This window comes from Streptomyces sp. NBC_00400, from assembly GCF_036048035.1.
Taxonomy (GTDB): domain Bacteria; phylum Actinomycetota; class Actinomycetes; order Streptomycetales; family Streptomycetaceae; genus Streptomyces.
On the sequence record NZ_CP107940.1, the window covers coordinates 5,750,104 to 5,863,014 of the forward strand.

General features: G+C 71.2%; 105 protein-coding genes, 3 tRNA genes and 3 pseudogenes (2 of these 111 cut by a window edge). 57 read left to right on the plus strand and 54 right to left on the minus strand.

The genetic code is table 11. The annotated features are described in order from the left end of the window. A protein-coding gene (locus OHS81_RS25090; RefSeq protein ID WP_328386910.1) for an ATP-binding protein crosses the window boundary here: on the minus strand, positions 1 to 880 show its 5' portion. It extends 551 nt beyond the left edge of the window; 880 of the gene's 1,431 nt are visible here — the first part of the coding sequence; the start codon lies at positions 878 to 880; its stop codon lies beyond the left edge, outside the window. Positions 881 to 1,214: 334 nt separating this feature from the next. After that, the gene (locus OHS81_RS25095; RefSeq protein WP_328386911.1) at positions 1,215 to 1,499 is read right to left on the minus strand and encodes a Scr1 family TA system antitoxin-like transcriptional regulator; all 285 of its coding nucleotides are present in this window, start codon (positions 1,497 to 1,499) and stop codon (positions 1,215 to 1,217) included. Positions 1,500 to 1,770: 271 nt separating this feature from the next. Between OHS81_RS25095 and recO the strand changes: the two genes are divergently transcribed. Together recO and OHS81_RS25105 are read left to right on the plus strand one after the other, a co-directional pair. After that, the gene (gene recO / locus OHS81_RS25100) at positions 1,771 to 2,517 is read left to right on the plus strand and encodes a DNA repair protein RecO (RefSeq protein WP_328391405.1); all 747 of its coding nucleotides are present in this window, start codon (positions 1,771 to 1,773) and stop codon (positions 2,515 to 2,517) included. Positions 2,518 to 2,591: 74 nt separating this feature from the next. Next, entirely contained in the window at positions 2,592 to 3,410 is an 819-nt protein-coding gene (locus tag OHS81_RS25105; protein WP_328386912.1) for an isoprenyl transferase, read from the plus strand. A gap of 94 nt (positions 3,411 to 3,504) precedes the next feature. Here OHS81_RS25105 and OHS81_RS25110 read toward each other — a convergent pair whose 3' ends face one another. The 5 genes from OHS81_RS25110 to OHS81_RS25130 all read right to left on the minus strand — a co-directional run bounded on the left by OHS81_RS25110 (position 3,505) and on the right by OHS81_RS25130 (position 7,969). Continuing rightward, the gene (locus OHS81_RS25110) at positions 3,505 to 4,077 is read right to left on the minus strand and encodes a hypothetical protein (RefSeq protein WP_328386913.1); all 573 of its coding nucleotides are present in this window, start codon (positions 4,075 to 4,077) and stop codon (positions 3,505 to 3,507) included. A gap of 612 nt (positions 4,078 to 4,689) precedes the next feature. Then, entirely contained in the window at positions 4,690 to 5,121 is a 432-nt protein-coding gene (locus OHS81_RS25115) for a Fur family transcriptional regulator (RefSeq protein ID WP_328386914.1), read from the minus strand. Between the two features lie 139 nt (positions 5,122 to 5,260). Next, positions 5,261 to 6,160 carry a metal ABC transporter permease gene (locus OHS81_RS25120; RefSeq protein ID WP_311625124.1) on the minus strand — a complete coding sequence of 300 codons (900 nt, stop codon included), beginning with the start codon at positions 6,158 to 6,160 and terminating at the stop codon, positions 5,261 to 5,263. Beyond that, on the minus strand, positions 6,160 to 6,939 hold the full coding sequence (locus OHS81_RS25125; RefSeq protein ID WP_328386915.1) for a metal ABC transporter ATP-binding protein: 780 nt from the start codon (positions 6,937 to 6,939) through the stop codon (positions 6,160 to 6,162). The genes OHS81_RS25120 and OHS81_RS25125 overlap by 1 nt, the downstream gene beginning before the upstream one ends. A 67-nt stretch (positions 6,940 to 7,006) precedes the next feature. After that, on the minus strand, positions 7,007 to 7,969 hold the full coding sequence (locus OHS81_RS25130; RefSeq protein WP_328386916.1) for a metal ABC transporter substrate-binding protein: 963 nt from the start codon (positions 7,967 to 7,969) through the stop codon (positions 7,007 to 7,009). 210 nt (positions 7,970 to 8,179) lie between these two features. Between OHS81_RS25130 and OHS81_RS25135 the strand changes: the two genes are divergently transcribed. Further along, positions 8,180 to 9,562, plus strand: a complete 1,383-nt coding sequence (locus OHS81_RS25135; RefSeq protein WP_328386917.1) for a glycine--tRNA ligase — start codon at positions 8,180 to 8,182, stop codon at positions 9,560 to 9,562. 372 nt (positions 9,563 to 9,934) lie between these two features. On the opposite strand, the gene OHS81_RS25140 is transcribed toward OHS81_RS25135, so the two are convergent. Continuing rightward, positions 9,935 to 10,366: a hypothetical protein gene (locus tag OHS81_RS25140; RefSeq protein WP_328386918.1), complete on the minus strand. Its 432-nt coding sequence runs from the start codon at positions 10,364 to 10,366 to the stop codon at positions 9,935 to 9,937. A gap of 178 nt (positions 10,367 to 10,544) precedes the next feature. On the opposite strand from OHS81_RS25140, the gene OHS81_RS25145 reads away from it, so the two are divergent. Together OHS81_RS25145 and OHS81_RS25150 are read left to right on the plus strand one after the other, a co-directional pair. Then, the gene (locus OHS81_RS25145; protein WP_328386919.1) at positions 10,545 to 11,771 is read left to right on the plus strand and encodes a sensor histidine kinase; all 1,227 of its coding nucleotides are present in this window, start codon (positions 10,545 to 10,547) and stop codon (positions 11,769 to 11,771) included. 8 nt (positions 11,772 to 11,779) lie between these two features. After that, a complete protein-coding gene (locus tag OHS81_RS25150; RefSeq protein WP_328391407.1) occupies positions 11,780 to 12,418 on the plus strand; it encodes a response regulator transcription factor in 639 nt (212 codons plus the stop codon). Between the two features lie 28 nt (positions 12,419 to 12,446). Here OHS81_RS25150 and OHS81_RS25155 read toward each other — a convergent pair whose 3' ends face one another. Further along, positions 12,447 to 13,127 carry a DUF899 family protein gene (locus OHS81_RS25155; RefSeq protein WP_328386920.1) on the minus strand — a complete coding sequence of 227 codons (681 nt, stop codon included), beginning with the start codon at positions 13,125 to 13,127 and terminating at the stop codon, positions 12,447 to 12,449. Positions 13,128 to 13,568: 441 nt separating this feature from the next. Between OHS81_RS25155 and OHS81_RS25160 the strand changes: the two genes are divergently transcribed. From OHS81_RS25160 to OHS81_RS25180, 5 genes are all read left to right on the plus strand, one after another. After that, positions 13,569 to 14,042: a VOC family protein gene (locus OHS81_RS25160; protein WP_328386921.1), complete on the plus strand. Its 474-nt coding sequence runs from the start codon at positions 13,569 to 13,571 to the stop codon at positions 14,040 to 14,042. 101 nt (positions 14,043 to 14,143) lie between these two features. Continuing rightward, positions 14,144 to 14,419 (plus strand): DUF2087 domain-containing protein, encoded by a 276-nt coding sequence (locus OHS81_RS25165; RefSeq protein ID WP_328386922.1) that lies wholly within the window; start codon positions 14,144 to 14,146, stop codon positions 14,417 to 14,419. A gap of 141 nt (positions 14,420 to 14,560) precedes the next feature. Continuing rightward, positions 14,561 to 15,175, plus strand: a complete 615-nt coding sequence (locus tag OHS81_RS25170) for an anthrone oxygenase family protein (RefSeq protein WP_328386923.1) — start codon at positions 14,561 to 14,563, stop codon at positions 15,173 to 15,175. A gap of 189 nt (positions 15,176 to 15,364) precedes the next feature. Then, positions 15,365 to 15,862, plus strand: a complete 498-nt coding sequence (locus OHS81_RS25175; RefSeq protein WP_328386924.1) for an N-acetyltransferase — start codon at positions 15,365 to 15,367, stop codon at positions 15,860 to 15,862. A gap of 336 nt (positions 15,863 to 16,198) precedes the next feature. Beyond that, positions 16,199 to 17,218, plus strand: a complete 1,020-nt coding sequence (locus OHS81_RS25180) for a hypothetical protein (protein ID WP_328386925.1) — start codon at positions 16,199 to 16,201, stop codon at positions 17,216 to 17,218. 38 nt (positions 17,219 to 17,256) lie between these two features. Here OHS81_RS25180 and OHS81_RS25185 read toward each other — a convergent pair whose 3' ends face one another. From OHS81_RS25185 to OHS81_RS25195, 3 genes are all read right to left on the minus strand, one after another. Beyond that, positions 17,257 to 17,838, minus strand: coding sequence for a TetR family transcriptional regulator (locus tag OHS81_RS25185; protein ID WP_328386926.1), 582 nt, complete (start codon positions 17,836 to 17,838; stop codon positions 17,257 to 17,259). A 216-nt stretch (positions 17,839 to 18,054) separates the two neighbouring features. Continuing rightward, complete coding sequence (locus OHS81_RS25190) at positions 18,055 to 19,059, minus strand: aldo/keto reductase (RefSeq protein ID WP_328386927.1); 1,005 nt, start codon at positions 19,057 to 19,059, stop codon at positions 18,055 to 18,057. A 207-nt stretch (positions 19,060 to 19,266) separates the two neighbouring features. After that, positions 19,267 to 20,853, minus strand: a complete 1,587-nt coding sequence (locus tag OHS81_RS25195) for an MFS transporter (RefSeq protein WP_328386928.1) — start codon at positions 20,851 to 20,853, stop codon at positions 19,267 to 19,269. A gap of 101 nt (positions 20,854 to 20,954) precedes the next feature. Between OHS81_RS25195 and OHS81_RS25200 the strand changes: the two genes are divergently transcribed. Then, positions 20,955 to 21,941, plus strand: coding sequence for a helix-turn-helix transcriptional regulator (locus tag OHS81_RS25200; RefSeq protein ID WP_328386929.1), 987 nt, complete (start codon positions 20,955 to 20,957; stop codon positions 21,939 to 21,941). A 79-nt stretch (positions 21,942 to 22,020) separates the two neighbouring features. Here OHS81_RS25200 and OHS81_RS25205 read toward each other — a convergent pair whose 3' ends face one another. After that, positions 22,021 to 23,475, minus strand: a complete 1,455-nt coding sequence (locus OHS81_RS25205) for an MFS transporter (RefSeq protein WP_328386930.1) — start codon at positions 23,473 to 23,475, stop codon at positions 22,021 to 22,023. A gap of 164 nt (positions 23,476 to 23,639) precedes the next feature. Here OHS81_RS25205 and dusB point away from each other — a divergent pair, with 164 nt between their 5' ends. From dusB to OHS81_RS25230, 5 genes are all read left to right on the plus strand, one after another. Further along, positions 23,640 to 24,788, plus strand: coding sequence for a tRNA dihydrouridine synthase DusB (dusB, locus tag OHS81_RS25210; RefSeq protein WP_328386931.1), 1,149 nt, complete (start codon positions 23,640 to 23,642; stop codon positions 24,786 to 24,788). A 444-nt stretch (positions 24,789 to 25,232) separates the two neighbouring features. Continuing rightward, a complete protein-coding gene (locus OHS81_RS25215; protein ID WP_443058759.1) occupies positions 25,233 to 25,814 on the plus strand; it encodes a MarR family winged helix-turn-helix transcriptional regulator in 582 nt (193 codons plus the stop codon). Between the two features lie 562 nt (positions 25,815 to 26,376). Further along, positions 26,377 to 29,070, plus strand: coding sequence for a pyruvate, phosphate dikinase (gene ppdK, locus OHS81_RS25220; protein ID WP_328386932.1), 2,694 nt, complete (start codon positions 26,377 to 26,379; stop codon positions 29,068 to 29,070). A 540-nt stretch (positions 29,071 to 29,610) separates the two neighbouring features. After that, entirely contained in the window at positions 29,611 to 30,900 is a 1,290-nt protein-coding gene (locus OHS81_RS25225) for a hypothetical protein (RefSeq protein WP_328386933.1), read from the plus strand. Between the two features lie 628 nt (positions 30,901 to 31,528). After that, complete coding sequence (locus tag OHS81_RS25230) at positions 31,529 to 32,374, plus strand: ArsR/SmtB family transcription factor (RefSeq protein WP_328386934.1); 846 nt, start codon at positions 31,529 to 31,531, stop codon at positions 32,372 to 32,374. Positions 32,375 to 32,548: 174 nt separating this feature from the next. On the opposite strand, the gene OHS81_RS25235 is transcribed toward OHS81_RS25230, so the two are convergent. From OHS81_RS25235 to OHS81_RS25305, 15 genes are all read right to left on the minus strand, one after another. Next, positions 32,549 to 33,508 (minus strand): TauD/TfdA dioxygenase family protein, encoded by a 960-nt coding sequence (locus OHS81_RS25235; RefSeq protein ID WP_443058760.1) that lies wholly within the window; start codon positions 33,506 to 33,508, stop codon positions 32,549 to 32,551. A 442-nt stretch (positions 33,509 to 33,950) separates the two neighbouring features. Continuing rightward, positions 33,951 to 34,787, minus strand: coding sequence for a carbohydrate ABC transporter permease (locus OHS81_RS25240; protein ID WP_328386935.1), 837 nt, complete (start codon positions 34,785 to 34,787; stop codon positions 33,951 to 33,953). 6 nt (positions 34,788 to 34,793) lie between these two features. Next, positions 34,794 to 35,804: a carbohydrate ABC transporter permease gene (locus tag OHS81_RS25245; RefSeq protein WP_328386936.1), complete on the minus strand. Its 1,011-nt coding sequence runs from the start codon at positions 35,802 to 35,804 to the stop codon at positions 34,794 to 34,796. Next, the gene (locus OHS81_RS25250) at positions 35,801 to 37,060 is read right to left on the minus strand and encodes an ABC transporter substrate-binding protein (RefSeq protein ID WP_328386937.1); all 1,260 of its coding nucleotides are present in this window, start codon (positions 37,058 to 37,060) and stop codon (positions 35,801 to 35,803) included. The genes OHS81_RS25245 and OHS81_RS25250 overlap by 4 nt, the downstream gene beginning before the upstream one ends. 167 nt (positions 37,061 to 37,227) lie before the next feature. After that, on the minus strand, positions 37,228 to 37,545 hold the full coding sequence (locus tag OHS81_RS25255) for a hypothetical protein (protein WP_328386938.1): 318 nt from the start codon (positions 37,543 to 37,545) through the stop codon (positions 37,228 to 37,230). Between the two features lie 162 nt (positions 37,546 to 37,707). After that, entirely contained in the window at positions 37,708 to 38,079 is a 372-nt protein-coding gene (locus OHS81_RS25260) for a hypothetical protein (protein ID WP_328386939.1), read from the minus strand. A 154-nt stretch (positions 38,080 to 38,233) separates the two neighbouring features. Beyond that, positions 38,234 to 39,049, minus strand: coding sequence for a maleylpyruvate isomerase family mycothiol-dependent enzyme (locus OHS81_RS25265; protein WP_328386940.1), 816 nt, complete (start codon positions 39,047 to 39,049; stop codon positions 38,234 to 38,236). A gap of 147 nt (positions 39,050 to 39,196) precedes the next feature. Continuing rightward, the gene (locus OHS81_RS25270) at positions 39,197 to 41,143 is read right to left on the minus strand and encodes an APC family permease (protein ID WP_328386941.1); all 1,947 of its coding nucleotides are present in this window, start codon (positions 41,141 to 41,143) and stop codon (positions 39,197 to 39,199) included. A 252-nt stretch (positions 41,144 to 41,395) separates the two neighbouring features. After that, complete coding sequence (locus OHS81_RS25275) at positions 41,396 to 42,340, minus strand: oxidoreductase (protein ID WP_328386942.1); 945 nt, start codon at positions 42,338 to 42,340, stop codon at positions 41,396 to 41,398. Between the two features lie 173 nt (positions 42,341 to 42,513). Next, a complete protein-coding gene (locus tag OHS81_RS25280; RefSeq protein ID WP_328391413.1) occupies positions 42,514 to 42,819 on the minus strand; it encodes an ArsR/SmtB family transcription factor in 306 nt (101 codons plus the stop codon). A gap of 101 nt (positions 42,820 to 42,920) precedes the next feature. Beyond that, positions 42,921 to 43,436 (minus strand): SRPBCC family protein, encoded by a 516-nt coding sequence (locus OHS81_RS25285; protein WP_328386943.1) that lies wholly within the window; start codon positions 43,434 to 43,436, stop codon positions 42,921 to 42,923. 133 nt (positions 43,437 to 43,569) lie between these two features. Then, entirely contained in the window at positions 43,570 to 44,016 is a 447-nt protein-coding gene (gene nirD, locus OHS81_RS25290) for a nitrite reductase small subunit NirD (RefSeq protein ID WP_328386944.1), read from the minus strand. Then, positions 44,016 to 46,670, minus strand: coding sequence for a nitrite reductase large subunit NirB (gene nirB / locus OHS81_RS25295; RefSeq protein ID WP_328386945.1), 2,655 nt, complete (start codon positions 46,668 to 46,670; stop codon positions 44,016 to 44,018). Before nirB ends, nirD begins: the two co-directional genes overlap by 1 nt. A 216-nt stretch (positions 46,671 to 46,886) precedes the next feature. Further along, positions 46,887 to 48,914 carry a glycoside hydrolase gene (locus tag OHS81_RS25300; RefSeq protein WP_328386946.1) on the minus strand — a complete coding sequence of 676 codons (2,028 nt, stop codon included), beginning with the start codon at positions 48,912 to 48,914 and terminating at the stop codon, positions 46,887 to 46,889. A gap of 90 nt (positions 48,915 to 49,004) precedes the next feature. After that, a complete protein-coding gene (locus OHS81_RS25305) occupies positions 49,005 to 49,265 on the minus strand; it encodes a hypothetical protein (protein WP_328386947.1) in 261 nt (86 codons plus the stop codon). 665 nt (positions 49,266 to 49,930) lie between these two features. Here OHS81_RS25305 and OHS81_RS25310 point away from each other — a divergent pair. Beyond that, complete coding sequence (locus OHS81_RS25310) at positions 49,931 to 50,356, plus strand: hypothetical protein (RefSeq protein WP_328386948.1); 426 nt, start codon at positions 49,931 to 49,933, stop codon at positions 50,354 to 50,356. Positions 50,357 to 50,464: 108 nt separating this feature from the next. Here the strand turns inward: OHS81_RS25310 and OHS81_RS25315 are convergent, their stop codons facing one another. Then, entirely contained in the window at positions 50,465 to 50,752 is a 288-nt protein-coding gene (locus OHS81_RS25315; protein ID WP_328386949.1) for a hypothetical protein, read from the minus strand. 286 nt (positions 50,753 to 51,038) lie between these two features. On the opposite strand from OHS81_RS25315, the gene OHS81_RS25320 reads away from it, so the two are divergent. Both OHS81_RS25320 and OHS81_RS25325 read left to right on the plus strand, forming a co-directional pair. After that, on the plus strand, positions 51,039 to 51,860 hold the full coding sequence (locus OHS81_RS25320) for an ArsR/SmtB family transcription factor (protein WP_328386950.1): 822 nt from the start codon (positions 51,039 to 51,041) through the stop codon (positions 51,858 to 51,860). Positions 51,861 to 52,002: 142 nt separating this feature from the next. Then, positions 52,003 to 53,073 carry a zinc-binding dehydrogenase gene (locus OHS81_RS25325; RefSeq protein WP_328386951.1) on the plus strand — a complete coding sequence of 357 codons (1,071 nt, stop codon included), beginning with the start codon at positions 52,003 to 52,005 and terminating at the stop codon, positions 53,071 to 53,073. Positions 53,074 to 53,118: 45 nt separating this feature from the next. On the opposite strand, the gene OHS81_RS25330 is transcribed toward OHS81_RS25325, so the two are convergent. The 5 genes from OHS81_RS25330 to OHS81_RS25350 form a co-directional block, all read right to left on the minus strand. Next, a complete protein-coding gene (locus OHS81_RS25330) occupies positions 53,119 to 53,406 on the minus strand; it encodes a hypothetical protein (RefSeq protein WP_328386952.1) in 288 nt (95 codons plus the stop codon). Between the two features lie 36 nt (positions 53,407 to 53,442). Further along, a complete protein-coding gene (locus tag OHS81_RS25335; RefSeq protein ID WP_328386953.1) occupies positions 53,443 to 53,604 on the minus strand; it encodes a DUF7196 family protein in 162 nt (53 codons plus the stop codon). 233 nt (positions 53,605 to 53,837) lie between these two features. Further along, a complete protein-coding gene (locus tag OHS81_RS25340) occupies positions 53,838 to 54,668 on the minus strand; it encodes a hypothetical protein (protein ID WP_328386954.1) in 831 nt (276 codons plus the stop codon). 347 nt (positions 54,669 to 55,015) lie between these two features. Continuing rightward, positions 55,016 to 55,303 carry a DUF397 domain-containing protein gene (locus OHS81_RS25345; protein ID WP_328386955.1) on the minus strand — a complete coding sequence of 96 codons (288 nt, stop codon included), beginning with the start codon at positions 55,301 to 55,303 and terminating at the stop codon, positions 55,016 to 55,018. Then, a complete protein-coding gene (locus tag OHS81_RS25350; RefSeq protein WP_328386956.1) occupies positions 55,300 to 56,130 on the minus strand; it encodes a helix-turn-helix domain-containing protein in 831 nt (276 codons plus the stop codon). The genes OHS81_RS25345 and OHS81_RS25350 overlap by 4 nt, the downstream gene beginning before the upstream one ends. 188 nt (positions 56,131 to 56,318) lie before the next feature. Between OHS81_RS25350 and OHS81_RS25355 the strand changes: the two genes are divergently transcribed. Continuing rightward, positions 56,319 to 56,645, plus strand: a complete 327-nt coding sequence (locus OHS81_RS25355) for a hypothetical protein (RefSeq protein WP_328386957.1) — start codon at positions 56,319 to 56,321, stop codon at positions 56,643 to 56,645. Positions 56,646 to 56,710: 65 nt separating this feature from the next. Here OHS81_RS25355 and OHS81_RS25360 read toward each other — a convergent pair whose 3' ends face one another. After that, complete coding sequence (locus OHS81_RS25360; RefSeq protein WP_328386958.1) at positions 56,711 to 57,598, minus strand: aldo/keto reductase; 888 nt, start codon at positions 57,596 to 57,598, stop codon at positions 56,711 to 56,713. A gap of 43 nt (positions 57,599 to 57,641) precedes the next feature. Here OHS81_RS25360 and OHS81_RS25365 point away from each other — a divergent pair, with 43 nt between their 5' ends. Continuing rightward, entirely contained in the window at positions 57,642 to 58,430 is a 789-nt protein-coding gene (locus OHS81_RS25365) for a sulfite exporter TauE/SafE family protein (RefSeq protein ID WP_328386959.1), read from the plus strand. Positions 58,431 to 58,515: 85 nt separating this feature from the next. On the opposite strand, the pseudogene OHS81_RS25370 reads toward OHS81_RS25365, so the two are convergent. Continuing rightward, positions 58,516 to 59,022 (minus strand): annotated as a pseudogene (locus OHS81_RS25370) (class I SAM-dependent methyltransferase); the annotation flags it as partial. A gap of 204 nt (positions 59,023 to 59,226) precedes the next feature. Then, positions 59,227 to 59,592 carry a cupin gene (locus tag OHS81_RS25375; protein ID WP_328386960.1) on the minus strand — a complete coding sequence of 122 codons (366 nt, stop codon included), beginning with the start codon at positions 59,590 to 59,592 and terminating at the stop codon, positions 59,227 to 59,229. A gap of 311 nt (positions 59,593 to 59,903) precedes the next feature. On the opposite strand from OHS81_RS25375, the gene cutA reads away from it, so the two are divergent. Together cutA and OHS81_RS25385 are read left to right on the plus strand one after the other, a co-directional pair. Further along, entirely contained in the window at positions 59,904 to 60,272 is a 369-nt protein-coding gene (cutA, locus tag OHS81_RS25380) for a divalent-cation tolerance protein CutA (RefSeq protein ID WP_443058761.1), read from the plus strand. A gap of 1 nt (position 60,273) precedes the next feature. Further along, on the plus strand, positions 60,274 to 61,308 hold the full coding sequence (locus tag OHS81_RS25385; protein ID WP_328386961.1) for a trypsin-like serine peptidase: 1,035 nt from the start codon (positions 60,274 to 60,276) through the stop codon (positions 61,306 to 61,308). 7 nt (positions 61,309 to 61,315) lie between these two features. On the opposite strand, the gene OHS81_RS25390 is transcribed toward OHS81_RS25385, so the two are convergent. Beyond that, on the minus strand, positions 61,316 to 62,065 hold the full coding sequence (locus OHS81_RS25390) for a SanA/YdcF family protein (RefSeq protein WP_443058762.1): 750 nt from the start codon (positions 62,063 to 62,065) through the stop codon (positions 61,316 to 61,318). A gap of 142 nt (positions 62,066 to 62,207) precedes the next feature. On the opposite strand from OHS81_RS25390, the gene OHS81_RS25395 reads away from it, so the two are divergent. The 8 genes from OHS81_RS25395 (at position 62,208) to OHS81_RS25430 (ending at position 72,506) form a co-directional block, all read left to right on the plus strand. Continuing rightward, complete coding sequence (locus OHS81_RS25395; RefSeq protein ID WP_328386963.1) at positions 62,208 to 62,648, plus strand: gamma-glutamylcyclotransferase family protein; 441 nt, start codon at positions 62,208 to 62,210, stop codon at positions 62,646 to 62,648. A gap of 191 nt (positions 62,649 to 62,839) precedes the next feature. Further along, positions 62,840 to 63,865, plus strand: coding sequence for an adenosine deaminase (locus OHS81_RS25400; RefSeq protein WP_328386964.1), 1,026 nt, complete (start codon positions 62,840 to 62,842; stop codon positions 63,863 to 63,865). A 139-nt stretch (positions 63,866 to 64,004) separates the two neighbouring features. Beyond that, positions 64,005 to 64,940, plus strand: coding sequence for a sirohydrochlorin chelatase (locus OHS81_RS25405; RefSeq protein ID WP_328386965.1), 936 nt, complete (start codon positions 64,005 to 64,007; stop codon positions 64,938 to 64,940). Beyond that, entirely contained in the window at positions 64,937 to 66,262 is a 1,326-nt protein-coding gene (locus tag OHS81_RS25410; RefSeq protein WP_328386966.1) for a deoxyguanosinetriphosphate triphosphohydrolase, read from the plus strand. The genes OHS81_RS25405 and OHS81_RS25410 overlap by 4 nt, the downstream gene beginning before the upstream one ends. A 324-nt stretch (positions 66,263 to 66,586) precedes the next feature. Beyond that, complete coding sequence (locus tag OHS81_RS25415; protein ID WP_328386967.1) at positions 66,587 to 67,852, plus strand: NAD(P)/FAD-dependent oxidoreductase; 1,266 nt, start codon at positions 66,587 to 66,589, stop codon at positions 67,850 to 67,852. A 9-nt stretch (positions 67,853 to 67,861) separates the two neighbouring features. Further along, the gene (locus OHS81_RS25420) at positions 67,862 to 68,980 is read left to right on the plus strand and encodes a pyridoxal-phosphate dependent enzyme (RefSeq protein WP_328386968.1); all 1,119 of its coding nucleotides are present in this window, start codon (positions 67,862 to 67,864) and stop codon (positions 68,978 to 68,980) included. Between the two features lie 124 nt (positions 68,981 to 69,104). Continuing rightward, a complete protein-coding gene (dnaG, locus tag OHS81_RS25425; RefSeq protein WP_328386969.1) occupies positions 69,105 to 71,021 on the plus strand; it encodes a DNA primase in 1,917 nt (638 codons plus the stop codon). 201 nt (positions 71,022 to 71,222) lie between these two features. Then, positions 71,223 to 72,506: an RNA polymerase sigma factor gene (locus tag OHS81_RS25430; RefSeq protein WP_328386970.1), complete on the plus strand. Its 1,284-nt coding sequence runs from the start codon at positions 71,223 to 71,225 to the stop codon at positions 72,504 to 72,506. 39 nt (positions 72,507 to 72,545) lie between these two features. Here the strand turns inward: OHS81_RS25430 and OHS81_RS25435 are convergent, their stop codons facing one another. Next, on the minus strand, positions 72,546 to 74,027 hold the full coding sequence (locus OHS81_RS25435; RefSeq protein ID WP_328386971.1) for an FGGY family carbohydrate kinase: 1,482 nt from the start codon (positions 74,025 to 74,027) through the stop codon (positions 72,546 to 72,548). 66 nt (positions 74,028 to 74,093) lie between these two features. Continuing rightward, complete coding sequence (locus OHS81_RS25440; protein ID WP_328386972.1) at positions 74,094 to 74,393, minus strand: YtxH domain-containing protein; 300 nt, start codon at positions 74,391 to 74,393, stop codon at positions 74,094 to 74,096. 219 nt (positions 74,394 to 74,612) lie between these two features. Between OHS81_RS25440 and OHS81_RS25445 the strand changes: the two genes are divergently transcribed. The 3 genes from OHS81_RS25445 to OHS81_RS25455 all read left to right on the plus strand — a co-directional run bounded on the left by OHS81_RS25445 (position 74,613) and on the right by OHS81_RS25455 (position 75,015). Continuing rightward, positions 74,613 to 74,685, plus strand: a tRNA-Asn gene (locus OHS81_RS25445). A 5-nt stretch (positions 74,686 to 74,690) separates the two neighbouring features. Then, positions 74,691 to 74,763: transfer RNA gene (locus OHS81_RS25450), tRNA-Asn, on the plus strand. Positions 74,764 to 74,941: 178 nt separating this feature from the next. Then, a tRNA-Ile gene (locus tag OHS81_RS25455) sits at positions 74,942 to 75,015 on the plus strand. Positions 75,016 to 75,714: 699 nt separating this feature from the next. Here the strand turns inward: OHS81_RS25455 and OHS81_RS25460 are convergent. From OHS81_RS25460 to OHS81_RS25480, 5 genes are all read right to left on the minus strand, one after another. Next, entirely contained in the window at positions 75,715 to 76,530 is an 816-nt protein-coding gene (locus OHS81_RS25460; RefSeq protein ID WP_328386973.1) for a hypothetical protein, read from the minus strand. A gap of 570 nt (positions 76,531 to 77,100) precedes the next feature. Next, entirely contained in the window at positions 77,101 to 77,937 is an 837-nt protein-coding gene (locus OHS81_RS25465) for a class I SAM-dependent methyltransferase (protein ID WP_443058867.1), read from the minus strand. 322 nt (positions 77,938 to 78,259) lie between these two features. Continuing rightward, entirely contained in the window at positions 78,260 to 79,363 is a 1,104-nt protein-coding gene (locus OHS81_RS25470) for a hypothetical protein (protein WP_328391417.1), read from the minus strand. A gap of 210 nt (positions 79,364 to 79,573) precedes the next feature. Next, positions 79,574 to 80,329, minus strand: coding sequence for a hypothetical protein (locus OHS81_RS25475; RefSeq protein WP_328386975.1), 756 nt, complete (start codon positions 80,327 to 80,329; stop codon positions 79,574 to 79,576). 166 nt (positions 80,330 to 80,495) lie between these two features. Next, on the minus strand, positions 80,496 to 81,116 hold the full coding sequence (locus OHS81_RS25480) for a TetR/AcrR family transcriptional regulator (protein ID WP_328386976.1): 621 nt from the start codon (positions 81,114 to 81,116) through the stop codon (positions 80,496 to 80,498). Between the two features lie 36 nt (positions 81,117 to 81,152). On the opposite strand from OHS81_RS25480, the gene OHS81_RS25485 reads away from it, so the two are divergent. The 7 genes from OHS81_RS25485 to OHS81_RS25515 all read left to right on the plus strand — a co-directional run bounded on the left by OHS81_RS25485 (position 81,153) and on the right by OHS81_RS25515 (position 87,818). Further along, entirely contained in the window at positions 81,153 to 81,953 is an 801-nt protein-coding gene (locus OHS81_RS25485; RefSeq protein ID WP_328391419.1) for an alpha/beta fold hydrolase, read from the plus strand. Positions 81,954 to 82,245: 292 nt separating this feature from the next. After that, complete coding sequence (locus OHS81_RS25490; RefSeq protein ID WP_328386977.1) at positions 82,246 to 82,998, plus strand: DUF4232 domain-containing protein; 753 nt, start codon at positions 82,246 to 82,248, stop codon at positions 82,996 to 82,998. 348 nt (positions 82,999 to 83,346) lie between these two features. Continuing rightward, on the plus strand, positions 83,347 to 84,444 hold the full coding sequence (locus OHS81_RS25495; RefSeq protein ID WP_328386978.1) for a PP2C family protein-serine/threonine phosphatase: 1,098 nt from the start codon (positions 83,347 to 83,349) through the stop codon (positions 84,442 to 84,444). 270 nt (positions 84,445 to 84,714) lie between these two features. Next, complete coding sequence (locus OHS81_RS25500) at positions 84,715 to 85,011, plus strand: type VII secretion target (RefSeq protein WP_328386979.1); 297 nt, start codon at positions 84,715 to 84,717, stop codon at positions 85,009 to 85,011. A gap of 72 nt (positions 85,012 to 85,083) precedes the next feature. Beyond that, the gene (locus tag OHS81_RS25505) at positions 85,084 to 86,529 is read left to right on the plus strand and encodes a putative T7SS-secreted protein (RefSeq protein WP_328386980.1); all 1,446 of its coding nucleotides are present in this window, start codon (positions 85,084 to 85,086) and stop codon (positions 86,527 to 86,529) included. After that, a complete protein-coding gene (locus tag OHS81_RS25510) occupies positions 86,529 to 87,176 on the plus strand; it encodes a hypothetical protein (protein ID WP_328386981.1) in 648 nt (215 codons plus the stop codon). Before OHS81_RS25505 ends, OHS81_RS25510 begins: the two co-directional genes overlap by 1 nt. A 9-nt stretch (positions 87,177 to 87,185) precedes the next feature. Continuing rightward, on the plus strand, positions 87,186 to 87,818 hold the full coding sequence (locus tag OHS81_RS25515; protein ID WP_328386982.1) for a hypothetical protein: 633 nt from the start codon (positions 87,186 to 87,188) through the stop codon (positions 87,816 to 87,818). 161 nt (positions 87,819 to 87,979) lie between these two features. On the opposite strand, the gene OHS81_RS25520 is transcribed toward OHS81_RS25515, so the two are convergent. After that, positions 87,980 to 88,840, minus strand: coding sequence for a helix-turn-helix transcriptional regulator (locus tag OHS81_RS25520; RefSeq protein ID WP_328386983.1), 861 nt, complete (start codon positions 88,838 to 88,840; stop codon positions 87,980 to 87,982). Positions 88,841 to 88,926: 86 nt separating this feature from the next. Between OHS81_RS25520 and OHS81_RS25525 the strand changes: the two genes are divergently transcribed. Further along, positions 88,927 to 89,772, plus strand: a complete 846-nt coding sequence (locus OHS81_RS25525) for an SDR family NAD(P)-dependent oxidoreductase (protein WP_328386984.1) — start codon at positions 88,927 to 88,929, stop codon at positions 89,770 to 89,772. 249 nt (positions 89,773 to 90,021) lie between these two features. Next, a complete protein-coding gene (locus OHS81_RS25530) occupies positions 90,022 to 90,981 on the plus strand; it encodes a DUF5996 family protein (protein ID WP_328391421.1) in 960 nt (319 codons plus the stop codon). A 152-nt stretch (positions 90,982 to 91,133) separates the two neighbouring features. Here OHS81_RS25530 and OHS81_RS25535 read toward each other — a convergent pair whose 3' ends face one another. Continuing rightward, positions 91,134 to 92,009 carry a glycosyltransferase family 2 protein gene (locus OHS81_RS25535; RefSeq protein WP_328386985.1) on the minus strand — a complete coding sequence of 292 codons (876 nt, stop codon included), beginning with the start codon at positions 92,007 to 92,009 and terminating at the stop codon, positions 91,134 to 91,136. Between the two features lie 244 nt (positions 92,010 to 92,253). Between OHS81_RS25535 and OHS81_RS25540 the strand changes: the two genes are divergently transcribed. The 3 genes from OHS81_RS25540 to OHS81_RS25550 all read left to right on the plus strand — a co-directional run bounded on the left by OHS81_RS25540 (position 92,254) and on the right by OHS81_RS25550 (position 93,956). Next, positions 92,254 to 92,616: a cupin domain-containing protein gene (locus OHS81_RS25540; protein ID WP_328386986.1), complete on the plus strand. Its 363-nt coding sequence runs from the start codon at positions 92,254 to 92,256 to the stop codon at positions 92,614 to 92,616. A 336-nt stretch (positions 92,617 to 92,952) separates the two neighbouring features. Next, complete coding sequence (gene trxA / locus OHS81_RS25545) at positions 92,953 to 93,363, plus strand: thioredoxin (RefSeq protein WP_328386987.1); 411 nt, start codon at positions 92,953 to 92,955, stop codon at positions 93,361 to 93,363. After that, a complete protein-coding gene (locus tag OHS81_RS25550; RefSeq protein WP_328386988.1) occupies positions 93,360 to 93,956 on the plus strand; it encodes a histidine phosphatase family protein in 597 nt (198 codons plus the stop codon). Before trxA ends, OHS81_RS25550 begins: the two co-directional genes overlap by 4 nt. Before the next feature lie 207 nt (positions 93,957 to 94,163). Here OHS81_RS25550 and OHS81_RS25555 read toward each other — a convergent pair whose 3' ends face one another. The 3 genes from OHS81_RS25555 to OHS81_RS25565 all read right to left on the minus strand — a co-directional run bounded on the left by OHS81_RS25555 (position 94,164) and on the right by OHS81_RS25565 (position 96,980). Then, positions 94,164 to 95,195: a rod shape-determining protein gene (locus OHS81_RS25555; protein WP_328386989.1), complete on the minus strand. Its 1,032-nt coding sequence runs from the start codon at positions 95,193 to 95,195 to the stop codon at positions 94,164 to 94,166. Between the two features lie 152 nt (positions 95,196 to 95,347). Further along, positions 95,348 to 96,007 (minus strand): hypothetical protein, encoded by a 660-nt coding sequence (locus tag OHS81_RS25560; protein ID WP_328386990.1) that lies wholly within the window; start codon positions 96,005 to 96,007, stop codon positions 95,348 to 95,350. Further along, entirely contained in the window at positions 95,991 to 96,980 is a 990-nt protein-coding gene (locus tag OHS81_RS25565; RefSeq protein ID WP_328386991.1) for a TetR/AcrR family transcriptional regulator C-terminal domain-containing protein, read from the minus strand. Before OHS81_RS25565 ends, OHS81_RS25560 begins: the two co-directional genes overlap by 17 nt. Before the next feature lie 181 nt (positions 96,981 to 97,161). Here OHS81_RS25565 and OHS81_RS25570 point away from each other — a divergent pair, with 181 nt between their 5' ends. Further along, positions 97,162 to 98,796 (plus strand): MFS transporter, encoded by a 1,635-nt coding sequence (locus OHS81_RS25570; RefSeq protein WP_328386992.1) that lies wholly within the window; start codon positions 97,162 to 97,164, stop codon positions 98,794 to 98,796. Positions 98,797 to 98,949: 153 nt separating this feature from the next. On the opposite strand, the gene OHS81_RS25575 is transcribed toward OHS81_RS25570, so the two are convergent. Next, on the minus strand, positions 98,950 to 99,381 hold the full coding sequence (locus OHS81_RS25575; RefSeq protein WP_328386993.1) for a MarR family winged helix-turn-helix transcriptional regulator: 432 nt from the start codon (positions 99,379 to 99,381) through the stop codon (positions 98,950 to 98,952). An 88-nt stretch (positions 99,382 to 99,469) separates the two neighbouring features. Here OHS81_RS25575 and OHS81_RS25580 point away from each other — a divergent pair, with 88 nt between their 5' ends. From OHS81_RS25580 to OHS81_RS25615, 8 genes and pseudogenes are all read left to right on the plus strand, one after another. Further along, a complete protein-coding gene (locus OHS81_RS25580) occupies positions 99,470 to 100,489 on the plus strand; it encodes an NADP-dependent oxidoreductase (RefSeq protein WP_328386994.1) in 1,020 nt (339 codons plus the stop codon). 203 nt (positions 100,490 to 100,692) lie between these two features. Then, positions 100,693 to 101,121 (plus strand): organic hydroperoxide resistance protein, encoded by a 429-nt coding sequence (locus OHS81_RS25585; RefSeq protein ID WP_328386995.1) that lies wholly within the window; start codon positions 100,693 to 100,695, stop codon positions 101,119 to 101,121. Between the two features lie 277 nt (positions 101,122 to 101,398). Continuing rightward, a complete protein-coding gene (locus tag OHS81_RS25590; RefSeq protein WP_328386996.1) occupies positions 101,399 to 101,524 on the plus strand; it encodes a hypothetical protein in 126 nt (41 codons plus the stop codon). Between the two features lie 302 nt (positions 101,525 to 101,826). Beyond that, a complete protein-coding gene (locus tag OHS81_RS25595; RefSeq protein ID WP_328391423.1) occupies positions 101,827 to 102,828 on the plus strand; it encodes a LacI family DNA-binding transcriptional regulator in 1,002 nt (333 codons plus the stop codon). Positions 102,829 to 102,938: 110 nt separating this feature from the next. Continuing rightward, positions 102,939 to 104,540: a sugar ABC transporter ATP-binding protein gene (locus OHS81_RS25600; protein WP_328386997.1), complete on the plus strand. Its 1,602-nt coding sequence runs from the start codon at positions 102,939 to 102,941 to the stop codon at positions 104,538 to 104,540. Continuing rightward, a pseudogene (locus OHS81_RS25605) lies at positions 104,530 to 106,553 on the plus strand (ABC transporter permease/substrate-binding protein). Before OHS81_RS25600 ends, OHS81_RS25605 begins: the two are co-directional and overlap by 11 nt. 58 nt (positions 106,554 to 106,611) lie before the next feature. Beyond that, positions 106,612 to 107,538: a ribokinase gene (locus tag OHS81_RS25610; protein WP_328391425.1), complete on the plus strand. Its 927-nt coding sequence runs from the start codon at positions 106,612 to 106,614 to the stop codon at positions 107,536 to 107,538. 303 nt (positions 107,539 to 107,841) lie between these two features. Beyond that, a complete protein-coding gene (locus OHS81_RS25615) occupies positions 107,842 to 109,119 on the plus strand; it encodes a sensor histidine kinase (protein ID WP_443058763.1) in 1,278 nt (425 codons plus the stop codon). Positions 109,120 to 109,228: 109 nt separating this feature from the next. On the opposite strand, the gene OHS81_RS25620 is transcribed toward OHS81_RS25615, so the two are convergent. Continuing rightward, positions 109,229 to 110,302 carry a pyridoxal-phosphate dependent enzyme gene (locus OHS81_RS25620; protein WP_328386999.1) on the minus strand — a complete coding sequence of 358 codons (1,074 nt, stop codon included), beginning with the start codon at positions 110,300 to 110,302 and terminating at the stop codon, positions 109,229 to 109,231. A 99-nt stretch (positions 110,303 to 110,401) separates the two neighbouring features. On the opposite strand from OHS81_RS25620, the pseudogene OHS81_RS25625 reads away from it, so the two are divergent. Continuing rightward, a pseudogene (locus tag OHS81_RS25625) lies at positions 110,402 to 110,554 on the plus strand (helix-turn-helix domain-containing protein); the annotation flags it as partial. A gap of 326 nt (positions 110,555 to 110,880) precedes the next feature. Here OHS81_RS25625 and OHS81_RS25630 read toward each other — a convergent pair. Both OHS81_RS25630 and OHS81_RS25635 read right to left on the minus strand, forming a co-directional pair. Beyond that, on the minus strand, positions 110,881 to 112,173 hold the full coding sequence (locus tag OHS81_RS25630) for a pyroglutamyl peptidase (RefSeq protein ID WP_328387000.1): 1,293 nt from the start codon (positions 112,171 to 112,173) through the stop codon (positions 110,881 to 110,883). A gap of 359 nt (positions 112,174 to 112,532) precedes the next feature. After that, positions 112,533 to 112,724 carry a hypothetical protein gene (locus tag OHS81_RS25635; RefSeq protein ID WP_328387001.1) on the minus strand — a complete coding sequence of 64 codons (192 nt, stop codon included), beginning with the start codon at positions 112,722 to 112,724 and terminating at the stop codon, positions 112,533 to 112,535. 18 nt (positions 112,725 to 112,742) lie between these two features. Between OHS81_RS25635 and OHS81_RS25640 the strand changes: the two genes are divergently transcribed. Next, a protein-coding gene (locus OHS81_RS25640; protein WP_328387002.1) for an LppU/SCO3897 family protein crosses the window boundary here: on the plus strand, positions 112,743 to 112,911 show its 5' portion. The gene runs 380 nt beyond the window's last position; 169 of the gene's 549 nt are visible here — the first part of the coding sequence; the start codon lies at positions 112,743 to 112,745; its stop codon lies beyond the right edge, outside the window.

Below are 112,911 nucleotides of genomic sequence, written 5' to 3' on the forward strand. Positions count from 1 at the left end.
ACAGCAGCTCCATCGCGGCCTTGAGCTCGTCGTCGTGCATCCCGACGCCGTAGTCGTCGACGATGACCGAGGCGCCGCGGTTGCCCTGCTGGAGGGTGATGGTGACGGGAAGTTCACGGTGCGAGTGGTGCAGCGCGTTGGCCAGCAGCTCGGTCACCACGATCGCGACCGGCTCGACGGCCCGCGCCACCACGGCGACCGGGTCGCGCAACTGGTTGCTGACCTGCACCCGTTCGTAGCCGCGCAGCCGGGAGGTGGCGCCGACGACCAGCTCGGCGAGGTAGGAGTCCTCGCGGGTCAGACCCGGCCAGGCGCCGCAGACGACACCGGTGGCCTGGATGCGCCGCAGCGCCTGCTCGTTGAGGAAGTCGGCGTTCAGCAGGTCCTGGGCGACGTTCGGGTCGTCGTAGCGGTGCTGCATCTCCTGCAGCGCCGACTGGAGCTGGTAGAGCAGCGCCTGGATGGTGGTGGTCGCGCCGCGCAGGGTCGACTGGGCGGCGGCGTCGACGCGCGCCCGCTCCTTGGTGATCGCGTCGCTGACCTGTTCCAGTACGGCGCTCAGTGCCTGGTCGGTCTCCGTCCCGGCGAACCGCGCGTCCATCAGTCCCGGTACGGGCACATGCGGGTGGGCCAGCGCCAGCGTCAGGTCGGGGAGCCGGGTACCGGCCAGGTGCCGGATCTCGGCCTCGGTGGCGCGCAGCCGGGCCGACAGCTCCGTATTGCTGTGGAGCGTGGCGCTGTTCTGTTCCTCAGCGGCGGACAGGCGCGATCTCAGACCGGCGCGCTGCCCGCGCGCGCGGATCGAGAGCGCCGCCAGGACCACGGCGGCGGCCGTACCTGCGCTGAGGCACCACAACAGCGCCTCCGGTATGGATGTCATCGAGATCCTCAATTGGGGTACTGACGGGGTCGGCCGGCCATCACGGCGTTGTGCTGCCGATCATCACGGGATGCTACCGGGCAGTTGACGTGCCGTGAGGGCCACTTCCCCAGGGGGACGGAGAAGTGCGGAAGGTCGCCTTCCGCCCGCGATGCCCCGGACCATAACGTGATGTGGCCCCGTCATCCAGTGGGATGGCGGGGCCTTTGTGAGACTGGTGTGAACGCCTGGTGAAAGGCGGTCAGGACGCGGCGAGATGACCGGCTTTGACGGAGTCGATGAAGGTGGTCCAGCCGGGGGCGGGGAGGGTGGGCACCGGGCCGGACGAACTCGCTCATCGTCGGAAGCCTTCCACCGCCGAGCCGGTCAGAGACAGGGACGCCTCCGGCGACAGCGCGGCGGCCCTGATCAGATCGTAGGCCGCCCGTGCCCGCGTCACCACGGCAGGATCGTCCGGCATCATCCCCTCAATACGCGCCCTTTGCAGAGCGGTTGGCGGGGAGTCATCGAATGGTATGAGCCTCAGGGAGCCCGACCTCTGGGATTCCCGCCCCGGTTGGTGCGGCGCATCGGCGGCGACTCCCTTTCCTCCGCCTTTTCTCTGCGAGCTTCCCTGCAACTTCTCTACAAGGCGGCTGTAGAGCTCATCTCATTGCGCGGCCCGGATCCGCAGCGTCACGCTCTGTATGCGAACAGTGAAAGCCGTGGAAGGTGGGGACGCGATGAAGCGGATCGAGCAAAGGGGAAGTGCGACGACCGCCGCCCGGCGGCTGGCCGATGCCCGGCGGGGCGACGCCGCGTACGAGGCCGCGGTCGGGGTCGGCGCCCGGTCCGAACGCCGCAGCGGGCCGGAGGGCGGCGGCCCCGCCGCCATGCGCGAGAATGGCGCCATGAGTCTGTTCCGCGACGACGGCATCGTGCTGCGCACCCAGAAGCTGGGTGAGGCGGACCGGATCATCACGCTGCTCACCCGGAGTCACGGCCGGGTTCGTGCGGTGGCGCGTGGGGTGCGGCGGACGAAGTCGAAGTTCGGGGCGCGGCTGGAGCCGTTCTCGCACGTCGATGTGCAGTTCTATGCGCGCGGCAGCGAGCTGATCGGGCGCGGGCTGCCGCTGTGTACGCAGAGCGAGACGATCGCGGCGTACGGCGGCGGGATCGTCACGGACTACGCCCGCTACACGGCCGGGACGGCCATGCTGGAGACCGCCGAGCGGTTCACCGACCACGAGGGCGAGCCCGCCGTACAGCAGTACCTGCTGCTGGTCGGCGGGCTGCGGACGCTGGCCAACGGCGAGCACGAGCCGCATCTGGTGCTGGACGCCTTTCTGCTGCGCTCGCTCGCCGTCAACGGCTATGCGCCGAGTTTCGACAGCTGCGCACGGTGCGGGCTGCCCGGCCCCAACCGGTTCTTCTCGGTGGGGGCGGGTGGGGTGACCTGCGGTGACTGCCGGGTGCCGGGGAGCGTCGTACCCTCCTCTGAGGCCATCGGGCTCCTGAGCGCGTTGCTGACCGGCGACTGGGAGACCGCGGACGCCTGCGAGGCCCGTCATGCCCGGGAGGGCAGCGGGCTCGTCACGGCATATCTGCACTGGCATCTGGAGCGGGGCCTGCGTTCCCTCCGGTACGTAGAGAAATAGCGAACACCACCCTCAAGACACATACGCCCCTCAAGGCAAAAACGCCCTCAAGACACATAGGAGACGTGGGCCGCATGGCACGACGCGGGATTCTGGGCCGTAATCGACGTGAGTACGTGACGCCCGAGCCGCACCCTTCCGGTGCGCGGCCGCCGAAGATCCCCGGTGAGCTCGTCCCGAACCATGTGGCGGTCGTCATGGACGGCAACGGCCGGTGGGCCAAGGAGCGCGGGCTGCCGCGCACCGAGGGGCACAAGGTCGGCGAGGGCGTCGTCCTGGACGTCCTCAAGGGCTGCATCGAAATGGGCGTGAAGAACCTTTCGCTGTACGCCTTCTCGACGGAGAACTGGAAGCGGTCGCCCGACGAGGTCCGCTTCCTGATGAACTTCAACCGCGATGTGATCCGGCGGCGCCGGGACGAAATGGACGCGCTGGGTATCCGCATCCGGTGGGTCGGCCGGATGCCGAAGCTGTGGAAGTCCGTGGTGCAGGAACTCCAGATCGCCCAGGAGCAGACCAAGGACAATGACGCCATGACGCTGTATTTCTGCGTGAATTACGGCGGGCGGGCCGAAATCGCCGATGCGGCGGCGGCCATCGCGGCGGATGTGCGGGCCGGAAAGCTGGACCCGTCGAAGGTGAACGAGAAGACCATCGCGAAGTACATGTACTACCCGGACATGCCGGACGTGGATCTCTTTGTGCGGCCGTCCGGTGAGCAGCGGACCTCGAATTACCTGATCTGGCAGAGCGCCTATGCCGAGATGGTTTTCCAGGACATTCTGTGGCCGGATTTCGACCGCCGGAATCTGTGGCAGGCGTGCCTGGAGTACGCGAAGCGGGACCGCAGGTTCGGGGCGGCGCCGGAGGCGGAGGACCAGTCCGCGAACTGAGGCGTCCGGGCGTAAGACGTCCAGGGGCATGGCCAGGGGCCGGCGGCGTTCGCCCGAACGCCGCCGGCCCCTGGCCCGTCTGTGCCGTGTGCCGTCAGGAGTGCCAGATCTCGCGGAGGTGCGTCACGGCGCCGGAGCCGTTCACGGTGATCTCGTAGATGTCTCCCGAGCAGGCGAGCGGCGGCTTGACCTGGTCGTGCTTCAGGCAGGCGCTGAGGTGCTGCGTGAGCGTGGCGAGGGGCACCGTGCGGTGGCCGGTCGCGCCGGTGCTCAGCTCGGCGGTGGCCCCCGGCGCCAGCGGCTGGCGGGCGGCCTTCCCCGTCCCCGCATAGCCTCCGCCATTGGGATCACAGGAGAACTCCGCCTCCCGGACGGACAGCGCGCCCTGCGGCCTCACGCCCATGACCTGCACCATCCGGTGCCCCTCGGCCAATGTGGCGGGGGTGCAGTCGGAGGACGGCTCCGGGTCGACCGGCAGGTCCTTCACGGGCGAGGCCGGGGCCGAGGGGGCCGGTGAGCCGGACGGCGCGGCCGCGGGGGACGAGGCGTCGGGGGCGGCCGAGGCGGTTGCTTCCGGGGAGGCGCCCACGTCCTCGCCCTTGCAGGAGGTGAGTGTGGCCAGTGCCGCAGCGACAGCGGCTGCGGCGAGCAGGCGGCGGGTGACCATGCAGGAGTTCTCTCTCGTGTGCGGGCCGGGACGTGCCGGAGGGACCGGCCCGGGGGGCTGCGGCGCCGCAACCCGCCGAACGGGGAGTCCGGCGGGCCGCGGACTCTGCGGGCGTGGCGCCCCGAGAAGGGCTGACGTGTCGCCGGTGGGACTGAGGTGTGCCGGTGGGACTGAGGTGTGCCGGTGGGGCTGACGTGTCACCGGCGGGACGGAAGTGTCACCGGCAGGACCGACACGTCGCCGAGCAGTGCTGACGTTCCGTCAGCAGGTCTGCGGCAGGGGGGTGGCCGATGTCCGGGGCAGCGCCCCGTGCGCGATCGCGGGCGGCGCCGTCATGGCGTCCTGCCGATCTCGGCCACGCCGCCGGCCGGCTTCGTGCCGTCGTCCCGGAGTTCCCCGAGAACGCCCATGTCCTACCCCCGTGTATGCGCGCAGCTCCACGCTGATGCCGTGCAAGGCTAGCACCGGCGTGTACCTGACAGTTCTCTCCTGGTGCGGCCCGGCGCGGGGGAGCCGATGGCCAGAGGGCCGGACAGACGGAAGGGCCGCCTCCGTGTGAAGACGGCCCTTTCGCGTGCTCGCTGCTGCTTCTGCTCTGCGGCTCCGGCGTCGCTACTTCTGCTCCGCGGCGGACCGTGCCGCGCACTCCCCGCAGGTCCCGAAGATCTCGATGGTGTGCGCGACGTCCCGGAAGCCGTGCTCCGCGGCGATCTGGTCGGCCCACTTCTCCACCGCGGGGCCCTCCACCTCGACGGCCTTGCCGCAGGCCCGGCACACCAGATGGTGATGGTGATCGTCGGTGCTGCACCGGCGGTAGACGGCCTCGCCCTCGCTGGTGCGCAGTACGTCGACCTCACCGGCATCGGCGAGGGACTGCAGCGTCCGGTAGACGGTGGTCAGCCCGACCGAGTCGCCCTTGTGCTTGAGCATGTCGTGCAGCTCCTGCGCACTGCGGAACTCGTCGACCTCGTCGAGTGCGGCCGACACCGCGGTCCGCTGCCGCGTCGACCGGCCGCGTACCGGAGATCCCGCGCTCGTCGCCACCGTTGCCTCCCTAGGACGTCAGGACTTCCCCCTGCACGTGCGTCCCGCCATTGTGCCAGGTGATGACCGGACCACCGGGGGAGCGCTTACGCGTACGTCGCTGTGCTCACGCTACCTGCCGGCACCTGCCTGCCCGCGCTCATCCGGCCACGCTCACATCGTCCGGGGCGGCGCGGCCGCCGGGTACCTCCAGGGTGCACCCCTCGGAGCCCTCCGCGGCAGCCCTGGCGCGCTTTTTCGCGAGCGGCGCGGCGAGCGCCGTGAAGAGCACGAACAGTCCGATGGCGAACAGCACGATCGTGGCGCCGGACGGCACGTCCACGTAGTACGAGGTGGCGGTGCCCGTAAGAGTGACCGCGACACCGATCGCGACGGCCACCGCGAAGGTGAGTGCGAAGCTGCGGCTGATCTGCTGGGCGGCCGCGACCGGGATCACCATCAGGGCGCTGACCAGCAGCAGCCCGACGACCCGCATGGCGACGGTGACGGTGACCGCGGCGGTGACGGCGACCAGCAGATTGAGCAGCCGCACCGGCAGGCCCGTCACCCGGGCGAATTCCTCGTCCTGGCAGACGGCGAACAGCTGGCGGCGCAGGCCGATCGTGATCGCCAGCACCAGGGCGGCCAGGACGTAGATCGTCGTCATGTCCTGGGGGGAGACGGTGGTGATCGAGCCGAAGAGGTAGGTGCCGAGGTTGGCGTTGGAGCCGGCGTCGGAGAGGTTCATCAGCATCACGCCGCCCGCCATACCGCCGTAGAACAGCATGGCCAGCGCCAGGTCACCGCGGGTCTTGCCGTACCAGCGGATCAGCTCCATGACGACGGAGCCGGCGATGGCCACGGCGGTGGCCACCCACACCGGGCTGGTGTTGAGCAGGAAGCCGAGGCCGACGCCGGTGAGTGCGACATGGCCGATGCCGTCGCCCATCAGGGCCTGGCGGCGCTGGACGAGGTAGATGCCGATGGCGGGGGCGGTGACGCCGACGATCAGGGCGGCGATCAGGGCCCGCTGCATAAAGGCGTAGTCGAGGATTTCCATCAGCTCAGGAGTCCCGTCCGGATCGGTTCCGCGGCCGCACCGGCGTGCGGGTGGACATGGTCATGGCCGGGCAGCGCGTGCTGGCCCACGGCCTCGGGCGGCGGGCCGTCGTGGACCACGCAGCCGTCCCGCAGCACCACCGCGCGGTCGATCAGCGGCTCCAGCGGGCCCAGCTCGTGCAGCACGAGCAGGACGGTGGTGCCGCGGCCGACCTGTTCGCGCAGTGCGGAGGCGAGCACTTCCTGGCTGGCCAGGTCGACGCCGGCCATCGGCTCGTCCATGATCAGCAGGTCCGGTTCGCCGGCCAGCGCGCGGGCGATCAGCACCCGCTGGTGCTGTCCGCCGGAGAGCGCGTTGACGGAGTCCTTGGCGCGGTCCGCCATGCCGACCAGCTCCAGGGCGTGGTGCACCGCGGCCCGGTCGGCCTTGCGCAGGATGCCCAGCTTCGTACGGGCGAGCCGGCCGGCCGTGACGACCTCGCGGACGGTGGCGGGGACGCCGCCGGCGGCGGTGGTGCGCTGCGGTACGTACCCGATCCGGGCCCAGTCCCGGAACCGCCGGAACGGCGTGCCGAAGAGGGCCAGCTCGCCGCCGGTGAGCGGGACCTGCCCGATCACCGAGCGGACGGCGGTGGACTTGCCGGAGCCGTTGGCGCCGAGCAGTGCGACGACCTCGCCGGTGTGCACCGCCAGGTCGACGCCGCGCAGCACGGGCCGGGCGCCCAGGGACGCGGTGGCCCCGCGCAGGTCGATGACCGGCTGGCCGGGCGACTGGTTCATGGTGACCTCCGTCACGTGTGGTGCGGTTTCCGTCACTTGCCGGCGTCCGCCGCTTGTCCGGTGTCCGTCACTTGCTGCCGAGCGCCTTCTGGAGCGCGGCGAGGTTGGCGCGCTGCACCCCGAAGTAGTCCCTGCCGCGGGACTTGCCGTTGATCCCTTCGAGCGGGTCGAGGACATCGGTCTTCAGGTGCAGGTCACCGGCGAGGGCCTTGGCGGTGGCCGGGTTGGCGATTGTCTCGAAGAAGACGGTCGAGACGTGGTGCTCGGCGGCGAGGGTGTGCAGGTCCCTGATGCGGTGGGCGCTGGGCTCGGACTCGGGGTCCAGGCCGCTGATGGCCTCCTCGGTCAGGCCGTAGCGCTCGGCGAGGTAGCCGAAGGCCGCATGGGTGGTGAGGAAGGTGTCCGAGGACCGCTTCTTCAGGCCCTCCCGGAAGTCCTTGTCCAGCCCGTCCAGCTTGTTCACCAGCGCATCGGTGTTCTTCTGGTAGTCGGCCCTGTGGTCCGGGTCGGCCTTGGCGAGGGTCTTGTTCACACCCTTGGCGACCTCGGCGTACTTCACGGGGTCGAGCCAGATGTGCGGGTCGTTGCCGCCCTCGGCCTCGGAGTGCGAGTGGTTGTCGCCGGTGGTGTGGTGGTGCCCGTCGACCTCGGTGCCGTGCTTTTCCAGGGAGGTCAGCGCGGCGGCGTCGGCGACGTGCTTGTTGCCGGACTGTGCGACCGCGTCGTCCACGGCGGGCTGCAGGCCCTTGAGGTAGACGATCGCGCCGGACTCGCCGAGCTGGCCGGTCTGCCGCGGGGTGAGCTCCAGGTCGTGCGGCTCGACGCCGGGCTTGGTGAGGTCGGTCACCTCGACGTGCTTTCCGCCGATCTGCCGGGCGAGGAATTCCATGGGGTAGAAGGACGCTGTCACCCGCAGCCTGCCGTCCTCGGTGCGGGCTCCGCCGGCGGGGGAGCAGGCGGTAAGGGCCAGCAAGCCGATCACCGAGACTCCGGCGAGGGTCGCGGTGGATATGGGACGGCGTATGTTCATGACACTCATTTTCAACAAAGTTGGAAACGATTGTCAACAACAGGTGGGTGGGTGTGAGCGGGGCGACAACGGGGCCGGAACCGATTTGATCCAGAGGGTACGGCCGCCGGTACCCTGAACTATTCGCCCACCCGTCTCCCCACCACCACCCCCATCGAGACGCCCGGGCGCCGCCCATCCATCGTTCGTCGTCGTAATGAAGAGAGCACCGTGGCCGCCGACAAGATCGATACCATCGTCAGCCTGAGCAAGCGCCGTGGCTTCGTCTACCCCTGCAGTGAGATCTACGGCGGCTCCCGCGCTGCCTGGGACTACGGTCCGCTGGGCGTCGAGCTCAAGGAGAACATCAAGCGTCAGTGGTGGCGCGCCATGGTCACCTCCCGCGAAGACGTGGTCGGTATCGACTCGTCGGTGATCCTGGCCCCCGAGGTGTGGCAGGCGTCCGGCCACGTCGCCACCTTCACCGACCCGCTCACCGAGTGCACCTCCTGCCACAAGCGCTTCCGCGCCGACCACCTGGAAGAGGCGTACGAGGCCAAGCACGGCAAGGCCCCGGCGAACGGCCTCGCCGACCTGAACTGCCCGCACTGCGGCAACAAGGGCAGCTTCACCGAGCCCAAGCAGTTCTCCGGCCTGCTCTCCACCCACCTCGGCCCGTCGCAGGACACCGCCTCGGTCGCCTACCTGCGCCCCGAGACCGCCCAGGGCATCTTCACCAACTTCGCCCAGGTGCAGCAGACGTCGCGCAAGAAGCCGCCGTTCGGCATCGCGCAGATGGGCAAGTCCTTCCGCAACGAGATCACGCCCGGCAACTTCATCTTCCGGACCCGTGAGTTCGAGCAGATGGAGATGGAGTTCTTCGTCAAGCCGGGCGAGGACGAGGAGTGGCAGGAGTACTGGATGGCCGAGCGGTGGAACTGGTACCGCGACCTCGGCATCCGCGAGGAGAACATCCGCTGGTTCGAGCACCCGGCCGAGAAGCTCTCGCACTACTCCAAGCGCACCGCCGACATCGAGTACCGCTTCAACTTCGGCGGCACCGAGTTCTCCGAGCTGGAGGGTGTGGCCAACCGCACCGACTTCGACCTGTCCGCGCACGCCAAGGCGTCCGGCCAGGACCTCTCCTACTTCGACCAGGAGGCCGGCGAGCGCTGGACTCCGTACGTCATCGAGCCGGCCGCCGGTGTGAACCGCGCGATGCTCGCCTTCATGCTCGACGCGTACATCGAGGACGAGGCGCCCAACGCCAAGGGCAAGATGGAGAAGCGCACCGTCATGCAGCTCGACCCGCGCCTGGCGCCGGTCAAGGTCGCGGTGCTGCCGCTGTCCCGTAACCCGCAGCTGTCGCCGAAGGCGAAGGGGCTGGCCACGGACCTGCGCAAGAACTGGAACATCGAGTTCGACGACGCGGGCGCGATCGGCCGCCGCTACCGCCGCCAGGACGAGATCGGCACGCCGTTCTGCGTCACGGTCGACTTCGACACCCTCGACGACAACGCGGTGACCGTGCGCGAGCGCGACACCATGAAGCAGGAGCGGGTCAGCCTGGACCAGATCCAGGCCTACCTGGGCGCGCGGCTGCTCGGCTGCTAGTCCTTCGCGGGGCGGCGCCGGTGCCTTCGAGGGGCGGGCGCCCACCTGTGGCCTCAGGCGTGACCTGAGACGTCACTTCAGGCGTGACCTCGGGCGTGCCTCAAGCGTCGGCCGGGCCCGGATTCTTCCGGGGCCGGCCGGCGCTTTTGTGTGTGGGGCGTTGGGGGCGTTGGGGGCGCAGGGGCCGGCGGGTGTCGCGGGGGCGGTACGACGGGCCGGTCAGCGGGAATGACTCCCCGCGCCGCCACGTTGTGGCCCGCAGGGGGCCCTCGCACCCCTTACGGGATGTGTTCGCCCGCCCCCTAGGTCCGCCCCCTGGGCCCATCCCTCGGGCCGATCCCCTGGGTCGATTCCCCAGCCACCCCCGGCCTCTCACGTCCGCCGCGAGGCGAGCCAGGCGCATAGGCCCGCCAGGGGGAGTTCCGCCCCGACGGCCATGGCGAGGGCGGTGGCCAGTTCCGTGCCGGGGGCGGCGGAGGTCAGGTCGAGGCAGGCGTCGGCGAGGAGCAGGACCGCCGCGGCAGCCGCGGGCGCGCGGTGGCGGGAGTCGCCGCGCAGCAGCCGGGTGCCGGCGGCGAGGAGGGCGGCGGCCTCCAGAGCGTCCAGGACGACCCAGGCGGCGGCCTCGGCGGGCGGCAGGGTGCCGGCGAGGTAGCCGAGCCAGGGGAGGAGGGCGAGCCCGGCGCCGGTCAGGATCCTGCCCTGCAGCCGGCCCGCCGCGGTGAGCCGTACGGGCCCGCCGACGCTGCCGATGACGGGGCAACTGCCACTCTTGAACCGGGTGTTGAAGGCGGTCAGAGTCATGAAAAGGGGTCGCTTTCGAAAGTCGCGAACCCGGCCGTCGGGCTCGTGATCAACACTCCGGTTTTGGCAGGCCACCGTCAGTAACGTCGCTGTCCGACTTGGGGTGGCACCAGCTACACCCTCGCTGCGGACACTGCTGTCATGGCTGCGTCGTGAACCGGCCCCATACGGTGGGATCATGACCGTCCCGCCCCGGCTGCGCCGGGCTCTCGTCCGTATGCGGCGTGACATCGCCTTCATAGCCGCCGGGATGACGCTGCATCTCATCCCGCTGCTGCTGCACTTCTGGGTGGTGGTGCTGGTGCTCGGCACCGCGTTCGACCCGGACCCCGAGACGCCGGTGGTGCTGGCGTTCACGCTTCCCCTGCTGATCGTCGCGGGCTGGGGGCTGACCGAGGCGCAGCGCTGGCGGTTCCGGGCGCTGTGCGGCGTGGAGCTGCCGCGGCTGCGGTTCAGGGAGCTCAAGCGGCAGTTCGGGTACAACTTGCTGATCGGTCCGCTGCTCGGGGTACTGGAATTCCTGCTGCTGGCACTGCTCTTGGCGGCGGTGGCGGCCTCGCTGGTCCTGGTGTGGGTCTGGCTGGCGCCGGGGGAGTGGCGGTTGGAGCACGGGGGCTACACCACCAACGCCGCATATCTCACGGTGGCAGGATTGCTGGCCCTTGCCGCGGTGCCCCCTCTGGCCACCGGACTCGTCCGGCTGGAGATCCTGGCCGGGCAGGCGCTGCTGGGCGTGAGCCGGTCCGACCAGCTGGCCCGCCGGGTCGAGGACCTCACCGAGAGCCGGGCCGGTGCCGTGGACGCCGCGGATGCCGAACGGCGGCGTATCGAGCGGGATCTGCACGACGGCGCGCAACAGCGGCTGGTGTCACTGGCGTTGAACCTGGGGCTGGCCAAGGCCACGCTCACGGATCTGCCACCGGAGGCGCGGGAGGTCATCGACGCCGCGCACCGCGAAGCGAAGGACGCGATCGAGGAGCTCAACAACTTGGTGCGCGGGCTGCATCCGGCCGTTCTGGACGAGCTGGGGCTGGATGCCGCGCTGTCCGGACTCGCGGCCCGCGCCCCGCTGCCCGTCCGGCTGCGGGTGGATCTGCCGCCCGGCCTGCCGCAGCGTGCGGCGCCGGCCGTCGAGACGGTCGCCTACTTCGTCGTCTCCGAGGCGCTGACGAATATCGCCAAGCACGCACGGGAGGCGACCCGGGCGGACGTGACGGTCACCCGGCTCGGCGGGATACTGCGGGTGGTGATCGCCGACGACGGTGTGGGCGGCGCCGATCCGTCCAAGGGGAGCGGTCTGAAGGGGCTCGCCCAGCGTGTGCGGTCCGTGGACGGAACCTTCCGGATGAGCAGCCCCGTGGGGGGCCCGACCATGATGAGCGTGGAGCTGCCGTGCCCGATGTGAGGCGTGCCGTGATCGCCGAGGACTCCGTGCTGCTGCGGATCGGGCTGGTCAAGGTGGTGGAGATGGCCGGGTTCGAGGTGGCGGCCGAGGCGGGGGACGCACAGGAGCTGCTGGCGGCGGTCGAGGAACACCGGCCCGGCCTCGCGGTGGTGGACGTCCGGATGCCACCCGGCTTCACCGACGAGGGCGTGCATGCCGCACTGTCGATACGTCAGAAATGGCCGCACACCGCCGTATTGATCCTCTCCCAGTACGTCGAGGAGCGCTACGCGGCCGATCTGCTCGCAACGAACACCAGCGGCGTCGGCTATCTGCTCAAACAACGGGTCGCGGACGTCGAGGAGTTCATCGAGGCACTGCGGAGGGTGGCGGCCGGCGGGACCGCGCTGGACCCGCAGGTCGTCGCCCAGTTGCTGGTGCGGCGGTCCAGCGATCCGCTGGAGCGGCTGACGGCCCGCGAACGGGACGTGCTCGCCCTGATGGCCGAGGGCCGCTCCAACGCGGGCATTGCCGCACAGCTCGTGGTGAGCGAGAGTGCGGTCGCCAAACACATCAACAACATCCTCGCCAAACTGGACCTGCCCAGGGCGGACGCCGATCACCGCCGGGTGCTGGCGGTGCTGCACTTCCTCGGGGTGGGCGGCTAAGGAGACGTCCCCCGGGGCGGCGGAACGTCTAGTAGTTGAGTGCGGCGAACCAGTTGCCCCGGCCCTGGCCGGTGAGGTCGAGCAGGTGCCATACCGGGCTGAGCAGGTCGATGCCTCGCTGGTCGATGTCGTCGGACATCCGCGGGTGCACCGAGTAGACGTGGCGTACCGACCCGTTGTCGTCGCGGGTGAACACGGACACCGTCGAGTCCTGGTTGCCCTCGGCGTCCTCGCTGCCCAGGTCGTGTTTGAAGGTACTGGATCCGGCGCTGAGCAGACGCAGATTCGTCCACTTCCGGTCCCGGGCGTGCGCGCGGAGCGCGGGCAGGCCGGCCGCGGCGACGATCGCGAGGTCGACGTTCTGCGCGACGTGGCGGGCCACGCCGTTGAATCCGTCGAGCCACATCGTGCACATGGGGCACGGCTCGGTCTGCTTCTTGCCGTACATGAGGTGGTAGACGATCAGGTCGCGCCCGGGCCGGGTGAAGAGTTCACTCAGCCGCACGGTCCGCGCCGGCGCGTCACCACCCTCCAGGTCAGCAGGGCCCTCCTCGAAGACGTAGTCATCGACGGCAGGGCCCAGCGGCAGCCGTCGACGCAGGTCGGCGACGCGTTCGCGATGACGCATCAGCTCGATCTCGGCTTGTCGCAGCTCCTCACGGGCGCTGACGTAGTCGGCCGGTTCCCCGGTGAGATTGGTCTGACGCATCGTTACCCCTGGCTCAGTGGCTGTCTGGTGGGCACCCTCTGCTATGGCTGGCCCACCAACGTATGCCTGTGCACCGGTTCACCAGGCTGCGAAACGACAAGGACCTGGTCGGTGCACTCCTACGGATCAACCAAGATCCACGGGACGCGGCCTCGCTGCGGAGGCGCCTTCGCTGTGGGCGGGCGCGGCGCCTCGCGGGCGGGCGCGGTCCGGCCCTGAGTGGTGTCCGTCCGGAACGGCCATTGCCTCGGCCCATCGTGATCACTAAGGTCGTCCGGGTGACTGCCGGGTCGGCCATGGGCCATGCACGAGTGGGGTCCCCGGCCTCGGCGTGAGCGCGAGGCGGGCCAGAGCCCCGCCCCCTTCTTCGAGTCTTTCGCGTGGCGCCCCTGTGCGGCGCCCTTCCCAGCGGATCCCAAGACCCGGAGACACCCACCACTTATGCCGAACCAGCTGAACGAGCCGAACGAGCCCAACGAGGCGAACGAAGCAAACGAGCAGCTGTACCTGCAGGAATCCGAGCTGCCGGCGACCTCCGTGCAGCTGAACCACACCGCCGTCTACGCCAGGGACCGGCAGCTGTCGGCCGAATTCCTGGCCGTGATACTGGGGTTGAAGGTCAGCGCTCCCTTCGGGCCGTTCCTTCCCGTGGACCTCGGCAACGGCGTGACACTCGACTACTACGAGAAGCGTGACGAGCCGATCCAGTCCCAGCACTACGCATTTCTCGTGCCTGACGAGCAGTTCGACCACATGATCGCCCGTCTGGAAACGGTCGGGGTCACCTACTTCGCCGATCCCGGCCACACCGAACCCGGCCAGATCAACCGTCTGTTCGGCGGCCGCGGTGCGTACTTCGCCGACCCGGACGGCCACAACATGGAGATCATGACCCGGCCGTATCTCCGGCCCTAGCCCGAAGAGGTACGGGAGCCCCCTTGGTTGGCCCAGGCGTGGCCCGGTCACCACGGGAAAATCCGTTGCCCGGGTGCGCGGCGGCGGGGGAGGCTTCCGGCATGTCTGAGCATGAGTCGAGCGGTTCGCAGGGGGTGGCCTCCCTCTTTTCCCGGGGGCGGCTCACGGCGATCCCGCGGAAGGCGGCCCGCCGCGAGCAGTTGCTCGTACACCTCGCGGAGACGCTGTTCGAGCGGGACCGGGAATACAGCGAGCGTGAGGTCAACGAGGCGCTGCTGACGGTGCACGAAGACTGCTCGGCGTTGCGCCGCTACCTCGTCGTGGCGGGCTTGCTGGCCCGGCCCAAGGACGGCAGCAGCTACCGGAGGGCCGGGTAGCGCCTCTTCCGCCGGCCCGGGTGTCCCGGTGGCGCCTGCCTTTGCCATTGCGCCCCGGGATTCTACTGACAGGCCCTCGCGGGCCCCGAAGCGGCGGCCGGCGTCGATAGCGTCGTTCCACGCACCGGACACGGAGGAGCCATGCGAGCCCTGCAGACCGTCACGCTCCTGGTCGCGACCCTCGGCGCGGGCCTGATGGCCGGCCTGTTCGCCGCCTTCGCCTATGCCGTGATGCCCGGCCTCGGCCGGTCCGCCGACCGCACCTTCGTGCAGGCCATGCAGAACATCAACCGGACGATCGTCAACGGCTGGTTCCTGCTCCCCTTTCTGCTGCCGATCCCCCTGCTCGTCCTCGCCACGGTCCTGGCCTGGAGCGGGCCCGGGCAGGTGGCCCTGCCCTGGATCCTCGCGGCGCTGGTGTTGTACTCGGCGGGCTTTTTCGTGACCGGCGGTGTCAACGTCCCGCTCAACAACGCGCTCGACCACGCGGCGTTGGACGACGGTCGCGCCGGGCCCCGCAGTGCCCGCAGCACCGGCAGCACCAGTAGCGCCGGCAGCACCAGTAGCACCGGCAGTTCCGGCAGCACCGGGAGCCCTGGTGCCCCGGCCGACCGCCCCGATGCGCTCAAGGCCGCGCGGGAGAGATTCGAGGGGCGGTGGGTCACCTGGAACATCGTGCGCGCGCTCGCCCACACCGCCGCCTTCGGCACGCTCGCCTGGGCCCTCTTCCTGCACGGCACGGCCGGCACGGGGTGAGGGAGCCGCCCGAGGGCGGTGCCTGTCGGTGCTCGACGGGCACCAGCAGGCGGGCATCCCCTCTTGCGGCACGCCTGGCGGCACAGCCTCGTGCCCTTGCCGCGGTGCGTGATCAACTGTCCACGCGTCCACCGGGGCGCCCGCGCCACCTGGATCATCCCGCGCCGACCGGCGGTAAGTTCGGGCCTTATGACTTGGCTGCCTGACGACTTCGTCCACCCCGTCCACGTGCCCGTGCCCGACACCGCGGTTCACCTGCGGCCGATCCGGGAGGCGGATACCGCGCTCGACTACCCCGCGGTGATGGGCTCCCGCGCACGCTTGTGGGAGATCTTCGGCCCGGCCTGGGCCTGGCCCAAGGAGACGATGACTTATGAAGAGGACCGCATCGACTTGCTGCGGCACGAGAAGGAGATAGCCGCGCACCAGTCGTTCAACTACGCGCTGCTGGACGAGGAGGAGACGGCGATCCTCGGCTGCGTCTACATCGACCCGCCCGAGCGCACCGGTTCCGACGGGGAGGTCGCCTGGTGGGTGGTGGACGATCTCGTCGGCAGCGAGGTGGAGCACGCGCTCGATGCGCTGGTGCCGCAGTGGATCGCCGCCGACTGGCCCTTCCAACAGCCCCGTTACCTGGGCCGCGACATCACCTGGCAGGACTGGCTCGCGCTGCCGCCCGCCTCCTGACCGTCCGCGGTGGCGCCTTCCGCCGGAGTGCGGGCCCTGGAAGGGCGTTCACCCCTGGCTGTGCAACGCCCTCTACAGCGCGGCAGTTTTCCTCTGATCCAAGCGAACCAACTGAACCAACTGAACCAACTTAACCAAGTGAACCAAGTGATCCCACAGGCAGTCGCCAAGCGCGTTTGCGGAAGCTCTGTCGGTAACTGGGCGGGAACCAGGGGCTGGTCAGCCGGCTCCTCAGCTCGACAGGCCGACCGCGGTGCGGCCTTGACACTGACGCAGCGGCAGCTTGGACGATGACGCCGTACGGCAGACACAGTCACCCCACCGGAGGCATTCGTCATGTTGCGCGGCAAGGGCATCCATTACGACACCGGCACCTTTCCCAACGGCGACACGTCGCGCCCCGTCTTCGACGTGCGGGACGTCGAACGGGACATGCGTGTCGTCGCGGAGGATCTGCACTGCACCGCTGTCCGTATCACCGGGGGCGATCCGGACCGTATCGAGACCACGGCGCGGTCCGCGGCGGAGGCGGGCCTGGAGGTCTGGTTCTCGCCGTTTCCCTGTGAGCTGTCGAACGCCGAGATGCTGCCGCTGTTCACCGACTGCGCCGAGCGGGCGGAGCGACTGCGGCGCGACGGCGCCCAGGTCGTCCTCGTCACTGGCTGCGAACTCAGCGTGTTCGCCCGCGGCTACCTGCCCGGGGACACACTGAACGAGCGCATTCCGGTCCTGGCGGGCCCCGGCCGCGAAGCCGCGCTCCAGGGCATCCCCGACAAGGTCAACGCCTTCCTGGGGGAGGCCGTCGACGCCGTGCGGCCCCTCTTCGGCGGCCGCGTGAGCTACGCCTCCTGCCCTCTGGACGGCGTGGACTGGGCCCCGTTCGACATCGTCGGCCTGGACGCCTTCCGTAGCCTGCGCAATGCGGCCACCTACCGCACCGACCTGCGCAAGGAATGCGGCCACGGCAAGCCCGTCGCCATCATGGAGGCCGGCTGCTGCACCTACCGGGGAGCGGGAGAGCACGGCGGCGCCGGCTGGTACATGGCGAGGGAGGCCGACGGCGTCACCCTCAAACCCGGCCTGGTGCGCGACGAGGGCGAGCAGGTCCGCTACCTCGACGATCTCATGACCGTCTTCGAGGGGGAGGGCGTCGATTCCGTCTTCTGGTTCAGCTTCGCCGGTTTCAGCACACCCCACCGGACATCCGGACCGGACGAGGACCTCGCCTCCTACGGCATCGTCAAAGTCCTGGACGAGCACAGCGGCTATCCCGCCGACCAGCGCGCCTACCCCGACATGCCCTGGGAACCGAAGCAAGCGTTCCACGCACTCGCCACCCGCTACAGGGCCCACTGAGCTTCTTCGGAGTGGTCTGACGGCGGGCCCGAGCGCGCTTAGCCGCGCAGGCCTCGGAGGACCAGGTCGCGGACGGCCTCGAAGTCGGCGGTGATCCCGGGGCGGGACCACTCGGGGGCGTAGCACGGGTCGTGGAAGCGGCCGGTGGCGTCGAAGACGGCGCGGGCGGTGGTGGCGGGGGAGGGGGTGTGGAACGTGCCCTGGCTGACGCCGGCTTCGATGATGGTGGTGAGCTGGGCTTCCAGATCGGTGACGTGCCGGTCGACCACGCCGCCGCTCTCGCCGATCAACGTCATGTAGGTGGCGAAGAGTTCGGGATCGTCACCGGCCTTGTGCCGCTTGGCTTCGAAGAGGGCGGTCAGCCAGTGGTCCAGACGCTCCGGAGCCGGCCCTTCCGTCGCGACGATGACCGAGAGCTCCTTGCTCGTACGGTCCAGCCAGCGCTCCGTGACCGCCTCGCGCAGCGCCGCCTTCGTACGGAAGTGGCGGTAGACGCTGCCATGGCTGACGCCCAGGGCGCGCGCCACGTCCACGACCGTGGCCTTGGCCGGGCCGTAGCGGCGCAGTACCTCCTCGGTGGCTTCGAGGATGCGCTCAGGGGTCAACGTCTCGGGCGGCATGGGGCGGTCGGCCTTTCGGGAGGGGCGGGGTGGGGCGGGGCTGGGCCTGCGAGCGGTCCCGGTGGCACACCAGGTGGGCGCGCCGGTGTCGTGACCGGCGCCCGTTCGTAGGTGCGTGGGTACACCGGGTCCGTGCGCCGGGTCCGTGCGCCGGGTCCGTATGGACGGTACCTGTCCCTGCCCCGTACCTGCTCCGTCGGTCACGCTGCCCCGGGGTCAGCGCTCGCTGTCCAGGTGGGCCATCTGGTCGGTGGGGTAGCGGTCACCGGCGGCGGCTCCGGCGGGGACGGCGCGCTCGATGGCGGCCAGATCGTCGGCGTCGAGGGCGACCTCCAGGGCGCCGAGTGCCTCGGTCAGCCGGTCGCGGCGGCGGGCGCCGACCAGCGGAATGATGTCCTCGCCGCGGGAGAGCACCCAGGCAATGGCGGTCTGCGCGACCGAGATGCCCTTCTGCTCGGCGATCTTGCGCAGTGCGTCCACCAGGTCGAGGTTGCGGTCGAGGTTCTTGCCCTGGAAGCGCGGGCTCCTGCCGCGGAAGTCGTTCGCGGCGAGTTCGCGGTCCCGGCTGAAGTGACCGCTGATCAGGCCGCGGGACAGGACGCCGTAGGCGGTGATGCCGATGCCCAGTTCGCGGGCGGTCGGCAGGATCGCCTCCTCGATGCCGCGGGAGATGAGGGAGTACTCGATCTGGAGATCGGAGATGGGGGCGACGGCGGCGGCCCGGCGCAGGGTCTCCGCGCCGACCTCGGAGAGGCCGATGTGCCGGACGTGTCCGGCCGCGACCAGCTCGGCGATGGCGCCGACGGTCTCCTCGACCGGGACGTCCGGATCGATCCGGGCGATCCGGTAGATGTCGATGTGGTCGGTGCCCAGGCGCTGGAGGGAGTACGCGGCGAAGTTCTTCACCGCGTTCGGTCGGCCGTCATAGCCGGTGAAGCCGCCTTCGACCGTACGCAGGGCACCGAACTTGACGCTGATCTGTGCCTTTTCGCGGGCTGCCGCGGGGGCGGTGCGCAGGGCTTCGTTGATCAGCAGTTCGTTGTGGCCCATGCCGTAGAAGTCGCCGGTGTCGAGCAGGGTGATGCCCGCGTCGAGGGCGGCGTGAAGGGTGGCGATGGACTCGCTGCGGTCGCTGTCGCCGTAGAGGGCGGACATGCCCATGCAGCCGAGGCCGAGGGCGGAGGTCTGTGGGCCGGTGGTGCCCAGGGTGCGGGTCTGCACTGCGTGCTCCTGGAGGGCGGGAGGGATGAGGGAGCGGGGGAGGAGGGAGGGGAGGGAGGGGAGGGGATGTGCGGGCGAGGGCGGGGTGGCTGCTCCGCCATCACTATGACATGACGGCTGACAGATTTCAATAATTGTCAGCCGTCATGTGTAAGCCGCGTCCGGTCTCCCGTCGTTCCCGCCCAGGTCCGCCCAGGTCCGCCCAGGTCAGCGCACCAGGCGCGGCAGGCGCAGGGCGAGCATCGTCGTGCCCGCGACGATCGCCAGTTGCGTCAGCAGGGCGGCGAGCATCGCGTCGCGGATGCCGAGGGACGGCATCAGGGCGAGGAAGAGTGTGCCGAGGGTGGCCACGCCCAGCGCGAGGCCGGACTGCTGGGTGGTGACCATGACGCCCCCGCCCACACCCGCCTGTGCCACCGGCAGTTCGCTCAGCACGATGCGCATCAGTACCGGCAGCACCAGTCCCTGCCCGAGGCCCAGCACGGCCATGCTCGATGCGAGTCCGGCCACCGATATCCCGGGCCAGCCCGTGTGCACGGTCAGCGCCAGGGCGATCAGGCCGGTGCCCTGGATCAGCGAACCGGCGATCACCACCCGCCGCCCGAACCGCATCACCAGCCGCGGACCGGCCAGTGAGGCGAAGAAGAAGGTGACGCACAGCGGCGCCAGGGACAGCCCGGCCGCGAGCGGGCCGTAGTGCAGCCCGTTCTGGAGGGCGACGGCGACGACGAACATAAAGCCGCCGAAGCCCAGCGTGAACGGGATGATCATGGTGAGTCCGCTGTTCACGGAGGGGATGCGCAGCAGCGAGGGCGGGACGAGCGGGGTGCGGCCGGCGCGCTCGGCCCGGTGCTCGACGAGCAGGAACGCGGTGGCGGCGAAGGGGAACACGGCCAGCAGGACCCAGGACCACACGGGCCAGCCGGCCGCCCGGCCCTCGGTCAGCGGCAGCAGCAGGGTGATCAGGGTGGCGGCGAGCAGCGCGGTACCGGGGCCGTCCACCCGGCTCGGGTGCGGCGACCGGGTCTCGGGCACCGTACGGGCGGCCAGTAGCCATGCCGCGGCGGCGATCGGGACGTTCACCAGGAAGACCGCGCGCCAGCCGGTGCCCGCCAGGTCGGCGGAGACCAGCAGGCCGCCGAGCACCTGGCCGACGGCGCTGGCGACACCGGCCGTGCCCCCGTAAAGGCTGACGGCCTTGGCGCGCCGCTTGCCCGTGGTCGTGGCCTGGATGGTGGCCAGTACCTGCGGCAGCAGCAGCGCGGCCGCGGCTCCCTGGGCGGCCCGGGCGGCCACCAGCGTCCCGGCGTCCGGCGCGAGACCGCAGGCGAGTGAGGTGAGGCCGAAGGCGGCCAGGCCCCACAGGAACAGCCGACGGCGGCCGATCATGTCGCCGAGCCGGCCGCCGAGCACCAGCAGCATGGCGTAGGCGACGCCGTAACCGGCCACCACCATCTCCAGCATCGCGGGCCCCGCGTGCAGGTCGTGGTCGATGGTCGGCAGCGCGACATTGACGATAAAGAAGTCGATCATGGGCAGGGCCGCGCCCAGCAGCACGGTCAGCAGGCCGAGCGGGGTCAGCACGGTCGTGGCCGACTGCCGTTGCGCGGCGGGGCCGGGGCTGGGGGCGGCCGGTACCGCTGGGACCTCCCGGCCATCCGAGGCGGTCGGTGCCATCGGTCCGGCCGGGGCGCCCGGGGCCTTCGGGATCGCGGCATCCGCGAGGGTGGCCGGGGCTCCAGGGGGTGCAGCCGGGGCTTCCGCAGTGGTCGTCAGTGCTCGGGTATCGCTCACGGAACCGACGATCGTCGAACACCCAGGCTGGTACCAGAGTGTTCTTATCCTGGTACCGGTGCTACCTGGCAACCGGCTCCGTACTGCGGCACCCTGGAGCCATGACCGTGGACATGCCCCTGACGCAGACTGCCACAGGCCCTGACGGCGACACCGCCCCGCGGCACGCCACTGCCCCGCCGCACGCGACCACTCCACGGCACGCCACCACCCCGAGCGACGACGCCGCCCGCCGGGCCGAGCTGGCCGCCTTTCTGCGCAGCCGGCGGGAGCGGATCACGCCCGAGCAGGTCGGGCTGCCGCGGGGCGCCCGCCGTCGTACCCCCGGACTGCGCCGGGAAGAGGTCGCGCACCTGGGCGCCGTAGGGGTCACCTGGTACACCTGGCTCGAACAGGCCCGGGACATCCACGTCTCGCCGCAGGTCCTGGACGCGGTCGCCCGTGCGCTGCTGCTCGACCGCGCCGAGCGCAGTCATCTGTTCGCGCTGGCCGGGGCGATCGACCCGACGCCGGGCACGGAGTGCACCGGCGTCACGCGCGAACTGCGGCAGATGTTGCGCCAGTTGGAGCCGTTCCCGGCCGTCCTCCAGAACAGCCGCTTCGACATCCTCGCCTACAACGCCACGTACGGCCGTCTGATGTGCGACCTCGATGCGCTGCCCGAAGAGGACCGCAACTGCATGTGGCTGGCGTTCACCCACCCCGAGTGGCGGGCGAGCGTGGTCGACCTGGACGCCACGATGCGGGTGATGGCCGCCAAGTTCCGGGCGTCGATGGCCGAGCATGTCGCGGAGCCGGCCTGGAAGGCGCTGGTCGCGCGGCTGACGGAGGCGTCGGCCGAATTCCGGGAGATCTGGGCACAGCATGAAGTCATCCGCCCGATGAGCTCCCTCAAGCTCTTCCGGCATCCCCGGGTGGGCGCGCTGCAACTCTCCTCCACGAGCTTGTGGACGGGGCCCAACCCCGGCCCCAAGCTGCTGTCCTACACACCGGTCGACGAGGTGACCCGGGAGCGGCTGGAACAGCTGGCGGCGGAGGCCGCGCGGTCGGCGCGGTCAGCGGAGCCCCCGGCGCTCGTCACCGTCTGAGGGGCACCCGGAGAGGCACCCCGGCCCTTGGCCCTCGGCCGTCGGCACCCCAGCCGTCGGCACCCCGGCCATCCGCCCCCTACGACCGTGCGTCCGCCGCCTGCCGCCCCCGTGCCTCGTCGTCGAACAGCGCCGCCGTGCGGTCGGCCGTTGCCTTCGCCCACCGGCCCGTGGTCAGGGCCCCGAGCAGCAGCACGGCCGCACCGCAGCCGGCGATGATCCACCACGCCGGGCGGCCGGCCGCGACAAAGGCGTCCGCGGAGGCGGCGGCGTGGGCCCCGCCCGCCAGTACGGCGCCGATCACCGCGACGCCGAGCGACTGCCCGACCTGCCTGCTGGTGGAGGCGACGGCGGCGGCCACCCCTGCCTGGGCACGCGGCATACCGGACACCGCGGTATTGGTGATCGGGGCGTTGACCAGGCCGAATCCGATACCGAACAGGACATAGCCGGTGAACAGCAACGCATTCGTGGCCTGTGCGTCGAAGGCCGCGAAGAGCAGCCCGCTCGCCCCCATCGCCGTACCGGCGAGGAGCAGCGACAGCCGGGGCCCCCGGTTGCCGACCAGCCGCCCCGATACCGGCGCGAAGATCAGCGTCATCCCGGCCATGGGAAGCATGTAGAGACCGGCGTCCAAAGCGGACAGACCACGGATGTTCTGCAGGTACAGCGTGTTGATGAAGAGGAAGCCGGCGAGCGCGGCAAAGGCGCACACCGCCACGATCGTGGCCCCGCTGAACGGCACACTGTGGAAGAACCGCAGGTCGATGAGGGGTTCACTACGGCGCCGCTCGTAGGCGACCAGACCGGCCAGGGACACCACCGCCACCAGTACGAACACCAGGATCTCGGGGGACGTCCAGCCGGCATCCGGGGCCTCGATGATCGCGTACGTCAGCGAGCCGAGCAGCGCGATCACCAGCAGCTGACCGACCGGGTCGACGCGGCGCGGCTTGGGAGCGCGGGATTCCGGGACGTAGCGCAGGGTCAGGAAGAACGCCAGCGCCCCGATCGGGACGTTGATCCAGAAGATCGAGCGCCAGCCGACGCTCTGCACCAGCAGCCCGCCGATCACCGGCCCGGCCGCCATGCTGATGCCGACGACCCCGCCCCACACCCCGATCGCGCGGGCCCGCTCCCGCGGGTCGGTGAAGGTGTTGGTGATGATCGACATGGCGACGGGGTTGAGCATCGAGCCGCCGACGGCCTGCACCATCCGGAAGACCACCAGCCACTCCAGGCCGGGCGCCAGGCTGCACAGCAGCGAACCGACCGCGAAGACCACCAGTCCCACCAGGAACACCCGGCGCCGGCCGAGCCGGTCGGCGGTGGAACCGGACAGCATCAGCAGCGCCGCCAGGACCAGGGTGTAGGCGTCGATCGTCCACTGCATACCGGCGACCGAGGCGTGCAGCTCGCGCTGAATGGACGGCAGGGCGACATTGAGGATGGTGTTGTCGAGGCTGACGATCAGCAGGCTCATGCAGCAGATCGCCAGCACCAGGAGACGCCGTCGGCGGCTGGGATCAGGCATGGTTGAACGTTACAACGATCCTGGGTGCCCGGTCCCGGCAGTGCCACTCCCGCGGTGCGGGACAATGGGAGATCGCGGTGGCCGGACCGCCGGTACGGCCGCGGCTCGCCCGTCCCGCCGAAGGAAGCCGAAGAAAGCCGAAGAAAGCCGAAGGTATTGCCGTCATGACTGTGCTGCAGATCGGTCCGCATACGGTGCAGCCGCCCGTGGTGCTCGCGCCCATGGCCGGGATCACCAATGCCCCGTTCCGGACGCTGTGCCGGGAGTTCAGCGGCGGCAAGGGCCTGTTCGTCAGCGAGATGATCACGACGCGGGCGCTGGTCGAGCGCAACGAGAAGACCATGCAGCTGATCCACTTCGACGAGACCGAGAAGCCGCGTTCGATCCAGCTGTACGGCGTCGACCCGGACACCGTCGGCAAGGCCGCCCGCATGATCGCGGAAGAGGACCTGGCTGATCACATCGATCTGAACTTCGGCTGCCCGGTCCCGAAGGTGACCCGCAAGGGCGGCGGCTCGGCGCTGCCGTACAAGCGGAACCTGCTGCGCTCGATCCTGCGCGAGGCGGTGGCGAACGCGGGGACGCTGCCGGTCACGATGAAGATGCGCAAGGGCATCGACGACGACCACATCACCTACCTGGACGCCGGGCGGATCGCCGCCGAGGAGGGCATCACGGCGATCGCCCTGCACGGGCGGACCGCGGCCCAGCACTACGGCGGCACCGCCGACTGGGACGCCATCGCACGCCTCAAGGAGCATGTCCCGGAGATCCCGGTGCTCGGCAACGGCGACATCTGGTCGGCCGACGACGCGCAGCGGATGATGCGGGAGACCGGCTGCGACGGGGTGGTCGTCGGGCGCGGGTGCCTGGGACGGCCGTGGCTGTTCGGCGATCTGGTCGCCGCCTTCGAGGACACGGGTACCGGGGGCGACGCCTCCCGGGGGTACGCGCAGCCCACGCTCAAGGAGGTCGCCGCGGTGATGCTGCGGCACGCCACGCTGCTCGGCGAGTGGATCGGCGACGAGAAGCGCGGAGTGATCGACTTCCGTAAGCATGTCGCCTGGTACACCAAGGGCTTCTCGATCGGCTCCGAGATGCGCCGCGGCCTGGCGGTGACCTCCTCGCTCGACGAGCTGGACGCGCTGCTGTCGGAGCTGGACCTGGACCAGCCGTGGCCGGTGGGCGCGGACGGCCCGCGCGGCCGTACCTCCGGCCGCAACCGCGTCGTCCTGCCGGACGGCTGGCTGGACGACCCCTACGACTGCGCGGGCGTGGACGCCGACGCGGAGCTGGACACGTCGGGCGGCTGAGGCCGGCCGGACCCTGGTTCACGGCCCGGCACCTCCCCCGTGTGGCGGAGGTGCCGGGCTCGCTTTCGTACGGGAGGCCGAGGCGCCCCGGCTGCCGAGCGGTGCACCCTTGCCGCAGGTACTCACGCGGTACTCACCGGCTCCCCACCGGCCGGGGCTTGACCCTGACGTTACGTCGGGCAGCAGTATGAGTGCGGCGCGCTGATGGCCGCCCGGAGGAATCGGTGGACCTCCGCCGGGCCCGTACGGGGGACGGGCCCGGCGGAAGCAGCGGCGCCGCTCCCCCTGTACGGACCGGGGCACCCGGGGCGTGCGGGGCGTGTCGGCGAGCGGACGGCCACCACCCGCCGCTACCGTTTGGGTCCATAAAGGCACTGAGTGTCACGGGCCGGGCACATGCGGGCGCCGGGCACTACGGACCGGGCGGAAGCCGAGGGAGCTGTGGTGGAGAGCGGGCACCGTTCCCTAGCGGACACGGAGAAGGCGGTCCAGGCCAGACTCGGTGACACCCCCGTCCCCGTCTGCCATGAGCGGATGGCCGCGGTCGCGAGCATCTATCGCGCCGCGGCCGCCGTAAGGCAGTACTTCGAGAACTCCGTGTTGCGCGACGCCGAGCTGACCTGGACTTCCTTCGTCGTCCTGTGGGTGGTCTGGATCTGGGGCGAGCGGGAGACCCGGCGGGTCGCCGAGGACGCGGGCATCTCCAAGGGCACGCTCACCGGCGTCGCCCGCACACTCCAGGGCCGCGGCCTGCTGGAGCGCAAGACCCACCCGGCCGACGGGCGGCTCGCCCTGCTGTCCCTGACCCCCGAGGGTGAGCGGCTGATGATCAGGGTCTTCCCGGAGTTTCACACCGAGGAAGCCTTTGTCACCGAGGCCCTGAGCGATGACGAGGCGCTGGATCTGGCGGATCTGCTGGGCCGGATCGTGCTGCAGGTCGAGTCCCGGGGTGCGGACCGGCGCCTGGAGCTGCTGGACGGCCAGGACCCCCGGCCACGACGGAGCGGGCGCCGGGCCAAGGGGTAAGGGGGCTGAGGGGGCGAGGAGCGAGAGGGGCGGCCGAGAACCGTGGGCCGGGAACTTGGCCCGATGCCGATGCTCGGATCCGCCGACCGCAGGGCATCGGGTGCGTGTCCCGGCGGATGTCTTCCTTGAACAGGTCGTGAGCGAGATGCTGAAGACGGTCCAAATGATGGGACCGGGTCACACATGAGCGCGTGATTCTCGCCACCCCTGATAGGGGTTGCGCTCAGATGAGCGCTAGCAGTGGGGCTCCATCTCTCCAATGGTGGCACCGGGTGCCATGCGTCATGTGTTCGAGTAATTACGCCATTCGTTGCTCTGAGTAGCACACAACCCCCATTTCGACAGCGTAGCGGAGTGATGCATTCAGGTAATGAAGTTACCGCCGAATGCATGATCACTTTCGATCCAGTGGCGGACGGCTGGTTACGCACGCATGTCGACCAAGTGGACGTACCCATGCGCCTTCGATCTGGGTATGTTCCTCGCCGTCAGGGCAGCCCGTCGGCGAGGAGTCAGTGCCGTGCCGGAAACGCAAGATCCCCACGTAACCCAGCCTTCGTCCGTGAAGTTCGTCTACGACTTCACCGAGGGCAACAAGGACCTCAAGGACCTCCTAGGCGGCAAGGGCGCGAACCTCGCCGAGATGACCAACCTGGGACTTCCGGTCCCTCCCGGCTTCGTCATCACCACCGAAGCCTGCAAGGTCTACCTCGACAGCGGCACCGAGCCCGCGGCACTGCGTGCCGAGGTCTCCGAGCACCTGGACGCCCTTGAGAAGAAGATGGGCAAGAAGCTCGGTCAGGCCGACGACCCGCTGCTCGTATCGGTCCGTTCCGGGGCGAAGTTCTCCATGCCCGGCATGATGGACACCGTTCTCAACATCGGCCTCTCCGATGCATCGGTTTCCGGCCTCGCCGCGCAGGCCGGTGACGAGCGGTTCGCGTGGGACTCCTACCGCCGCTTGATCCAGATGTTCGGCAAGACCGTGCTGGGCGTGGACGGCGAGCTCTTCGAGGAGGCGCTGGAGGAGGCCAAGCAGGCCAAGGGCATCCGCGTCGACATTGACCTGGACGCGGCCGACCTCAAGAGCCTGGTCGCGCACTTCAAGGACATCGTGTCCAAGGAGACCGGCCGGGACTTCCCGCAGGAGCCCCGCGAGCAGATGGACCTCGCGGTGCGCGCGGTCTTCGACTCGTGGAACACCGACCGCGCCAAGCTCTACCGCCGCCAGGAGCGCATCCCCGGCGACCTCGGCACCGCGGTCAACGTCTGCTCCATGGTCTTCGGCAACCTCGGCCCCGACTCCGGCACCGGCGTCGCCTTCACCCGCGACCCCGCCAGCGGCCACCAGGGCGTCTACGGCGACTACCTGCAGAACGCGCAGGGCGAGGACGTCGTCGCCGGTATCCGCAACACCGTGCCGCTCGCCGACCTCGAGAACATCGACAAGGCGTCGTACGACGAGCTGATGCAGATCATGGAAACGCTCGAAACGCACTACAAGGACCTGTGCGACATCGAGTTCACCATCGAGCGCGGCAAGCTGTGGATGCTGCAGACCCGGGTCGGCAAGCGCACCGCCGGTGCCGCCTTCCGGATCGCCACCCAGCTCGTCGACCAGGGCCTGATCGACGAGGCCGAGGCCCTGCAGCGGGTCAACGGCGCGCAGCTGGCGCAGCTGATGTTCCCCCGCTTCGACCTCGGCGCGAAGTCCGAGACGATCGGCCGCGGTATCGCCGCCTCCCCGGGCGCGGCGGTCGGCAAGGCCGTCTTCGACTCGTACACCGCCGTCAAGTGGTCGCGCTCCGGCGAGAAGGTCATCCTGATCCGCCGCGAGACCAACCCCGACGACCTCAACGGCATGATCGCCGCCGAGGGCATCCTCACCTCCCGCGGCGGCAAGACCTCGCACGCCGCCGTCGTCGCCCGCGGCATGGGCAAGACCTGTGTCTGCGGCGCCGAGGAGCTGGAGGTCGACACCAAGGCCCGCCGGCTGACGACCAGCGACGGCACCGTCATCGAAGAGGGCGACGTCGTCTCCATCGACGGCTCCACCGGCAAGGTCTACGCCGGCGAGGTGCCGGTCGTGCCGTCCCCGGTCGTGGAGTACTTCGAGGGCCGGATGCACGCCGGCGCCGAGGACGCCGACGAGCTGGTCAAGGCCGTCCACCGGATCATGGCCTACGCGGACCGGGTACGCCGGCTGCGCGTACGGGCCAACGCCGACAATGCCGAGGACGCCGCCCGCGCCCGCCGCTTCGGCGCCCAGGGCATCGGCCTGTGCCGTACCGAGCACATGTTCCTCGGTGAGCGCCGCGAGATGGTCGAGCGCCTCATCCTGGCCGACACCGAGACCGACCGGGACGCCGCGCTCTCCCAGCTGCTGCCGCTCCAGAAGGCCGACTTCATCGAGCTGTTCGAGTCGATGGACGGACTGCCGGTGACGGTCCGGCTGCTGGACCCGCCGCTGCACGAGTTCCTGCCCGACATCACCGAGCTGTCGGTGCGGGTCGCGCTCGCCGAGGCCCGCAAGGACGCCAACGAGAACGATCTGCGGCTGCTGCAGGCGGTGCACAAGCTGCACGAGCAGAACCCGATGCTGGGCCTGCGCGGTGTGCGCCTCGGCCTGGTCATCCCCGGTCTGTTCGCGATGCAGGTGCGCGCCATCGCCGAGGCGTCCGCCGAGCGGAAGAACGCCAAGGGCGACCCGCGTGCGGAGATCATGATTCCGCTGGTGGGCACCGTCCAGGAGCTGGAGATCGTCCGCGAGGAGGCCGAGCAGGTCATCGCCGAGGTCGAGAAGGCCCACGGCGTCAGCCTCAAGCTCACCCTCGGCACGATGATCGAGCTGCCCCGCGCCGCCCTCACGGCCGGACAGATCGCCGAGTCGGCCGACTTCTTCTCCTTCGGTACGAACGACCTCACGCAGACGGTCTGGGGCTTCAGCCGGGACGACGTCGAGGCCAGCTTCTTCACCGCGTACCTGGAGAAGGGCATCTTCGGCGTCAGCCCGTTCGAGACCATCGACAAGGACGGCGTGGGCGCCCTGGTCCGCAACGCCGCCGCGGCCGGCCGGGCCACCCGCCCGGACCTCAAGCTCGGGGTCTGCGGCGAGCACGGCGGCGACCCGGAGTCCGTCCACTTCTTCCACGAGGCCGGACTGGACTACGTCTCCTGCTCCCCGTTCCGCATCCCGGTCGCACGGCTGGAGGCGGGCCGCGCGGCCGCGGAGTCCAAGGGCAGCGACAGCCGCTGACCGCACCGGGGGCAGTGAGCACCACTGCCCCCGCCGGTCACCGCGGGCGCCGAGTGTGCCCGCGGTGGCGTGAAAGACCCACCGGAGCCCGGCAGTACGGGTCCCCACCCTCAGCCGCCCGGCTGTCGGCTCCGGCACCCCAACGAGGGCGGCACCTGTGCGGAGGTGCCGCCCTCGGTCTTTGGTCGGCGGACGCCCGTCCGCGGTGGACCGGTGTCTTTGCGGTGCGGCGACGCAACGCCCCAGCGCTGCGGGGCAGTTGAAGGGCAGCCGCAAGGCAGCCGCAGAGCTGCCGAAGGCCGGCGCGGGCCGGTCGGAAGGTCCCGTTGGTTAGATCACAGAAAAACCTGCGGCAAAGAGGGCAACTGCTCGGCATTGCCCCGATTTACCCGCCGGGGGCGAGGGCGGGAGCACTCGTGCCAAGTGATTTTTTCATTGCCGTTAGGCCTTATATCGGTCATAAGATCCCAGGCATCCCGCACGCCTGAGCGCCCTGCCCACGCGGCGGATTCCCTTCTCTTGACCAGGAAAAGGTCTCCAGTGAACCTTCGCCGTACCCTCGCGACCGCGGCCGTCGCCGCTGTGACCGCGCCTGCGGTCCTGCTCTCCGCGAGCACCGCCTTCGCCGACACCAAGACCCCGGCGCAGACGCAGCAGAAGCCGGCCTACGCGGAACTGAAGAAGGCCGCCGACGACGCGAAGAAGGCGTACGAGGACGCGGTTGTCGCCGAGAAGGCCGGCCGCGAGAAGATCAACGCCACCATGGAAGCCCTGGACCAGGATTCCCATCCGCTCAAGGCGGCCTACCTCGCCGCGGACAAGGCGGCCAAGGCCGCCGCCGCCGACAGGACCGCCGCCGACAAGGCCGTCACGGACGCCAGGGCCGCCCTGGACGAGGCCAAGGACGAGGAAGGGAAGGCCAAGGCCCAGGAGGCGCTGAGCGCCGCCGAGGCCGAAGCCAAGACTGCTGCCGGTGCCAAGGCGAACGCGGACGCCCAGCGCAAGGTGGCCGGGGACGCATGGAACGACGCCCAGGTCGCGGCGCTCCGGGAGTGGAACAAGGTCCTGAACGCCTCGGCCGAGGCCCGCAAGGCCAAGGACGCGGCCGACAAGGCGCTCGCCGCTGCCGCCGGCTGTGTACGCGTGCCGGGCCTGACCGTCCTCGCGAACCGCCTGCCCTCCAAGGTGGTTGCCGGGACCACGGTCGACTTCTCGTTCACCGTGGCCAACGCCACCGACCGCACGCTGGACGTGGACCCGCTGGTGTTCTTCCAGCTGAACGCCAAGGTCCAGGAGCAGCACTTCATGAAGGTGCAGTGGGCCGACGGTTCCGGCTGGCGCGCGCTGGACTTGACGGAGGGCCCCTCCCACATCGCCTCCGTCAAGGGCATGAAGCCCGGCGCCCGCACCGAGGTGAAGATGCGGATGACGCTCGAAAAGGAGGCCCCGGCCATCGATGCCTGGGCCCTCCTCGCGGGTGACGCCTCCGACGCGTACAACCCGTGTGTCCACGGCCCCATGAACCGCTACGTCTTCAAGGTGCTGCCGGCCGGCAGCAAGCCCGGCACGGTCGGCGAGGCGAAGCCCGGCAAGGTCGAGGACAAGGACCGCCCGAAGCCGAAGTCGGCCGCGCAGACCGGTTCCTCCTCGTCCGCCGGCTCCACCGCCTCCGCCCAGCCGGCATCGGCCGTCACCGGCGGCAGCCTCGCCACGACGGGTGCGTCGCCCGCCGTGCCGCAGCTCGCCCTCGTCGGCGGCGGCGCCGTGCTGCTCGGCACCGGGGCGGTCTTCGCCGTCCGCCGTCACCGCGGGGCCCGGGGCACCAACTGACCCCAGGCGCCCACTGATCCCGGGCAGCAACTGCCCCAGGCATCAGCTGATCCCGGGCACCAGCTGCCAGGCACCGAAGAGGGCCCGCATCCGAGTGCTGGATGCGGGCCCGTGCGGCTCCTGCCTGTGCGGCAACTTCGCAGGTCAGACGGACGAGGGCGGCACCTGTGCGGAGGTGCCGCCCTCGCTCTTTCCGGACTCCCCCCTCGGGAGCTGCCGTCACCCCGGTCGGCGCGGGGTGCGGCCTTCAGCGGGGCTGGCGAGCGGCCGGGTGGTTGCCCATCACCCCCCACGGGATCGAGCAATCCGGTCCGTTCGCACCGCCGCTGAATTGAGTACAAGCTTTCCTCCACCCGGCCCGGTGGCGCGACCACTTTCAAGTCTGGCCAAAAGGGCATGGTGACCGCGCGTGTTGGCGTGCATACTCAGGCGTGCCGGGGGTCGACTGAGGAAACCAGAGGTGGGGGTTTCGGTGTTACGCGTCCATTTCAGTGGACTCGATCTGGCCCGTGTGCGCATTGCGGCACGCCCGGACGCACTGTGGGAGACCGTCTTAAGCTTTCACCGGCTGCGCGACCGACGGGACGATTCGGCGTTCGGCAAATGGCGATCGGAAACGCGCGGAAGGTTGAATGGCGAAGCGCGGCTGCTGGCGCCGCTCGTGCCCACCCGCGGGTATTTTCCCGATTTCCTGACGCCCGCCGAAGGGCTCCTCGGCATGACCGACGCGCTCGCCGCGCTGCGCGAGACGCCGGCCGTCCGGCTGCACGAGGAACTGGCCCGGCTCTCCACGGCCACCCGCCCGTTCCCGTCGTGGATACGGGCGATGGCCGAGGGCGACACCCGCGCCCTCGGGAGGCTCGCCGGGATCCTCCAGCGCTATTACGAGGCGGCCGTCGCCCCGTACTGGCCGCGGGTCCAGGGCCGTATCGAGGCCGACCGGGCCGCCCGTGGCAGGGCGCTGCTCGACGGCGGCGCTGACCGGCTGCTCGCCTCGCTCCCGCCGATGATGCGCTGGCGCCCGCCCGTACTGGAGGCCGACTATCCGGTGGACCGCGATCTCCACCTCGGCGGCCGGGGGCTGTTGCTGCTGCCGTCGTACTTCTGCCGCCGCACCCCGGTCACCTTCCACAACACGGACCTGACGCCCGTGCTGGTCTACCCCGTGGAACACCCGGCGCCGCGGCTCACCCCGCCGGTCCCGCCGGAACGTTCCCTCGGCCGGCTCGTCGGCCAGACCCGCTCCGCGATACTCCAGGGCATCGGCGTCGGCTGCACCACCAGCGAACTCGCCCGGCGCGCCGATGTCTCGCTGGCCTCCGCCAGCCAGCATGCGACGGTGCTCCGCGATGCCGGCCTGCTGGTCACCCTGCGGCAGGGCAACGCGGTGCTGCACACCCTCACCCCGCTGGGTGCGGCCCTGCTGCGCGGTGCGCGTCCGGCGGAAGCGGCGGCGTACGAACGGCTGGGGTGAGCGGCGCCGGGCACGCTTCCGGGCGCGTGGGGTTCGCCGTGCCGCGCGACGGGGATGCTGTGCCGCGTGCCCGGGGCGTCCTGCGGCAAGTCGGGCGCCGGCTGCCGCAGGTCCGGCGCCGGCTGCCGCCCCTCAGGTACGTCCTGACGGGCGGCAGACACGCCAGGCCCGCGGTCAGTAGGGGCGGTCGCCCGCGATGGCGACCCGTTCGGCGACCCGGCGGTGCGTCCCGTAGTCGTTCACCGCGTAGTGCTGGGTGGCACGGTTGTCCCAGAACGCGAGGTCCCCCGCCTGCCAGCGCCACCGCACCTGAAACTCCGGCACCTGCGCCTGCTGGAACAACACGCGCAACAGCCGGTCGCTCTCCGCCTCCTCCAGACCCACGATCCGGGTGGTGAAGGAGGCGTTGACGAACAGCATCCGCCGCCCGGTCTCCGGGTGCCGGCGCACCACCGGATGCTCGACCGGCGGGAACTGCTCCTGGAATGGCGACAGTTGAACGGCGGAGTAGAAGCGCGCGAAACCCGGGAGATAGTCGTGCACCGCCCGTGCTCCATTGACCCGTGCCCGGATTTCCGGAGGCAAATTGTCGTATGCCGCGGCCATATCGGCCCACATGGTGTCCCCGCCGGCGGGCGGCACCTCCCGCAGTTGCAACACCGCACCCAGCGCCGGGCGTTCGCGGAACGTGACATCCGTGTGCCATACGTTCTCGAACGTCGGGACCCCGCCGGCCGCCTTGTCGAACCGCACCACATCCTTCGAATCGCCCCACGCCAGCAACGGGTTGCTCTCCAGCTCACCCCAATTGCGCGCGAATTCGCGCTGTGCCGCGGAGCTCAGATGCTGCCCGCGGAAGAACAGCACCTTCCACTCCAGCAACGCCCGGTTCAGCTCCGCGCGCAGGCCGTCGGACAGCGGACGGGACAGGTCCAGCCCACGGATTTCGGCCCCGATGGTGGCCGCCTGCGGTACGACCTCGAAGCGCTCGTACGGCCGGTCCTCCCAGTCGTCGGGAGTGCGGCGCAGGACGCGGTGCCCTTCGTACAGGCCGTCGGCGGGGATGCGGTGGGGGCGCAGGGCGGTGGTGGGTGCGGGGGCGGGGGAAGCCGCGGAATCGGCGAGCGTTGTCAACTGATCCTCCTGATCGGGAGAAGAGGGAGGTGGGTGGGAGGGAGGGAGAGGGGAGCCATGTGTCTGGCCGGGGGCGGAGTGTGGTGCGGCCACGGCGGACGCGGCCGCCGGACGGACCACCGCCCGCCGCACGTCAGGGCAGGAACGGTCAGTGCGTGAACCCGTCAGCGCACGAGGCCGTCAGCGCATGAACGCGTCCCTGCAGGACGCCGTCGGCGCGGGAGGCTGCCAGTGCGGGAAGCCGGCACCGCGGGAAGCCGTCAGGCCGTACAGGAACAACCGGCCGGGGGAGATCCCACCCGGCCTCGGCGGCGCAGAAAGCTCAGGCCGCGGGGCGCACACTCGCCGCGGGGGCCGCTCTCGCGCGGCGCCACCTCACGGACGGTCGGGTGCGTGCTCATGCCACGCACCGTACCCCCTCCTGACGGGTGGGCTCAATGCCTCAGTCGTCGATCCCGCTGCGCTCCACCCCCGCCACGATGTACCGCTGGAGCAGCAGGAAGACCACCACCAACGGGGCGATCGAGACCGCCGCGGCCACGAACAGCTCGTGCAGATTGAGGTTCTGCGCGGTGGTGAACGTCGACAGCGCCACCTGCACCGTCCAGGCCTCCTGGTCCTGTCCGATCACCAGAGGCCACAGGAACGCGTTCCAGGCACCGATGAAGACGATGGTGGCGACAGCGGCGAAGACCGGCCGGGCATTGGGCACCACGATGCGCCAGTACGTCCGCCAGTAGCCGAGCCCGTCGACCCGCGCCGCGTCCTCCAGCTCCTTGGGGAAGCCCAGGAAGTACTGCCGGAAGATGAAGCAGGCGAACGCGCTGAACAGCGTCGGAATGACCAGGCCCCGCAGGGTGGAGATCCATCCGAGCGACGACACCAGCACAAAGCTGGGCACGAACGTCACGGCCGCCGGGACCATCAGCGTCCCCAGGATCGCGTAGAAGACGACAGGGGCGTGCCGGTAGGGGATCCGGGCCAGGCCGTACCCCGCGAGCGAGGCCAGCAGGACCGTACCGACGGTCGTCGACACCGCGATCAGCGTGGAGTTGAGCAGCGCCCGGCCCAGGGGGAGGTTCGGATCCCGGAAGACCTCGGTGAGATGCGACCACTGCAGCTCGTGCGGGAAGAGGGTCCAGTCAGGGGCCGTGATCTCCCGCTCGGTGGCCAGCCCGTTCCGCACCAGCAGGTAGAAGGGGATGAGGAACAGCAGCGCGAGGGCGATCACGGCGACGACCCGCAGCGCGCGCCCGGCTCTGGTCAGCGCGTCATGCATCGGTGCTCACTCCTCCTTGCGGCCGAGGCCGAACCAGCGGGCCTGGACGACCGTCGCCACCGCGATGATCAGCGCCAGGATCACCGCACCCGCGCTGCCCAGCCCGAGGTTCTGGTCCTGTCCGAGCGCCGTGTAATACAGATAGACCAACGGTGGTCGGGCGTAGGGCGGATAGCCGCGCGCATCGCTGAGCAGGTTGTAGAACTCGTCGAACGCCTGGAAGGCATTGATCACCAACAGCAGCACCACCGCCACGGATGTGGCGCGCAACTGCGGAAAGGTGATGTGCCGGAAGACCTGCCAGCCCGGCCGTGCCCCGTCCACCGCCGCCGCTTCGTACAACTGCGGTGAGATCCGCTGCAGTCCGGCCAGGAACAGGATCATGTAGAACCCGGCCTGCAGCCACAGCCGTACGGTCACGATGACCAGCCAGTACCAGGGCGGATCGGTCGTCGACAGCCAGGCGGTCTGATCCGCGCCGAACCACCCCAGCACGGTGTTGGCCAGCCCGAACCGCACCCCGTTGAAGACCGACAGCTTCCAGATCACCGCCGCGACGACGTACGAGCAGGCCGTCGGCAGGAAGAACACCGACCGGAAGAAGGCCTGGGCGAAGCGCAGCCGGTTCACCATCAGCGCCAGTGCGAGCGACAGCGCATAGGTCGCGGGCACGATGAACACCGTGAACAGCGCAAACGTGCCCAGGCTGCCGAGGAATGCCGGATCGCTCAGCATCGTGCCGTAGTTGCCGAGCCCGACGAAATCCGAGCCGGCCGGACTCACGGTGTTGTGCGCGTCGAAGAAGCTCAGGTAGACGCTCCACACCAGCGGTACGTATGTGAACAGCCCCAGCCCGATCGCGAACGGCCCGACGAAGACCCAGAACCAGAGGTTCCGCCGCTGCGGGCCGAGCCATCGGGTGCCGGGCGAACGGGGGCCGGCTTCCGCCCCCGCTCCCGCCGCGGCACGCGGGGCCGGTACGTCTGTGACCGCTTCTTCGGTCCCGCCCGCGGTCACTTCTTCTTGACCCGCTGGAGCTCGGCATTGACCTTGCGCACCACGCTTTTCAGCTCGCTCTCCGGGTTGGCGCCGTCCTTGATGATCCGGCTCAGCGCGTCCTGATAGGCAGTGCGGTCCGCGGTCGTCCACAACAGCGGCTCGGCATAGCCGTGATCGGTCGAGAACCGGACCGCGTCCGCCGCCGGGCCGGACTGCAACTGCCGGGCCTTCTCGGCCAGCGAGATCCGCGCCGGAATATGGAACCCGTACGACAGTGCGAAGTCCTGCTGGTAGTCGGTGCGGTCCACCCACAGCCACTTCGCGAAGGCCTTGGCCTCCGCCTTGCGCGTGCTCCGCGCGCTGACCGCGGAGCCGTAGGCACCGACCTGAACGGAGGGTTTCCCTCCGCTCCCGTCCTTCGGGAACGGCAGCACCCCGAAGTCGTCCCCCAGCGCCTTCTCGATCTGCGGCAGCGCCCACAGTCCCGACCACTGCATCGCGGTCAGCCCCTGGATGAACGCGGCCGGATCGGACCAGTCCGTGGGCGCGCCCAGCAGCAACGACGTGTCCGCGTACAGCTGCCGGATCTTGCCGAGGGTGCGCGCCGCGGCCGGATCGTCGAACCCGGCCTTGCCGTCCGGGGTGATCAGGCTCAGCCCGGCGGCGAACAACGGTGTCCCGCCGAGCACGCCCACCCCGCCGTCGTTCCCCAGGAACAGCCCCTTGGACTTCTTGCCGCTGAGCTTCTTCGCCCCGTCCACCAGCTCGTCGAGCGTCTGCGGCGGCTGCACCCCGGCCTTCTCCAGCAGACTCTTGCGGTAGTACAGCAGCTGCATGTCGACGACCTGCGGGATGCCCCAGATCTTGTCCTGCCAGATCTTCGGCGCCAGCACGGCCTGGTGGAAGTCGTCCTTCACCGGCTCGACCTCGGCGGTCAGGTCGACCACCTGACCGCCCTGGATCTGGTCCAGCAGCGGCCCGTTGGCCTCGAAGACGTCCGGCCCCGAGTCGGTGAGCAGCGCGGCCGCCGTCTGCCGGTCGTAGTCACCCGGCCGCCACTGCACCGAGACGTTCGCCTTCCGGTACGCGGCGGCGTACCGCTTCACGGCCTGCTGGGTCCCGGGCTCCCCGTATTGGTGGTACCACTGGCTGAGCGCGGGCCCCGAACCACCGCTGCCCCGCCCGGTGTTGGACCCGCACGCGGTCGCCAGCCCCGCGGCAAGGGCCGCCCCGCCGCCGGCCGCCAACAGCCGCCGCCTGTTGATCTCCGTCATGGCACGTCGCCCCCTGCGCTCGTAACCTACCGGTGATCGACGATCACCGACGGTGCGACCGTCCACTCTGCCGCACGACTGTGAAGCGCGCATGGCATCTGCACGAAACGGGGCCGGGGGAGGGGGGCTCCGGTATGGGTGGTAGCCCGAGGGTCCGCCCTCGCCCGTTACGGATGGGCCTGACGCTGCTTGCGGTACAGCTCGATGGCCGCCTCGGTGGGGAAGTTGGGCACGGTGACGGTTTCGCCGGTGTCCTTGGCGACGATGATCTTTGACCCGCCGGGCGGGGCCGGCTGCGGGGGGCCGGATGCGTCCGGTGTGCGGGGGGAGGCGGCGTACACGAGGTAGCCGATGTCGAATTCGTGGACGTGCAGAGGGGCGGGGGAGCCGTCCGGCAGCTTGGGCTCGGCATAGCGGCTGCGGACGAGGGCGAGCGCTTCCTCGGGGGTGGTGGGCGGTGTGAGAGGGGCCTGCGGACTGGTCATTTTCTGCTCCTGTTGCGCACTGTCTCGCCTGAGAACCGGTGGGGTGTCATGTGGGGAATTCGCCGTCTGAAGCCAGTAGGCCTGAAGTGCCTCGATCCAGAATTTTGATCATTTTGCTGCTGTCCCTTCCGCTCCCTCTTCCCTGCCTCTTCTGCGGGAGCGTCAGGAGGTCCGGCGCCTGTAGTGGCGGTGGTAGAGCTCCACCGCGGCCTCGGGAGGGAAGTTGGGTACGTCCGACACCTCGCCGTCGATCTTGGAGATGACGATGTTGCTGCCACCGGGCGCCGCGGGAGGGACGGTGGGGTCCTCGGGGCGCGGCCAGCTCGCGTGGATCAGGTAACCGATGTCGAATTCGTGGACGAACAGGCCGGAAGGACCGCCGGGCGAACCGATCTCGGGGAAGTGCTTCCGGCCGATCGCCAGTGCCTCGGCCTCGCTCGTCGGCAGGGGCTCCGGTCCGAGCCGCGGACGGAACGGGGGAGGCGTGGGAGGCAGGCCGGGAGTGCTGCCCGGCGGCCGGTCGGACTCGGTCATGGGGCTCTCTCCTCGGGTGGTTGGCTCGTGTGGGCTGCTGCCTGTGGGCGAGGTCAACGTAATCCACGCACCGGTGGCCTGATGGGTTCGTCTCCGGGATGGGGCGGGATGGGGCGGGGCGGGGTGAGTGGGGGGGCGGCCGGGACCCCGGTCCTCAGCCGAACAGCACGCGTGCCAGCCAGAACTCCAGCAGTTCCGCGTCGCCGGTGATCTCGAAGGTGGTGTCGTCAGCGGGGGTACGGCCGTAAATGAGGAGCAGGAGGCCGGTCAGCGGGGCGCGGACGGAGACGGCGGCCGGCTCCTGGGCGCGGCGCCAGGCGAGGGCGTCGCCGGTGAGGTCGACGAGCCAGTCGGCGGCGGCTTCCGGTGGGGTGTCCGTGGCGTGGAAGTGGAGGGTGCGGCCGGGGCCGAGGAGTTCGCGTCGGTCGGGGTGGAAGTCGAACATCTCGGGGAGGGAGCCGAGTTCCATCCATTCGTCGAGGGTGTCGAGGGCGAGGCGCTGGTCGACGGTGAACTCGCTGCCGAGCGCCAGGGTGACATCGGCTCGGTGCATGACCGTCTCGTGGGCCATACGGCGGGCGAAGAAACGCGGGGAGCCGGAGGGGAGCGGGGTCCAGATCCGGACGTCGGGGCCTGTGGAGCGCAGTGTGTCCGCAAGGCGCCGGGCGCCCTCGAGGAGCCAGGCGGCAGCCTCGGCCGGGGACTGGGTGGTGTCGCGGGGCAGGACGCGGAGGGCGGTCTCGGGCGGGGGTTCGGTCGCCCGGGTCCGTACCAGGTCCTCGACCCAGCGATGGGCCTCGCCCAGATGCCGGAGCAGCTGGGCGAGGTTCCAGTCCGGGCACGAGGGGACGGTGGTCGTCAGGTCGGCGTCCCGCTCCGTGAGGCAGGACGCCAGCCGTGCGGCCTGGTCGACGATTGCGGCGCAGTGACCGTCGTAATCCATATCCATGGCGGGGTGTGCGGAGTTCATGACCTCACGGTAGGACGCACCACTGACAACGGAGCGTCACCACAAGTGGTTCCGTGTCACGAGCAGTGAGCAGTTCCGCATCACGAGTCGTTTCCCGCCAGGAGTCGTTCCCCGTCACGAGCCGTCCCCCTCCCGCTCGGTCCGGCGTCACGAGCGGGTGCCCTGCGGCTCCAGGCGGAACCGCAGCCGGCAGATGACCGCGTCCGTGTCCCGGCGCACCGCGCGGGCGACGACCGCGCCGCGCTGGTTCTGCAGCAGGCGCTGCCAGAGGTGGGCAGGTTCGGCCTCCGGGATCAGGACGGTGATGCGGGTGGTGGGGCGCCGTGCCGCCAGGTCGGTGACGTACGCGGCGATGGGGCGGCCGAGGGAGCGGGTGGCGGAGGGCAGTTCGAGGAGTTCCACGCCGGGGTTCCACAGTTCCCAGTCGCGGCGCAGGGCCTCGGCGGCCGGGCGGTCCTCGGGGGCGCCGTAGGTGACGGTGACGGCCATGACCTCGTCGCCCAGGGACACCGCCGCGTTCAGGCCCTCGCAGGTCAGCCGGGAGAGATGCGAGACGGGGACGATGACGAGGGAGGGGGCGCGGTGCGGGGGTTCGGGGACGCGGCCCAGGCCGAGGCGTTCGCCGATACGGGTGTAGGACCGGTGCACGGCCTCGAAGACGAGGACCAGCAGCGGCAGGGCGACCACGATGAGCCAGGCGCCCTCGGTGAATTTGGTGGCGGTGACGACGAGCGCCGAGACGCCGGTGAGCAGGGCGCCGAAACCGTTCAGCAGGGCCTTGCCGCGCCACCCGCGGGACCGGTCGAGGCGCCAGTGCCGGACCATGCCGATCTGGCAGAGCGTGAAGCCGACGAAGACACCGATGGCGAACAGCGGGACGAGGGTGTTGACGTCGCCGCCGGAGACGAGGAGCAGCGCCGCGGCCACGGCGGCGAGGGCCAGCACGCCGTGACGGTGGACCTGGCGGTCCGCCTTGAGGCCGAAGACGTGCGGCAGGTAGTTGTCCCGGGCGAGCAGGCCCATCAGGACGGGCAGTCCGCCGAAGGAGGTGTTCGCGGCCAGGGCGAGCAGGACCATGGTGGCGAACTGGACGACGTAGAAGGCCGCGTTGTGGCCGAGGGAGGCGTCCGCGAGCTGGGCGAGGACGGTGACGCCCTCGACCGGCTGGAGGTGGAAGCGGCCGATCAGGACGGACAGCCCGATCAGCATCACGCCGAGCAGGGCGCCGAGCGCGACCTCGGTGCGCTGGGCGCGCTTGGCCGCCGGCGCCCGGAAGGACGGCACCGCGTTGGCGACCGCCTCGACACCCGTCAGCGCCGAGCAGCCGGACGCGAACGCCTTGAGCAGGAGCAGGGCGCCGACGGCGGTGGCGTTGTGGGCGAGGACGGAGGCGTGCCCGTCGGCGGTGACGGTGGAGGCGGGGGCGTCGCGGAAGAGACCGGCGACGATCATCGTCAGGATGGCGCCGATGAAGACGGCGGTGGGGACGAGGAAGGCCTTTGCCGAGTCGACGATGCCGCGCAGGTTGATGCCGGTGATGAGCAGCAGCACCGCCAGGCAGATCCCTGCCCGGTCGTCGTAGAGCGCGGGGAACGCCGAGGTCAGGGCCGCTACGCCGGCCGTCACGGAGACCGCGACATTGAGGACGTAGTCGAGGAGGAGGGAGGCGGCCGCTACCAGGGCGGCCCGGCGGCCGAGGTGTGTCTTGGCCACCGCGTACGAGCCGCCGCCGTCGGGGAAAGCGGCGATCACCTGGCGGTACGAGGCGACCAGGACGGCCAGCAGTGCGGCGATGGCGAGTGTGACGGGGAGCGTGAAACCGAGGCCGTAGCTGCCTGCCGCGGCCAGGACCAGCACGATCGACTCGGGGCCGTAGGCGACGGACGCCATGGCATCGAGGGAGAGGGCGGCCAGACCCTGGAGCGTGGTGAGACGGTGGCGGGCGTCAGGCTCGGCGGCGGGCTCGCCGGTGGGTTCACCAGCGGGCGCACAAGTGGGCGCACGAGCGGGTTCGATGGCGCCGGCGTGGGCGCTGCCGGTGGCGGTATCCGGCGGTTCCTCGGGCCGGCCAGGGGGCCGGGACACCATCGGCATCGTGCGTCGTACCTCCGTGCGGCACCGTGTGGGACCAGGCCAGCGTGCGGGGCGGGGCGGCCGCCGCCCATGGGCCTTGGCGGCCCCTTGGCGGGCAACGGGGTGTTCTTCACGGGATCTTGACGCGGGTGGCGCGGCCGGCGCCCGCGCGACTGAACGGGAACGGCCGGCACGGGGAACGGTCAGTGCAGGGAACGGCCGGCACGGGGAACGGTCAGTGCAGGGAACGGCCGACCGTGCCGTACCGGTCGGTCAGAATGCCGCAGCCGGCGGCGCGAAGTCGTAGTGGACGCCGGTCAGCTCCTCCGATGCGGCCCACAGGCGCTCGCCGTTGGCGTCCTTCTTGGTCCAGGGGGCGCGGAAGGACTGGACGGGGGCGCCGCGCAGGCCGTTGCGCGGACCGATGAAGGAGTCCGGCCGCATATGGGGCGCGGTGGCCGCGCAGAGGGTGCCCAGGGCGCCGCCGTCCGGGGACTGTCCGACGAGGCCGGTCCCGAAGTCGATGATCCGCTCGGCGGAGGCGCGGCCCTCCATGCGGACGCCCGCGGTCATGAGGTTGGTGGAGGCGTATCCGGGGTGCGCGGCGGCCGCGACGACCTGGGAGCCGGCCGCGGCCAGCCGCCGGGTCAGTTCGTGGGTGAAGAGCAGGTTGGCGCTCTTGGAGCGGCTGTACGCGATCCAGCGGCGGTAGGAGCGCGCGCTGTTGAGGTCGGTGTAGTCGAGGTCGGCGAGGGCGTGCAGCATGCTGGAGACGGTGACGACCCGGGCGCCGGGCGTGGCGAGGAGCTTGGGCAGCAGCAGCCCGGTCAGCGCGAAGTGGCCGAGGTGGTTGGTGCCGAATTGCATCTCGAAGCCGTCGGCGGTGGTCCGGTACGGCAGTGCCATCACGCCGGCGTTGTTGATGAGCAGGTCGAGGCGGTCGCCGTCGAAGTCGTCGAGAGCGGCGGCGAAGTCCCGTACGGAGGAGAGATCGGCCAGGTCGAGGGGCCGGAACTCGGCCTCGGCGGTGGGGACGTCGGACCGCAGCCGGTCCAGGGCGGCCATGCCCCGTGCCTCGTTGCGGCAGGCCAGCAGTACGCGGGCACCGTGGCGGGCCAGTTCACGTGCCGTGGCGTAGCCGAGTCCGCTGTTGGCGCCGGTGACGACCGCCGAGCGGCCGGTCTGGTCGGCGATGTGGCTGGTGTTCCACCGGGTCACGCCTGTGCTCCTCCGTACGGGGGCGACCAGAGTACGTGGGGGAGGGGCGGCGGGGACCGGAGAGGGCCGGAGGAAGGCCCTCCGCCCGTCCTCCGCCCTCTGCCCGTCTTCTGCCCTCCGCCCTCGGCCCTCCGCGCTCCGTCCTCCCTCTGCCCCGGGCGTCGCGCCCGTGCTCACTCCTCCTCGGCGAGGCGCTTGATCGCCGAGAGGCGGGTGTCCCAGGCGGCGGCCACCCGGTCCATCCACCGGGCGGTGACCCCCAGCCGCTCCGGTATGACCCGGTAGCGCGCCTCCCTGCCCTCCCGGTGGCCGGCGACCAGACCGGCGCGGTCCAGGATCCCCAGGTGTTTGACGATGGCCTGGCGGCTGACCGGCAATTCGGCCGCCAGGACCGTGGCGGTTGCCTCGCCGTGCGCGGCGAGGGCGTCGAGTATCCGGCGGCGGGTCGGGTCCGCCAGCGCGGAGAAGACCTCCGCCACGGCGTCCGAGCCCGAGCCCGCCCCCGAGCCCTGGCCGCCGCCCCTGCCCGAGCCCTGACCGCCGCCCCCGCCCGGCCCCCTGCCCGCCTCTCCAGCCCTCGTCATGCCGCCAGCTGCTCCGCGTACCGCCGGATGTTCTCCACCTGGCCGGACCAGCCTGCGGAGTGGCTTTCGTACCCGGCGGTCTTCTTGCGGTCCCCGGGGATGCGGAGGCCGGCGAATCCGCTCTCCACCACGCGCAGATGGGTGCCGTCGCCCTCCTCGGTGAGGGTGAATTCGACGAGGGTGGAGTTGCCCTCGACCGCCACCTCACCGGGGTGCGCGCTCGCCCAGCGGTACGAGAAGTGGTGCGGCGGGTCCACCTTCACGATCTTGGTCAGGAACTGGCCGTACTCACCGTGGTCGAGCTCCATGATCCCGCCCGGCCGCAGGTCGACCGGCGCCGGCCCGCCCTGGCCGAACCACGAGCCGACGTGTTCCGGCTCGGTGAGCACGGCCCAGACGCGCTCCACGGGTGCGGCGATGCTGATCTCCCGCTCGATGCGGTCATGGGCGCCGCCCGCGCCGCTCGCGCCGCCTGCGCCGCCGTCCTCGTGCTGATTGCTGTCGGTGCCCATGGGGTGCTCCTCCTGTCGTGCCCTTCCGGGACTCACGTGCTATCTGATGGTTGCACGTGGCGCCAGGAGGCGCAACCGGTAGGTTGCGCTTATGTCTCTCTGTGCTGAGGGGCGGGGAGGGGCGGGGCGGGTCTCAGGAGTCGCGCTCCCCGCCCCGCGTCCGTACGGGATAGGCCGCCACCGCGACCTCAGGGTCGTCCAGACAGTGCCCCGACGCCAGGTCGAAGCGCTGCTTGAGCAGCGGCGATGCCACGAACGCCCGCCCGTCGGCCGAGCCGGTCAGCCCGCGGGAGAGGACCTGGGCGCCGGTGAACGGATCGCGGTTGGCGATCGCATACGCCTGCCCGGCACGGTCGGCGAAGAGCGCGGCCTGGGTGCCGTCCGGGAGGAGGGCGGCGACCCCGCGCCCTGGGGTGAGGTCGTCCATCGTGCACACCGCGACCCAGCCCTGTGGGCAGCGGATCTCGACCGTGGCGGCTGTGGCGGCTGCGGCTGCGGATGCGGATGCGGTGGCCGTGGCGGAGGCAGTGGCCGGGCCGACGGCGGCGGGGTGGGCGAGGGGGGTGAGCGTGGTGGCCATCAGGCGGGGGTCCCTTCCAGAGTGCGAACGGGCAGAGTGGGGCCGGCCAGCAGTGTCAGATCCGGCTTGACCTGGTCGCGTTCCGGTACGAAGCGGACCGACGGATCCGGTGCGCCGGGCGCATTGACGAAGGACACGAAGCGGGCCAGCCGTTCGGGATCGGCCAGCGTTTCGGCCCACTCGTCGCGGTAGTGGGTGACATGGGCGGCCATCAGGGCCTCCAGTTCGTCGCACAGCCCCAGGGAGTCGTGGACGACGACATCCCGTACGTGGTCGAGGCCGCCCTCGGTCCGCTCCAGCCAGGCCGAGGTGCGCTCCAGGCGGTCGGCGGTGCGGATGTAGAACATCAGGAAGCGGTCGATCAGGCGGATCAGCCCGGCGTCGTCCAGGTCCTGGGCGAGCAGGTCGGCATGGCGCGGGTCGGTGCCGCCGTTGCCGCCCACGTACAGGTTCCAGCCGTGGGACGTGGCGATGACGCCGAAGTCCTTGCCGCGGGCCTCCGCGCACTCCCTCGCACACCCGGAGACCGCGGACTTCAGCTTGTGCGGGGAGCGCAGGCCCCGGTAGCGCAGCTCCAGTTCGATGGCCATACGGACCGAGTCCTGCACGCCGTAGCGGCACCAGGTCTGGCCCACGCACGACTTCACGGTGCGCAGCGCCTTGCCGTACGCATGCCCCGACTCGAAGCCGGCCGCCACCAACCGGGCCCACACCTGCGGGAGCTGGTCGACCCGGGCACCGAACAGATCGATCCGCTGGCCACCGGTGATCTTGGTGTAGAGGCCGAAGTCGCGGGCCACCTCACCGATCACGATCAGCTTCTCCGGAGTGATCTCCCCGCCGGGGATGCGCGGCACGATGGAGTACGAGCCGTTGCGCTGGAGGTTGGCGAGGAAGTGGTCGTTGGTGTCCTGGAGGGCGGCCTGCTCCCCGTCGAGGACATAGCCGTCGGCGCCGACGGCCGGCGCGAGGGAGGCGATGATCGAACCGACGGCGGGCTTGCAGATCTCGCAGCCGTCGCCGTTTTGTGCCTCCGGGCGGCCGTGCGAGTCCAGCAGCGCCGCGAAGCTCGTCAGCCGCAGGGTACGGACGATCTCGTAGAGCTCGGCGCGGGTGTGCGGGAAGCAGCCGCACAGGCCGGTGTCGACGGTGACGCCGGACGCGGCCAGTTCGTCGTTCATCACGGCGGTCAGCGACTTCACGCAACTGCCGCAGCCGGTACCGGCCTTGGTGCACTTCTTGATCTCGGGAAGGGTGCCGCAGGAGTGCTCGGTGACCGCCGCCCTGACCGTCCCCTTGGTCACGTTGTGGCAGTTGCACAGCACCGCGTCGTCCGGCAGCGCGGACGGGCCGGGCGCGCCGCCGCCCCCGGCCGCGGCCCCGGCGGGCAGCACCAGCTGCTCGGGCGCCAGTGGGGGAACGGTGCCGGTCAGCGGCCGCAGCATCCCGTACGCCTCGGCGTCGCCGACCAGCACACCGCCCAGCAGCTCGCCCGCGGCGCCGATCACCAGCTTCTTGTAGACGCCGCTGCGGGAGTCGGCGTAGACCACGTCCAGGCAGCCGTCCGTGGTGCCGTGCGCATCGCCGAAGGACGCGACGTCCACGCCGAGCAGCTTCAGCTTGGTGGACAGGTCCGCGCCGGTGAAGCCGGTGGTCTCCCCGGAGTCGCCGCCGAGTTGACCGTCGAGGGTGCCGGCCGCCACCCGGGCCATGTCGTAGCCCGGGGCGACCAGCCCGTAGACCCGGCCGTCCGCGGCCAGCGCGCACTCGCCGATCGCGTACACGGCGGGGTCATCGGTGCGGCAGTGCTCGTCGACGACGATGCCGCCCCGCTCTCCCACCGGCAGCCCGCAGTCCCGGGCGAGCTGGTCGCGAGGGCGGACACCGGCCGAGAAGACCACCAGGTCGGTGTCGATACGGGAGTCGTCGGACAGGCCCATGGCGGTGACCGCGCCCGCCCCGTCCGCGACGATCTCCTTGCCGCCGACGCCGGTGTGCACCTCCAGCCCCATCCCCTCGACGGTACGGCGCAGGGCCCGGCCGCCGCCCTCGTCGACCTGGAGGGCCATCAGCCGCGGGCTGAACTCCACGATGTGGGTGCGCAGTCCGAGCCCCTTGAGCGCCCCGGCCGCCTCCAGGCCGAGCAGTCCGCCGCCGACCACGACTCCGGTGCGGGCGTTCTTGGCGTACTCCTCGATCGCGAGGAGGTCTTCGACGGTGCGGTAGACGAAGCAGCCCGCGCTGTCCTTTCCCGGCACCGGCGGCACGAACGGGGACGAGCCGGTGGCCAGCACCAGGGCGTCGTAGCGGACGGTCAGGCCGGAGCGGGCGGTGACCGTACGGGTGGTGCGGTCGACGGCCGTGGCCGGGTCGCCGAGGTGCAGTTCGATGCCGTGCCGGGCCAGGAAGTCCGGACCGGCCAGGCTCAGGTCGTCGGGGGTGCGGCCGGCGAAGTACGACGTGAGCTGGACGCGGTCGTAGGCCGGGCGGGGCTCCTCGCACAGCACGACCACCCGTGCCCGCTCGGTGACACCGCGGTCGGCCAGCTCCTCCAGGAAGCGCTGGCCGACCATGCCGTGGCCGATGAGGACGAGGGTGGGGGAGCCGGGGGCGGCGTCCGGCGTGGCATCGGGGTGCGGCGGCATCGAGGTCATGCCCGTCAGCCTGCGGCGCGGCTGTTACCCGCCCGCATCTGCACTGTTTCCCGGGCGGAACGCTGCCCTCAGTGGCGGGGCCGCGGCCGTGTGAGGGCGGTGCCCGTGTGAGGGCGGCGGCCGGGTGGGGACCGCGGCCGTGTGAGGGCGGCGGCCCCACCGCTGATCACCGCTGATCAGCCGCTCAACCCTTCGACCTTTCGACCTTTCGACCCTTCAGCCGTTCAGCTGCGCCGGGCACAGCCGCCGCGGCTGCTTGTCGCCCGACAGCTCGGCATCCACACAGCCGCCCGGCAGCCCGTCCACGGCCTTGCTGCCGAAGTTGGCGGTCACGGTCAGCTTGCCGTTGCCGAAGACCGTGCGCTGGACCGTACGGTCGCCGGTCAGCCACCGGAACGAGGTCATCTGCTCGGTACCCGCCGCGCGGTGCAGCGGCGAGAAGTACTTCTGCAGCGCGGCCAGCTCGGGCCCGTGCCTGTCGATCGTCGGGCCGTCGAGGACATAGTTGAGCGGGGTGTTGTAGAGCATCGCCAGCAGCGCCCTGGTGGTCTTCCGGGCCGGCAGCTTCTCGTACGACAGCTCCCAGCGCTCGGCGTTGACCAGGGAACCGTGCAGCGCGGTCTCGTAGAGCGGCGCGCGGTACTTCGGGTCGTACATGGCGGTGGCCATCCGACCGGGCAGCTGCACCGGCTTGAAGAAGATGGTGGGGGCCTTCTCAGGGTAGTAGCCGCCCCACGCCTTCCGGTCTTTCTCCAGCTTCCACAGGCCGTCGTCGACCGGGGTGCCCGAGCCGTGGTTGTAGGCCAGCACCTTGTTGGCCCACGCCTGAGCGCTCTCCGAGCCGAGGACGAGGTTCTTCGACAGGCGCTGCATCCGGGCCAGTCGGTTCGTGCGGTCCTCGGCCTTGGTCATCTCATGGCCCTTGCCGTGGTCGCGGAACAGCTCTCCCGTCGCGTCCACATCGAGGAAGTAGCTGTCCGCGCCGTTGGCGACCATCGTGCGGGTGCGGTCGGCCAGGTAGTGCTTGGCCGGCTCGGCCTTCTCGAAGGCGCGCGAGCTGAGGTAGCAGCCGCGGTTGCCGAAGCCCGTCTCCGGCGTGCCGTCGGCCTTGCGGACGCAGAAGTCGGGATAGACCCGGCCCGGCCAGGCGGAGGTGGGGCTGTCGGCGGTCTTCGGGTCCTGGCCGTTGGCGAAGGTGTCGTACGGGCCGACGAGGTAGCCCGCCTTCTCGGCGGCCCGCACCGCCTGCGCGTTCATCGGGTCGGGTCCGGCGTCGTAACCGAGCCACATCCGGTCCACGCCCAGCTTCTTCAGCTTGTCCACCCCGGCGGCGGTGCGCGCATCGCCCCACACGTAGGCGTGGAACGCGCCCAGCAGCTTGCCGTTGGCCGGGTTCTGCTCGATCTTCTTGCGCAGGCTGCCGAGTTGGCCGTGCTGCGAGAGGTAGGAGCGGTAGTCGGCGGCGGAGGCTACCGGGTTGCCGTCGGTGAGGGCGAAGGAGACCTCGTAGTCGCGGGTGCCCGCACCGGCGTCGAAGGAGTGCCGGGCCGTGGTGCGCAGCCGCCCGCCGGTGGAGGCGAACTGCAGCGAGGTGCCGAGGTCGGTGGGGGTGAGGTAGCTGACGCCGCTCCCGCCCTTGCCGCCCGCCCCGCCCTTACGGCCCGTCCCGCCCATGGAGTAGCCCCACAGGGGCAGGGACAGGGCCTCGCCCATGTCGACGGTGCTGCCGGCCAGCCCGCCCTTTTCGGGGCCGGCGTTCCAGAAGGCGTCCTTCACCGGGATGTCCAGCCCCTCGCCGCGCGGGACCTGCAGGGCGGAGGCGGACCGGTCGGTGCCGGTCACCGGCCAGTTGACCGATCCGTCGCGCTCCCCCCGCAGCCTGATCCGCAGCCGTCCGCGCTCCGAACTCGCCGTCACCTTCAGCCCCTTGCCGGGGTAGCTCCAGCGCGCCCCGTCGGCCGTACGGGTCACCGGCCCCGGCTTCCCGAGTCCGCCGCCGGCCGGAGCCGACAGCACCAGCTGCCGCCCGTCCTCGGTGTGTGCGTTCACGGCCAGCGAGGCGGTGTCGACGACGGCCGTGCCGCCGGAGACGGGGAGCGAGAGGCGGCTGCCCTCCAGGGTGCCGGCGGCCGCGCTGTCACATCCGGCGACTGTGAGGGCGGTCGCGGTGAGCGCGAGAGAGGCGGCGAGGACACGGGTGGTACGGGGGCGTCGTCCCGTGGCCGTGGGGAGGTGGGGTTTCATACCTGAGTGAATAGTCAGCGGGATTAAGAGAGTTCTAAGAGCGTGACGCCCGCCGCTCAGGCCGATGGGAGTGCCAGGTGGGCGAGGATTTCAGGCGAACGGGTCGCCCGCCACCCCGCTGAGGCGGACCAGGCCGGGCCTGCCCTCGTCGGTGACGCGCACGTACAGCGTGTAGGCCGAGCCCGTCTCCTCCGCCTTGGCGCGGGCCCAGGCCAGGACGTCCTCGACGTCGGCGCCGGTCACCTCGTACTCGTCCGAGGCCCTTGCCGACCTGTCCCAGAAGTACGCCCGGTAGGTGGCGCCGTCCTGCTCCCAGGTGACGTCTTGCGGATCCACTCCTCGTACGTGCATGGGGTAACCGTAGTGGCCCGGCCCGCGGGCTCTCCCCGACGTGAGGCCGGCGGCCTGGGAGCGCCCCGCCGGTACCTCCCCGAAGGCCGCATGGACGAGCTCTACCCCGAACTCCCCGCAAGCGGCCCCGCGCTGCCCAACACCACGGACAGGCACACCAATTGGTTGGCGTCGCTGCGAAAGGGGGGCGCGATCGTTCCTTGATGCGGCGCCCCGGTCGATCGCGGCCCAGTGACGTTTTGAACCTCCATGGCGCTGTAATCAGTGCGACGCCCTGTGCGCCGATGCGCCATGTCACATACTGGACACGCCTGTTCTTACTTTCCGTGACCTTCGTGTCGGGTCATTCCGGAATATCGGCTGCTGGGCAAAATAGGCCCTTTCGCATCTCATGGGTTGACTCGATGCGACAGAATCGCACCCCGGAATCGCCCGATGTCGGGCACCGCTCGGGCGAACTGAGACGCGACGGCCCATACCCCCGCTACCCACAGTGGTGGCAGGTGCCGTTCGAAATTTGCCTGGAACGGGACGACTCTTGATCGCTTGCCACCCCCTGGATAATCTCCGTTTCGAACATTCATGCAGGGCCGTGACCTGGCCCACCGTTATGCAAAACAGGGGGAAGTGTGCGTAACCCGCGTAGGACGCTTGCCATTTCAGCCATGAGTCTCATCATGGCCGGCGGCCTGACCACCGGTCCCGCGATAGCCGACAGCCACCATGGGGCTGACGGACCCCCGTACGCCTGCAAGGCGTCGGCTGACAGGCCGCACTACTCCAAGGGTGCCAAGAGTGTCATCTACAAGACCCGCGTCGAGTGCGCCGGCAGCATGCCGGCCATCGAGGTCCATTGCAAGGGCCAGTTGATGTATTCCACCGGCGGGGCTCCTTCGACGGCCGCGACGTCGAGTGAGACGCAGTCGGTCAAGACGGACGGCACGAAGTCGACCTTCTATACGCCTGAGGTGGGTGGCAAGAAGGTGGACTGGTCGGGCAGCTTCCAGGGCTCGACGCACTGCACCAGTCCGGACAGCCGCATCGAAATCGGCGATGCCACGACGCCTGTCGTCAAGGTAAAGGTTCCGTAGGGAATTGCTGACGCCCCGGTCCTGCGGCTGTCCGACGACGGCTGGGGCCGGGGCGTTTTGCTGCCTCCGCATCGGGGCCACGGCCGAGATCCACTTTCGATACGCGCTCTATTGCTCCAGTCGGAAGTCGTTGCCTGAGCTGGCGTTGTCGCCCACCGTGACGCCATTGTTGAACTCGTGATATCCCAGACGCCTGCCAGACGCCTGCCAGACGCCTGCCAGACGCCTGGTGGTCTTGTGGAACACGGCTCGCCCGCCCGGGTAGTTGTCGTGCTCGAACAGGAAGAAACCGTTCTTCGGGCACCCGCCGCTATCGGCGTGAGCGACCGGACCGAAGTCGATCAGAGCCATGACACTCAGTGACATCGCATCGGTGCTCAGAATCGCCTTGCGCATCATCCGCATTGTTGTACTCGTGAGTGCGGGGCCATTCCCCGCTATAGGCTCGATTCGAGAGAAAGCCATGAATGCGTGGAGGACCATTCGGCGAGTTCTGAATGGGCGTGACATGTGGCGTGTGTGTGACGTGTGAACTGTGACATGCGACGTACGACGTGTGACGTATGACGTGTGACGTGGCGCATCGCATGGGTTTACGGGGGAGTTGCCGGTGATCCGGATGAAGTTGAGTGCACGGACTCTGGAATCGATCCGCTTTGCGGTATCGCCCATGATGGAGACCGTGACGGCGATTCAGCACAGATGGTTCGCGCCGCACACCATGCCGGGAGAGCCGCCATGGGCCCGGACGGCCCGTGACCCGCGGCTGTGGAAGCGGCTGGACGAGGCGAAGGCCTGGCGCCTGGCCCTCTCCCTGTCGTCGTCCACCACGTCGTCCCGGCCCCGCGCCCGGGCGCTGGTGGCCCTCCAAGAGGCAGCGGTGCGTGGGGACGACAGAATCACCCAGCGGTTCGTGGAAGCGACCGAGCGGTTCTTCCGGCTCTGCCTGGAGCCCCACTGGCCGGTGATCGAGGAACAGGCGGAGGAGGACATCCTCTGTCGCACAGGCGTCATCGCCAAGCGGGGGCTGGCCCATTGCCTTGCCTCGCTCCACCCCTCGGTCTCCTATCGCGACGGCACCCTGTGCGTCGCCAACGACACCGAGCTGAACTCCGCCTACGACCGGGAGATCGCCCTCGTCCCGTCCACTCTGGCCACCCGGTGCTTCCTGGCGCTGGACCACCGTGCGGGCTACCGCCTCTGCCTCGTCTATCCGGCCCTGCGGCCGGCCGGGAGGGGCGGCGGCCGGCCGCGGACGCCGCAGCGAGCGGGCGAGGTACTCAGTGAAGTTCTCGGCCATACGCGGCTGATGCTGCTGTCCAGCCTGGACCGGCCGACCACCACCACCCGCCTCGCCGCGGTGCACCACCTCAGCCCGTCCACGGTCTCGTACCACCTCACCCGCCTGTACCGGGCGGGCCTGCTCACCCGGCTGCGGGACGGCAGCAGTGTCCGCTACCAGCGCACCGGCGAGGCGGACCGGCTGCTCGCGCAGGCCATGTGACCGCCGAGCGAGCGGTGAGCGGCGAGCGGTGAGCGGTGAACGGCGGGGCAGGGGCGGGGGAGGTCAAACGGACGGCCGGCCGAACGGGCGGAAGATGACGGCCCGACCACCGCCGGCCCTCCCCTGCGGGAAGAGCGAGGGCATGAGGGCTTTCGTTCTCCGGAGGGTCGGGGAGGTCGCCGTCATCGAGAAGCCGGTCCCCGAACCCGGCCCGACCGATGTCGTCGTGCGCACCACCGCGGCCATGGTGTGCACCACCGATGTGCACACCATGAGGGGCGCGATGCCGGTCGCGCCGGATGTGACGCTGGGACATGAGGCGGTCGGTGTCGTCCACGCGCTCGGCTCGGCCGTCGAGGGACTGGCCGAAGGCCAACGCGTCGCGGTGGCCGGGATCACGCCCTGCTTCCCGTGCGATTCCTGCCAGCGCGGGTTCTCCTCGCAGTGCCAGGGGCGGATGCTCGGCGGCGCCCGCTTCACCACCCGGCGGGACGGGAACCTCGCCGAGTACTTCCTCGTCAACAACGCCGAGGCCAACCTCGCCCCGATTCCCGCCTCGCTCTCCGACCACCAGGCCCTGTACGCCACCGACATGCTCTCCACCGGCTTCGTCGCCGCCGAACACGCGGAACTCGCCCTGGGCGAGACCGTCGCGGTCTTCGCCCAGGGCGCGGTGGGGCTGTCGGCGACGATCGGCTGCGGACTGCTCGGCGCGGGCCTGATCATCGCCGTCGAGTCGGTTCCCGCCCGCCAGGAACTCGCCCGCCGCTTCGGCGCCGATCTGATCGTCGACCACACACAGGGCGATCCGGTCGCGCGGATCATGGAGCTGACGGACGGCCAGGGGGTCGACGCCGCCATCGAGGCGCTGGGCACCCCGCAGACCTGGGAGGCGGCCTTCCGGGTCACGAAGCCGGGAGGCCGCATCTCCAACGTCGGGTACCACGGCGAGGTGCACGAGCCGCTGCAGATCCCCCTGGAGCCGTTCGGCTACGGCATGTCCGACAAGCAGGTCTATGCCGGGTTCAACCGCGGTGGCCGGGGGTGGCTCCGGCGAATCTTCCGGTTGCTGGAAAACGGGAAGATCGACCCCACGCCGATGACCACACACGCATTCGGATTCGACGAGATCGAGCGCGCCTTTGCCATGATGGCCTCGAAAGAGGACGGAATCATCAAGCCGCTGATTCACTTCGATGCGGGTGGGGCGTAGGCGGGTACTGCCGGAACGAGATCTCCCGCCCTCTCCCTTCCCGGCTCAATCGAGCCACCGGGAAGCCAGCCCGGCGAGATAGGAGAGGGACAGTGCCGTCGCGGTGATCTGGAATCCGGTGGTTCCTCCGGCCCAGTGGGCGAGCGGGGCCATGGCGGAAGCCACCCAGATGCCGGCACACCAGCTGCAGCTGACCAGATAGGCGGGTTTGGAGTCGTCGCCGAAACGGCCGGCCACCCAGGAGCGGAATCCCGCCGCGAGCGTGTCCTTCGTCAGGAATCTGGTGATGCGGCACGTCGCGCCGAGGGAAAGGAGAAACACCACAAGGCTCATGAGATCCACCCCGTCACCGTGAAGGCACCCAGCCGGTCACTGCTGATTGAGGACGAGGATGGTGCCGATGCCGCCCGCGCGCTGGTTGGCCGCGTCGGCCTCCTGCCAGGTGTAGTACTGGCGCACGGTGCCGTCGGGCAGGTTCAGCTGGTAGATGATGACGGTCGGGCGGGCACCGCCGCCGCAATTGCAGCCCATGTTCCGCTCCTTCTGAGACGTCTTGCCATGCGGGTCGACGGCCCCGTCGGCCGGCAGGCGTACCGCCGTGCCCCTGGGGCCTATCCTTGGGGTCCAGCGGCCGCCCCCCGTACTTGCACTACGGGGGACGGCCGCTTTGCCGGGTCGATCATCAACTCCCTTGCCGGTCAGACCGGTTCAGGTGAGCTGCGGTACGGCGTTTCCGGCCGCGGTACGCGAGCCGGGGCCGGGTTTCAGGTGAGGCAGACCGACAGGGTGCTGGACGAGGAGGCGCCGCCGCTGGTCGCGGTGTAACCGGAGAACAGCACCTGCCCGACGTTGAGGGTGGCCGTGCAGCTGGCGTTGCCGCTCGCGTTGGCCACGGCGGTGCACACCACGGGGCCGGCGGGGCCGTCCAGGTGGAAGGTGACCGTCGCGCCCGGAGTCGCGCCACTCGCGGTGAACGTGGCAGTGGCGAAGGCCCAGGGCAGCGGGGGGACGTTGAGCGTGTAGCAGGCAGGGTGTGCGGTGAGCCCCGTCGCCCCGCCCACGGTCACGGTTCCGGTCCCGGAGGACCCGGCGCAGTTGCAGGTGCTGCCGGTGGCGGTGAGCACGGTGGCGGTGACGGTGGTGCTGCCGGCGGGCAGCGTGCTGGTGGTGACGCCGGCCTGGCCGGAGGCGTTGGTCAGGCCGACGCCGAGCGGGCCGCTGGTGGTGCTGAACAGCACGGTCGCGCCCGGGACCGGGGAGCCGCCGCAGGTGACGGTGGCGGTGACGGTCACCGGCTGGCCGGCGGCCGGCCTGGCCGGGCTGGACGTCACCGAGACGGCGCAGCCCTGCGCGGCTCCGACGGTCACGGTTGCGGTCGCGGCTCCACTGGTGGCACCGGCGGCAACTACCGTGCCCGACGTGGTCGCTGTGAAGGTGACGCTCGCATTGCCGAGGCCGTCAGCGGTTACCGACTGCGGGGCAACCGCGTCGTAGGTGAAGGTGATCACTTCCCCCGGCGCGGCACCGGTGACAGCGGCTTGGAAAGTCTGGCCCACCGTTACCGAGGACGGAGTGAGAGCGAGAGCGAGTGCCATGTAGGACAGCCCCTTTCGAAGGCTCCGCGAAGGAGGTGGGGAGCTGCTGCACGCCGGAGGGCAAGGACCGTCCGAGCGCGCTCACCTGTCGGGGGTGCCCTGAAGAACACGACGAAGCCGCATCACGCCGGCAGCCGTCCACGGTCCCCCGACAGGGGATGGGCACCCCATCGTCGGTAGCACCGATTGAAGCGACCGGCCCGATGCCACACCACAGTCAGCGATCGGCTTAGCCCGATTGGCGCAGCGCACATCGGCGCGTGGTACCGACCTCTCGGCCGTGAGCCGACATGACGACGGCCCCCGTCGGGCGACGGGGGCCGATCATGCGGAGGTGCTGCCGGGACTCAGCCGGCGAACTCCCCGCCCTTGACCGCGGTGATGAACGACGACCAGCCGCCCGCGGGGAAGACGAGCGCCGGACCCCCGGGGTTCTTGGAGTCGCGGACGGGGACGAGGCCGTGGGTCTCGGTGAGGGCGCGGGAGAATTCGATGCACGCCCCGCCGTTGCCTTCGCTGTAGGACGACTTGGTCCAGGCGAAGTCGCGTGAAAACTCGATGCAGTCTCCGCCGTTGCCCTCGCTGTAGGACGACTTGACCCACGTGGCGACGGCGAGATCCAAGTCGGGGATCATGCTCGGTACTCCTTCAGCAGAGACTTGATCAGGGGTAATGATTCATCCGGGGACAACGCATTCGCCCTGAGCAGATCATAGTCGTCCAGGGCCGCATCGACTGCTTGTTCGGAGTCGTGCATCCGGGCTCCTACCCGGGTCTCCGTGTACAACACCGTGCGGGAACTTGGAAAGCGCAACACGATGAAGGGCATCGAGGACGTGGCCGGGATACCCGCGGAGAAGGGCATGACCTGGAGCTCGACGCGTGGTGATGTGCCCACCGTCAGCAGGTAGTCGAGCTGTCCGGTCATGACCTCGGTGCCACCGACCGTGGTTCGCAGGCAGGCCTCATGAAGGATTACCCATAGGTGCGGCGGAGCGTCCCGCTCGAACACCTCACGCCGTCGTAGCCGCGCGGCAACCTTGTCCTCGATCGCCTCCGCACTCGCATGAGGGTTGGATACGCGGAAGACGGACCGTGCATAGCCCTCTGTCTGGACCACGCCTGCCACGAGGTTCGTCTCGTAGGTCAGAATCCGCGAAGCCTTCCGCTCCAGATTGAGATACGGCACGAACCAACTCGGGTGCTCCCCTTCGTCGATCCGCTCCAACATCCCCGAGAACAAGTCGCCCGTCCCGAAAGTCAGATCGCAGCCCTTGGCGAACTTCTGGCTGGGTCTGGGGAGCAGTGTGCCGGACTCGACCTTGCTGACGTACCCCTCGGAGTAGCCGGTGGCCTTGCCCAGATGCTTCTGCGTGAGCTTGCGGGCCAGCCGGACCTGTCTGATGTCACGGCCGAAACGCTCCAGCGGATTCAAGTGCTCGGGCGGCGTCGTCTCGTCCAACGCGGTGACCTCTCGTCCTGTGCGCGCATACCGGCATCGCGGCAGGTCGCAGACTTGAGCGAGGCCGGTTCAAGCGCCCCCACTCTATTGCCTGTTGCGTTGTCCCGGTGACCATTTGGCTACACCCGGTATCCGCCGGAGAGTCGAGCCACCGCCACGCACAAGCCCGTAGTTACGGAGTGGACAACATGACCGACGCCATCGCGCGGCTCCTGCCGTGGACCGGCCCGGAGGGAAAGCCGTGCTTTCTCGTCAGTGACGGGACCGGGTATGTGTCCCGTGTCGCCGACGCCATGGAGGCGGCGCAGATGGCGCTGGCCGCCGAACTCCTCGCGGAGGCGCGGCGCGTCCTCGCGGGACGGACCTGGACTTCCGGCGAACTGCACCTGCTGACCGTCGAGTTGGTCGAATCCCTCGTCGAGGTGCGCCGCGTCGCGGAGAGCCGGGGCGGACGTCTCCTCGCGTCCGCCGGCGACCCCGAGGTGACCGCTGCGGAAGACGACGGGGGCAGGTGAAGTGAGCGTCAGCCCGCCTGCGCAATGAAGACCAAGGGCCAGGTCAAGGGCAAGGCCGAGGAAGGCTACGGCAGCGCGGCCGCGAGTGCCCCCAGCAGCGCCAAGTCCCCCTCCGTGAGGGCGATGTCCGCCGCTGCCAGGTTCTCGTCGAGGTGGGCGGGCGAGCCCGTACCGGGGGTCGGCAGCAGGACGGGGGAGCGGTGCAGCAGCCAGGCCAGCGCGATCTGGCCGGGGGTCGCGCCGTGCCGGGCGGCGACCGTGGCGAGCGTCGGGCCAGCGCCCCCGGCCAGCGTGCCGTTGCCCAGCGGGAACCACGACAGAAAGGCCGTGCCCCGCTCCTCGCACAGCTCCAGGACGTCCTCCGCGGCGCGGTCCAGCAGGTGGTAGCGGTTCTGCACCGAGGCGATGGGGGCGAGCTGCTGAGCCCGTGCCAGTTCGGCCGCGCTGACGGAGTCCAGGCCGATGTGCCGGATCTTTCCCGCCTGGTGGAGCTCGGTCAGCGTGCCCAACTGGTCGGCCATCGGCACCTGCGGGTCGAGCCGGTGCAGCTGGTAGAGGTCGAGGGTGTCGGTGCGCAGCCGCCGCAGGCTCGCCTCGCACATGGCGCGCAGATCCTCCGGCCGTCCGGCGATGTGCCACCGGTCCGGGCCGGTGCGGACCACCCCGCCCTTCGTCGCGATCACCAGCCCTTCCGGATACGGATGCAGGGCACGCGCCACCAGCTCCTCGGCCACGTCCGGGCCGTAGTTGTCGGCGGTGTCGATCAGGGTGACCCCGTGCTCGACGGCCCGGCGCAGCAGCGCGACGGGGCGCTGCGGATCGTCGTGCCGCGGCCCCCAGTAGCCGGGCCCGACGAGCCCGCCGGTCCCGAACCCCAGCCGTCCTGCGGCCGGTTCTCCACCGATCGGAATGACGGTTCCCACGGCCTTCGCCCCCTCGGTTGCGGCCTCCATGAATGCCGAGCGTAGAGCGGGACCCGGTCCATAAGATCAACCGGTGCCTCCTGACATATCGCTGTTCACCGTGACCCTGCTCGCTCTCGCCGCCCTCGCGGCGGGCTGGATCGACGCCGTGGTGGGCGGCGGCGGACTGCTGCTGCTCCCCGCCCTGCTGGTAGGCCTGCCGCACACACCCACCGCGTACGTCCTCGGGACCAACAAGTCCACCGCCGTGGTGGGCACCACCGCGGCCGCGGTCACCTACGTCCGCAAGGCCCCGATCGACGTCCGGAGCGCGCTGCGTATCGGCCTCGCCGCGATGGCCGGTTCGCTGGCCGGGGCGTTCTTCGCGGCGGGTATCAACAGCGAGGTGCTGCGCCCGCTGATCATGGCCGTCCTGCTGGGGGTGCTCGCCTTCGTCCTCTTCCGCCCGGCTTTCGGGACCGCGCCGGCGCCCTCGGGCCCGGTCTCGCGCCGGCGCGTCGTGGCGGCCGTCCTCGTCGCGGGCCTGGGCATCGGCTTCTACGACGGCCTGATCGGGCCCGGGACCGGCGCCTTCCTCGTCGTCGCGCTCACCGCGATCCTGCACATGGACCTGGTCGGCTCGTCGGCCACCGCCAAGGTCGTCAATGTCTGCACCAATGTCGGCGCGCTGGCGATGTTCGCGATCCAGGGCACCGTGCTGTGGCAACTCGGCGCCCTGCTGGCGCTGTTCAACCTCGTCGGCGGCATGGTGGGCGCCCGGATGGCCCTCAAGCGCGGCGCCGGCTTCGTGCGGGGCGTCCTGGTGGTGGTCGTCGTCGCCCTGCTGTGCAAGCTGGCCTACGACCAGTGGCTGGCGGCCTGACCGCGGCACCGGGTGCGGGCGCGGCCCCGCCGCCGGCCGGCCCCGCCGCTGCCCGTCACCGGCCGGCCCCGCCCGCCCGGCGCGCTCAGAACCGGCAGTGGTACATCCGCGCCATGTCCCGCACCGCGGGCACCTTCGCCGACACCCGGGCCGCCGGCCGGTAGGCCGCCGGCATGTTCTCGATCCCCGGGATCTCCAGGGCGCTGATGTTCTCGACGATCTCCAGCTTCGGGCTCAGCCGGGCGATGCCCGCGGCGTCCGTGCCCCAGTGCAGCCGGGCGCCGGCCTTCACGACGACCCGGTTGAGCCGCTGGGCGCGGATCGCGAACCTGCTGAAGGCGTCGAAGGCCAGCCCGCCGCTCGGTACGTGCGAGATCAGCCGCCGGAGCAGGGCCGTACCGTCCTCCTCGGTCAGATACATCAGCAGCCCCTCGGCCACGATCATCGTCGGCCGGTCCGAGGGGAGCTGTGCGGTCCACGCCGGGTCGGTCACGGACGACGGGACGGTGGTGTACCCCGCGCGCTCCGGGCAGAGCTCCCGGCGCAGCGCGATGACCTCGGGGTAGTCGATGTCGAACCACCGCACCCCGGGGCCGGGGGCGGGGCGGGGTGGCGCTCGGACTGGTCATACCCTTGACGATACAGAACATTCAGAAAAACGTGAAGACTCAGAACTCCGGCTGCGACCTCCCCGGGTGGCCGCCGCGCCCCTGTCCGGGCCGCCGCCGGGCCCCTACCCCGAGGCCGCCGCCGGGCCCCTACCCCGAGGCCGCCGCCGGGCCCCTACCCCGGGCCCCTACCCCGGGGCCGTCGCCGCGGCCGCCGTACGGCGCTCGCTCAGCGGCACTCCCGTGACGGCCGTCAGCACCACCGCCGCGTTCTCCAGGGCCAGCAGCCCGTGCCGTTCGCGCGGGAGCATGGCGACCTGACCGGCCTTCAGCTCCGGACCGCCGCCCGGCCCGGTCAGCCGGACCCGGCCGTACAGGACGTGCAGGCTCGCTGCCGGGGGAGTGTTGTGCTCGTCCAGCTCGGTGCCCGCGGTCAGGGCGATCACGGCCTGCCGCAGCGGGCCGTCGTGCAGGAAGAGGTGGGCGCTGCGTCCGTGGGCGGAGGTCCTGGCTTCATCGAGCAGGTGGCGGGCGAGTGCATCGAGATCGTCCATGAGGCCGGCCTTTCGCGTGCGGACGCGGCGGAGCTTCCTTTCCATCGTTGCCGGTGCGCCCCGGGACGCAACCGGGGAGCGCGCCCACGGGCCGGGAGCCGCCCGGAAACCGTCGGGGGAGCCCGCTCGCGGAGGGGACGGCGTCCGGGTGCATACCGCTGCCGGGCGGGCCGGTCCCTTCCGGGATGATCATCTCGGTCCGTACGATGCGGAGCGGTTCCGCGGCCTCGGGCAAGCCTGCTCGGCGGCGGCGCGGGCCCGCTGTCCCGTCTGTCCCGATCCCTCCCGACCCCACCGCGAAGGATGCACCTGTGGCCGACCCCACCGACCCGACCCGACCACCCGGCTCCGCCGGGCACCCGGACGCCCGATTCCTGACCGTCATGACGACCGTCGACAGCGAGGCCAAGGCCGCGCACCTGGCCCGCGGCGCGATCGAGCAGCGACTCGCCGCCTGCGCGCAGATCAGTGCGCCGGTGACCTCGGTGTACCGCTGGGACGACGCGATCGAGACCGGACAGGAATGGCAGGTGCTGTTCAAGACGGCCCAGGCGCGCTACGCGGCCCTGGAGACCTACCTCCTGCAGGCGCACGACTACGACACCCCCGAGATCATCGCCACGCCGGTCACCCACGGTGGCGCCGGCTATCTGTCCTGGGTCGCGAAGGAGACGAGCTGACGTGGAACGCAACACCACTGGGCGCGGTGCGACGACGCGGCACGCGCAGAAGCGGCCGGTCCGGCGGCGCTGGATCGCGGCCGGGACCGCGGTGGCCGGTGTGGCGGCGTGCCTGACCCTCGCCTCCGTGGGCCATGCCGCCCAGGACGCCCCGCACGCGGCGGCGCACGGCGACGGTCCGAGCCCCACCCCCCGCCCCGCTGCCACCTGGACCAGCCGGGACGCCGCCGCCTACTGGACGCGGGACCGGATGGCGGCCGCCGCACCGGCCGACCCCGGGCGCGGCACCGCGGACCGGGCCGCCCACGCCCGGTCCGCGCCCGCCACCAAGGCCGCCCCCGCCGCCAAGTCGGCCGCCACCGCGCGGCACTTCGACGGCGTGCCGTCCGTCGGCGTGCTGTTCTCCGTGGACGGGGACGCCCGCGCGCACCACTGCACCGCCAGCGTGGTGCACAGTCCGCACCGCAATCTGATCCTCACCGCCGGGCACTGCAATCCGGGTACCCGGGCGGCTTTTGTCCCGCAGTATCGTTCCGGCGAGGACAAGCAGCCGTACGGGGTGTGGGCGATCGAGGACACCTTCGCCTACCCCGGCCGTGGCACCACGGGCGCCGGGGCGGACCTCGACTTCGCCTTCGCCACCGTCGCCCCCGGCGAGGACGGCCGGCCCGTCGAGGAGGCCACCGGCGGCAACACCCTCTCCCCGACGCCCGGTTACGCCAATGACGTCACCGTCGTCGGCTACCCGAACGTCCGCAACGACCCCCAGGACAAGGCCGTACGCTGCGCCGCCCGCACCAGCCGGCTGTCCGGTACCCATGAACTGCGCATGGACTGCGGCGGGTTCTACGGGGGTACCTCCGGCAGCCCCTGGCTGGCCGACTTCGACGAGGAGAGCGGGACCGGCCGGGTCATCGGCCTGATCGGCGGCCTCAACGGCGGCGGCCCCACGGGCCCGGACAGCGACCGCATCTCCTACAGCCCGTACTTCGGCGAGAAGGTCCTCAGCCTCTACGCCCGGGCGTCCCAGGCGTGATCGTGCTTTAGGGGTGGCGGGGGCGCTGACGCAGCGCCTCCGCCACCCCCTTCTCGTGCGGTCCGAGGAAGTGCGGATCGGGCCGCAGCAGCGCGTCCGCCGCCGCCTTCCCGGCCGCGAAGATCTCCCGGACACCGCCGTACGCCCAGGTCACATCGTGCTTCGCGGCCACCCCGACGCCGTACGCGTCGACCCCGGCCGCCGTACACAGCGCCAGCGCGCGCCGGATGTGGAAGCCCTGGCTGACCAGCACCGCCCGGTCCACCCCGAAGACCCGGTGCGCACGGCTGCAGGAATCCCAGGTGTCGAAGCCCGCGTAGTCGCTGACGATCTTGCGGGCCGGGACGCCGTGCCGCAGCAGATAGGCGCGCATCGCATCCGGCTCGTCGTAGTCGTCCCGGCTGTTGTCGCCGGTGACCAGGACCGCGCGGACCGTGCCCCGGTCGTACAGCGCGGCGGCCGCGTCCAGCCGGTGGGCGAGGTACGGCGACGGCGCGCCGTTCCACAGCCCCGCGCCGAAGACGAGGGCGACGGGTGCGGCGGGCGCGTCCGCGACACTGCGCACCCGGGGGCCCGCCGATGCGTTCATCCAGGTCGCGGGCGCCAGCGCCAGCACCGTCAGGGCGACGACGGCCTGATAGGCGCGCCGCCGGTCACGCCGGGTCCGCGGCAGCCGTATCCGGCGTGTTCCGCTCTCTGCGCGCTGCCGTACGCGCCGCCCTGCGCGCCGCACCGGCCCCGGTCCCTGCCCTCGCATCCGTGCCCCCGTTTCCGACCACGCCCGTCGTGATCGATCTCGCAGGCTGCGACGCCCACCGCGCCGTGTCGGTTGCGCAGGCGGCCTGGCATCGTGGCAGAGGGAGCACCCCTTGGCTGCGCTCCGGAGAGGAAGCACCGCCATGACCACCGAGCCCGCGCGGCTGCCGTTCTTCGTCTACGGAACGCTGCGCCCCGGCGAGGCCAACCACGCCTGGGCCCTGCGCGGCCGCACCGTGGCCGAGGAACCGGCCCACATCGGTGGCGCGCTGCTCTACGACGGCCCCGGATACCCGTATGCGACAGCCGGACCCGCCGGCGCGGTGGTCCACGGAGACCTCGTCCTGCCCCGCGACACCGACTACGACGAGGTCTGCGCCACCCTGGACCGGCTGGAGGACTACGCCCCCGGCGACCCGGAGAACCTGTACGAGCGGGTGCCTACCGACGCCGTGTGCGCGGACGGCAGGACCGTACGGGCCTGGGTCTACCTGGCCGCCGACCGCCTCGCCGCCCGGCTGCGCGCCACCGGCACCCCCATCGAGGGCGGCGACTGGCCGGCGGCGAGAGCGGCGGCCGGCTGACGGCTCGGCCGCCACGACGCAACGGGCCTCCGCCGCCACGACGCAACCGGCGCGCGGGCGGCCAGGACGCCGCCGCGGCACCGGTCACCGGCCCGGATAGCCTGGACGACTCCTCGCCGGACGAGGATCTTCCCGTAACCGCTACCCGCATCGCCGACCGCTTCCCGAACCGCAGAACAGGTGTGACCCGCGTGGCTTCCTCCCCGTCCTCCCCCTCCGCCGCAACCGCCCCCGCGCCGCTGCCCAAGGCGGAGCTGCATCTGCACATCGAGGGCACCCTGGAGCCCGAGCTGGCCTTCGCGCTCGCCGAGCGCAACGGCGTCGCCCTGCCGTACGCCACCGAGGGCGAGCTGCGCCGCGCCTACTCCTTCGACGATCTGCAGTCGTTCCTGAACCTCTACTACGCGCTGATGGCCGTGCTGCGCACCGAGGACGACTTCGCCGACCTCGCCCACGCCTATCTCGCCCGCGCCCGGGAACAGGGCGTACGGCACGCCGAGATCTTCTTCGACCCGCAGGCGCACACCGCGCGCGGCGTCCCGATCGCGACGGTCATCAACGGCCTGGCCCGCGCGCTCGACAGCGCCCAGGAGACCTACGGCATCAGCACCCGCCTGATCATGTGCTTCCTGCGCGACGAGAGCGCCGATTCCGCCCTGGCGACGTTCGAGGCGGCCCGCCCCTTCCTCGACAAGATCACCGCCGTCGGCCTGGACTCCGCCGAGGTGGGGCACCCGCCGTCGAAGTTCAAGGAGGTCTTCGCGCTGGCCCGGGAGGCCGGACTCAAGTGCGTCGCGCACGCGGGGGAGGAGGGGCCCCCGGCCTATGTGTGGGAGGCCCTGGACGTCCTCGGTGTGGACCGGATCGACCACGGGGTGCGCTCCCTGGAGGACGAGCGGCTGGTGGCCCGCCTGGCGGCCGAGCAGGTGCCGCTCACCGTCTGCCCGCTGTCCAACGTCCGGCTGCGGGTCATCGACGACCTCGCCGACCACCCGCTGCCCGCGATGCTGGACGCCGGACTGCTGGTGACCGTCAACTCCGACGACCCCGCCTACTTCGGCGGCTACGCGGGCGACAACTTCACCGCCGTACGCGACGCCCTCGGCCTCGACGCCGAGACGCTGCGCACCCTCGCCCGCAACTCCTTCCGCGCCTCCTTCCTCGACGAGGCGGCCCGCGCGGCGTATCTGCGGGAGGTCGACGCGCACGGGGCGTAGCAGGCAGCCGGGCGGCGGGGACCCGAGAGGGGCCTGCCGCCCGTCCTTGCGCCGGGGTGAGGGCCGCCGGCAGCCGGAGGGAACACGGAGTTCGCCGCGGGGAAACGGCACCGCAATGCGCGCCTGCCACGCTCACCGCATGACGGCGCCGATACCGCACCCGCCCTCCGCGTTCCCCGGCCCCCTCGGCGCGGGAGACCTCGCCGCCGAGATCAGTGCACAGCTCGGCACCCGGCTCGGCCGGGTCCGGCTGCACGGTTTCCGGCGCCCGGCACCGCCGCCCCCCACCCTCGTCGCCGTGGCGCACGGCAGCCGCGACCCCCGCGCCCTGCCCACCGTCCGGGCGCTGCTCGACCGGGTCCGTGCGCTGCGCCCCGGGCTGCCCGTACGGCTCGGGCACATCGAGCTGAACCGTCCCCTGCTCGCCGACACCCTCGCCGAGCTGGACGGTGCGGCCGTCCTCGTCCCGCTGCTCTTCGGCCGGGGCCACCACGTCACCCACGACCTGCCCGCCGCGCTGACCGGCGCGCCCCACCTGACCGGCGGGGTCGCCGAGCCCCTGGGGCCGCACACCCTCCTCGCCGAGGCGCTGCACGGCCGCCTGCTGGAGGCCGGATTCCCCGACGGCCGCGGCCCGCGCAGCGCCGTGGTCCTGGCCGCCGCCGGTTCCCGCGCCCCGCGGTCCGCCCAGGACACCGAGCGCACCGCACAACTGCTCTCGGCCCGCCTCGGCGGCACCCCCGTACTGCCCGCCTACGCCTCTGCCCTCCCGTCGCCCGCCGCCACCCCGGCCCGAGACGCTTCGCGTCGCCCCTCTCCGATCGCCCCGACCGTCCCCGACGCGGTCCGCGAGCTGACCGCCCGCGGCCACGACCGGATCGCCGTCGCCTCCTGCTTCACCGCCCCCGGACGCTTCGCCACCCAGTGCGCGGCCGCCGCCCCCGGGACCGCCTCCGCACCCCTGGGCGACCACCCCGCACTGGCCCGGCTCGTCCTGCACCGCTACGACCAGGCGCTCCTCGCGCGTACCGGATCCGGCCCCGAGCGCACCAAGGCGGCTACCGTCGCTGTATGACCGGCACCTCGACGGGCACCTCACCGACCATCCCCGGCTACACCGCGGCCGATACCGAGCGCTGGGTTTCCGAGCCCGACAAGCGGCCGGGACGCACCGCCTTCCAGCGCGACCGCGCCCGGGTGCTGCACTCCGCCGCGCTGCGCCGGCTGGCCGGCAAGACCCAGGTCGTCACCCCCGGCGCCCACACCCCCGCCTGGGACGCCAGCCCGCGCACCCGGCTGACCCACTCCCTGGAGTGCGCCCAGGTCGGCCGGGAGCTCGGCGCCGCCCTCGGCTGCGACCCGGACCTGGTCGAGACCGCCTGCCTGGCGCACGATCTCGGCCACCCGCCCTTCGGCCACAACGGCGAGCAGACCCTCAACGAAGTCGCCGCGCCCTGCGGCGGTTTCGAGGGCAACGCCCAGTCGCTGCGGCTGCTGGCCCGGCTGGAGCCCAAGCGGTTCGTGCCCGCCGGGGACGGCCCGTCGGTCAGCGTCGGGCTGAACCTCAGCCGTGCCGCCCTCGACGCGGCCACCAAGTACCCCTGGCCGCGCGGCGCACACCCCACCGACCCCGCCTCCCCGAAATTCGGGGTCTACGAGGACGACCTGCCGGTCTTCGAGTGGTTCCGGAGGGACACGCCCGCCGGTGCGCAGAGCTTCGAGGCACAGGTCATGGACTGGTCCGACGATGTGGCCTACTCGGTGCACGACGTCGAGGACGGGCTGCACGCCGGACACCTCGACCCCAACCTCCTGCTCGCCGACGCCGAACGCGCCGAGATCTTCGCGGTCGCCGGTGAGCGCTATGCGCCCGGCGCCGGCCCCGGGGAACTGGCCGCGGCGCTGGACCGCCTGCTGGAGCAGGAGTGGTGGCCGCACGGCTACGACGGCTCCGCGCTGGCCCAGGCCCGCCTGAAGGACGCCACCAGCCAGCTGATCGGCCGCTTCTGTCTCGCGGCCGAGGCCGCGACCCGGGCCAGGTGGGGGACCGGGCGGCTCACCCGCTACGGAGCCGAACTGGTGGTTCCGGCCGAAACGCGGTGGGAATGCGCCGTTTTGAAAGCCGTCGCCGACCGGTACGTCATGCAGCGCCCCGACCAGGAAGCGCTCCGTGCCGAGCAGCGCATCGTCATCGCCGAACTCGCCGAGACGCTGCTCGCCCGCGCCCCCGACGGCCTTGATCCGCAGTTCCGTTCACTGTTCGACGCGGCCCCCGACGACACCGCGCGGATGCGCGCCGTCATCGACCAGATCGCGGCCCTGACCGACACCTCGGCCCGCTCCCTGCACGCCCGCCTCACCCGCCACCCTGGTCACGCGCCGGGCCACCGAGGGTGACCCTTGGGGGAAGCCCCTCATCCCCCGCATGCTCTTCCCCCCTCACGCTCCGTGCGGGACGCTCGAACCCGACCGCTTTCGAACGGAGCACCCTGACAACAGTGAACAGAGAACCCTGACCACGGCGGACCGAGAGCCCCGGCCACAGCGCACGGGACACCTCGGTTCACCGGCGCACCGGCGCACCGGCACCCCGGTTCACCGGCGAACGGGAACCCCGGCGGCACCGAGGGCATCAACGGGGGAGAGCAGACCGGGGGTACACAGGGGGGCGTTTACGGACGCGGACGCGGACGTACGGCACCGCAACGAGGAGGAAAACAAGTGGTCGACGCACACCAGACGTTCGTCATCGTCGGGGGTGGCCTGGCCGGCGCAAAGGCCGCGGAGACTCTCCGCGCGGAGGGATTCACCGGCCGGGTGATCCTCATCTGCGACGAGCGCGACCACCCGTACGAGCGCCCCCCGCTCTCCAAGGGGTTCCTGCTCGGGAAGGAAGAGCGCGACAGCGTTTTCGTCCATGAGCCCGCCTGGTACGCCCGGGCGCACATCGAACTGCATCTGGGCCAGCCCGCCGTCCGCCTAGACCCCGAGTCCAAAACCGTCCGCCTCGGCGACGGCACCCTGATCGCCTACGACAAGCTGCTGCTGGCCACCGGCGCCGAACCCCGCCGCCTGGACATCCCCGGCACCGGCCTGGCCGGCGTGCACCACCTGCGCCGCCTCGCCCACGCCGAACGGCTGCGCGGGGTACTCGCCTCCCTCGGCCGGGACAACGGCCATCTGGTCATCGCCGGGGCCGGCTGGATCGGCCTGGAGGTCGCCGCGGCCGCCCGTTCCTACGGCGCCGAGGTGACCATCGTCGAGGCCGCCCCGACCCCGCTGCACGGCATCCTGGGCCCCGAACTCGGCGGCCTGTTCGCCGATCTGCACCGCGAACACGGCGTCCGCTTCCACTTCGGCGCCCGCTTCACCGAGATCGTCGGGCAGGACGGCGTGGTGCTCGCGGTGCGCACCGACGACGGCGAGGAGCACCCCGCCCACGATGTGCTCGCCGCGATCGGCGCCGCCCCGCGCACCGCACTCGCCGAACAGGCCGGGCTGGACCTCGCCGACCCGGAGGCCGGCGGCGGGGTGGCCGTCGACGCGGCGCTGCGCACCTCCGACCCGTTCATCTACGCCGCCGGGGACGTCGCCGCCGCCGATCACCCCCTGCTGGACACCCGGTTGCGGGTCGAACACTGGGCCAACGCCCTGGGCGGCGGCCCGGCCGCCGCGCGCGCCATGCTCGGCCAGGACATCAGCTACGACCGCATCCCGTACTTCTTCTCCGACCAGTACGACATCGGCATGGAGTACTCCGGCTACGCCCCGCCCGGCTCCTACGAGCAGGTCGTCTGCCGCGGCGACGTCGCCAAGCGGGAGTTCATCGCCTTCTGGCTCGGCGCGGACGGCCGGCTGCTCGCGGGGATGAACGTCAACGTCTGGGACGTCGCCGAAACCATCCAGCAACTGATCCGCGGCGGGGCGCGGTTGCGGCCCGAGGCACTGGCCGATCCGGAGGTTCCGCTGGCCTCGCTGCTCCCGTAGCGTGCGCCTATGACGCAGAACCACCATGGTTCCACCGGCTCCGGCTCCGGCTCCGGCGCTGTCCCCTCCGGCTCCGGCGCTGTCCCCTCCGGCTCGGGCTCTGACCCCGGCAGCTCCGGCAGCGCCGGCGTCCCGGCCGTCACCTTCGACGACGTCCGGGACGCCGCCCGGCGGCTGGCAGGCGTGGCCCACCGCACACCGGTCCTGCGCTCCCGCACCCTCGACGCGCTGACCGGCGCCGAGGTCCACCTCAAGTGCGAGAACTTCCAGCGGGTCGGCGCCTTCAAGTTCCGCGGCGCCTACAACGCCCTCTCCCGGCTCTCCCCGCAGCAATTGGCCCGCGGGGTCGCCGCCTACTCCTCCGGCAACCACGCCCAGGCCGTCGCCCTCGCCGCCCGGGAGCTGGGCAGCCACGCCGTCATCGTGATGCCCGAGGACTCCCCGGAGTCCAAGAAGGACGCCACCGCCGGATACGGCGCCGAGATCGTCACCTACGACCGGTACACCGAGGACCGCGTCGCCCTCGGCCGCAAGATCGCCGAGGAGCGCGACCTCGTCCTGATCCCGCCGTACGAGCATCCGCACATCATCGCGGGCCAGGGCACCACCGCCCTGGAACTGATCGAGGAGACCGGTCCGCTCGACGCCCTGCTCGTCCCGGTCGGCGGGGGCGGCCTGATGGCCGGCGCCGCCACCGCCGCGACCGCCCTGGTCCCCGGCATCCGGATGATCGGCGTGGAGCCGGAAGCCGGCGACGACACCCGGCGCTCACTGGCCGCAGGCCACCGCGTCACCGTGCCCGTCCCGCGCACCATCGCCGACGGCCAGGCCGCCGAAACCCCCGGCGAGCTGACCTTCTCCCTCAACCGGTGGCTGCTCGACTCGGTCGTCCTGGTCAGCGACGACGAGATCCGCGCGGCCATGAAGCTGGCCTTCGAACGCCTCAAGATCGTTATCGAGCCCAGCGGCGCCACCGCCCTGGCCGCCCTGCTCGCCGGGCGCATCGACCTTCCCTCAGCGCCTGAACGGCCTGGGCGGCCCGGGCGGTCCCCCCACCCGCCCCGCGTCGGCGTGATCATCTCGGGCGGCAACGTGGGACTGGAGAGGTTCCTGGAACTACTGGGGTGAGCGGCGAGGCCACCTGCCGCGAGGTCTCCGGGGTGGGCGCCGGGGTGCCGGGTTCCAAGGCCTCCCGCCCACCCGCCGACGCCTCCCGGCCAGGAGTGCCCGCCCCCGGCCGTAGAATTCACGCGTGGCAGGCAGGATCAACGATGACGATGTGAAGGCGGTACGGGACGCGGTCCCGATCGACGCCGTCGTGTCCGAGTATCTCCAGCTCCGCAACGCCGGCGGCGGCAACCTCAAGGGCCTGTGCCCCTTCCACGACGAGAAGTCCCCGTCCTTCCACGTCAGCCCGGCCAAGGGGCTCTACCACTGCTTCGGCTGCCAGGAGGGCGGCGACACCGTCGACTTCATCATGAAGCTCGACCACCTCTCCTTCGCCGAGACCATCGAGCGGCTGGCCTCCCAGGCCGGCATCACCCTGCGCTACGAGGAAGGCGGCTACACCCCCGGCCGCCAGCAGGGCGAGCGCACCCGCCTGGTGGAGGCCCACAAGGCCGCCGCCCAGTTCTACGTCGAGCAGCTCGACAGCCCCGAGGCCGAGATCGCCCGCACGTTCCTCGCCGAGCGCGGCTTCGACCAGGCCGCCGCCCAGCACTTCGGCGTCGGCTACAGCCCGGCCGGCTGGGACCACCTCACCCGCTTCCTGCGCGGCCGCCGCTTCAGCGACCAGGAGCTGGTCCTCGCCGGGCTCTCCCAGGAGGGCCGCCGCGGCCCCATCGACCGCTTCCGCGGCCGTCTGATGTGGCCGATCCGCGATATCGCCGGCGAGGTCGTCGGCTTCGGCGCCCGCAAGCTCCGCGACGACGACAACGGCCCCAAGTACCTCAACACCCCCGAGACCCCCATCTACCGCAAGTCCCATGTCCTCTACGGCATCGACCTCGCCAAGAAGGAGATCGCCAAGACCAACCGCGCGGTCGTGGTCGAGGGCTACACGGACGTGATGGCCTGCCATCTGGCCGGGGTCACCACCGCCATCGCCACCAGCGGTACGGCCTTCGGCGAGGGCCACATCAAGATCCTCCGCCGCCTCCTGATGGACAACGCCGGCTCCGAGGTGGTATTCACCTTCGACGGCGACGCCGCGGGCCAGAAGGCCGCCCTGCGCGCCTTCGAGGACGACCAGAAGTTCGCCGCCGAGACCTCCATCGCCATCACCCCCGGCGGGATGGACCCCTGCGACCTGCGGCTCGCCAAGGGCGATGCGGCCGTCGCCGACCTCGTCGAGGCCCGCACCCCGCTCTTCGAGTTCGCGCTGCGCCATGTCGTCTCCCGGCACAACCTCGACACCACCGTCGGCCGCGCCGCCGCCCTCGACGAGGCCGCCCCCATCGTCGCGAACATCAAGAACAGCTCCATCCAGCACGAATCCGCCGTCCAGCTCGCCGGCATGCTCGGCATCCTGGACACCCAGTTCGTCGTCCGCCGCGTCAGCCAGCTCGCTCGCTGGGCCCGTGAGCGCGGCCGTGACGGCGGCCCCGAACAGGGCCGTCAGCAGCGCCGGGGCCGGCCCCAGGCCGCCGAGGAGGCCCGCCCCGCGCCCGGTCCGCGCGGCCCGGCGCTCAACCTCCGCAGCCCCGCCCACCGCGTCGAGCGCGAGCTGCTGAAGCTCGCGCTGCAACGCCCCGACCTGGTCTCCCCGGCCTTCGACGCCTACGGTGCCGACGAGTTCACCGCCCCGCCCTACGCCGTGGTCCGCCAGTGCATCGAGGCCGCCGGCGGCGCCGCGGCCGGCGCCGCCGACAGTGCGTACGTCCCCCGGGTGCGGGAGGCCGCCCCCGACGACACCGTCCGCGCCATGGTCACCGAGCTCGCCGTCGAACCGCTGCACACCCGCCGCGACCCCGACGAGGCCTACGCCGGCGTCCAGTTGGTCGCCGTCCGCCTCGCCGCCGTCAACCATCGCGTGACCGAAATCCGCGGCACCCTCCAGCGCCTCGGCCCCCGCGCCGACCCCGAACACCTCGCCGCCGTACAGAACGAGCTCTGGGTTCTCCAGCAGTACGGCCAGTCCCTGCGCGAACGCGGCTACGCCGCCCTGTAGGACGTCTTGTCGGGGGGCGGCGTCCGGGGCCGTCCGGGGCGCTCTCTCAGGGCGCTCTGTGAGGCCTCCTCAGGGCGCTCTGTGGAGCCCCCTAACACCCCCGGACACTCCCCGCGGTAGCCGTCCGGTCACGGACCGGACTCAAAAAGTGGTCGCACGCCCCTCGTGGCGGGAGTGTGTCGTACTCCACACTGAGAAGCGGTGCCTGAGTCCTCGGAGCGCGGCGGGCCCGGTCGCACCGCGCCAAAATCCCCCGCACCGCCGCTTGTGACGTACGGGACGGACAGCGGCTCGGCCGCAACCGTGCCCGACCTTTCTGCCGCCTCAGCAGCGATCACCCTGGAGGTCGCCCCCGTGCAGACCCGGACCCTCGCCGACGCGCCGCCCGCAGCAGAGCCGGTCACGGAACCGGACGCGGAACGGGATGCGGAACCCGACGCCGAACCGGTCGCGGAATCGTTCCCGGAAACGGCCCCCGATCCGCTCACCGTGCCGCAGCAGGCCGAACCGCCCGCCGCCGAAATGATCATCGATGAGATCATCCCGGAGCCGGCGCCGCGCCCCGAGGCCGGCAGCCCGTCCGCCGATCTCTTCCGCCAGTACCTCCGCGAGATCGGCCGCATCCCGCTGCTCACCGCCGCCGAGGAGGTCGAGCTGTCCCGCCGCGTCGAGGCCGGCCTCTTCGCCGAGGAGAAGCTCACCACCACCCCCGACCTGTCCTCCCAACTCGCCCACGACCTCGACCGGTTGGTGGTGCTGGGCCGGATGGCCAAGCGCCGCCTGATCGAGGCCAACCTGCGCCTGGTGGTCTCCGTCGCCAAGCGCTATGTCGGCCGCGGGCTGACCATGCTCGACCTCGTCCAGGAGGGAAACCTCGGACTGATCCGCGCCGTCGAGAAATTCGACTACGCCCGCGGCTACAAGTTCTCCACCTACGCCACCTGGTGGATCCGCCAGGCGATGTCCCGCGCGCTGGCCGACCAGGCCCGGACCATCCGCGTCCCGGTCCATGTCGTCGAGCTGATCAACCGCGTGGTGCGGGTCCAGCGCCGGATGCTCCAGGAGCGCGGCCACGAACCCACCGCCGAGGAGGTCGCCGCCCACCTCGACCTGACCGGGGAACGCGTCAGCGAGGTGCTGCGGCTGGCCCAGGAACCGGTCTCGCTGCACGCCCCCGTCGGCGAGGAGGAGGACGTAGCCCTCGGCGACCTCATCGAGGACGGCGACGCCGCCTCACCCGTCGAATCCGCCGCGTTCCTGCTGCTCCGCGAACACCTCGACGCGGTCCTGTCCACCCTCGGCGAACGCGAACGCAAGGTCGTCCAGCTCCGCTACGGCCTCGCCGACGGCCGCCCCCGCACCCTGGAGGAGATCGGCCGGATCTTCGGCGTCACCCGCGAACGCATACGGCAGATCGAGTCCAAGACCCTCAACAAACTCCGCGACCACGCCTTCGCCGACCAGCTCCGCGGCTACCTCGACTGAGGCCGGACCACTGGGCTCCCGGACTCCCGGCCCCCGGACTCACGCCGACCGCTGGAACGCCCCGGGATGGGCCTCGTCACGCACCGTCGTGTACTGCTGGCGCACGGCCTGCCCGACCGCCAGCTCCTCACCGGGCTCGAAGACCTGGCTCGCGGCGGCCGGCCACTGCGGCGGATCGACCCATGCGGCCCCGCCGCCCGCGCCCGCCTCCGCACCGGGCGCCGGGGTGAGCGTGCCGTGCGCCACCCCCCACGCCCAGGCCGCCTGCCGCGCCGCGCCCAGCGCCGCGTACTCGGCCGGCTGCGGCACCACGACCGGCACCCCGAACAGCCCCGGCGCCACCGCCTGCACGGCACCCAGCTCGGCGGCCGCCCCCAGCAGGAACACCCGGCGCACCGCCACGCCCCGCCCGCGCAGCACATCCAGCGCATCCGCCAGCCCGCAGAGCATGCCCTCCACGGCCGCGCGCGCCATGTGCTCCGGCTTCATGCTCTCCCGGCGCATCCCGTGCAACGACCCGGCGGTATGCGGCAGATGCGGCGTCCGCTCGCCCTCCAGATACGGCAGCAGCACCATGCCGTACGCACCGGGCGAGGACTTCAGCGCCAGCTCGGACAGGCCCTCCAGATCCGTCCCCAGCATCTCCGCCGCGCCGCGCAGCACCCGCACGGCGTTGCTGGTGTGCACGACGGGCAGATGCCGGCCGGTCGCGTCCGCGAACGAGCTGATCGTCCCGCTCGGGTCGGCCAGCGCCTCGTGGTGGATCCCGAACACCGACCCCGAGGCGCCCAGCGACACCACGGCGTCACCCTCCCCGACACCGAGCCCGAAGGCCGCCGCCATCGTCTCGCCGGTACCCGCCGAGATCAGCAGCCCCTCCGGGGTGAACCCGGCCGTCCCCGACGGGCTCAGCACCTCGGGCAGCCGCATCTGATGGCCCAGCGCCAGCTCCACCAGATCCGGCCGGTAGCTCTCGGTCGCCGCCGACCAGAAGCCCGTCGCCGAGGCCCCGCCGCGGTCCGTCGTACGCCGCGCGGGGCGCCCCAGCAGCTGCCACGCCAGCCAGTCGTGCGGCTGCATGATCTCCGCGATCCGGGCCGCATGCGCCGGCTCCGTACGCGCCAGCCAGCGCATCTTCGTCACCGCATGCGTCGCCTGCGGCACCGCCCCGACGGCCTGCGCCCACGCGCTGCGCCCGCCCAGCGCGTCGATCAGGTCCGCGGCCGAGCTCTGCGCCCGCTTGTCATTGCCCACCAGCGCCGGGCGTACGAGGTTGCCCTCGACGTCCAGCGGGACCAGACCGTGCGGCTGCGCGGAGACGCCGATCGCCTGCACCCCTTCGAGCAGCCCCCGGCCCGCCGCCTCGCCGAGTGAGATCAGCCACGCCTGCGGATCGGCCTCGGGCCCCTTCTCGACGGGGTGCGGCGCATACCCCTGCCTGATGACGGCACCTGTGTCCGCATCGCAGACGACGATCCGTGTGCTCTCGGACGAACTGTCCAATCCGGCGACTATCCCCATGCACCCAGATGATGCCCCATACGACGCATAGGAGCAGCGTCAGGGTTTGCCGCCGGGGGCCCCGGCTCAGGTATTGCTCGTGCCCCAGTCGTCCTCGTCGGGGGAACGCTGCTCGCGCAGCGAGCGGACCCGCGCGCTGACCGAGCCGGGCAGCCGGTCGCCGACCTTGGCCGACACCGTCCCGAACGCCTTCGACGCCGCCTCGCGCCCGGTCAGCGCGGCGGACTCCGCGGTGTTCCGGACCGCCGGATTCTGCGTGACCCGCTGGGCGGCCTTGCGGAGCTGCTCGTACCGTTCCCGGCCGGCCCGTGTGCCGAGCACATACCCCGTGGCCAGTCCCGCGATGAACGTGAGCCGGTAGCGCATTGCTCCACCCTTCCTGTCGTCGGACCCCTCCGGCGCCGGTACGCACCCGAGTGTCTGGCTGTGACGCGCGCCTACCCTCCGGGGCCGGAGATCACCCGAGGTGACCTGAGGCGATACCGATTGGCGGAGCACCCCCCTGCTTGCGCTAATGTATGTGTCGCAGCGAACGCGCGCCGTCCGGAGCCCCGGACTGCGGTGCATTCGAGGCACACAGAGCAATCCCCTGTAGCTCAATTGGCAGAGCAGCCGGCTGTTAACCGGCAGGTTACTGGTTCGAGTCCAGTCGGGGGAGCTCGGTCCCCTGTAGCTCAATTGGCAGAGCATTCGGCTGTTAACCGGAGGGTTACTGGTTCGAGTCCAGTCGGGGGAGCAGAGAGAAGAGGGCCCCGAAAGGGGCCCTTTTTCTTGTGCCGTGGAACCGAACGACCCGTGATCGAAGTCCTCTTGGGCGTGCGTGGTCGCCCGACGGCAGCCCTCACGGGCAACAGATCGTATGAGCGGCTATGCTGCGGCAGACGGCGCGCACAAATGTGCGCGACGCGCCGTGGGGGGCGGTAGCTCAGCCGGTTAGAGCAGCGGACTCATAATCCGTCGGCCGTGGGTTCGAGTCCCACCCGCCCCACCGCAGCACCCAGGGCGAAGCCCCTTTCTACCTGGGGAGACGTCAGAACGGGGGCCACCGCCACAGTGCGGTGGCCCCCGTTCAGCCGTTCAGACCAAGATCCGGTGGACACACAGGGGACACGCAGGGGACACCCAGGGCCCGCTGCGTCGTACGGAGGCCCGGGGCTGCATTCCCTCACCCTTGGGGAAGTTGGGAGAGCGCGCCGCCGCTCGCCGACTGCCCGGCCGGGGCGGCCGGGGCGGAGCAGGGCGAACCGCTCGAACCGCTCGAAGTGCTCCCATCGGGCTTCGGGGGTCTGCCGACCGTTCAGATCCGCGCCTCGCAGGACCTCCCAGCCTCGACTGGCGCAGTGGCCGCGTATCCACGTGAGGACCGAGCCGGCCACGTGCTCCTGGCCCCGGCACCCTGTGCGCCCCCGAGCACCGGGCTGTCCGGGCGTGTTTGCGCTCCGGTGGCCCAGACTTCACCACGGGACCCACGGCGCGGTTTTCGGCTTTTCGCTCTCCGGGCACGTCGACCGCCGGTGAGCGGAGGGCGGGACGGAAATGCCGCTTCCCCGCCGCCGACCTCGTGCTCACGCTGCTTGAGCGCGTCTGTCGCGACACGGCCTGACCGCCACATGCGGGATCTCCAGCGAAGCCCTGCAGATGAACTGTGACGAGTGGCGAGCAGAGATCCTGCCGCCCTCGCGACCTTTCACGCCATGGTGTCGATCTTGGCCCGGCATGCAGTGCGCAGCATGTGCAACTGCGCGATCGCGTCCCGGTAAGGCGGTCCACCGGGGTGGGTGATCGCCTCCGTCACCAACGTTTCCAACGCCTTCCTCGTCTCGGACGGGATGACGAAGGTCCCGTACTGGTGGAACCCGGTCTCCACCTTGTTGCGGAGCGTCCGGTTCAGCGCGTCCCAGGCATCCTCGGCGGCGTCCCGGAGCTGCCTTCGATCGGCTACCGCACCGTGCGACAGCCTGTCCAAGCACCGCTCCATCTTCTGCGCACGGTCATCCAGTTCCGTGGCGAGCTTCCGCACGCGCGCGAACACCTTCGACGACGCGACCACGAGACCGACCACCACGCTGAGACACGTGGCGAAGACCGCGGGCGCGTAGCGCCCGGGGATCGGCAGATCGCGGATCAAGCAGACGACGCCCACGGTGCCGCAGCACATTGCGGTCACCTGAAGGGCCGCGGTCCACGTGAGGCGTCCCCGCAGGCGCTCGTAGGCGAATGAGGTCGGCTCCCGCACGCCTCCGCCGACGTGGAAGACCCAGATCATCACCAGGGCCAGCCCGGCGACAACGGGCTGGCCCGGCAGGAAGCTGACTGCCGCCACCACGACCAGGCCAAGAGTCGCCATATACGCGGTCATTGGCACGAACGTGATCACCCGATGCCAGGTTTCGGAGCGGGTCACGAACCACGGCTTCACGACCCGGTACGAACCGAGCAGCAGGAGGGCCGAGAGGACGGCCGAGCAGCCGAACAGCGTCGGCGAGGTACCGCCGAGCGCCACAACCGAGAGGACGACGACCGCACCGACGCCGGTCGCCCCCGCCCACAATCGCCAGGGTGCTGGGCGGGCCCCGTCCCAGGGAGATACGGGCTCGGGTATCACGGACGTCCTCCTCGCTTCGGTTGGCGCCTGCTTTTCTCGACGCCACTGCCGTTGAGAAAAGCACCCGCTACTGACAAACCGAACGCGAGCCGCCCGGTAACAGCGAAAACCGAAGCCGTCTCTTGCCCGACCTTCAGCGCCGAGACCCTGCATGTGCGGGGAGCCGAGATCGGTTATCTCCATGAGAACGGGCTCTGGCCCACTTCGTGTGGTCGCGTACACGGGGTGACTGTTGGTCTTCGCCCAGGGCGTTTCTGATGGCTCTTGGACGGTGCCGCCGAGCCTGATGACGATCGCTGCAGCGGTCAGGGTGCCGTTGAAGATGTCGTCACGTTTGTCGTACCTGCCGGCCACTGCGCGGTACTGCTTCCCTAATGGTGGTTTTAGTGGTCGTAGGCGGTCAGTGCGCGCATGACCGGCCGGCCGCGGATGACACCGGCTTCACTCATCAGGCCCCCTTGGAATCGATCATCCAGGGAACCGGGAGGCGCTCTCCCGGCGGACCGCCGAGATCAGTCCGCCGGGCTGCTCCTCGCGCTGCGGCGGGGTGCTGATCGGGCGGCCGTAGGCGGCAGCGCGCTCGCGCAGGGTGTGGCTGTCGGCCTCCCAGCCGTGCCCGGCCAGCCAGCCCACCGGGTCGTCGGGCATCTCCGAGATCCACATGGATGCCGCCGATCCCGGCGCGGCGTCCGCGCCGAAGCGCTCGATCGCGCCGCGCGAGCCCAAGGTCAGCCCCATCCGACTGCCTGCCGCCGACTGCGTGCTGATCCGGGCCAGCAGTAGCTCCACCGCGTCCTCGGGCAGATAGATCAGCAGTCCTTCGGCGATCCACGCGGTCGGCACGGCCGGGTCGTGCCCTGCGGCGGCCAGCGCGCCTGGCCAGTCCTCACGCAGATCCACCGCGACGGTGATCCGCTCGCAGCGTGCGACGGCCCGCTCCTGGCGCAGCACCGAAGCCTTGAAGTCCAGTGGCGCGGCGGTGTCGACCTCGAACAGCCGGGTGCCCTCGGGCCAGTTCATCCGGAAGGCCCTGCTGTCCATGCCGGCGCCGAGCAGGACGACCTGCCGGACCCCGGACGCGGAGGCCTGCTGCAACAGGTCGTCGAGGAACTTCGTCCTGATGGCGATGGAGAACGACACGGCCAGCCGTCGGCGTCGCGCGGCCTCGTCATCGGGCGGCGGCGAGGAGGGCCACAGGCCGCCGGCGGTGGCGAAGGCCTGTGCCAGTGGGTCGCGGAACAGCGCGTTCTCCCGCTCGGTCTCCAGCGCCCGCACCCTGGCCACCCCCACCGCCGTGGCCCACACTCCCGACGGCTGCACCCGCTCCTGCTCATCAGTCACCGCGCCAGCCTAGATGCTCGATTCCAAGGGGCCTGATGAGGGGAGCCGGCTTCCTGCCCGGCCGGCCAGTCATGCGCGCACTGACCGCCTACGACCACTGAAATCACCCTTCGGCGAAGACCAACAGGCACCCCGTGTACGCGACCACACGACGTGGGCCAGAGCCTGAGAACGGACAGTAGATGTGCACCACTTCGGGAGACACCGCTGTCTGGCACGGTTCGTTCGCGGCAGCACGGTCACCGGAGAGGCCGGGGATTGGACGTCGGCGAGTTCTGCGCGCCGGCTAGAAGATGCCGGCGCGCAGGTGCTGCGTGAGGTTCTCGAGGATCTCACGCAGCCATGGGCTGCGGACGGCGGGTAGCCGGACCAGGGTGTGCTGGAACGCTCCCGGGTCGGCCCGGAACAGGTGGCGGGGGAGTGGCGCGAGCGGTTCGTCGCGGAGGACGCCGTCGGGTATGCGGCCCGACGCGGGGACGGGCAGGTGCGGTTCGGGGAAGGCCAGCCACAGCCACACCCCGAACGGCAGCGGCACCGGGTATGCCGAGGCGGCCGGGCCGGCCGGCGTCCAGGTCTCCCCCGACTGCGGGTGCGTCGGCACGAGGAGGATGTCTGCGTCCGCGTCGGGCGTGGGCCGCCCCGGTCCCGCCAGGACGGCGCGCCGCGCCGGCGGACCTACGGGCAGCAGGGCGTCGAGGGCGCGTTGGAACACTTCCGCGATCAGGCCGTCCGGGACGGTCACCGGCCGGCTTTCCGAGGCCGCCAGCAGGTGGGCGAGCGCTCGGCCGGCTGCCGCCTCCCACTGCGGACTCCATGACCACCAGTGGTTCCGCCCCAGCCGCGATCCCCACGTGGCGATCGGCTCGAACGGGGGTGTGCCCTTCCCCGCCGTCAGCTCCGTCCAGGAGAGCGGTGCGGCGTCGGCGTCGTCGACGGGGCAGCGGCGCACGGCGTTCGGGGCGAGCCACACCGCCTGCCAGAGCGAGCAGTCGTCGATCCTGCTCGCCACGGGCAGGCCGCATGCCTCGCAGGCCATGTTGGGGCCGTCGGCCCCGTCGAGGCCGCAGCAGTAGCCGCCGCCTTTCTCCGGGATCAGCCGGGTGCCGCGTACATCTCCGGGTGCGATGACGATCGCGCCGGGCGCGCCGTCGGACAGGGCGTGGACCGGCGCGTAGATGCCGCGGGCCGCTGCCTCGTCCTGATCGATCTCCTCCCACGTCCGCAACGGCGGCCCCAAGGGCTCCGGGTCCACAGCGAACGTGCCCGACTCCATGAGCACCGGGAGCTGAATCCCGTTCCCGTACCTCTGATGGGCGTGGACCGGCAGGACAACCTGGGACAGCGGGGTGGTCAGCCTGGCGCCGCACCCCCCACACACGAAAGCGAACAGATGTCCTCCGCTGGGAAACAGGGGAATCGTCGCAACTCGGCGGCGGCCGGCCAACGTATTTTTCGTCCGCTGCGGGGCCGGAGCACCGCCATGGAGCGGAGCATCAGCTCCGGCGCGATCCGGCTTGGCTGCCCGCTGACGGCAGGCCCTCCGCAGCCGGGCTGACGGAGGTGCCGTCCGGGCGCTGTTCCGCAGCGGCCGGACGGGTGTTTACGCGTGGGCGCTGATCACGCCGCCGGCGCTGAGCACGATGTAGATGCCGTTGGCGTTGAGGCCGACGTCGTGCTGGTTCGTCTCCAGTGTGGCGGCTACGCCGTCGTGGCCGATGATCTGCGCGCGGTAGCGCAGCTCGCCGGTCTTTGTGACCTTGGCCGTCCAGCCGCCCGCGAGCTTGAAGGTGCCCGGTCCCTGGTGTCCGCCGCCCATCCAGGAGTGGACCTGGCCGTCCAGCGTGAGGGTGACGAACATGTCGTTGGCGTCGAGCCCGTCGTCGTGCCCCTTCGTCTCCAGCGTGGCCAGGACCGAACCGCGGGCGACGATCTTGGCGCGGTAGTGCTGGTCGCCGAGCTTGTAGATCTCGGCCTTGCTGATGCCGTCCGCCAGGCGCTGGGTGCGGACCGGGGACGCCGCCGTGCCACCGGCCCCGGCGTGCGCGCTGCCCGACTGCTTGCTCGCTGCGCCCGCCTTGGTGTCGGCCGTGGTGTCGGCCTTGGCGCCGGAGCCCGCCTGGGCATCGGAGCTCTGTGCTCCGGTGGAGGAGTCCGCGCCACTGGACTCGGGGGAGGAGCCCGCGCCGCTGGATTCGACGGCGGCTGCGCCCGCACCCGTACGGCCGGCGGACTTTGCGCCGGCGGCGTCCGAGCCGGAGCAGGCGGTCAGGGTGAGGCCGGCGACTGCGACCAGGGCCGCGGCGGCGACGCGCAGGGTGCGGCGACGAGTGGAGCGGACAGTGGTGTTGGAGCTCATTACGGGGTCCCCCAGGACAGTCGGTGTCGGTGTCGGTGTTTCCTCGGTACGTCACTCACTCTGACCGGGGCCACTAGCGCACGGCTGCCGCTCCGCTAATACCCGGCTAACACGGGTGTGAGGTCACCGCATGACGCTTCACGTGGCATGCCGCACGCGGCGTGCGTCAGGGTGTCGGTGACGTGAGCTGACGACAGATCACCTCGTGGGCCAGGTGCGCCGTCGTCAGCAGGTCCTCGCGGGCCGTGCCGAGGTTGGCTCGCACGGACAGTCCGTGCACGACGGACTGGACGAGTCCGGTCAGGGCCGCCGCGTCGGTCCCGGCGACGAGTTCGCCGTCCTGGGCCGCTCGCTCGATGCGTGCGTGGAGGGTCCGCTCGTTCCAGCCGTGCAGTTCGGCGTAGTAGGCGCTGGTGTCGAGCGTGCTCGTGCTGTCGGTCATCGCGGCGCTGCTGAGAAGGCAGCCGGGATGTGCGTCAGTTGGCCGGGTGAACTCGTGGACCGAGTCGATGAGGATCTGGTCGATGACGGTCCGGAGGTCCTTCCCGGCGACGGCCTGTCGGTAGATCTCCCGGTAGCGCTCGGCGTAGGTCCGCACCGCTTCCTCGAACAGCCCGGCTTTGCTGCCGAAGGCGGCGTAGAGGCTGGAGGTGGAGAGTCCGAGGGCGGCGGTGAGGTCGCGGGTCGACGTCCCGGAGTAGCCGCGTCGCCAGAAGAGGCGGGCGGCGTCGAGGATCGCGCGGTCGCGGTCGAAGGCTCGTGGTCGTCCACGGGTCGGCTGGGGCACCCTTGCATTGTAGAGCGTTTGCTCCATAATAACTTTATGGAGCAAACGATTCAGAAAAGGCTGTCGGTCGGCGGAGGCAGCTGGGTCACGGTCGAGGTGCATGGGGAGCCTGATGCTCCGGGTCTCGTCGTCATCCCGGGCGCGATGAGTGACGCTTACGGGTGGCGTCATGTCGCGGCCGCCGTCGACGCCTGGCCGTCGGTGACGGTCGTCAACCGCCGGGGCCGCGCCCCCTCGGGGCCGTTGACCAGCGCTTACTCGCTGCAAACGGAGGTCGAGGACCTTGGCGTGATCCTCGACGAGTGCAATGGCACGCAGGCGCTCTTCGGCTGGAGCTACGGCGGCTTGATCGCGTTGCTGGCTGCCAACGATCGTCCACTGCCCCAGGTGATTGCCTACGAGCCGGTGGTGCGACCGTTCGGCCGTCACGTACTGCCGGATCTGCAGGCTGCTGAAGAGGCGGCGGACTGGGATGCGACCGTCGAGATCGTGAACCGGCGGATCGCCGGCCTCGACACGGCGCAGATCGAGGCCCTACGGGCCGACCCTCAAGGGTGGGCGGCCCTGCGGGACTTGAGCAGGCCGGCGCACGCCGAGCTCGCTGCGCTCAACTCGGCGCCGCCACCGGACGAGATGGCACGACGGGCGGACCGTGTCGACCTGATCATCGGCCAGTGCAATCACGGCACGGTCCCCTACGGGACGTCGTTCGATGACGTCCGGCGGAGCGTCACCCGTGCCGGAGTCCATGTGCTTCCCGGTCAGGGCCACCTGGCCCACATCCAGGCGCCGACGGAGCTCGGCCACCTGCTCAACGGCCTCGCCGCCGTCCGATGAGCAACCGTGCCAACGTCGTGGCCTCGTATCGCTGAGTTTTGTCTCTCCGACCGATCAGGACCGGTCGGAGAGACGGCCAGGGAGACGGCCAGGGAGACGGTCAGAGGGGCAAAACTCGGGCGGCCGCGCCTGGTTCTTCGGGTTCTCCTGGGCGTCTTTCCGCTGCTCACGCCCGCGTTAGCCGGGAGTTAGCGGAGCGGCAGCCGTGCGCTAGTGGCCCCGGTCAGAGTGGGTGACGTAGCGAGGAAACAAAGACACCGACACCGACACCGACTGTCCTGGGGGACCCGAAATGCGCTCCAGCGCCACTGTCCGCACCGCTCGTCGCCGCCGCACCCTGCGAGTTGCCGCCGCGGCTCTGACCGCGGCCGCCGGCCTCACCCTGACCGCCTGCTCCGGCGCGGACGCCACCGGCGCGAAGCCCGCGGGCCGCGCCGACACGGGCGCGGCAGCCGTCGCATCCAGCGGCACGGGCTCCTCCGCCGGAGCGCAGGGCTCCGACGGCCAGGCGGGCTCCGGTGCCAAGGCGGACTCCGGTGCCCAGGCCGATGCCAAGGCGGGCGGAACGAGCAAGCAGTCGGGCAGCGCGCACGCCGGGGGCGGTGGCGGGGCGGGCTCGGGCGTCCAGCGCTGCCACACCTCCGGCCTGAAGGCGGCGTTCGCCACGGGCGGCGACGCGGTCCCGGACCCGGACGCGGACGGTGCGACGACCGCCAGCATCGTGCTGACCAACAAGGGCGGCAGCGCCTGCAAGATCGGCGGCTTCCCGGGCGTGGACCTGAAGTCCGAGAACGGCGGCGAGCGCTGGTCGCTGGCCCGCTCGTCGAAGAAGTTCAGCTCGATCACCCTGCAGCCCGGGGACAGCACCGACTTCACGCTCAACCTCGCCATGACCAAGGAAGAGACGGGCTTCTACCAGCCCGCCTTCGCGGACGTCACCCCGCCCAACGAGACCACCTCGCTGACCGTGGAATGGCCCTGGGGCACGCTCGTCGACCAGCGGAGCGCCACCCACCCCGCCACCTTCGTCAACCCCATCGGCTGACCACCCCGGCCCCCGCTCCGGGCCCGCACCGGGCCCGCCCCGCCCCGGACCGCTCTCCATCCGGCGAGAGCCCTCCCGCCGACCCTGAGCCAAGAAAGTCCGCTGCCCCGGCGACACACCCGGGCGGCGGACTTTCCGCTTCACGGGCCCCCGCCGGGCGTGTCAGGTTTCGCTGCCCCTGCCCCTGCCCCTGCCCCTGCCCCTGCCCCTGCCCCTGCCCCTGCCCCTGCCGCAGTCGCACGAAGCAGGTGTGGCACCGTCGCCGCCGGCGAGCCTGCCCGCAGCGCCGGCGGCCGACTCCGACCCGTCAGGGCGCTATGTCCTCTTTGCGTAGATATTCTGTGAAGTGTGATCGAGTCTGAACGGCCGCGGCTCCGTCGTCGCCGCGGCCGGGGGAGCCTGGTGCGGCTGTCGCCGGTGATCCTCACCGTCGTCATCGCCGGCCTGGCATATGCCACTCCTCCGGAGATGGCCTTCAGCCGCCTCCTGCCCGCGGCGCCGGCCCTCGCCGCCGCTATGTGGCCGGTGCTCCCCACTGTCCTGCTGGGGACGGTCTGTCTCTTTCTGATGATCGGTCTCAGCATCGTGTTCCCCGGTCTGGGGACGTGGTGGACGGCCGCGGGGATCATCGCGGTCACGGTGGCGGCCGCGTACGGAAGCCATGTCCGGCTCCAGCGGGAGCGGACCCTCTTTCAGGTGCGGCTCGTCGCCGACGCGGCGCAGCAGGTGGTGCTGAGCCCGATGCCGCGCCGCTTCGGGAGTGTCGAGATCGAGTCGCTGTATCTCGCGGCCGCGGCGGAGGCCCGTATCGGCGGGGACTTCTACGAGGTGGTCGATACGCGCTTCGGGGTCAGGCTGCTCATCGGTGATGTGCGGGGCAAGGGCCTGCCGGCGGTGGGGGCGGCCGCGGCGATCGTCAATTCCTTCCGCGAGGCGGCCTACGGCGAGGCCGACATGGTCAGCGTCGCGCGCCGGCTGGACGCGAGCAGTACCCGTTACAACGCCGCCTTTCCCCCCGAGGGTCCGATGGAGCGCTTCGCCACGGCCCTTCTTGTCGAGATCCCGCACGACGGCGGGCGTATCGAGATCCTCAACTGCGGACACCCTCCGCCGCTGCTCCGGAACCGCGGGGAACTCCGTGCCCTCGAACCCACCACCCCCTCGCCGCTGCTCAACCTCGCGGAGCTGATCGGCGATCACTACACCATCGACACCTTCGACTTCGCCCCCGGCGACCTGCTGCTTCTCTACACCGACGGGATCGCCGAGGCCCGCGCCCGCGACGGCGGGTTCTTCCCGCTGGCGGCCTGGATGCGCCGACAGCCCCCGACGCCGCCCCACGAGCTGCTGGCGGCTCTTCACCGCGACCTCCTCCGCTACAGCAGAGGACGCCTGGACGACGACATCGCCGCCCTCGCCGTACGCCTGCGGGAACCCTCGGAGTAGGCCCGGCCCGGGGCGCGGCCGGGTGATGCCGCCATCCGGTGTGCTGCCGGTGCCTCCCACGGACGGCTTCGCCATCGATTCCCTGCCGAGCGATCATTCGGAGCGCCTGATGGGCAGCCAAGTCGTCGTCGGGCGTGGCAGAAGCCTGAAAGTCTCTGCTGCGGCATCTCCCGCGGCGCCCGCTGGATCGGGGGGCTGGGCTCTTGTGCCCAGCACCTCCACCTGCCGCTTTACAATTTTGACGAACTGTAATCGGGGCCTGGGGGGCACATGAGCGGGTACTTCAAGGTCGAAGCCGACGATCTCGGTCGTCTGCTGAAAGACCTGCACGACAGTCAGGAGAACATGCGCAAGGCGCTTGCCGCCCTGAAGGACGTGGGGCCGAAGAGCACCGGCGCGGAGACGCTCGACAACGCCTGTGACGAGTTCCATGACAGCTGGGACAACGCCATCAAGAAGATCGCCGACGGCACACAGGCCATCGAGGAGAAGCTGAAGCAGACGAAGAGCAACTACGAGGCGGTCGAACACGCCCTGCGTGACGCCTTCCACAAGGGCTCCAAGTAGCCCCGCAGCGCACGCCCTTCTCGCCTTCCTTCTGCACACAGCTCCCTTCCGCGATCGATTCGTCAGGTTCCCATGAGTAATCAGAACTTCCCCGCGCTCGGCTTCAATCCCGCTCCCGGCCACCTGGAGAGCGTCGACGACCTCACCGGCAAACTCGATACCGCGATGCGCTCCCTGAGCTCCGCTCACTCCGTCCTGCACCGCCTCGGCAGGGGAGCTGGAGTGTGGGAGGGTGAGGCTGCTCGCGCCTTTGCGGGACAGGTCGGAGACCTGCCGAAGTACGTGAGCGACAGCCGCGACGCCATGCGGGACGCCGCCACCCAGCTCAAGTCCTGGCACACCGCGCTGGCGTCGTACCAGCACAAGGGCCGCCAGTACGAGGCGGACGCCGCCGCGGCCAAGAATGAGCAGAAAACCCGCACCGCCGAGCACGACCGGGCGAAGGCGGCCTACAACAGGGCCGCCTCCGACCCTGCCCTGGCCCTCGCCGGGCAGTACTACACCAGCAAGGCGGAACTGGACTCCGCTCAGGGGAAGATCGACGCGGCGAACGACCGCCTGGACAAGGCGAACAACGCGCTCGACCTCACCCAGAAGCGGCTGGACTCCGCGACGGACGAGCTGGAGTCCATCATCAAGAAGGCGGAAGACCTCCTCGGCGACCACCAGGATGAGGCGCGTGGCATAGCCGACCGCATCCGCAAGGCCACCGAAGGCGCTCCCGACCCCGGCTTTTGGGAGGGCCTCGGCGATGCCTTCACCCGCCTCGGCCACAACATCCAGAACTGGTGCACCAAGCACGCCGACCTTCTCAAGTCGATCGGCGACGCGCTCAGTATCGCCTCCAGCATCCTCGGCGTCGCCTCCCTCCTCACGCTGTGGTGCCCACCGCTCTCCGGTGCCCTCGCGCTCGCAGGCGGCGCAATGTCCCTGGGGGCACTGGCTGCGCACGGCGCGGCAAAGCTGGGTGGGGCGGATGTGGGAGTCATGGACCTGGTCGGCGACGGTCTCGGGGTTCTCCCGGTCGGGAAGTTCGGCGCGGCGGCAACGAAGGGGGTGAAGGTCGGCATGAAGGTGACCCGCATCGAGGGACAGGCGGTCAAGTCCATCGACAAGGTGAAGAAGATCGAAGCACTCGAGAATGCGGGCTTCGAAGGGAAAGCACTGCGAGGAAAAGACCTGCTGCGTCGCCCCTACGAAGAGGGGAGCAAAGAATTCGCCGCTAAGGGATTCGGCAATCGCGTCAAGCTCGCATGGACCGACCACGTACAGACCACCGTGGGCGCGGGCATCAAGGAAGCGGGCCTCAGCAAGGGGCTGACCACGTTCATGGAGAGTCGTTTCACTCCGACAGCAGTGAAGGACTCTCTGGGCGCCGCCCTCCGCGCCGACGGCTCCATCGACCCCATATCGTGGTGGAGTCGGGGCCCGCAAGTTGCCCAGCAGGTGCCGGGCATCGCGATCGATACCCACACCGCCCTCACCTCCCCGGGTACGCCCGCCGCCGGGAGGCTCTGATGAGCGGCCTGAACCGCGAGGTGTCGATCGAGTTCGAGACACCCGACGTCTTTCACGAACTCCCGCTGCACCTCCCTGCCGAAGTCCTTGATGCCGCTCTGTGGGAGCTGGCCGAGAAGATATGGCCGGCGGGCACCGAGTTCCAGCGCGAGACCACCGCGCTGGTCTATGCCGACCTCACGGACACTCTGGTGGCCGACGGGGTCATGTACGGCTCACTGGGCCTCTTCGAAACGGAGGACGGGGAGGTCAGTACCGCCAACCTCATCGCCCGTGTGGAGAGCGTCGACGAGGAGGAACCCGCTGTCGTCGTCGCCTCGGTCCAGGAAGAACTGGCACTTCAGGAGCACCGGGACGTTCATCACGTGGACCTGCCGTGCGGCCCCGCCGTGCTCTCCTTCCACTCCACCGAAATCGACGGCGACTCAGCGCTCTCCTCGCTCGCCTTCGCCCATGTGGAGCTGTACGTGCCCTCCTCCGTGCCCGGGTGGCTGGCCGTCCTCTCCCTCTCCACGCCCAGCTTCGCTGAGCTCCCCCGCTACGTCGCTTGGTTGCGGCAGATCGGTGAGACCCTCACCTTCCGCCTCGCGGCGCAGGCCGAAGGGGAGTCCCCCACACCCACCGACATCCGCTCGGTGTTCGGCTAGGAGAAGACCATGGACAGTTCCGCGAAGGTTTCGTTCCACACCACGTACCCCTCGAAGAGTGAGCCCGGCGAATGCGCCTTCCCCCTCAGATGGGTCGTCAGGCCCTATCGGGGCGAGTCATTCGCCTACGCCGCAGCGGGCACGCCCCCGAACTGGGCACTGCCTCCCGGCACCGAACCGCGCTACACCCTGTACCGCACCAAAGACACCTCGGAGCCCATCGTCGTCCTCGTGGCACAGGGGCAACACTTCACGGTCCTGACGCCCGACCACCAGGTCCTGGCCGAACTCCGACTGCCACCACCCGAGCAGACGTGGCGCCGCGTCCATGAGATCGTGCGGCCGAAGCAACCCTTCCTGCGGGCCCGCGGAGCCACCGTCAGGTCGATCATCAAGTCGGTGCTCTGCCTTCCCCTCCTCGTTATCGAGTCCCTCCTCCACTTGACCGACGGTGACTTCATCTTCGACCCTCCGACCCGTACTGCTTGGAAAACCACCCGAGGGGTGTGGAAGCGGACCGCACTCACGCAACGCATAGGTGCGCCCGACTACCGCGTCTACGGCAAACACCTCGACCACCGCATCGCCTACGCCCAGTCAGTGGCAGGCCTCTGGCGCGAGGACGGGGACGACGACCGGTAGGGCCCGATGACCGTGGCGGCCTCGGGGGATGTGGCATCCCATCCCCGTCAGTGGGGGACCAGCCCCGCATGCGCGGGAGCCACACCTCCGGTGGGCCGCGGGTGAGGCAGGGCGCCGGGTCAGGGCCGAGCTGACCTGCTCCACTGCCGAAGGGAGGCACGTCAGCCGGGTACCCCCATGCGCTGTGTGCCGACGACGGACAGGAGTCGTAGGGCCTCTTCAGAGGGGGTGCCGGGGGGTGCGGTGTAGATGAGGAGTTGTTGGTCGCGGTCGGCGATATCGAGGACGTCGCAGTTGACGCTGATGGGGCCGACGAGGGGGTGTGCGAAGGTCTTGCAGGGGGTGGGGCGGGCGGCGATGTCATGGGCTGCCCAGATGTGGGCGAACTCGGCGCTGCCGGCCAGGAGTTCCTGGACCAGGCCGGTCACCTCCGGGTCGGTGGGGTAGCGCGCTGCGGCGGCGCGCAGGTGCTGGGCCGAGGTCCGGGTGAACGCGTCCGCGTCCGAGAGGCCGTACAGACACCGGCCGTGCCGGTGCGGGCCGAGGAAGGCGCGGCGGAGGAGGTTCCGGTCCCGGCGCGGCAGGGCGGAGAAGTCCTCCATCAGGGCGGCGGCCAGGGCGTTCCAGGCGATGACCTCGTACGTCGCCGAGATCACGATCGCCGCGGCGCCCGGCAGCCGGTGCAGCAGATCGATGAGGCTCTGCCGTACCTCACGCGAAGGTCCCGGCGGGGGCAGGGGCGGGGCGCCGGCGAGGTGGTGGAGGTGGTCGCGCTCGGGGTCCGACAGGCGTAGCGCGCGGGCAAGTTGGGTCAGCACCTCGAGGGAGGGGTGGTGGGCGCGGGCCTGCTCCAGTCGCGTGTAGTACTCGGTCGAGAGGAAGGCCAGCTGCGCCACCTCCTCGCGCCGCAGTCCCGGGGTACGGCGGCGCGGCCCGGCGGGCAGCCCCACGTCCGCAGGGGTGATGCGCTCGCGCCTGCTGCGCAGGAAGTCACCCAGCTCTCGTCGTGCTCGTCGATTCACCTGCCAAGTCTGCGGGGTGCCGAGGTGCCCAGCCAGGTACTCCCGGGGCCTGGATGAGCGGGGCGGCCGGACACAGGCTCGTCGGCATGGACAACACACCGATCACGCCGATCTCGTCGACGACACCGGTCTCGCCGACCACGTCGACCACGCCGATCACCTCAAGCCCGCCCTCGGGCCTGCTCGCCGGCAAGGTCGCCTTCATCACCGGTGCCGGTCGCGGCATCGGCGCGGCTGCAGCGCGGCTGTTCGCCCGGGAGGGGGCCAGGGTGCTCCTCGCGGCCCGCACGGAGACGCAGCTCAAGACGGTGACCGAGGAGATCAGGGCGGCCGGCGGCACCGCGGACCATGTGGTGTGCGACCTGGCCGACGGGGCGAGCATCCGTGCCGCCGTCGACCGTGCCGTGGAGCTGTACGGCCGGCTCGACGTGGCCTTCAACAACGGTGCGACGGGTCAGCCGCCCGGCCCGATGGACCAGTTGCCGGAGGCCGATTTCGACCGCGTCTGCGCCGTCAATCTCAAGGGCCCGTGGCTGGCCATGACCGCCGAAATCGCCGCGATACGCGCCACGGCGAAGACCGGGGCCATCGTCAACACCTCCAGCGTCGGCAGTCTGATGGGCAACCCCGAGCTGCCCGCGTACGGCGCGGCGAAGGGGGCGCTCAACAGTCTCACCGCGTCGGCATCCGTCACCTACGGCCCGGAGGGGATCCGCGTCAACGCCATCGCGCCGGGCACCACGCTCACCGAGCTGCTGCAGGACTGGGAGGAGGAGTCCCCGGGCACCATCGCGCAGCTCAACGCCCTGACCCCGCTGGGCCGCGTCGCCGATCCGGACGAGATCGCCCAGGCCGCCGCCTGGCTCCTCAGCGACCGCGCCTCCTACGTCACCGGCGCGGTCCTGCGCGTCGACGGCGGCATGCGGGCCTGAAGCCGGCAAAGGTGGTGAGGTGACGTCCTCTTCCTCTTCCGCATCAGCGTCACTTGATCGCTGGGCCTTTGGGCAGGCGCTGCTGCCGGACGCCGGCACAGCGCGGTCTTGGGTTGGCCGGGTGGTGTTGTGCGTCCAGGTAGGGGTGTTGCGGGGAGGCGGCACGCCGTTGTTCCCCCGCGTGGCCATCATGGGCACCCAGTCCGTCCGGCCGTCAGAGTGCGGGGCGGGAAGGGAAAGGTGATGATGGTGGAGTTGTTCCCGCCGATCCCGTTCGCCGAGTGGCGGGACACCAAAGAGACGCTGCATCGCTTCGCTCAGATCGTGGGGAAGGTCCGGCTGGCTGCCGCTCCGCGGCGCAACCACTGGTGGAACGTGCCGTTCCACCTCACCGGACGCGGAATCACCAGCCGGCCGATGGGGCAGGTCGACGGCAACCCGGTCTTCACGGTCGACTTTGACTTCGTCGGTCATCAGCTGGTCGTCGCGGTGTTGGACGGCCGGTCGTTCTCCTTTCCGCTCGTCGGCCGGTCCGTGGCGTCCTTTTACGACGGGGTCATGGAGTCGCTGGCCGCGCTGGGCGTCCGGGTGGAGCTCGACATCCCCCGGCCGTTCGACCTGCCCGATGCCGGCCGGCCGTTCGCCGAGGACACCGAGCATGCGACCTACGACGCCGGGCATGCCACCCGATACTGGCAGGTGCTCAGCCAGGTGGCAGCGGTGCTGGAGGAGTTCGCCGCGGGCTATGAGGGGAAGGTCAGCCCGGTGCATCACTTCTGGCACACCTTCGACATCGCCCACACCCGGTTCTCCGACCGGCGTATCGACCAGCCAGGGCAGGTCGACCCGGTGACCCGGGAGGCGTACTCCCGGGAGGTCATCAGCTTCGGCTTCTGGTTCGGCGACGACTCCTTCGCCGCGCCCGCGTTCTACTCCTACACCGCTCCGGAGCCCGCCGGCCTGGCCGAGGAGCCGCTGGAGCCCGCGGCGGCACAGTGGGCCGACCGCGGCGGCAGCCACTTGGCGGTGCTGCCGTACGACGAGGCGCGCGCCGCGGCCGATCCCCGTGCCGCCGTGCTCGGCTTCTACGAGAGCGCGTATCAGGCCGGGGCCCGCCGTGCCGGATGGGACCGTGAACGGCTCGCCTGCCCGGGCGGGGTGACGGACCCGTGTCTGCGGGGGGAGGAGACGGGAGGGGCGGCCTCTTGAGGGGCGGGCCCTGTGAGGGGCGGGCCCTGTGAGGGACGCCCCCCGTGAGGGACAGCCCTCTGAGGGACAGCCCCTTGAGGGAACCAGGAGAGATCCCCCGGCTCCCTCAAGGGCCAGGAGGAACCCCTCATAAGGGAGGCAGGGAAGACCCCTTAGATGACCGGGGGGCGGCCCAGCCTCGTCATGCGCCAGACCGTGCGCCAGCGCATCGGCCGCCGTCGTCCGCACGGGGTCCGTACCCCCTCGGCGAATCCCGCGGCCCAGGCGCGCAGGCCCGCCGCCGAGGGGCTGCGGACGGTCGTCAGTGCGGCCCATACGCCGAGGTAGAGCGGCACCAGGAGCGCGGGGAGATGCCGCTTGGCCAGCCAGACGCGGTTTCTGGCGACCATGCGGTGGTAGACGGCGTGCCGGGTGGGCGAGGTGTACGGGTGCTGGAGCACCAGCTCCGGTGCGTAGCGGATGCGCCAGCCGTCGTCCAGGGCCCGCCAGGACAGGTCGGTTTCCTCGTGCGCGTAGAAGAACTCGTCCGGCCAGCCGCCGATTCTGTCCAGCATCGGGACGGACAGCGAGTGCCCGCCGCCGAGGAACGTGGTGACCAGACCGCCGCGTGCCGGGTCGCCGACGCGCAGGCGGGGGACGTGCCGGCGCTGGGTGCGGCCCCGCTCGTCGGCGACGCGGAAGCTCACGACCCCCAACTTCGGGTCGCCGGTGTGCAGTTCCGCCAGCCGGCTGAACACATCCGGGCTGATCAGCAGGCCGTCGTCGTCCAGATCGACCACGAGGTCGAGGTCCCCGAGCTTGCGCAGCTCGTCCAGGGCGACGTTCCGGCCGCCGGCGACTCCCAGGTTGTCGCTCAGCTCGATGCCCACGGCGCCGTGCGGCAGCGGGGGGAGCGGCGAGCCGTTCCCGATGACCACGATGTGGGCCGGCGGGAGGTCCTGCTTGGCGACCGAATCCAGCAGCGCCTGCAGTTCGGCGGGACGGTTTCCCATGGTCAAGATGGCGACGCCTACGCGCAGATGACGCACAGAAGAATGCTCCGTTCTTGGCGGTCCTTTCGCGATGCTAGCCGCCGGGGGAGGCGACTGCGTGCTACGGCACCTCCCCGGCGACATCCCGTCGGACGGCCGTGGGGGAGTTCTTCCGGAGGCCCGCCGGGTCCGGTGGCCGGGTGCTCCGGTGCGGCGCACCATGGAAGGACAGGGGGGTATGCCCGGCTGGCCACCTGGCCAGGTGGCCGGATGACCAGGGGGGTGGACGGAGGAAGCCCTCATGATGGAAGTCAAGACGGTCGACAAGCCGGATGAACGGCGCGACTTTCCCCGGGGCCACCTCGAAGCCCTGCACCTCACCGGACTGGACTTTGCCGTGGCCACGTTTGAGCCCGGCTGGCACTGGACGGAGTCGGTGGGGCCGATCGTCGGGACCGAGAGCTGCGAGGTACACCACAACTGCTACATGGTCCAGGGCCGGATGCGTCTGCGGATGAACGACGGCGCGGAGTGCGAGGTGGGCCCCGGCGATGTGTTCGTCTGTCCGCCCGGTCACGATGCCTGGGTCGTGGGGGACGAACAGGTGATCCTGTACGACTTCGCGGGTGGTATGGCGACCGACTACGCCAAGGCGAAGAGCTAGGGGGCCAGGGGGCCAGGGGGTCCAGGGGCTTCTCCCTTGGGTGGTGGCGAGGGGGCGCCTCGGGGAGAGCCGCGGGTGCTGTGCGAGGCGAGGCGAGGCGGTGCCCCGGGGCGCGCCGGAAGGGGAGATCCGGCGGGTGCGGGGGTGCCCTGGGTACCGTGCCGGAGCCCGGTCGGCGGCGTGGGGTTCGCCACGTGAATGGCGATGTCTAGGAACGCGATCGGTGGGCAGGGGTGCGGAACGGTCCGGCGAGCGGAATACGGCACGGGTTGTGCCCGTTACCGCAGCCGGAGACCGACTGGCAATCGTCGACAGACCGGAAGCAGGGAAACACGCATGAGCACCATCGAGCTCACCAAGGAAAACTTCGACGAAATCGTCTCCGGCAACGATTTCGTCCTCATCGACTTCTGGGCCGAGTGGTGCGGGCCGTGCAAGCAGTTCGGCCCGGTCTTCGAGAAGTCGTCCGAGACGCATGACGACCTGGTCTTCGCCAAGGTCGACACGGAGGCGCAGCCCGAGCTGGCCCAGGCCCTCCAGATCCAGTCCATCCCGACCGTGATGATCGTCCGCGAGAACATCGCGGTCTTCGCCCAGCCGGGCGCACTGCCCGCCGAGGCCCTGGAGGACGTCATCGGCCAGGCCCGCGCACTGGACATGGACGAGGTCCGCGCCTCGGTCACCGAGGCCCAGCAGAACGAGCAGGCCGAGGCCGCCGAGCAGGGACAGCAGGCGCAGGGCTCGTGAGCGACCTCCTTCTGGTCCGGCACGGCGAGACCGAGTGGAGCCGGGACGGCAGGCACACCAGCTGGACCGACCTGCCGCTGACCGCCAACGGTGAGGAGCAGGCCCGCGCACTGCGGCCGCTGCTGTCGGACCGGAAGATCGGGCAGGTGCACGCCAGCCCGATGAAGCGGGCGCTGCGCACCGCCGAGCTGGCGGGCCTCGCCCGCCCGCAGACCGACGCCGACCTGCGGGAATGGGACTACGGCGGCTACGAGGGCATCGCCACCGCCGAGATCCACCGCAGCCGTCCCGGCTGGTATCTGTTCTCCGACGGTGTCCCCGAGGGGCCCGACGGGCACCCCGGGGAGTCACCGGAGCAGGTCGGGGCGCGTGCCGACCGGGTACTGGCGCGGATCGTGCCGCAGCTGGCCGCCGACGAGGGGGATGTGGCGCTGGTGGCGCACGCCCACTTCCTGCGGGTGCTGGCCGCCCGCAGGCTCGGGCTGCCGCCCGGCGCCGGCGGGCTGTTCACGTTCGAGACCGGGGCGGTGGGCATCCTGGGCACGGAGCACGACCGCCCCGCAGTGGTCGCCTGGAACGCCCGGAACCTGTAGCCGCCCGGAGCCTGTAGCCGTCCGGGTCTGTAGCCGTCCGGGGCCGGCGGTGTCTGGAACCTGCAGCGCCCGGAGCCTGTGGCCCCAGAGCCTGCAGTGCCCGGAGCCTGTGACCGCAGAGCCTGCAGTGCCCGGAGCCGGCAGGCTGACCGGCCTGCCCTGCCCTGGCCTGGCCCTGCCCTGGCCCTGCCCGGCGCGTGCGCGTCCTTACGGGTCCATCGGATCGAGGTGCAGGGGCTGTACCTTGCCCTCGATCATGGCGCCGAGCCCCATGACGGCACAGGTGTCGGGGCGGTCCGCGGTGTGCACCGGCATGGTCGTGGCCTGATGGATCATCGGCTCCAGTCCGGGGATCAGCGCGCTGCCGCCCGCGAGCACGATGCCGCGCTCCCCGAGGTCGGCCACCAGATCCGGCGGGCAGCGGCGCAGCACCGACCCGATGGCGTCGAGGATCGCGGTCAGCGGGGTGGTGATGGCGTCCCGGACCCGCTCGGTGTCGACGTGCACGGAGCGCGCCATCCCGCTGACCACATCCCGGCCGTGCACCTCGGTGGAGCCGGGGGTCATGCCGTCGCCGCCGGAGAGGATCAGCTGCAGCGGACGTACCGCCTGCCCCGCCAGCATCAGCTCGTGGTGCAGCCGCAGATGCTGGATCACCGCGTGGTCGATGGCGTTGCCGCCCACCGGAACGGTCTCCGCCGCCACGATCGAACCGAGCGAGAGCACCGCGACCTGCGTGGTTCCCGCACCGCACACCACGATCATGGTGGCCTCGGGCTGCTCCACCGGCAGCCCGGAGCCCACCGCGGCGGCGACCAGGGTGTCGACCAGCTCCACCCGCCGTGCCCCCAGCCCCGTCAGCGTCTCCACGGCCGCCCGCTGGGCCAGCGGCTCGCTGCCGTACGGGAGGCAGACCGCGGCCCGCGTCGTGGGGCGGCGCCGCCAAGTCTTGCGCAGCTTGTCGCCGACCAGGGTGCGCAGCAGCCGCTGGGCCATGTCGATGTCGACGATGGTGCCGTGGGAGACCGGGCGCACCACCCGGATGTAGTCGGGGGTGCGCCCGTCCATCACCTCGGCCTGGGCGCCCACGGCCAGCAGTGCCCCGGTACGGGTGTTGATGGCGGCGACGGTCGGTTCATCGACGACCAGCCCCTGGTTTTTCACATACACCCTGGTCCGGGCCGCTCCGAGGTCGACGGCAGCCGAGCACCGCCGCAATTGGGCGAGGCTGATGGTCATGGGTGATTCCTCCCCGACGGGCCGGTATGGGCGAAAGCGCTCGTGCGTCCTGTTCGCAGGGACCGCTCGTGCGCCATCCTCCGGTCGCGCGCGGCCGCCCGCCCGCTGGAAAGGTCCGCTCGGGGGACGGGCGGAGGACGGACCGGGGTCGGTTAGGGCGAAGGAGTGAGGTCGCGGCCGTCGGCCGGTGTGGCGGGGGCCGAACCGGTCAGCCGCTGGTACAGCCCCCAGGTGAATTCCGCGACGATGTCCTGGGGTGTGCCGTCGGGACCGGGGGCGGTGCAGGCCAGCTGCCGGCGGGTGGGGGCGCTGCCCTCCCTCGGACGGGCCGGTGCGAAGGCCCGGGCGACCTCGTCGACCGTGCACGACCAGGGCGTCAGATCCTCGGTCGTCCGCAGGTCAGGGGCCCTGGCGCCGGGTGCCCGGACGAGCCAGGCGTTCCAGACGGCGCCCCGGGCGCCGGTGAGGACTTCGAAGTGCAGATCGGGCCAGAGCGGAACGCTCCAGGCCAGGGCCTCGCAGGTCAGGTCGCCGATACGGCGGGTGGTGACGGTCTCGGGGGTGCCGAGCAGCGCACGATACGGCTGGACGCCGCCGCGCGCCCGCGGGGCGTGCATCCGTGCCTGCCAGCGGCGGTTGGCCTCCCGCATATCGGCGCGGGAGGCCCGCAGGGTGCGCAGGGCGTCCTCGACCAGGCCGGGGTGGTGGTCGGCCATCCGGCGCAGCAGGACGAGCTGGAAGGCGACCGGTCCGGGCAGGCCGGAGGGGGCTCCGGAGCCGGCGGGCGGGTCGGTGTCAGCGGTGCCGTTCATGAGGGCCATGGTCGCGGACGGCGGGCGATCCGGGGGCGCCGGGACGGGGGCCGTCGACGAGCGCCGCCATGCCGTCCAGCAGACGGGCCAGCCCGAACTCGAAGAGCGAGTCCTGATTCACCACGTCCTCACCTATCGCCGAGGCCCCCGCGTACATGGGGTAGGAGCCCGAGGTGAGGATCCCCTCGAACGCCGGCTCCATCGTGGCCATCCACTGCTCCTGGTCCATGCCGGTTTCCTGCTCGGCCTCCAGGTCGTCCTCGAAGCCGGCGGCGGTGGACAGCACGAAGCCCAGCAGCGTCAGCGCCATGTGGATCAGCGTCACCGGGTCCATCCCCCGGACCCGTGCCATGGTCCACTCGATGAGCGCCATCGCCCGCGGCATCGGCTGCGGCCGGGTGATCGACAGGTACTGCGCCAGCCAGGGGTGCCGCCGGTAGAGCTCCCACTGCAGCCGTGCGCCCGCCGCCATCCGTGCGCGCCAGTCGTCCGGCGCGGGTTCGGGCAGCTCGACGTCGAGGAACGCGGCGTCCGCCATCAGCAGCACCAGCTCGTCCTTGCCGGCCACATGACGGTAGAGCGCCATCGAGGACACCCCGAACTCGGCGGCGACCCGGCGCATCGACAGCGCCCGCAGCCCCTCGGCATCGGCGACCTTGATCCCGGCCCGTACAACTTTCTCGCGGCTGAGCCCGCTGTCCGTCTCGCGCGGCCGCCGCTCCCGCGCAGGCTCGCTGCGGGCGGTCCGCTGCGGCTCGGCCACGACCGTGCCCACCCCCGGTACGACCCGTACACATCCCTCCTGGCGCAGCGTCGTCAGCACCTTGGTGGCGGTGGCCATCGCCACGCCCCACTCCTGGGTGATCCGCCGGGTCGAGGGCACCCGGTCGCCCGGTGTCAGCTCGCCGGTGGCGATACGGCGCCGGATCGCGTCGGCGATCTTGCGGTAGGGCGGTGGGGGTGACTGCTCCACGGGGGGACCTCCGTACTAGTGCACCAGGAGAATTCAGGGTAGCGCTGTGGGGCGTGAGGGGAGCGACGCGTACTCCACCAGGGCAGTGCACCAGGGCGGGTGCACTAGTGTGACGCATCACTAACTCCCTTGTCGGGGCTACTGTTTGCACCGTAAGCGCAGCCTGCTTACCGTGTCATCCATGTCGTTTACTCCGTACACACCCAAGCCGGTGGCCGGCCGCCGGGAGTGGACCGCCCTGGGCGTCCTCCTGCTGCCCTGTCTTCTCGTCTCGATGGACGTCTCGGTGCTCTACTTCGCGGTGCCGTTCCTGACCGCGGAGCTGAAGCCCAGCAGCGTCCAGCAACTGTGGATCCTCGACGTCTACGGGTTCGTCCTGGCCGGCCTGCTGATCACCATGGGCGCGCTGGGCGACCGCATCGGCCGCCGCAAGCTGCTGCTGTCCGGGGCTCTCCTCTTCGGGCTCGCCTCCGGGGCCGCCGCCTACGCGCGGAGCGCCGAAATGCTCATCGCCGCACGGGCGTTGCTCGGCATCGGCGGTGCGACCCTGATGCCGTCCACCCTCGCGCTGATCCGCAACCTCTTCCACGACGCCAGGCAGCGCGGCAAGGCGGTCGCGATCTGGTCGGCCGCGGTGACCGGCGGCATCGCGGTCGGCCCGGTGCTCAGCGGGGCGCTGCTGGAGCACTTCTGGTGGGGCTCGGTGTTCCTGGTCAATGCCCCGGCGATGGTGCTGCTGCTGGTCTGCGGGCCGCTGCTGCTGCCGGAGTTCAAGAACCCGGCGGCCGGGCGCTTCGATCTGCCCGGCTCGCTGCTCTCCCTGCTCGCCATGCTGCCGGTGGTCTACGGCGTCAAGGAGATCGCCCGCGACGGCCTGGCGGTGCTGCCCGTCCTCGCCCTGGTGACCGGGCTGGCGGCCGCCGCGGCCTTCGTCCACCGTCAGCGCACCGCCCGTCATCCGATGCTCGATCTGGAGCTCTTCCGGCACCGCGGATTCAGCGTCTCGGTGCTGATGAACCTGCTGGCGATGTTCGCGATCGTGGGCTGCGCGGTGTTCTTCACCCAGTACCTGCAGTCCGTGCGGGGCATGAGCCCCATGGAAGCGGCGCTGTGGAATCTGCTGCCGACCCTCGCGGTGGGCGGGATGGCGCCGGCCGCCACCGCGCTCGCCCAGCGGATGGACCGGGCCTATGTCATCGCCATGGGGTGCGGCATCGCGGCCTGCGGCTTCGTCTGGCTGTCCTGGCTGGAACCGGGCTCGGCCCTGTGGTTCGTCCTGGTGGCCTCGGCGGTCTACGCCTCGGGCCTGGTGATGGTGATGTCGCTCGGCAACGAACTGGCCATCGGCCTCGCGCCGCCCGAGCGGGCGGGCTCCGCCTCGGCCGTACTGGAGTCCGGCACCGAACTGGGCGGCGCGCTGGGCATGGCGGTCCTGGGCAGCGTCGGGAGCGCGATCTACCGCGGTGACATCGGCGGCGCGCTGCCCTCCGGCCTGCCGGCAAACGCGGCGGACGTGGCCCGGGAGACGCTGGCGGGCGCCGCCGCGGTGGCCGGTCAACTCCCGGGCCGGACCGGCGAGATGCTGCTGACCGCGGCCCGGGCCGCGTTCACCGACGGGCTGCGGACGGCGGTGCTGGGTGCCGCGGGTGTCATGGTCGTGGCCGCGGTGCTGGCGCTGACGCTGCTGCGGGGGCTGCGGACAGCGGGAGTTGAGGGAGAGCCGGACGCTTCGGGGGTGGCCGGCGGGCAGCAGGGTGCGGTGGCTGGAGCAGAGGCAAAGGCAGGGGCGGGCGCGGCCGGTGCGCCTGCGCCCTAGCCGGGGGAGGCTCGGGGAGACACCTCCTGGGGGCGCACCCCTGGGAGGTGCCGGCCGTGGGCGTCCCGTCTCGCTTGCGGCGGCCGGAGCGGACCCGTCTCTCTTGCGGAAGTGCCCCGGTCCGGCGCTCGGCCGCCGGCCGGCCGGCGGACCTCACTCGGGTGCGACGCCCAGCATCCGCTGGAGCAGTTCCTTCAGCAGCGTCCGCTCGGCGACCGTCAGACGGCCGAGGGGTTCGCGGGCGAAGTGGAGTGACGTGCGCAGCGCCTCGGCCGTGCGCGCGCCCTCGTCGGTGGGGGCGGCGAGCTTGATGCGGCGGTCGGACGGATCGGGGCGGCGCTCGACCAGGCCGCGGGACTCCAGGCGGTCCACTATGCCGGTGACGTTCGACGGCTCGCACTTCAGGCACTGGGCGATCTTGCGCATCGGCAGCGGTTCGAGGGAGAGCAGCCTGAGCACCCTGGCCTGGGCGCCGGTGAGGGAGTGCTCGGCCGCGGCGAGCTCGTACTCCTCGTAGTAGCGGGCGACGACGGTGCCGATGAGGTCGACGACCTCGACGGTCAGGGAGTCTGCGCGGGGGGTCATACACACGAGGATACCCATTTACTTGACAACATGAAATATCGAGGAGCATGGTTGTTTCAGTACCTGAAGCTTTAGGAGGATCGCGCTTATGTCCGCACTGCCCACGACCGGCCGCGAATGGCACCTCGTCGCCCGCCCCCACGGCTGGCCCACTCCGGAGGACTTCGCGCTGCGCGAGGCCGCGGTGCCCGAGCTCGGCGAGGGCCAGATCCTCGTCCGTACGCAGCACTTCTCCGTCGACCCGTACATGCGCGGCCGGATGAACGACGTGAAGTCCTACGTCCCGCCCTTCCAGCTCGACCAGCCGATGGACGGCGGCGCGGTCGGTGAGGTCATCGCCTCGCGCGATGATTCCCTGGCTGTCGGTGATCATGTGCTGCACGGTCTCGGCTGGCGTGAGTACGCGGTGCTGGACGCCAAGCGCGCCGCCAAGGTGGACCCGTCGCTGGCTCCGCTCACCGCCTACCTCGGTGTGCTGGGCATGCCGGGCCTGACCGCCTACGCGGGCCTGTTGGAGGTTGCGTCCTTCAAGGAGGGCGACGCCGTCTTCGTATCCGGCGCGGCCGGTGCGGTGGGCAGCGAGGTCGGCCAGATCGCCAAGCTCAAGGGCGCCTCCCGGGTCATCGGCTCGGCCGGTTCCGACGACAAGGTCAAGCTCCTGGTCGAGGAGTACGGCTTCGACGCCGCCTTCAACTACAAGAACGGCGATGTCGCGGGGCAGCTCAAGGAGGCGGCGCCGGACGGCATCGACGTCTACTTCGACAACGTCGGCGGCGACCACCTCGAAGCGGCCATCAGCTCCCTCAACGTCCACGGCCGCGCCGCCATCTGCGGCATGATCTCGATGTACAACGCCACGGAGCCGAGCCCCGCCCCGCGCAACCTCGCGATGGTGATCGGCAAGCGGCTGCGCCTGCAGGGCCTGCTGGTCAGCGACCACGCCGCACTGCAGCCGCAGTTCGTCGAGGAGGTCTCCGCCTGGATCCGTTCCGGCGAACTCAAGTACAGCGAGACCAAGGTGGCCGGCATCGAGAACGGCGTCGAGGCCTTCCTGGGCCTGCTGCGCGGCGAGAACACCGGAAAGATGATCGTGAGCCTCGACAGCTGACGACGACCCGGCGTCGGCCTGGGGGCGGGGGAGGGGTGGGGCGGGGGCGGGGAAAGCCCGAGGCTCATCCACTTCACCCCCCACCCGCCTCGCCACCTCTGCCTCGCCACCCCACCCCGCCCCCTTGCCCCGCCCGTTAGGCTCGGCGGCACGCCGTCGCGATCCGTGGGCGCGAGTCGCGGCGAACCACAGGAGGATTTGGTATGTCCATCCAGTCCGTCGATGTCGTCTACACCGCCGTCGCCACCGCTGAGAACGGCCGTGACGGCCGTGTCGCCAGCGATGACGGCAAGCTCGAGGTGATCGTCAACCCGCCCCAGGAGCAGGGTGGCAGCGGCGCCGGCACCAACCCCGAGCAGCTGTTCGCGGCCGGCTACAGCGCCTGCTTCCAGGGCGCGCTCGGCGTCGTCGCCCGCCGGGAGAACGCCGATGTCTCCGGCTCCCGGGTGACCGCCAAGGTCGGCATCGGCAAGACCCCGGACGGTGGCTTCGGCCTCACGGTCGAGATCTCCGCCGCGATCCCGAATGCCGACGCGGCCACCGCCCGCGACCTCGTGGAGAAGGCGCACCAGGTGTGCCCGTACTCCCGCGCCACCCGCGGCAACATCGAGGTCACGCTGACCGTCGTCTGACACCCGGCGCCGGAGGCCGCGGCCGCCGGAGGCCGTGGGCACCGGAAGTCGCGGTCGCCGGAAACGTGAGGCCGGGAGAAGTGAGGCCAGGGGCCGTATCCCGCGCACGGGATACGGCCCCTGGTGCGTCTGCCGGTTCCCGCCGACGCGGCGTCAACTCGCGCTATTCCGGCGGGGCTTCACCACGTTCCTCCCCACAGCTCCGCCGGCGGTCGGCCGGCGGGGGCCCTGGTCTCCGGGGCCTGTCCGGAGGAGCGAGGAGGAGCGAGGAGGAGCGATGGACGATCAGGACACGGAGCAGGAGGGCGACCGGTGGGCGCCGTCTGACAGGTGGCAGGTGGCCATCGGTGTGCTGGGCCTGCTGGTGGCGATCGTCGCGTGTGTGGGGCAGTTCGCCCGGTAATTGCCGGAGGGGCCCCGTGGGTCCGGACACGGCCGGTGCCCGCCGTCGAGGCGGGACGGCCAACGGGGGAGTGCCCGGGCTCGACAGGCCCCGTGCCCTCCCGCACTGCGAGGTGACGCATGACGTGACGCGTGATGTGACGCATGGTGTGACGCAGCCAACATTCACGCCGTCTTGACGCACGCCCCGTGTAATCGATTTCGTAGCCCCCGCGAATCCCTCACGAAATCGATTACACATCGATCATGCGAAGCCGCTCCCCGGACGGGAAGCGCTCGCACGGACAGAACGGCAACGGCGCCATGGCGAACATCAAAGATGTGGCAGAACGGGCAGGGGTCTCCGTCGCCACGGTTTCCCGGGTCCTCAACGGCCACAGCCCGGTCACGGAGACCCGCGAGCGGGTGCTCGCCGCCGTACAGGAGCTGGGCTACCGCCCCAACAACGTCGCCCGCGCGCTGCGCACCGCACGGACCGGCGCGCTCGGTCTGATCATCAGCGACCTCACCAACCCCTTCTTCACCGAGCTGGCCGACGCCGTCGAGGACGAGGCCCGCAGCCTCGGCTACAGCCTGGTGATCGGCAACGCCGGCGAGCGCCCCGCACAGCAGGACGACTACATCCGCACCCTGCTCGACCGCCGGATCGACGGCCTGCTGGTCAGCTCGGCCGGCACCGGCTCGGCGATGCTCCGCGAGGTCGTCGCCTCCGGCACCCCGCTGGTCCTGCTGGACCGCGCCGTGCCCGGCATCGACGCCCCCTGTGTACGTGCCGACGGCCGCGCCGCGCTCACCGAGCTCGCCGCCCATCTCGCCGCCCTCGGCCGCCGCCGGCCGGCGATCATCGTCGCCCCGGCCGGCACCCCCACCGGCGACGAGCGCCTGGACCTCTTCCGTACGGCGCTGGCCGGGCACGGCATCGCACTGCCCGACGAGCGGGTCGGCGCCACCCCCGACCTCCAGCACACCGGCGGCCGGCAGGTGATGAGGACCTTCCTCGACCTCCCCGAACCGCCGGACGCGGTGCTGGCCACCGACAACCTGATGGCGCTGGGCGCGATGGACGAGCTCCGCGCCCGCGGGCTGCGGGTCCCCGACGATGTGGCGCTGGTGGTCTATGACGACGTGCCGTGGTTCACCCACACCGATCCGCCGCTGACCGCCATCGCCCAGCCCACCCGCGGACTCGGGCGCGCCGCTGTCCACACCCTGCTGGAGCGCATCGAGGGGCGGCCCGCCGACTCGGTGCTGCTGCCCGCCCGGCTGGTCACCCGCCGCTCCTGCGGCGAGGCGCCCGCCCTCTGAGCAGGCCCGCCCGGCGCCCGGGACCGGCACTCCGGTCCCGGCTCCCCCGGCCGGGCGGGCCACCCGAGTCAGTTACCGCACAACCCACCCGAGGAAGAGAGGGGCAGCGCATGACCGGCGTCAACGACGACGAACCGGGCGGCCGCGAACTGCTGCGCGTGGAGGGGGTGACGAAGTCGTTCCCTGGCGTCCGCGCGCTGGACGGCGTGGACCTGACCCTGCGCACCGGTGAGGTGCATGTCCTGCTCGGCGAGAACGGCGCGGGCAAGAGCACCCTCATCAAGATGCTCTCCGGCGCCCACCGCCCCGACGAGGGCCGCATCCTCGTGGACGGCGACGAGGTCACCATCCGCTCCGCGCAGGACGCCGAACGGCACGGCATCGCCACCATCTACCAGGAGTTCAACCTCGTCCCCGGGCTGACCGTCGCCGAGAACATCTTCCTGGGCCGCCAGCCGCGCACCGCGCTCGGCCTGGTCGACCGGAAGACGATGCGGGCACGGGCCGCCGAGCTGCTGCGGCGCGTACGGCTCGACGTCTCCCCGAACACCCCGGTCGCCGAACTGGGCATCGCCCGCCTCCAGATGGTCGAGATCGCCAAGGCGCTCAGCCTGGATGCGCGCGTCCTGATCATGGACGAGCCGACCGCGGTCCTGACCTCCGAGGAGGTCGAAACCCTCTTCGCGATCGTCCGCGAGCTGCGCGACCTTGGCGTCGGCATCATCTTCATCACCCACCACCTGGACGAGATCGGCGCACTCGGCGACCGGGTCACCGTCCTGCGCGACGGCCGCTCCGTCGAGGAGGTGCCGGCCTCGACGGACGAGGACGAGCTGATCCGCCTCATGGTGGGCCGGGACATCGCCGAGCAGTATCCGCGCCGGCGCCCCGAGGAGCCGGGCGCGCCCCTGCTGCGCGTCCGCGGTCTGACCCGCAACGGCACGGTGGCCGGGCCGGTCTTCGAGGGCATCGACTTCGAGGTGCGGGCCGGTGAGGTCGTGGGTCTTGCCGGGCTGGTCGGCGCGGGCCGCACCGAGGTGGCCCGGGCGGTCTTCGGCGTGGACCGCTATGACGCCGGGAGGGTCGAGATCGACGGCAAGGAGCTGGCCCGCGGCGATGTCCGCGCCGCCATGCGTGCCGGGCTCGGCCTCGTACCGGAGGACCGCAAGGGCCAGGGCCTGGTCATGGACGCCTCCCTCCAGGACAACCTCACCCTCGCCCGCCTCGACCGCGACACCCGCGGCGGGCTGGTGGACCGCGGCGCGCAACGGCGCGAAGCGGCCACCGTCGCCGGGCAGTTGAAGGTCCGGATGAGCGGGCTGGGGCAGAGCGCCCGCACCCTCTCCGGCGGCAACCAGCAGAAGATCGTCATCGGCAAGTGGCTGCTGGCGGACACCAGGCTGCTGATCCTCGACGAGCCCACGCGCGGTATCGACGTCGGGGCCAAGGTCGAGATCTACCAGCTCATCAACGAACTGACCGCGTCCGGCCGCGCGGTGCTGATGATCTCCAGCGATCTGCCCGAGGTGCTCGGTATGAGCGACCGGGTGCTGGTGATGTCGCAGGGCCGGCTGGCCGGAGAGCTGTCGGCCGACGAGGCCACCCAGGACGCCGTGATGGAGCTGGCGCTCCAGTCCCCGCACGGCACGAGCACGAGTACGAGCACGAAGCACCACGACGAGAGCGCGATGGAGGGCTCCGATGTCCACTGAGCTGAAGAAGGGAGCCGCCGCCGAGGCGGTGGGACGGGCCCCGGACCGGGGCGGTGCGGGAGCGTGGTTCTCCCGGGCGGTCCTCAGAAACGGCCCGCTCGGCGGACTGATCGCCCTGGTCGTGGTGATGGCGGTGCTGTCCAGGGACTTCCTCAACGGCCAGAACCTCCTCAATGTCGGTGTCCAGGCGTCGGTCACCGCGATCCTCGCCTTCGGCGTCACCTTCGTGATCGTCTCGGCCGGGATCGACCTCTCCGTCGGCTCGGTCGCCGGGCTCTCCGCCACCGTCGTCGCCTGGGCGGCCACGAACGAGGGCCTGCCCGTCTGGATGGCGGTACCGCTCGGCCTGGCGGTCGGCGCGGGGGCCGGTCTGGTCTCCGGCGCGCTGGTCGCCTACGGCAAACTGCCCGCCTTCATCGCCACGCTGGCGATGCTCTCGGTCGGCCGCGGTCTGGCCCTGGTCATCTCCGGCGGCTCGCCGATCCCCTTCCCCGGCTCGGTCGGCGCGCTCGGTGACACCCTCGGCGGCTGGCTGCCGGTGCCCGTCCTCGTCATGATCGCCATGGGGCTGATCGCCGCGCTGGTCCTGGCCCGTACGTACACCGGCCGGGCGATGTTCGCGATCGGCGGCAACGAGGAGGCGGCCCGGCTCTCCGGCATCCACGTCAAGCGCCGCAAGCTCGTCATCTATGCGCTGTCCGGGCTGTTCGCCGCGGTCGCCGGCATCGTGCTCGCGGCCCGGCTCACCTCCGCCCAGCCGCAGGCCGCCACCGGCTACGAGCTGGACGCGATCGCCGCCGTCGTCATCGGCGGGGCCAGCCTCTCCGGCGGCTCCGGCAAGGCGTCCGGCACCCTCATCGGCGCGCTGATCCTCGCCGTCCTGCGCAACGGCCTGAACCTGCTGAGCGTTTCGGCGTTCTGGCAGCAGGTGGCCACCGGGCTGGTCATCGCGCTGGCGGTGCTCCTGGACACGCTGCGCCGCCGGAGCGCGCGATGAAGGCCCCGATGAACGCCTGGAGGAACGCCCCGAGGGCCGGCCGGCGGAACGGCCCGGGGAACGGCCGGAAGGCCGTACGCGGGAGCGCACGCAGGACCGCCCGGCTCAGGATGCCGCTGGCGGCCGGGCTGGCCGCGACCGTCGCCCTGGGGCTGGCCGGCTGCGACCGCGGGGGCAACACCGACCTGGGGCTGGCGCTGTCCACGATGAACAACCCGTTCTTCGTCGGCATCAAGAAGGGCGCCCAGGCCGAGGCGGACGCCCGCCATCTGCACCTCAACATCACCGACGCGCAGAACGACCCCACCCAGCAGATCAACCAGATGGAGACGTTCACCAGCCAGAACGTCAAGGCGGCCATCATCAACCCGGTCGACTCGGACGCCGCCGTCCCGGCCGTCGGCGTCGCCAACCGGGCGAAGGTGCCGGTGATCTCCATCGACCGCGGCGTCAACGGCGGCAAGGTCGGCTCGACCATCGCCTCCGACAACGTCGCGGGCGGCCGGCTCGCCGCGAAGACGCTGGCCGAATCGCTCGGCGGCAAGGGCAAGGTGGCCTTCCTGGAGGGCCAGGCCGGCACCTCGGCGGCCCGCGAGCGCGGCCAGGGCTTCGAGGAGGGCATCAAGAAGTACCCCGGCATCCAGGTCGTCGCCCGGCAGCCGGCGGACTTCGACCGCACCAAGGGCATGGACGTGATGACCAACATGCTGCAGGCGCACCGCGACATCGGCGGGGTGTTCGCCGCCAATGACGAGATGGCGCTGGGCGCGTCCAAGGCGCTGGGCGGCCGCTCCGGCAAGGACGTGAAGGTGGTGGCCTTCGACGGCACACCGGACGGCGTCACGGCGGTCCGCAAGGGCACGCTGACCGCCACCGTCGCCCAGCAGCCGGAACTCCTCGGCAAGCAGGCCGTGGACTGGGCGCTCAAGGCCTCCCGCGGTGAGAAGCTGCCGCAGTCGGTCAGAGTGCCGGTGGTGCTGGTGACGGCGAAGAACGCCGCGAAGTTCGACGGCTGAGAGTGCGGCCCGGCGGGTCGCCGGGCCACGACGGAGGAGAGAAATGGGAGAGCGGCGCATGTATGACGTCCTGGTGGTCGGCTCGGCCAACGCGGATCTGACGGTACGGGTCGCGCGCCGGCCCGGTGCGGGCGAGACCGTGACCGGCACGGATCTGGTCGAGTCGGCCGGCGGCAAGGGCGCCAACCAGGCGGCCGCCGCGGCCCGGATCGGCGGACGCACCGCGCTGCTGGCGCGGGTCGGCGGCGACGCCTACGGTGAACTGCTGCTCGGCGCCCAGCGCGACGCGGGCACCGATGTCACGCCGGTGATCGTGGACGACGCGGCCCGCACCGGCACCGCCATGATCCTGGTCGACCCGGACGGCGACAACAGCATCGTGGTCTCGCCCGGCGCCAACGCCGCCCTCACCCCGCAGGACGTGGCGGCGGCGAAGGACACCATCGCCGCCGCCTCGGTGGTCTCCCTCCAGCTGGAGATCCCCATGGAATCGGTACGCGCCGCCGCCGCGGCCGCCGGGCAGGCCGGCACCCGCGTCGTCCTCAACCCCTCCCCGGCACCCGAGGCGGCCGCACTGGCCCCCGAACTCCTCGCGGCCGCCGACCCGTTGGTGGTCAACGAGCACGAGGCACGGCAGCTCTCCGGGCTCGCCGACGGCACGCCCGCCGCTTGGGCGCAGGCGCTGCGCGAGCGGGGCGCCCGCTCCGTCGTGGTCACCCTCGGCGGCGACGGCGCGCTGGTCCTGGACGCCTCGGGGGCCGCGGACGTCCCTGGCGTACGGGTCAAGGCCGTGGACACCACCGGTGCCGGCGACGCCTTCACGGGCGCCCTCGCCACCCGCCTGGCCCGTGGCGACTCGCTGCCCGAGGCGGCGCGCTTCGCCGTACGGGTGGGCGCCGCGGCCGTCACCAAGCCGGGCGCCCAGCCGTCCTATCCCACCCGGGCCGAGCTGGACGTGCTGGCGCCCGAGGCGGCGCGGGGCTGAGGCCCGGCCCCGGCCTGCCGGACGCGGGCAGGCCGGGCAGGCCGTGCAGACCGTGGAGGCCGGGCAGGCCGGGGGAAGGCTGATCCGGAGAGCGCTGGACCGGGGAGTGCAGGGCCGAGGTGCGCTGCTCCGGGAGTCGATCCGTTGCTTACTGCCGGTTTACGGGTCCTTTGGGCAGGATGGGTGCTGTGAGGCAACTGTCGTGTGCCTTACGGGATCTGAGGAAGGACCAGCAGTGCGCCTAACCCCCGTCCCGGTATCGGTCGCCGTGCCCGCGTCACCGGGCCTTCGGGGCTGATGGCCGTGACCGTCTCCACCCCGCCGTCCCCGTCCTCTTCGTCCTCCCCGTCGTCCGCGCCGGTGGCCGCACCTCCGCAGCCCACCCGGGATCCCCGGCCGGCGGACCACCGTCCGGCACCGTGGCTGCGGCCGACCATCCGGATACGGCTCGCCCTGCTCTACGGCGGCATGTTCCTGATGGCGGGAGTCGTGCTGCTCGTCATCATCTACTTTCTGGCGGCCAGGACCCTCAAGGAGGGCACCCCGGAGTTCAGGGTGTTCGGCAGCAACGTCAGGCTGGGCAACATCAGCTGTCCCGACCTGCCGTCGGTCGCCTCGCTCGACGAGATCAACGCGGCGATCGGACACTGCCTCCGCAACCAGCGCGAACAGGCCCTGCACACCTTCCTGAACAGCTCCGTGCTGGCTTTGCTGGGTCTGACGGTGGTGGCGTTCGCTTTCGGTTATGCGATGGCGGGGCGGGTGTTGTCGCCGTTGGGGCGGATCACTCGGACTGCTCAGCGGGTGGCGGGTTCGGATCTGCACCGGCGGATCGAGCTGGGGGGTCCTGATGACGAGCTCAAGGAGCTTGCGGACACCTTTGACGAGATGCTGGACCGGCTGGACCGGGCGTTCGAGTCGCAGCGGCGGTTCGTGTCGAATGCTTCGCACGAGTTGCGGACGCCGTTGGCGATCAACCGGACGTTGCTGGAGGTGCAGCTGGCGGATCCGGGGGCGTCGCCGGAGCTGGCGCAGCTGGGCAAGACGCTGCTGGCGACCAATGAGCGCAGTGAGCAGCTGGTGGAGGGGTTGTTGCTGCTGGCGCGCAGTGAGAACAAGGTCGTGGACAAGAAGCCGGTGGATCTGTCGGAGGTGGCTTCGCAGGCGGTGGAGCAGACCCGTGAGGAGGCGCAGGCCAAGGGGGTGGAGCTGCGCGGGGTGCGGGAGCAGGTGTTCGTGCAGGGCAACGGGGTGCTGTTGGAGCGGATCGCGCTGAATCTGGTGCAGAACGCGGTGCGCTACAACGTGCCGGAGGAGGGCTGGGTGGAGGTGACGACGGAGCCGCAGCACGGGCGTGCGGTTCTGGTGGTCTCCAATACCGGGCCGGTGGTTCCCGCCTATGAGGTGGAGAACCTTTTCGAGCCGTTCCGGCGGCTGCGCACGGAGCGCACCGGCAGTGACAAGGGGGTCGGGCTGGGGCTGTCCATCGTGCGCTCGGTGGTGCGCGCGCACGACGGCACGATCACGGCCCAGCCCCGCGAGAACGGCGGCCTGACGATGCATGTGGTGCTGCCGCTGTAGGCGCGGGACGGGACGGGACGGGACGGGACGGGACGGGGCCGGACCGGGAGGGAGCGGGGCGGGGCGTGATGCGGTGGCCGTCGCGCCACCCACTCCCCAAAGGGTTGATTTACCGGCTGGTTGACTCGAGAGGGTTGGCGTCCGCGCCCTCGGTGTTGAGCAGTACGACCGTGCGGGTGCTGTGCTCCGCCAGCGCCGCGCGGCGTTCGGGGGCGGAGGTCAGGGCGGCCCGGGCGCCGGCCAGCGAGGCGGCGCCGCAGGGCCCGGAGGAGAGTCCGAGCGCTGCCAGGTCGCGGGCCGCGCGGGCGCTGTCGGCGTCCGTGACGGCGACAGCGGCGTCGAGGCCGTCGCGCAGCAGGGGCCAGGCGGCGCTGGAGGGTGTGCCGCAGTTGAGCCCGGCCATGATGGTGGTGCCGGTGGAAACGCTGGTCGGGCGGCCGGTGGTGAGGGATGTCAGGACAGCCGCGGCGGTGTCCGGTTCGACGCTCAGCAACGACGGCGGCGGCGCGTCCCGCGGGGCGCGGTAGTGGCTGACGGCGGCCTGCGCCAGTGAGCCGACGCCGACGGGGACGGCCACCAGCCCGGCGGGTCCGGCGCCCAGCGCGCGCAGTTGCGCCTCGGTCTCGTCGAACAGCGTGGCGTAGCCCTCGATGATCCACCCCGGTATCCGGGTGTAGCCGGGCAGGGCGGTGTCCTGGACGAGGACGGCGCCGGGTGTGCGCGCGGCGGCGTCGGCAGCCCGGTGTACGGCGTCGTCGTACGACCCGTCGACCCGTGTCACCCGGGCGCCCTCCTGTGCGATGGCGGCGGCCGCCGCCGGGTGCACCGCAGTGGGTACGAAGACCTCGGCGGTCAATCCCAGCAGCCGGGCGGTACGGGCCACGGCGCGACCGTGGTTGCCGTCGGTGGCGGTGACGAGTCGTTCGCCGGGCGTCTCTGCCAGGGCCCGGTGGATCGCCCAGGACGCCCCCAGGATCTTGAATGCGGGCAGGCCGAGCCGGGCGGACTCGTCCTTGACGAACGCCCGGTGGACTCCCAACTCGTCGGCCAGCGCGGGGAGTTCGCGCAGCGGTGTCGGGGCGTAACCGGGCAGGGTGGCGTGGAATCCGATCGCTTCACGCGGCGCGGGCGGACAGGTCCAGGAACGGGCGGGCGGGTGTGCGTACCAGTCAGTGGTGGGCATGGGGAGCACGCTGCCGTACCGCCGCCCCAACGGTCCAGCACATCTTTTCGAGCAATGATCGTCGGAAGAGCCGAACGATGGAAGGGCGCTGGACCGGTCCTGCTCGATCTTCACCGGCTGCGGCTGCTGCGCGAGCTCAAGCACCGCGGCACCCTCGCCGCCGTCGCGGCGGCCCTCTCGTACAGCCCTTCCTCGGTCTCGCAGCAGCTCTCGGTGCTGGAGGCCGAGGTGGGCGTGGCGCTGCTGGAGCCCGATCTGCCGGTGCAGCTACGGCTGGTGGAGCAGGGGCACGCGGCGGCTCTCCTGCCCGACCTGCTGTGGGGTGGGAGCGCACCGAGCGTTCCGCTGCTGCCGCTGCCGCTGCCGCTGCCGCTGCCGCTGCCGCTGCCGCTGCCGCTGCCGCTGCCGGACGGCGGCCGCACCCGGCGGCTCTTCACGGCCGTACGGCACGGCAGTGAAGGCCGGCGGCCCGGGCCTGCCGTGCGGCGCTGCAGCGTGCCGTCGAACGCGCCCGTTGCCTGCCCTGAGCGCCTGGCAGACCCGGTCCGTCGCCCCCCCCGGAACCGGTGACGGGAGTACTACCTCCGCGCGCCCCGCGCCGCCGCCGTCTCCGAGGCCGCCACCGTCAGGATCGCCCGTACCTGCTCGGTGATCGCGGCCCGGTGGTGGACGAAGTCCGGGTCGGTGACCTGGCCGTGTGCCGGGTCCGTGTTGCCGGGGCCGAACTCCAGTACCGGGGTGTGCAGATGCCCGCCCGGGAGCGCCGGGCGCACCGCGTCCCTCAGCAGGGTCGCCCGATAGGCGATCTCGTTGGACAGATAGTCCCCGCCGCCCCCGGCACGGGCCGTTGACCCGGGAGTGGGGCCGTCCGGCCGGTCGACCGGCCCGGTGCCGCCCGCCGGGATCTCCGTGACCTCGGTGTGGTCGACCACGGGGAAGGGCCCGGTCCCGGCCGCCACGATCCGTGCGTACGGCAGGCTGGTGGTCGTCCACTGCGGCTGCGGCCGCACGGTCGGCACCCCTGCCGGAATCGGCACGGTCTCCGTACGGGATTCCCGCGCGTTGTCCGGATAGCCGCCCCGCCAGGCCCCGTTGGTCCGCTCGACATCGAACCGGCCGGGCCGCCCCTGGCTGATCGTCGTGAACAGATCGGCCTGCCGCGGGCCGCGCCGGAAGTGCGGCAGCAGGGTGCGCTCCACCGTGCCGTCCGCGAAGTCGGCCCACCGTACGGGGAAGACCGCGGTCTCGATCCGGGCCGGCTGCCCGGAGGCGGTGCGTACCGTCGTCCCGTCCAGCGCCAGCGCCGCCGCCCCCGACGGGTTGCTGCGCCGTGCGTCGGCGTCCAGCTGGAACGGGTCGAATCCGGTCACCACGATCCGCAGGACGTGCTGGTCCGCGGGCAGTTCGACCGAGTCCTGGCCGCGCGAGCCCCGCTCCAGCGACCCGAGGAGGGCGCCGCGCTCGGACTCCGTCAGTCTGAAGTCCGGCTCCCACTGCCGTAGTTGCCTGGTCATTCCCAGCCGCGCCCAGTACAGCGGCCGGTCGTCGTCCCGGCTCAGATCCCCGCCGTCGGGTCCGCGTCCCTGCGCCCGGTCCACGGCCCGCCGCCACAGCGCCCGCCCCTCGCCGGCGACGTAGCGCCGGGCCTCGCCGTAGGTGGTCACCCGTGCCAGCCCGGGCCCGAACTCCCGCTCCACCGCGTCGAATCCGCTGCGCCGCAGGATCTCCTGCGGCGCGGTCCGTGTCAGCCGCCCCTCCTCCACCGTGACATCCGCCGGGGTGGCCGCGGTGGCCGGCGCCGTCAGGGACAGCGGGGCGGCGGCCAGCAGCGCGACACCGAGCGCGCCGATCCTGGTACGTATGCGTCTCATGGGGGCGAGTAAAGCGGTGTGCGCTGCGGGACGGTAGAGGGAGGGGCCGATGGCCGATATCCCGGGGCGCCCTGCCCCTTGCCCCGTCCACTCGCCCGTCCCCGTCCCGGCCCCCTGCCCCTGCCCCCGCCCGCCGAGCGGCCGCGGATAGGGTTTCTGATTCGGTCCGGTCCGGCCCACCACCGCGTCCGGCGACAGGCACCAGACTCAGGGGGATCTCTGTGGCCACCCCGCCACCACCGCACGGCCCGTACCCGTACGCTCCACCGCCCGCGGAGCCCTATGCGCAGCAACCTGCCGGTGCCTTTCCGCACCAGCCGCCGGGTGCCGTTCCGTACCAGGCCACCGGCCCGTACGCCTCACAGCCGTACGCCCCACAGTCGTATGCCCCACAGCCGGGGTACCCGGCCCAGGCTCCGCCCCCGTACGCCCAGCAACACCCGCATCCATACGCCCAGCAGCACCAGTACCCGCAGTCGTACGCCGCTGCCCCGGGTGGTTGCCGGCTCTGCGGTGCTCAGCCCGCCGTGCAGGCCACCGTGCGCGGGCACCAGGGCATCCTCTACGTGATGCGGTTCCTCAGCCGCAAGGGGATGTTCTGCCGCTCCTGCGGGCTGGCCACCTACCGCGAGATGTCCGCGAAGACGCTGTGGCAGGGCTGGTGGAGCCCGCTGTCGGTGGTCATCACCCCGCTCACCCTGCTGATGAACCTCGGTCCCCGGGGCCGGTTCCGCAAAC

Excerpts from the sequence above, each read along its gene's own strand:
- recO (WP_328391405.1), top strand. The coding sequence starts at position 1,771 with ATGAGTCTGTTCCGCGACGACGGCATCGTGCTGCGCACCCAGAAGCTG.
- OHS81_RS25105 (WP_328386912.1), top strand. The coding sequence starts at position 2,592 with ATGGCACGACGCGGGATTCTGGGCCGTAATCGACGTGAGTACGTGACG.
- OHS81_RS25110 (WP_328386913.1), bottom strand. The coding sequence starts at position 4,077 with ATGGTCACCCGCCGCCTGCTCGCCGCAGCCGCTGTCGCTGCGGCACTG.
- OHS81_RS25120 (WP_311625124.1), bottom strand. The coding sequence starts at position 6,160 with ATGGAAATCCTCGACTACGCCTTTATGCAGCGGGCCCTGATCGCCGCC.
- OHS81_RS25125 (WP_328386915.1), bottom strand. The coding sequence starts at position 6,939 with ATGAACCAGTCGCCCGGCCAGCCGGTCATCGACCTGCGCGGGGCCACC.
- OHS81_RS25130 (WP_328386916.1), bottom strand. The coding sequence starts at position 7,969 with ATGAACATACGCCGTCCCATATCCACCGCGACCCTCGCCGGAGTCTCG.
- OHS81_RS25140 (WP_328386918.1), bottom strand. The coding sequence starts at position 10,366 with ATGACTCTGACCGCCTTCAACACCCGGTTCAAGAGTGGCAGTTGCCCC.
- OHS81_RS25145 (WP_328386919.1), top strand. The coding sequence starts at position 10,545 with ATGACCGTCCCGCCCCGGCTGCGCCGGGCTCTCGTCCGTATGCGGCGT.
- OHS81_RS25155 (WP_328386920.1), bottom strand. The coding sequence starts at position 13,127 with ATGCGTCAGACCAATCTCACCGGGGAACCGGCCGACTACGTCAGCGCC.
- OHS81_RS25160 (WP_328386921.1), top strand. The coding sequence starts at position 13,569 with ATGCCGAACCAGCTGAACGAGCCGAACGAGCCCAACGAGGCGAACGAA.
- OHS81_RS25165 (WP_328386922.1), top strand. The coding sequence starts at position 14,144 with ATGTCTGAGCATGAGTCGAGCGGTTCGCAGGGGGTGGCCTCCCTCTTT.
- OHS81_RS25170 (WP_328386923.1), top strand. The coding sequence starts at position 14,561 with ATGCGAGCCCTGCAGACCGTCACGCTCCTGGTCGCGACCCTCGGCGCG.
- OHS81_RS25175 (WP_328386924.1), top strand. The coding sequence starts at position 15,365 with ATGACTTGGCTGCCTGACGACTTCGTCCACCCCGTCCACGTGCCCGTG.
- OHS81_RS25180 (WP_328386925.1), top strand. The coding sequence starts at position 16,199 with ATGTTGCGCGGCAAGGGCATCCATTACGACACCGGCACCTTTCCCAAC.
- OHS81_RS25185 (WP_328386926.1), bottom strand. The coding sequence starts at position 17,838 with ATGCCGCCCGAGACGTTGACCCCTGAGCGCATCCTCGAAGCCACCGAG.
- OHS81_RS25200 (WP_328386929.1), top strand. The coding sequence starts at position 20,955 with ATGACCGTGGACATGCCCCTGACGCAGACTGCCACAGGCCCTGACGGC.
- OHS81_RS25205 (WP_328386930.1), bottom strand. The coding sequence starts at position 23,475 with ATGCCTGATCCCAGCCGCCGACGGCGTCTCCTGGTGCTGGCGATCTGC.
- dusB (WP_328386931.1), top strand. The coding sequence starts at position 23,640 with ATGACTGTGCTGCAGATCGGTCCGCATACGGTGCAGCCGCCCGTGGTG.
- OHS81_RS25240 (WP_328386935.1), bottom strand. The coding sequence starts at position 34,787 with ATGCATGACGCGCTGACCAGAGCCGGGCGCGCGCTGCGGGTCGTCGCC.
- OHS81_RS25250 (WP_328386937.1), bottom strand. The coding sequence starts at position 37,060 with ATGACGGAGATCAACAGGCGGCGGCTGTTGGCGGCCGGCGGCGGGGCG.
- OHS81_RS25255 (WP_328386938.1), bottom strand. The coding sequence starts at position 37,545 with ATGACCAGTCCGCAGGCCCCTCTCACACCGCCCACCACCCCCGAGGAA.
- OHS81_RS25260 (WP_328386939.1), bottom strand. The coding sequence starts at position 38,079 with ATGACCGAGTCCGACCGGCCGCCGGGCAGCACTCCCGGCCTGCCTCCC.
- OHS81_RS25265 (WP_328386940.1), bottom strand. The coding sequence starts at position 39,049 with ATGAACTCCGCACACCCCGCCATGGATATGGATTACGACGGTCACTGC.
- OHS81_RS25270 (WP_328386941.1), bottom strand. The coding sequence starts at position 41,143 with ATGCCGATGGTGTCCCGGCCCCCTGGCCGGCCCGAGGAACCGCCGGAT.
- OHS81_RS25285 (WP_328386943.1), bottom strand. The coding sequence starts at position 43,436 with ATGGGCACCGACAGCAATCAGCACGAGGACGGCGGCGCAGGCGGCGCG.
- nirD (WP_328386944.1), bottom strand. The coding sequence starts at position 44,016 with ATGGCCACCACGCTCACCCCCCTCGCCCACCCCGCCGCCGTCGGCCCG.
- nirB (WP_328386945.1), bottom strand. The coding sequence starts at position 46,670 with ATGACCTCGATGCCGCCGCACCCCGATGCCACGCCGGACGCCGCCCCC.
- OHS81_RS25300 (WP_328386946.1), bottom strand. The coding sequence starts at position 48,914 with ATGAAACCCCACCTCCCCACGGCCACGGGACGACGCCCCCGTACCACC.
- OHS81_RS25305 (WP_328386947.1), bottom strand. The coding sequence starts at position 49,265 with ATGCACGTACGAGGAGTGGATCCGCAAGACGTCACCTGGGAGCAGGAC.
- OHS81_RS25310 (WP_328386948.1), top strand. The coding sequence starts at position 49,931 with ATGAGTCTCATCATGGCCGGCGGCCTGACCACCGGTCCCGCGATAGCC.
- OHS81_RS25315 (WP_328386949.1), bottom strand. The coding sequence starts at position 50,752 with ATGCGCAAGGCGATTCTGAGCACCGATGCGATGTCACTGAGTGTCATG.
- OHS81_RS25325 (WP_328386951.1), top strand. The coding sequence starts at position 52,003 with ATGAGGGCTTTCGTTCTCCGGAGGGTCGGGGAGGTCGCCGTCATCGAG.
- OHS81_RS25330 (WP_328386952.1), bottom strand. The coding sequence starts at position 53,406 with ATGAGCCTTGTGGTGTTTCTCCTTTCCCTCGGCGCGACGTGCCGCATC.
- OHS81_RS25335 (WP_328386953.1), bottom strand. The coding sequence starts at position 53,604 with ATGGGCTGCAATTGCGGCGGCGGTGCCCGCCCGACCGTCATCATCTAC.
- OHS81_RS25340 (WP_328386954.1), bottom strand. The coding sequence starts at position 54,668 with ATGGCACTCGCTCTCGCTCTCACTCCGTCCTCGGTAACGGTGGGCCAG.
- OHS81_RS25345 (WP_328386955.1), bottom strand. The coding sequence starts at position 55,303 with ATGATCCCCGACTTGGATCTCGCCGTCGCCACGTGGGTCAAGTCGTCC.
- OHS81_RS25355 (WP_328386957.1), top strand. The coding sequence starts at position 56,319 with ATGACCGACGCCATCGCGCGGCTCCTGCCGTGGACCGGCCCGGAGGGA.
- OHS81_RS25360 (WP_328386958.1), bottom strand. The coding sequence starts at position 57,598 with ATGGAGGCCGCAACCGAGGGGGCGAAGGCCGTGGGAACCGTCATTCCG.
- OHS81_RS25375 (WP_328386960.1), bottom strand. The coding sequence starts at position 59,592 with ATGGACGATCTCGATGCACTCGCCCGCCACCTGCTCGATGAAGCCAGG.
- OHS81_RS25390 (WP_443058762.1), bottom strand. The coding sequence starts at position 62,065 with ATGCGAGGGCAGGGACCGGGGCCGGTGCGGCGCGCAGGGCGGCGCGTA.
- OHS81_RS25395 (WP_328386963.1), top strand. The coding sequence starts at position 62,208 with ATGACCACCGAGCCCGCGCGGCTGCCGTTCTTCGTCTACGGAACGCTG.
- OHS81_RS25405 (WP_328386965.1), top strand. The coding sequence starts at position 64,005 with ATGACGGCGCCGATACCGCACCCGCCCTCCGCGTTCCCCGGCCCCCTC.
- OHS81_RS25410 (WP_328386966.1), top strand. The coding sequence starts at position 64,937 with ATGACCGGCACCTCGACGGGCACCTCACCGACCATCCCCGGCTACACC.
- OHS81_RS25420 (WP_328386968.1), top strand. The coding sequence starts at position 67,862 with ATGACGCAGAACCACCATGGTTCCACCGGCTCCGGCTCCGGCTCCGGC.
- OHS81_RS25435 (WP_328386971.1), bottom strand. The coding sequence starts at position 74,027 with ATGGGGATAGTCGCCGGATTGGACAGTTCGTCCGAGAGCACACGGATC.
- OHS81_RS25440 (WP_328386972.1), bottom strand. The coding sequence starts at position 74,393 with ATGCGCTACCGGCTCACGTTCATCGCGGGACTGGCCACGGGGTATGTG.
- OHS81_RS25475 (WP_328386975.1), bottom strand. The coding sequence starts at position 80,329 with ATGAGCTCCAACACCACTGTCCGCTCCACTCGTCGCCGCACCCTGCGC.
- OHS81_RS25485 (WP_328391419.1), top strand. The coding sequence starts at position 81,153 with ATGGAGCAAACGATTCAGAAAAGGCTGTCGGTCGGCGGAGGCAGCTGG.
- OHS81_RS25490 (WP_328386977.1), top strand. The coding sequence starts at position 82,246 with ATGCGCTCCAGCGCCACTGTCCGCACCGCTCGTCGCCGCCGCACCCTG.
- OHS81_RS25500 (WP_328386979.1), top strand. The coding sequence starts at position 84,715 with ATGAGCGGGTACTTCAAGGTCGAAGCCGACGATCTCGGTCGTCTGCTG.
- OHS81_RS25505 (WP_328386980.1), top strand. The coding sequence starts at position 85,084 with ATGAGTAATCAGAACTTCCCCGCGCTCGGCTTCAATCCCGCTCCCGGC.
- OHS81_RS25510 (WP_328386981.1), top strand. The coding sequence starts at position 86,529 with ATGAGCGGCCTGAACCGCGAGGTGTCGATCGAGTTCGAGACACCCGAC.
- OHS81_RS25515 (WP_328386982.1), top strand. The coding sequence starts at position 87,186 with ATGGACAGTTCCGCGAAGGTTTCGTTCCACACCACGTACCCCTCGAAG.
- OHS81_RS25525 (WP_328386984.1), top strand. The coding sequence starts at position 88,927 with ATGGACAACACACCGATCACGCCGATCTCGTCGACGACACCGGTCTCG.
- OHS81_RS25540 (WP_328386986.1), top strand. The coding sequence starts at position 92,254 with ATGATGGAAGTCAAGACGGTCGACAAGCCGGATGAACGGCGCGACTTT.
- trxA (WP_328386987.1), top strand. The coding sequence starts at position 92,953 with ATGAGCACCATCGAGCTCACCAAGGAAAACTTCGACGAAATCGTCTCC.
- OHS81_RS25555 (WP_328386989.1), bottom strand. The coding sequence starts at position 95,195 with ATGACCATCAGCCTCGCCCAATTGCGGCGGTGCTCGGCTGCCGTCGAC.
- OHS81_RS25560 (WP_328386990.1), bottom strand. The coding sequence starts at position 96,007 with ATGAACGGCACCGCTGACACCGACCCGCCCGCCGGCTCCGGAGCCCCC.
- OHS81_RS25570 (WP_328386992.1), top strand. The coding sequence starts at position 97,162 with ATGTCGTTTACTCCGTACACACCCAAGCCGGTGGCCGGCCGCCGGGAG.
- OHS81_RS25575 (WP_328386993.1), bottom strand. The coding sequence starts at position 99,381 with ATGACCCCCCGCGCAGACTCCCTGACCGTCGAGGTCGTCGACCTCATC.
- OHS81_RS25580 (WP_328386994.1), top strand. The coding sequence starts at position 99,470 with ATGTCCGCACTGCCCACGACCGGCCGCGAATGGCACCTCGTCGCCCGC.
- OHS81_RS25585 (WP_328386995.1), top strand. The coding sequence starts at position 100,693 with ATGTCCATCCAGTCCGTCGATGTCGTCTACACCGCCGTCGCCACCGCT.
- OHS81_RS25590 (WP_328386996.1), top strand. The coding sequence starts at position 101,399 with ATGGACGATCAGGACACGGAGCAGGAGGGCGACCGGTGGGCGCCGTCT.
- OHS81_RS25595 (WP_328391423.1), top strand. The coding sequence starts at position 101,827 with ATGGCGAACATCAAAGATGTGGCAGAACGGGCAGGGGTCTCCGTCGCC.
- OHS81_RS25600 (WP_328386997.1), top strand. The coding sequence starts at position 102,939 with ATGACCGGCGTCAACGACGACGAACCGGGCGGCCGCGAACTGCTGCGC.
- OHS81_RS25610 (WP_328391425.1), top strand. The coding sequence starts at position 106,612 with ATGTATGACGTCCTGGTGGTCGGCTCGGCCAACGCGGATCTGACGGTA.
- OHS81_RS25620 (WP_328386999.1), bottom strand. The coding sequence starts at position 110,302 with ATGCCCACCACTGACTGGTACGCACACCCGCCCGCCCGTTCCTGGACC.
- OHS81_RS25630 (WP_328387000.1), bottom strand. The coding sequence starts at position 112,173 with ATGAGACGCATACGTACCAGGATCGGCGCGCTCGGTGTCGCGCTGCTG.